We start from the raw sequence: 113156 nt of genomic DNA on the forward strand, positions 1-113156 counted from the left end.
CAGAATTTCTGCATCTGCTCCCAGCCCGTGCCGCCGAACCATTGGCGCAGCATCGTTTCCGGATCCATCGCCTTCATGGCGTTTTCGAGCCGATCCGTCATTTGCCCCATGAGCGCATCCTGCATGGGTTTCACGTCTGGCAGACCCATAAAGACCCGGGCCTCTTCGGGCGTGCAATCGATATCGACTTTGATCTTCATGGCGATCCTCGGACGTGAAGCTCTTGCGACATTAGCCGCCTCCTTGCCCACCCCGCAACTGCACCCCATTGCGCGCCTTTGGCGCCAATGGCAGGGTTGCGCGCTTCCCCGCCACGCCCGCCACCGACCGACGAGGATCCCATGCCGAACCTGACTGTAACGGCTGCCAGCCCGAGCCCGGCGTTCGGCGCCACTTTCGACGCCTATGTCGCCTTGCCGCCAGGCGGGCGCGGCCCCGGTCTGGTGTTGATCCAGGAAATCTTCGGCGTGAACCAAGTCATGCGCGACTTGGCCGACGGCTATGCCGCGCAAGGCTATGTCGTGGCCTGCCCCGACATTTTCTGGCGCCAGCAGCCGGGCATCCAGATTACCGACCAGACCGATGCCGAATGGGCGCAGGCCTTTTCGCTGTTCAAAGGTTTTAATTTCGCCCTCGGTCTGTCGGACCTCAAGCAAACATTGGCTAACTTGCGCGGCCACGCGGCATGCACGGGCAAGGTCGGCACGGTCGGCTATTGCCTAGGCGGCAACCTCGCCTACCAAATGGCCTGCCAGAGCGATGCCGACGCGTCGGTCAGCTATTACGGCGTGGGCTTGGACGGGCTGCTCGACCAAGCGGCGACTCTCGCGCATCCACTGTTGATGCATATCGCCGAAAAAGACGCCTTTGTGCCGCCCGCAGCCCAAGCCAAAATCAAAGCCACCTTGGCACCCCACAAATACGCGCAACTGCATGTCTACGAAGGCGAAGACCATGCGTTTGCGCGCGTCGGCGGCAAGCATTACAGCCAAAAAGCGGCGACGGCCGCCAACGCAACCACCGCTGCCTTTTTCAAAGCCTATCTCGGTTGAAGGAACAAACACGCATGGTCAAAGCAATCCACGCCGTCAAAGCCGGCGGCCCCGAAGTTCTCACCTGGACCGATATCAACGTCGGCGAGCCCGGCCCTGGCCAAGTGCGCATCAAGCATACGGCGATCGGCGTCAACTATATCGACGTCTATATGCGCTCGGGCCTCTACGCCACGCCGACCCCCTTCGCCCCCGGCAATGAAGCCGCCGGCATTGTCGAAGCGGTCGGTGCGGACGTAACGGATTTCAAAGTCGGCGACCGCGTTTGCTACGTGATTGCGGGCGGCGGTGGCTATCAGGAAAAGCGCATCGCCCCCGCCGACCGCGTCGTCAAACTGCCGGACGGCATTTCCGATAAGCAGGCCGCCGCGATGATGCTGAAGGGCATGACCGTGCAGTACCTGCTGCGCCGGACCTACAAGGTGCAGGCGGGCGATACGATCCTATTCCATGCCGCAGCGGGCGGCGTGGGTCTCATCGCATGCCAATGGGCCAAGCATCTGGGTGCCACGACGATCGGCACAGTCGGTTCAGCCGAGAAAGCCGCCCTTGCCAAAGCGCATGGCTGCCACCACACGATCCTCTATCGCGAAACCGATTTCGTGCCTGAGGTCAAAAAGCTGACCGACAATGCGGGCGTGCCCGTGGTCTACGATTCGGTCGGCAAGGACACGCTGCTGAAATCGCTCGACTGCCTGGCCCCGCTCGGAATGCTCGTCACGTTCGGCCAATCGTCAGGTCCCGCCGACCCACTCAATCTCGGCGTCCTCGGCACCAAAGGCTCGCTGTTCGTCACGCGCCCGACGCTGTTCACCTACATCGCCAAAAAAGCCGCCCTCACGCAAACGGCCAACGATCTGTTCGACGTCGTCGCTAAGGGCATCGTCAAGATCGAGGTTTCGGCCGAATACGCGCTCAAAGATGCGGCCCAAGCACATCGCGATCTCGAAGCGCGCAAGACCACAGGCTCCGTCGTCCTGGTGCCATGACAGCAATCGATCCCAAAACGATCGCGCCGCGCGTCGGCACCAACTATCCGGAACCCTATCGCAGTAAACTCGGCGGGCGCGAAAAACGCGCGGTGGGCGACGCGGTTGGCCTCAAGAATTTCGGGGTCAATCTCGTGCGCCTGCCGCCGGGTGCGATGTCGGCCATGCGCCATTGGCACTCGCGCCAGGACGAGTTCGTCTATGTGCTCGAGGGCACGGCGACGCTTCTGTCCGACGCCGGCAAAACGCCGATCCCGGCCGGCAGCTGTGCCGGATTCCCGGCGGGCCACCCCGACGGGCATTGCATTGCCAACGAGAGCGATCGCGACGTCGTCTATCTCGAAGTCGGCGATCGTGCCTCCGGCGATGTCTCGACCTACCCCGACTCAGACATGATGGGGAAGTTCGTGCACAGCTGGGCGATGACGCGCAAGGACGGCTCGCCGCTCTGACGCAGGAGCTCTGACTTACGCGCGCGGCGCCAGCGGCAGTTCGGCCGTCACGCGCGTCCCCTGGCCCTTTGCGCTCTCGATCGTGAGCGTGCCGCCATGCAGGCCGACAAGCTCCTTGCAGATCGCAAGGCCGAGCCCCGTGCCGCCATGCCGACGCGTAAGCTGGGCATCGATCTGCACAAAAGGCTCGGTCGCGCGCGCAGCCTCCTCCGGCGTCATGCCGATGCCCGTGTCGGCCACGCCGATGCGCAGACCGGCATCGCCGCCGACCGCGAACAGTCGCACCTGCCCGCCATTGGGCGTGAATTTGACGGCGTTCGACACGAGATTCATCAGCACCTGCTGCAGACGCATCGGATCTGCTTCGAGTGCCAGCGCCGCGTCCGTGCTGTCGACCGAAAGTTCGACACCCGCCTTGGCGGCGGCGGCGGAAAACAGCTTTGCGACAAGGGCCAACAGCGGGGCGATCTCGACGCGCGCATAGGCAAGCTCCAAACGGCCGGCCGCGATTTTCGACAGATCGAGGATGTCGTTGATGAGTGCCAACAGATGCATGCCGCTCGCACGGATGTCCTGTGCATAGCCGAAATAGCGTTGGTCGTTTGGCCCGAAAATCCGATCGGCAATAATCTCAGCAAAGCCGATAATGGCATTGAGCGGCGTGCGCAATTCGTGGCTCATCGTAGCCAAAAAAGCGCTCTTGGCGGCCGATGCCGCCTCGGCGTCGATTTTCGCTTGGCGCAGCTGCGCTTCGGCCGCTTTGCGCTCGGTAATGTCGGCAACCGTGCCCTCGTAGGCGATGAGCTTGCCGTCATGGCTGCGCACCTCCCAGCCTGCCTCGCTGATCCACGCGCGTTCGCCGGTCGCACGCCGCACGATCTCCGATTCGAAACCGCGCACATGGCCGTCGCGCGCGCGCAAACGGCGAAACTCTTCGAGGCGTGCTGGATCAACATACCAATCGCGCCCGGATCTGCCAGCCATCACCACGGCTGCAATCTGCTCTTCCGCCGTCGAAAAGCCATTGATGCGCGCGAGAGCCGCGTTGACCCGCAGCTGGATCCCGTCGGGATGGGTGCGATAGACGCCGAAATCGACGTTTTCGAAGATGGAGCGATAGTCGGCCTCAGCGGTCTGTGCGCGCGCCCGGGCTTCGGCAAGCTTGATCTGTTCGTTCTGCTGCTGGGTTACGTCTTCGAGCAAGCCCTCGTAGCACAGCGCTTTGCCCTCAGCATCGCGCACCACCCAAGCGCTCTCCCGCACCCACGCGCGTTCGCGCGTGCGGTGGCGATAGACGTGCGAGACGAAATCCACAACGCGCCCGTCACGCTCGACGAGCTCCTTGAATTTCGCGCGCCGTCCAGGATCGACATACCATTCGACGGCGATATCCTTAACCGCCGCTAACAGTTCGGCCTCGCTCGTGTAGCCGTTGAATTCGACTAAAGCTGGATTAGCGCGCAGCTGGCGGCCGTCGGGCGACGAGCGATAGATACCCACACCGGCATTGGCAAAAATCGACTGGTAAGCGGCATCGGCTTCGACGGCTCTGCCTTGCGCTGCCAACGTTTCCGTCCTGTCGAAAACGGCGCCGACGTAACTTTCGGCGCCCGACGCCGCGATGCACCGCCCGGCGTTCTGGCTGAACCAGAAAACGCTGCCGTCGCGACGCCTGCCCTTGCACAGATAGCCCGAGACATTCCCCTCAGCTTGCAGCCGCGCCACAAGCCGTTCACGATCGTGCGGATGGCGATAAAAGCTGGCACCAGCTTCGCCGACCTGTGCGAGCAGCGCATTGGCGTTCGGATAGCCGAAGAATGCGGCAAAATGATCGTTCGCGCGCAGCAGGCGGCCGTCGGCCGTCGTTTCGTAGACGCCGATCTGCGCTGCTTCGACGACTTGCCTGAAAAAATCTTCCGCCCCGCCTGCCATCGAAGCCGACCCTCAAACGCCCCACGTCGATTTTATCGCGCGTCGGGGGCAAATCACCAGAGTCAGCGTTGCGAAATTCTCTCGCGACGAAAAACCCCCGCCTTTGTAGGGCGGGGGTCTGAAGCTGTCTTACGTGTTCATCGCCTCGAAGAAATCTTTGTTGTTCTTCGAATGCTTGAGCTTGTCGATCAGGAACTCCATCGCGTCCGTGGTGCCCATCGGCATCAGGATGCGGCGCAAGACCCACATTTTCGACAAGACCGCTTTGTCGACGAGCAGCTCTTCCTTACGGGTACCCGACTTGGTGATGTCGATGGCCGGGAAGGTGCGCTTGTCGGCAAGCTTGCGATCGAGGATGATTTCCGAATTGCCCGTACCCTTGAACTCTTCGAAAATCACTTCGTCCATGCGGCTGCCGGTATCGATGAGACCGGTCGCGATAATGGTGAGGCTGCCGCCCTCTTCGATGTTGCGCGCCGCACCGAAGAAGCGCTTCGGGCGTTGCAGCGCGTTGGCGTCCACACCGCCCGTCAACACCTTGCCGGACGACGGCACGACGGTGTTGTAGGCGCGTGCTAGACGCGTGATCGAATCGAGCAGGATCACGACGTCGCGCTTGTGTTCGACCAGCCGCTTGGCCTTTTCGATCACCATTTCGGCGACCTGCACGTGTCGCACCGCCGGCTCGTCGAAGGTCGAACTAACGACCTCGCCTTTGACCGAGCGGATCATGTCGGTCACTTCTTCGGGCCGTTCGTCGATCAGCAGAACGATCAGATACACTTCCGGATGGTTCTGGGCGATCGAGTGCGCGATGTTCTGCAGCATCACGGTCTTGCCCACGCGCGGCGGCGCGATCACAAGCGCGCGCTGGCCTTTGCCGAGCGGGCAGACGAGATCGATGATGCGCCCCGTGATGTCGCGGCGCTGGCTCGGCGCGTTGTCGCGCTTGACCACTTCGGTGCGGCGAGCGGACAACGTGCCCTTGAGAGCCACGGCCTCCTCGTCGCCTTGCGGCCGGCGCGCGGGTTTGGGCTTGGGCGGCGGCGGTGCTTCGACCGGCTCGTCGCCGAATTCCAAATTGAGGCGCGAGGTCGGATAGAAGGGCGTCAAATTGTCGAAATTGATGCGGTGGCGCGCGATTTCGGGCTCATCGAAATTGATCGTGCGCACCACGGTGAGCGCAAAATAGCGCTCGCCGTCTTTCGGAGCGCGGATCTGGCCTTCGACCGTGTCGCCGGTGCGCAGGCCGTAGCGGCGGATAAGCTGCGGCGTCATGTAGATGTCGTCGGGCCCGGGCAAATAGTTGCTCTCGGGGCTGCGCAGAAAGCCGAACCCGTCGGACAGGGTCTCGAGCACGCCGTCGCCATAAATCGCGACGTCGTTGTCGGCCATGCGCTTCAGAATCGCAAACATCATGTCCTGTTTGCGCAGGGCCGAGGCGGATTCGATTTGCAACTCTTCGGCAAATGCCAGCAACTCGGCCGGCGTTTTCCGCTTCAATTCTTGGAGATTCATAAGCGCTCTGGGGTTGGGGCTGGAAGGTTTGATGCTTGAACGAAAAGGCGAACGGAAAGGGTCTGGGGGAGGCGCGCCGAACCGATCTGGAGCCGAATTCGGTGCCGCGGGCGAGACGCCACAACGGTCGTTATTCAGCGCGAGGAAACGGCGGCGAAGGGAATGGCCGACAAATGAAGCGGCCAAATCGACGGGCGAGCGCCCGATTGACGGTCAATCTAGCCGATCCGCCGCGATTGTCAATCGCGCAAAAGCGACATGCCTAGAACGGCTTGACGATCACCAGCAGCACAATCGCCAGCATCAGCAGTGTGGGCACTTCGTTTTGGATGCGGAAAAACCGCGTCGGGTGCAGGTTGCGATCGACGGCAAATGCGCGCCGCCACTTCTCCTGCAAAAAATGGTGAATGGTTATCGCAACGACGGCTGCAAGCTTTGCGTGCAGCCAGCCGCCTGTCCAATCCTGTGCCGTAAGCATGAGCCCGCCGAATAGCCAAGCAACCACCATGGCGGGCGTCATGATCGCTTTCATGAGGCGCCGCTCCATCGTCTTGAACAGTTCCGAGGTCGGCGACCCTGCCGCGACTTGGGTATGGTAGACGAACAGACGCGGTAGATAGAGCAGACCCGCCATCCAGGCGATGATGGCCACGACATGCAGCCACTTGATCCACAGATAGAAATCGTTGACGAAATCGATCATGCCGCCTCGAGCGCGCATTTTCGGCAATTGGCCGGGCACAGCCGGGCTTGGCCCGCATCGGCAAAACTGCCGGCCGGACGGGCCGCCGCCGCGCGCACGATCGCCGCAAGCCCCGCGATAAACGCCGGGTGCGTCGAAACCGTGGGCACGCGCGCGTAGAACGGCACGCCGACCTCGTGCGCAAGTTCGCGATATTCAATGTCGAGTTCCACCAGCGTTTCCGAATGCTCGGAAACGAACGCGATGGGAGCGAGCACGACCGGCACTTTGTCGGCACCCGCCCGCTCGATTTCGTCTTCCGTATAAGGACCGATCCATTCGAGCGGACCTACGCGGCTTTGGTAGCACACGGTCCAATCGAGATCCGCGATGCCGAGCTTTTCGGCAGCCCGTGCCGCCGTCATTTCGACCTGCGCTTGATAGGGATCGCCCCCCGTCACGACTTTCTTCGGCAGCCCGTGCGCCGAAAACAGCACGCGGGGTTTGCCGTGCGCGGCCGCTTCGCGATACTTGGCGGCAACAAGATCCGCCAGCGCTTCAATGAGGCCAGTCTGTTGCGGATAGCAGCACGCAAAGCGCGTCGGCACGTTAAGCCCAATGCGCGCGGCCGCCGCATCCCAGGCTTTTTTGGAGCTACCTGTCGTCGTCGTCGAAAACTGCGGATAGAGCGGCAGCAGCACGATGCTGTCGGGCTTGTAAGCCGCAACGTCTTTGGCCGTCTTGTCGGTCAGCGGGTGCCAGTAGCGCATTGCCGGAAAGCAGCGGACATTGCCGCCAAGGTCGCCAAGGGCGGTTTCAAGTGCGCGCGCCTGCGCGTTTGTGTTCGGCAGTATGGGCGAGCCACCGCCCATCTGCGCGTAAATGCCTTGCGCTTTGCTTGCCCGACGTTTGGAGACGAGCTTGGCCACAAGCCAGCGCAACGGATTGGGCAGCGAGATGATCGCAGGATCGGAAAACAGATTGTACAAAAACGGCTGTACGGCGGCTTGATTGTCGGGGCCGCCCAAATTGAACAATACGATCGCCGTTCTTTCCATCGCCAAATTGATCCTTGCGCGCGCGGGCTTTTGTCGAGCGCTTAAGCGGCTTTGGCGCGCCACTTGCCGATCAACGCGGCAAGTTCGGCGACATTGGCAGGCGGTGTGGGCGGAATGACGCCGTGGCCGAGATTGAACACAAACGGGCCTTTGCCCAGCGCATCCAAGATGCGTGTTGCAGCACCGGTCAAGGCCGGGCCGCCGGCGCAAAGTGCGATCGGGTCGAGATTACCTTGCACGGTTTTGAGCTTTTGCAGCTCCTGCGCGAAGGCAAGCGGCACCGACGTGTCGAGGCCGAGCGCATCCACGCCCGGAATCGCAGCCGCCTCGCGATAGAGCAAACCCGAGCCCTTCGGGAAAAATACGATCGGCACGTTCGGATGTTTGGCGCGCACGCCGGCAACAATCTTCGTCGCCGGTGCGATTACCCATTTGCGGTATTCGCCTTCGGGCAAAACGCCGGCCCAAGTATCGAACAATTGCAGCGCCTCGGCACCGGCCTCAACCTGACGGTTGAGATAGCCAATGGTCGCGGTTACCAACAGATCGATGAGGTGCGCAAACGCGGCTTCGTCGCGATAGGCGAGCAGGCGCACATTGGCGAAATCTTTGCTCGTCCCGCCCTCGACCATGTACGTTGCAACCGTCCATGGTGCACCTGCAAAACCGATCAGCGCCGTCGTCGCCGGCAAACCCGCCTGCACGCGCGCCACGGTTTCGTAAATCGGGGCAACTTTGGCATCGAAACTGTCAAGATTTTGCACAAGTTTATCGATGGCAGCCGCATCGCGCACCGGCTCAAGAACTGGACCCTCGCCCTCACGGAAACTCAAAGGCTGGCCGAGCCCATATGGAACCATCAAAATATCTGAAAAAAGGATCGCGGCATCCATGTGGTAGCGGCGCAGCGGCTGCAAGGTGATCTCGGTTGCGAGATCCGGGCGCAGGCACAAATCGACGAACCCATTGGCCTTGGCGCGTGTTTCCCGATATTCGGGCAAATACCGCCCAGCTTGGCGCATCAGCCAAAAACACGGCCGTTCGAGGATTTCGCCCCGCAAAGCGCGCAGGAACGGTTTTTGGTTGGTCGGGTCTTTCGGCATTGCGGGGCTGCTCGTTCGAGGATCGTTGAGGTGCGAGTGTAGCTGCGATGCTCCCCCTCTACCATTTAAGAATCTTAAATAAAACAAGGTAGTTGAGGATAGTGGGTGCCTGTGGATCGTGGGGAGGGCCATCTATCCCACACGTTATGCGCGCCGCCTGCCCGATCGGCTGATTGTGGATCGATTGCGGTACCGTTTGTTGAAGATAGCGCGCAAAGTCACGTCGGCGAGCCTGTTTTGTGCGGGAAAAGCGGTTTTTGTAAACCGGGGATAAAAGGCTTTGGTCGATTTATCCCCGATCCTGGTCTAAACCGTGGCCACTTGTCCCGGCGTGTACAAGGGTCGCTTGACCTGTACCAACGCTGCGGACGAATTTTCGAGCCTGTGGACGAAACCCCTTGTTACCCCGGTTATGCGTGTAATCCCCAGATGCAGCGTTTCCATCTTCACCTCGTTTCCGATGCGACCGGCGAGACGTTAAACGGGGTTGTGCGCGCATGTTTGGCGCAGTTCGAAAACATCGAACCCATCGAACATATGTGGTCGATGATTCGCACCGAACGCCAGCTCGAAAAAGTTCTCGCCGGCATCGAAGCCAATCCCGGTATCGTGTTCTACACGCTGATCGAAGAACGCACGCGCGGCATGCTCGAAGCCGGCTGCCGTCGCTTAGGCACGCCGTGCTTGCCCGTTCTCGATCCGACGATGGGTGCACTTTCCAATTATCTCAAACTCAAGACGCGCAATTTGCCGGGCCGCCAGCATGCGCTTGATGCCGATTATTTCCGCCGCATCGATGCGATTAACTGGGTCATGATGCACGACGACGGCCAGTCCGCGCACGGGCTTGGCGACGCCGAAGTGATTCTGGTCGGCGTCTCGCGCACGTCAAAAACGCCGACCTGCATCTATCTCGCCAATCGCGGCTACAAGGCGGCCAATGTGCCGTTTGTGCCCGGCGTCAAACTGCCCGACGAAATCGAGAGCTTGCACGCCAAGGAAAACGGTCCACTTTTCGTGGGTCTCACAAACGATCCGAATCTCCTCGTGCAGCTGCGCCGAAACCGTTTGAACATGCTCAACGAAAGCCGCGAGACGGACTATACGGATCTCGAAAAAGTGCGCAGCGAAGTCGTCGAAGCGCGTCGGTTTTTCACGGCCCGCGGTTGGCCGGTCATCGACGTTGCCCGCCGCTCGATCGAAGAAACGTCGGCTGCGATCATTGCCATGGTCCAGGAACGGCGCGACAAAGCAGGACTGCCAACGTGACCACACTGGTGCATGAAACCGCTCCGCCTTTGGTGCTTGCCTCGCAAAGTCCGTTCCGCCGGGCGATGATGGAAAAGGCCGGGCTTGTCTTCGCGACCGATGCAGCGCGCATCGACGAAGACGAAATCAAGCGTGCGATGCAAGCCGAGGGTGCGAGTGCTGCCGACGTGGCAATCAAGCTTGCCGAAAGCAAGGCACGTCGCGTCGCCCCGCGCCATCCGGGGGCAATTGTGATCGGCTCGGACCAAATGCTCGACTGCAACGGCGTATGGTTCGACAAGCCGGCCGACCGCGCACATGCAACCGCCCATCTGCAAGCGTTGGCTGGCAAGACGCATCGCTTGGAAACCGCGGCCGTTGCGTTTCGCAACGGCACGCGCGTTTGGCACCATGTTGAAGCGGCCCGCCTTACCATGCGCCCGCTTGAGGCTGCTTTCATCGAGCGATATCTCGATGCAGCCGGCGAAAATGCGTATCTGTCGGTCGGCGCCTATCAGCTTGAAGGTCTCGGCGCGCAGCTGTTTTCGCGCGTCGACGGCGATTTTTTCACGATCCTCGGTTTGCCGCTGTTGCCGCTGTTGGGTTTCCTGCGGGCCAACGGCGTCGTGCCGGACTAGCGATCGCCATGCGCGTTCTCGGGCTCACGGGTTCGATCGCGATGGGCAAATCGACGGCCGCCCGGCTGCTGCGCCGTTTGCACATCCCCGTCCACGATGCCGATGCGGCGATCCATACATTGCTGGCCGCTGGCGGAGCGGGTGTGGCGCCGGTCGCAGCTGCGTTTCCGGGTGTCGAAGCCAGGGGCGCTATCGATCGGCAGCTCTTGGGCAAGCAGGTCTTCGCAGACCCTTCTGCTTTGCGGCGGCTTGAGGCCATTTTGCATCCGCTGGCCGCAAATGCCGGCCGCCGTTTCGTGGCGACGCATGCGCGCAATCGTCGCCGTGTTGTATGCCTCGATGTGCCGCTGTTGCTCGAAACTGCGTCGGTGCGGCGCTGCGATTTTGTCGTCGTCGTATCGGCGTCGGCGATGCTGCAGCGGCAGCGCGCCCTCGCCCGCCCCGGCATGACGCAAGAAAAGCTCGCGGGTATTCTCGCCCGCCAAATGCCGGACGCGGTCAAGCGTCGGCGTGCCGATTTGGTCGCGATCTCGGGCCTTGGGCTTCTAGCAACCTTGCGCGCGCTCAAAAAAGCGCTACGACTGGCGAAGACATCCCCGCAACGACGGCAGGTTTTCTGATGCGCGAAATCGTCCTCGATACCGAGACCACCGGCCTCGATCCCAAAACCCAGCGCATCGTCGAGATCGCCTGCATCGAACTCGTCAATCATCTGCCGACCGGGCAGAAATTCCACACGCTGCTCGATCCCGAAATGGAAGTGCCGTCCGAGGCGGTCGCCGTGCACGGCCTGTCGAATGCCAAGCTTGCGGGTGCGCCGCTCTTTTCGATGATCGCGTCCGAGTTTCTCGACTTCATCGGCGAATCGAAACTCGTGATCCATAACGCCGAATTCGACATCGGTTTCATCAATGCCGAGTTGCGGCGCGCGAATTTCGAGCGCATCCCCATTACGCGCGCGATCGACACGGTGCAGATGGCACGGCGCAAATTTCCAGGCGCACCCGCCTCGCTCGACGCGCTCTGCAAACGTTTCGGCATCGACAATACGCACCGCACGCTGCACGGCGCTTTGCTCGATTCCGAACTGCTCGCACAGGTCTATCTCGAGCTGCTCGGCGGCCGCCAAGTCGGCATGGCGTTGGGCGAAAAGCCCGCCGCCGGTGCCGCACCCGAACTGTCGGCTCCCGTGCCGGCCGCAATTGCGCGGCCAGCCCGCATCTTCGCCCCGAGCGAGGCCGAGCTCGCCGCCCATCAGGCGGCGGTCGCCAAGCTCAAAAACGCGTTGTGGAACGCTTGAGCGAACGCGTTCTTAGTTCGGCAGAATGATTTTCGACGTCGGCCCCTGCGCCGACGGGGCCGGCGGCGGTTCTTGGGCGGCAATGCGCTTGCGGTAGAGTTCGACGAAATCCACCGGCTGTAGCAGCAGCGGCGGGAAACCGCCTTCGCGCGTCGAATCCGCCACGATGTTGCGCGCAAACGGGAACAGCATGCGCGGGCATTCGATCATCAAGAATGGCCCGAGATGATCTTGGCCGAGGCCCGAAAGCTGGAACACCCCGGCGTAAAGGCACTCAATCACAAAAACCGGCTCTTCGCCGGTCATGGCCTTCGCCTCAATCGAAAGCTCGACCTCGTACACGTCCTGGCCCAGCGGACGCGCTTCGACTTTGACGTCGGCGGTCACTTGCGGGTTTTTGTCTTGTGCGAGGAAGATATCAGGAGCGCGCGGGCTCTCGAACGACAGATCCTTCAGATACTGGGTCAGGACCGCGAAAACCGGGCCTTCGGCGGGGGCGGCGGGATTTGTCATGGGAAGGCGAGCTCCGGTCGGAGGAAAACGAGACAGGCGCGTAACATGAAGTCCGCCTCTTGCTCAATCCCCCTGCTCAGTTCTCGGCAAAGCTCAAACGCAAAATCTCGGCGTTTTTGGCCTCGATGCCGGTCACGGCGCGAATGAAACCCCAATGTGTGACAACCGCAACCGTGTCGCGGTCCGGCAGCAGGGCTGCCCGGCTGCGGAAAAGCCGCCCGCGATCATGGATCTGGGCCTCGCTTTCGTCGAAGCCGAGTGTCACATGGTCGTGCCACCATGGATCCTCGAGATGCGCAAAATCGAGCGCCGGAAAGCGGCTTTTGAGCGTTTCGCGCGGTGTGCCGATGTCGCAATGGAAGGCCGCCCGCTCGCGGACCAACGGTTCGATGCCGACGCCCACGCCAAGGCTGCGCGCGATGATCTCGGCGGTTTCGATGGCGCGTGTGTAGGGACTGGCCAACATGCGCGTCACGCCGTGCGCCGCGAGCTTGGCCGCAGCCTCGAGCGCCTGGCGGCGGCCCTCGTCGGTCAATTTCGGGTCCGGAATGCCGGGATCGACGCGGGTTCGCGCGTAAACCGCGTTGAATTCGGACTGGCCATGGCGCACGAGCAGCATTTCGAGCTGGAAAATGGCGCTTTAGCCGCCCGAATGCAAGAATCCCGGCCAAGGCGCTTGTTCCTGTGCTCTCGCGCCCTTATTTATTGTTGTCGCACCTGCAAACGCACTTGCTAATGCGCCCGCAAAAACGTGCGGCAAAAACGACGGCAAATACGCCGATTTGGATGGACACGATGGCAATTATGGACATTTTGCTCTTTGCAGCGGTTGCGGCCTTCCTGGTGCTGCGCTTGCGCAGCATTTTGGGCAAACGCACGGGGGCCGAGGATGCCGAGCGCTGGAACCGGCGCCCGCCTGAGCGCCCGGCCGATTTGACGACCGAGCGCGCCGAGCAGATCCCCGACAATGTCACGCCGTTCCCGGGTGCCGCTCGTCCCCCGGAAGCGCCTGCCAAGATCGTTCTGAACGACCCGGCCCTGCAGCTCGGGCTTGAAGAGATCCGCCGCGCCGACCCGAGCTTCGTGCCGGCCGAATTCGTCGAGGGCGCACGCGGTGCGTTCGAGATGATCTTGATGTCCTACGCCCAAGGCGATACGCAGACGCTGAAGCCCCTGCTGGCACCGGACGTCTATTCGGGCTTTGCCGGTGCCATCCAGAGCCGCCAAACCGCCAAACAGACGCTCGAGACGACGTTGGTCGGCATCCAGAGTGCCGACATCGCAGGTTTGCGCATGGCCGGCCGCTTCGCCGAAGTCACAGTCAAGTTCGTGACCGAACAGGTCAATGTGCTGCGCGATGCCGAAGGCCAAGCGATCGACGGCGAGGCGGCAAGCGTGACGAAGCTTACCGACCTTTGGACCTTCGCGCGCGACACGCGCAGCCGCGATCCCAATTGGCTGCTTATCCGCACCGAGGACGCCGCTTAAACCGCCTACCGGCGATGCGTGCGGCCGCCTTCCTGTTTGCGCTTTTGCTCGCGGGCTGTGCCGCCGCGCCCACGCCTGTCGTACGCGCGCCGGCACCTGCACCGGCAGCCCCAGCGCCGGAACAGCCCACACCGCGCTTGGTGCTTTCGCAGGCTCGCTTTGCCGATCTGCCGGGCTGGAATGCCGACCGTGTGGAAGAGGTGTTGCCGGCGTTCGTACGCACCTGTGCACGCCTTTCCCGTCTTGCCGATACGCAGACCGTGGGGCCGGATGCGCTGGGCGGCCAGGTTGCCGATTGGCGTGCTGCCTGTGCGGCCCTGCCGTCGCTTTCGCCCGCGATGGCGCGGGCATTCTTCGAGCGCGAATTCATGCCGTTTGCGCTCTCGAACAACGACGTGCGCGAGGGCCTGTTCACGGGCTATTACGAGCCCGAGCTGCGCGGCAGCCTTGTGCGCACGCAACGCCATACGGTGCCGTTGTTGGGCCGGCCCGACGATCTCGTCACGATCGATCTTGGCGCGTTCCGTGAAGAGCTGCGCGGTCAGCGTCTGGCAGGCCGTGTCGAGGGCGGCGTCTTGCGGCCCTACGAGCCGCGCGCTGCCATCGTTGGCGGGTCGCTTGGCAATCGCGCGCGGCCGATCCTGTGGGTCGACAGTGCCGACGATGCGTTTTTCCTCGAGGTCCAAGGCTCGGGCCGCGTGCGGCTCGACGGTGGGCGCGTCGTGCGCGTCGGTTTTGCTGCCCAGAACGGCCATCCTTACGTGCCGATCGGCCGTGTGCTGATCGAACGCGGCTTGATGGCGCGCGAAAACGTTTCGATGCAGTCGATCCGCGCGTGGCTTGCCGCGAACCCGGCGCAAGCGGCCGAATTGCGCAACGCCAACCCGTCCTACGTGTTTTTCCGAACGATCGAGGGCGAAGGGCCGCTCGGCAGCGAGGGCGTTGCCCTCACCCCGGGCCGTTCGCTTGCCGTCGATCGCACGTTCCTGCCGATGGGCGTGCCGATTTTTCTGGATGCCGATGACCCTCTCGACGCCGCGCGCCGCGTCCGCCGTCTGTTGATGGCGCAAGACACGGGCGGCGCCATTCGCGGGCCCGTGCGCGGCGACGTGTTCTGGGGCGCGGGCGAACTTGCGGCCGAGCAGGCCGGGCGCATGCGCTCGACCGGGCGTGCATGGATCCTGCTGCCGCGCAGCGTTGCCGAGCGGCGCCTGCGCACAAGCTGAGGCTTGGTAAGGCTAAGCCTCGCCACCCTCAAGCATCGATCGGAATATGCGGGGCATCTTCCGCCACGCGCGCAAGCCAGTCCCTTATCTGCGGATAGGGCTCAAGCGAAAAGCCGCCCTCTTCGGCGACATGCGTGTAGGCGTAAAGGGCGATGTCGGCGATGGTCGGCGCTGTGCCGACAAAAAATGTGTGCGTTTGCAGATGCGTTTCCATCACCTGCAGGGCTGCCACCCCCTGCTCGCGCTTGTGTGCGATCGCAAGCTCGCGATAGAGCGTGATCTCGACATTGTGCGTGAGCCAATAGCGCACGGTCGCAATATTGGGCTCGTGACTGTATTGCTCGAAGAACAGCCATTGCAGCGTTTGCGCAAACGCGACCGGTTCGTCGGGCAGATACGCGGTGCCGCGTGCCAGCCACGCCAGGATCGCGTTCGATTCGGCGAGTGCCGTGCCGTCCGGCAGCACGAGCAGCGGTACGCGCCCGTTCGGGTTCAGCGCCAGAAATTCCGGCGTGCGGCTTTCGCCCTTGTCGATGTCGACCGTGATGCGCCGATAGGCCAAGCCGCGCTTGTGCAGCATCAGGCGGCATTTGTAGGAATTGCCGGAATAGGGGGTGTCGTAGAGCGTGAGTTCCATGCCTGCCTCCTGTTTGCCGATCTTTTCTCGCGCAAGTGCTGTGTTTGCGCAAACCAGTTTTCCGAACGCTAGGCTTAGCTATACTAAGCCATATGGTCCGCCCGCTGCCGCCCTTGAACGCTCTGCGTGCCTTTGAAGCCGCCGCCCGCACCGGCGGTTTTGCCGCTGCCGCGCGCGAGCTTGGAGTCACACCCGCGGCCGTGAGCCAGCAAGTCGCGAGCCTCGAACAGCAGCTGGGGCTGCCGTTGTTCCGGCGTCTGGCGCGCGGGCTCGCCCTCACCGATGCGGGCCAAGCCTATCTGCCCGGGCTCGAGGCCGGCTTTGCGACACTCGTTGCCGCAACGCGAACGCTTCGCGCGCGCCCGCGCGGCGGGCGTTTGACGGTCAGCACACTGCCGAGTTTTGCGCTGAACTGGCTCTTGCCGCGCTTGCCGAAATTCCATGCGCTCTATCCTGAAATTGATGTGGTACTGCGCCCCGAAATTCGGCTCGTCGACTTCGCGCGCGATGCGGTCGATATCGCCGTGCGCTACGCCGTCGCCCCGCCCGCCAATGCGCGCGCCGACCGGCTCGCAAGCGAGACAATCTTCATGTGCGCGAGCCCCGGCCTTGTCTACGGCAAGCCCGGCTTGCGCAAACCTGCCGATCTGCGCCGCGCGACCTTGCTACACGATGTGGCCCTTGGCAGCAGCGAACCGCGTCTGGCATGGGCGCCGTGGCTCGCTTTGCTGGGCTTGGGAAAAGCGCTTGCCGATCGCGGGCCCGGTTTCTCGGACTCAGGCCTGCTCTATGCGGCTGCCCGCCTTGGCCAGGGGGTTGCGATCGGGCGCAGCGTGCCGCTGGAAGACGATCTGGCGGCCGGTCGCCTCGTCAAATTGTTCGACATCGAATTGCCGTCGCGCCACGCTTATTGGGTCGTCGGGCCCAAGAGTCTGCCCGAAGATCCGCGCGCGGCCGCGTTTCGGGCCTGGATTCTGGCCGCTTGAGCGGGCACATTGCGCTTTCATTGGGGAGAGGGACCGCATCCATGGCTGCCGTAACAAGCATCGAAGATCTGCGACTGATGGCGAAGCGCCGCGTGCCGCGCATGTTCTACGATTATGCGGATTCGGGCTCCTGGACCGAGCAGACCTACCGCGCCAACACGAGCGACTTCGAAAATATCCGCCTGCGCCAGCGCGTGGCCGTCAACATGGAAGGCCGTTCGCTTGCGACCAAAATGGTCGGCATCGACGCCGCCATGCCGGTCGCCTTGGCGCCGACGGGCTTGACCGGCATGCAGCATGCCGACGGCGAAATTCTGGCGGCGCGCGCTGCCGCCGCGTTCGGCGTGCCCTTCACGCTTTCGACGATGAGCATTTGCTCGATCGAAGACGTGGCTACAAACACGAACAAGCCGTTTTGGTTCCAGCTCTATGTGCTGCGCGACCGCGATTTCATCAAGCGCCTGATCAAGCGCGCGCAAGACGCCAAATGCTCGGCCCTCGTGCTCACGCTTGATCTGCAGATCCTCGGGCAGCGCCACAAGGACATCAAAAACGGCCTCACCGCACCGCCGAAACTGACCCTGCCCAACATTCTCGACATGATGACGAAGCCCGCCTGGTGCCTCAGCATGCTCGGCACGCAGCGCCGCGGCTTCGGCAACATCGTGGGCCATGTGACGGGGGTCGACGACATGTCGTCGCTGTCGGCCTGGACCGCCCAGCAATTCGATCCGCGCCTGTCGTGGGACGACGTCAAATGGATCAAGGATCTGTGGGGCGGCAAGCTGATCCTGAAGGGTATTCTCGACGAGGAAGATGCGCTTCTCGCCGCCCAGTCGGGGGCCGATGCGCTGATCGTATCGAACCACGGCGGGCGCCAGCTCGACGGCGCCTTGTCGTCGATCGCCAAGCTTGCCCCCATCGTCGACGCGGTCGGCGACAAGATCGAGGTGCATTTCGACGGCGGCATTCGCTCGGGCCAAGATGTGCTGAAGGCGCTGTCGCTTGGTGCGAAGAGCACCTATATCGGCCGCGCGTTCCTCTATGGCCTTGGTGCGATGGGTGAGGAAGGCGTGACCAAAGCGCTCGAGATCATCCGCAAAGAGCTCGACATCACGATGGCCTTTTGTGGAAAGCGCAACGCAACCGAGCTTGGCCGCGACAATCTGATCGTCGACGCCGACACCAAGCGCGAATTCGCGATCAAAATGTAAAGCGACGACGATGGCGCGCAGGACCCTTCCCGACGCCCATCTCTTCGACTTGGCGATGCGCGACGTCGTCCCGCTGCGTAAAGCGCCGCCCAAGCGCTTTTCGCCAGCCGTTGCTGCCGTCGTGGCCAAAGCGCCTCTCTTCGCTGCGGCCGATGCAGCACCGTTGTTTTTCACGCGCCCCGCTCCGGTCCCGCCGCCGAAATCGGCCCCCAATCCGGGTCTCGATCGCAACACCGCGCGGCGCTTCGAGCGCGGCGAATTGCCGATCGACCGCGCCATTGATTTGCATGGGCTAACCGAGATGCGCGCCCATCAAGCGCTCGATCGTTTTATGGCCGATGCGGTCGCAAGCGGCGCACGCATGCTGCTGATCGTGACCGGCAAGGGCAAAGACGGCGACGGCGTTTTGCGCCGCCATGTGCCCGATTGGCTGCGGCTCGGCCCCTGTGGCGGGCGTATTCTGCGCCAAGCGCAAGCCCGTCTGCCGCATGGCGGGGCGGGTGCGCTCTACGTGCTTTTGCGCCGCAACCGATGACGCCGTTCGGCGCCAAGGTGCGCAGCCTTCGCCGTGCGCGCGGCCTCACGCTGAAGCAGATGGCGGGCACACTCGATATCAGCCAGGCCTATCTCTCCGCCCTCGAACACGGCCATCGCGGTCTGCCGTCGCCGGCCCTCGTCGTGCAGATCTGCGAATATTTCGGCCTGATCTGGGACGATTTCGAGGAGATGCACCGGCTCGTCGGCCTGTCGCATCCCAAGGTCACGGTCGACACAAGCGGCCTCGATGCGGCCCGCACCGAGCTTGCCAACCGGCTCGCGGTTTCGATCGGCGATCTCGAGGAGGCGGACGTTGCCGACCTCCTGGAACGGCTCAAAACCGCGCATTTATCTGTTCGCAGAACCAAATCTGCGCGCTAAAATCGCCGCCAGAAGGAGAGATCGTCATGAGAATTATGACAATTTCAGCCGCCCTCGTGGCCGCTTTGGCGCTGTCGGGCTGTTCGAGCCTGCGTGATATAAATTTGAGCAAAACCCAAGAGCGTGTGCTCGTCGGTGCCGGCGTGGGTGCCGCGGTCGGCGGTGCGTTCGGTCTGCTGCCGAACGGTGTTTCGGCCGGCACAGGCGCATTGATCGGCGCCGGCGTAGGCGCCGCGGGTGGGCTGATTTACGACCAGCTCAAAAAAGCGAACACGCCCTCTACAAGATAAACTTCGACAGGTCGGCGTTCTTGGCGAGGTCGGCGATTTTTTCGCGGACGTAAGCCGCGTCGATCGCGATCGCTTCGCCGCCGCGGTCCGAGGCCGAAAAGCTGATCTCTTCGAGCAGCCGTTCGAGGATCGTGTGAAGCCGCCGCGCGCCGATGTTTTCCACGCCGCGATTAACCTCGGCTGCGAGGTCGGCGATCGCGTCGATGGCGTCTTCGCCGAACGACAGGGCGACGTTCTCGGTTTTCAGCAGTGCGACGTATTGCTTGATCAGGCTGTTCTCGGGCTCGGTCAGGATGCGGATGAAGTCGCCCTTTTCGAGACCCTTGAGCTCGACGCGGATCGGCAAGCGGCCCTGCAGTTCGGGCAGCAGCTCCGACGGTTTGGCGACATGGAACGCCCCCGACGCCACGAACAACACATGATCGGTCTTGATCGGCCCATGTTTGGTCGAAACCGTGGTGCCTTCGATCAGGGGCAAAAGATCGCGCTGCACGCCTTCGCGGCTTACATCCGCCCCGCCCGTGCGCTCGCCGCGGCCGCAGATCTTGTCGATCTCGTCGATGAACACGATGCCGTTCTGCTCGACCGCGAGCTTGGCTTCCTTCAGTACGCGATCCTGGTCGAGGAGCTTGTCGGCCTCTTCCTGCAGCAGAATGTCGTGGCTTTCGCCGACTTTCATGCGACGCGGCTTGCTGCGCCCGCCGAAGGCCTTGGACAGCATGTCGTTGAGATTGAGCATGCCCATCTGGCCGCCTTGCATGCCGGGCAGATCGACCATCGGCATCTGCATCGCGGAATTGTCGGCGACTTGCAGTTCGATTTCGCGGTCGGCGAGTTGGCCTTCGCGCAGCATTTTGCGGAATTTCTGCTTGGTGTCGGCGGAAGCGGAACTGCCGACGAGCGCTTCGAGAACGCGCTCTTCGGCCGCAAGCTCGGCGCGCGCTTCGACTTCTTTGCGCAGGCGCTCGCGCGTCATCTGGATCGCAATTTCGAGCAGATCGCGAACGATCTGCTCCACATCGCGGCCGACATAGCCCACTTCCGTGAACTTGGTCGCCTCGACCTTTATGAACGGCGCTTGCGCAAGCTTGGCCAAACGCCGCGCGATCTCGGTCTTGCCGCAGCCGGTGGGCCCGATCATCAGAATGTTTTTGGGCAGCACCTCGTCGCGAAGTTCGGGGGCGAGCTGCAGCCGGCGCCAGCGATTGCGCAAGGCAACCGCGACGGCGCGCTTGGCGGCGTCTTGACCGACAATGTAGCGATCGAGTTCGGAGACGATTTCGCGCGGCGAGAAGGCGGTTTGGGTCATAGCTCTTCGATCGTGAGGTTGCCGTTGGTGTAGACGCAGATTTCAGCGGCGATGCGCAAGCTGCGCTCGGCGATTTCGCGCGCCGAAAGCTCGGTTGCCCCAACAAGGGCGCGCGCGGCCGACAGCGCATAGGACCCGCCCGATCCAATGCCGATGAGCCCGTCTTCGGGCTCGAGCACGTCGCCGGTACCTGTCAGCACGAGGCTCACGGAGGCGTCGGCCACAGCCATCATGGCTTCGAGGCGGCGCAGATAACGGTCGGTGCGCCAGTCTTTGGCGAGCTCGACGCAAGCCCGCGTGAGTTGGCCCGGATGTTTTTCGAGCTTGGCTTCGAGCCGCTCGAACAGCGTGAACGCATCGGCCGTGGCCCCGGCGAAACCTGCGATTACATTGCCGGGGCCGATGCGCCGCACCTTGCGCGCGTTCGACTTGATCACGGTGGCGCCGAGGCTCACCTGGCCGTCGCCGGCAATGACCACGCGGCCGGCCCGGCGCACGGCCAGGATCGTCGTGCCGTGCCAAAGTTCGGGCTTGTTCTGATCCATCCGCGTCTGCCTTTGCCGTCGTTCCAGCCATCGATCTAGGCAGATTGGCGCTCGGGATCAAGCGCCGGTTAATTGTGGCCTCCCGCATGCAGGCTCTGCTAAAACCAGGGCGCTATGCCGAACAAATCGCCCGCCCCCCGCCGCGCCAGCGCCAGCCGCACCACCAAGGAAACCCAGATCGAAACCACGGTCGATCTGGACGGGTCGGGTGTGTACGACGTTGCGACCGGCATCGGCTTTCTCGACCACATGGTCGAGCAGCTCTCGCGCCATTCGCTGATCGACATCAAGCTGCGCGCCAAGGGCGATTTGCACATCGATTTCCACCACACGACCGAAGATTGCGGCATCGTGCTGGGCGAGGCGGTGGCGAAGGCCTTGGGTGCCCGCACCGGCATCGTGCGCTACGGCGAAGCGACGATCCCGATGGACGAGACGCTGACCCGCGTTGCCCTCGACGCCTCGAACCGGCCCTACCTGATCTGGAAGGTCGCCTTCTCGCGCCCCAAGCTCGGCGACATGGACACCGAACTGTTCAAGGAATGGTTCCAGGCCTTCGCGCAAGCGGCCGGTCTCACGCTGCACGTCGAAAATCTCTACGGCGAAAACAACCACCACATCGTCGAATCCTGCTTCAAGGCGCTGGCCCGCGCCTTGCGCACTGCGATCGCGATCGATCCGCGCAAGGCCGATGCCGTGCCCTCGACGAAGGGCGTGCTCGGCAGCGGCTCGGCCTGACGCGCCATGGCGGCCAAATTCTACACCGTGCATTTTTCGCCGTTCGGGACCGGTCCCGACCGCGATGCGCGCTTTGTCAAAGACGGATTCAGCTGGGCCGCCTTCGTATTCGGCCCGTTCTGGGCCCTCTACCATCGCCTGTGGTTTGCTGCCCTGATGCTGGTGGCAGCCCTGGCGGCTCTGGCCGTCGTCGGCGAATATTTCGTGCTCGATCCGGCCGCCGATGCGGCCTTCGGCCTTGCGATCTCGCTGCTGATCGGCTTCGAGGGTCCGGAGCTTCTGCGCAAGAAGCTCGAGCGCCGCGGCATGCCCGAACACGGGCTTGCCAGCGGGCGCAACCTTGCCGAAGCCGAGCGAGATTGGTTCCAGCGCCACCGCGCCACGCCATGAAAATCGCGATCGTCGATTACGGGGCGGGCAATCTGCGCTCCGCCGCCAAGGCCTTTGGCCATGTCGCCGGATCGGCCGCGACGGTGGACGTCACCTCCGACCCCGAAATCGTGCGCAACGCCGACCGCATCGTGGTCCCCGGCCAGGGGGCTTTCGGCGATTGCGCTTCGGGCCTTCGCGCCGTACCCGGCATGGTAGAAGCGCTCGAAGATGCTGTGCATCGCCGCGCCGTGCCGCTGTTCGGCATTTGCGTGGGCATGCAGCTTTTTGCGACGCAAGGCTTCGAACACGGGACTCATGCTGGCCTCGGCTGGATTGCGGGCGATGTGCGCCGCATGACCCCGGCGGATCCAAATCTGAAGTTGCCGCAGCTTGGTTGGAATGGTCTTTCCTGCAAGTCGCATCCGCTGGTCAAAGATTGGCCGGCCGACCCACACGTCTATTTCGCCAACAGCTACTGTTTCGAGCCGCTGGACCGGGCTTGCGTGGTTGCAACCGCCGATTACGGCGGCCCGATCGTGGCGCTGGTGGCGAAGGACAATATCGCCGGTTCGCAATTCCACCCCGAAAAGAGCCAGGCGGTAGGGCTGCAGCTGATCGCCAACTTTTTGGCGTGGCGGCCATGATCCTGTTCCCGGCCATCGACCTCAAAGAGGGCGCTTGCGTTCGCTTGCTGCGTGGCGAGATGGACCAAGCGACCGTGTTCAACACTGATCCCGCCGCCCAGGCCGCTTCGTTCGAAGAGGCCGGCTGCCGCTGGCTGCATCTCGTCGATCTCGACGGGGCGTTTGCCGGCCAATCCAAAAACGGGGCGGCCGTCGAAGCGATCCTCAAACGCGTGAAGGTGCCCGTCCAGCTCGGCGGCGGGATTCGCACGGCTGCCCATATACGCACTTGGCTCGAGGCCGGCATTGCCCGCGTGATCCTCGGTACGATTGCTTTGCGCGATCCGGGCCTCGTCAAACAAGCGTGCAAGGATTGGCCGGGCCGCATCGTGGTCGGCATCGATGCGCGCGACGGGCGGGTTGCTGTCGAAGGCTGGGCCGAAACCTCGGACGTCACGGCGCTCGATTTGGCCCGCCGTTTCGTCGATGCCGGGGTGGCCGCGATCGTCTATACCGACATCGATCGCGACGGTGCGATGCAAGGCCCGAATGTCGAAGCGACGGCCGCCTTGGCCCGCGCCGTGCCCATCCCGGTCGTCGCCTCGGGCGGCGTTTCTTCGCTTGCCGACCTTGCGGCCTTGAAGGCCCGCGCGGCCGACGGCATTGCCGGTGTGATTTCGGGCCGCGCCCTTTATGACGGCCGCATCGATTTGGCCGAAGCCATTCGGCTTTTGGAGGCGTGATGCTGAAAGTCCGCATCATCCCGTGTCTCGACGTCAAAGACGGCCGCGTGGTCAAGGGCGTCAATTTCGTCGATCTGATCGACGCGGGCGACCCGGTCGAAGCCGCCGCCGCCTATGATGCGGCCGGGGCCGACGAACTCTGTTTCCTCGACATCACCGCAAGCCACGAAAACCGCGAGACCATCTACGACGTCGTGGCGCGAACGGCTGCGCGCTGCTTTATGCCGCTCACCGTCGGCGGCGGCGTGCGCACCGTGGACGACATCCGCAAACTCTTGCTGGCGGGTGCGGACAAAGCTTCGATCAACACGGCGGCCGTCACGCGGCCCGAGTTTGTGTGCGAGGCGGCCGAGAAATTCGGCAGCCAATGCGTGACCGTGGCGGTCGACGCAAAACGCGTCGGCCCCGACCGGTTCGAAGTCTTCACCCATGGCGGGCGCAACGCGACGGGCCTCGAGGCCGTGGCCTGGGCCCGCCGCATGGCCGAACTCGGTGCCGGCGAGATCCTGCTGACGTCGATGGATCGCGATGGCACCAAGGCCGGTTTCGACATCGAACTCACGCGCGCCGTGGCCGATGCTGTAACCATCCCGGTTATCGCCTCCGGTGGCGTGGGCACGCTCGCGCATTTTGCCGCCGGCATTCGCGACGGCCATGCGGCCGCCGTCCTTGCTGCCTCGGTGTTCCATTTCGGCACGTTCAGCGTGGGCCAGGTGAAGGCCCATCTGGCGGCGGCGGGCATTGCGGTTCGCCCTTTCCAAGCGGGCAAGGCTCTGCCAGACTCGGCGCCATGATCGACGACGCCAAACCAGCTTCGACCGACGCCGTTCTCGAACGCCTGTTCCAGACGATCGAAGAGCGGCGCTATGCCGATCCCGCCACCTCGCACACCGCCAAGCTGTTCCAGAAGGGCACCAAGAAGATCGCCCAGAAGGTCGGCGAGGAAGCGGTCGAAGTGGTCATCGAAGCCGTGCGCGACAACCGCAAACGGCTGATCGAGGAGAGCGCCGACCTCATGTACCATCTGCTGGTGCTGTGGGCCGACATGAAGGTAGTGCCGGCCGAAGTGTGGACCGAGCTTGCGCGCCGCGAAGGCTTTTCCGGCATTGCCGAAAAAGCGGCGCGCGACCCGGCCAAGTCGGATTCCTGAACCACGGGACCTTGCGCGATGGCCTACGATCCCAACAACGTGTTTGCCCGCATCCTGCGCGACGAGATCCCGTGCAAGAAGGTCTACGAAAACGAATTCGTGCTGGCCTTCCACGACATCGCCCCGCAAGCGCCCGTCCATGTGCTGGTGATCCCGAAGGGTCCGTACGTGTCGATGGACGATTTCACCGCCAACGCCCCGGCCGAAATGCAGGCGGGCTTTCTCAAAGCGGTCGGCGACGTCGCCCGACTGCTGGGCATCGCCGCCGACGGCTATCGTGTGCTCACCAATTGCGGCGTCAACGGCCACCAGGACGTACCGCATCTGCATTTCCACATATTCGGCGGCGCCAAGCTCGGCCGCATGATCGGCAAATCGAGCTGATTTTTGTCCTGACGTGCTGCGCCCGCCCGTCGTTAACCCTGCGCGACATAGACGCGACATAGACGCGACATACGCGCGACGTCCATGCGACATGGACGCGACCTAGGCGCGACGTTTTTGCGTTTAAGCCATTGTTTTTACTGAAAACGTAGCGCAGTTCGCGCGGATTCTCGGCCTGTCGCGTGCCGCACCCCAATATTCACTTTTCAAACAGCACAAATCGCTTAAACAACTGCAATCCTATCTAGGATATTAACACGGTCACGGCTGCATTCAAATACGAATCTGGTATCACTTAAACTAAAGCTGCCCCTACCGCGCCAGCTGCACGCGGCGATAGCCCAGCGCTTCGGCGATATGCGCGCGGGTGGGAATTTCGATCGCCTGGAGGTCCGCAAGCGTGCGCGCCACGCGCATCACGCGGTGATAGCCGCGCGCCGAGAGCTTCATGCGCTCGGCCGCGTCGTCGAGCAGTTTGCGGCCCGCTGGCTCGGGGGCGGCGAGGGCTTCGAGCGCTTGGCCGTCGAGCTCGGCGTTGCTGCGCGGGCGGTTGGTCGGCGGCAATGATTGAAAACGCGCGCGCTGGCGGTCGCGCGCGGCAGCCACGCGTTTGGCGACATCGGCCGAACCTTCGGCCGGTGGCGGCAGCGACAAATCGCCCGCGCGTACGGGCGGCACATCGACGTGCAGGTCGATGCGGTCGAACAAGGGCCCTGAGATTTTGGTTTGGTATTCGACAGCGCATTTGGGCGCGCGTCCGCAGGCTTGGCCCGGATCGTCGAGATAGCCGCAGCGGCACGGGTTCATCGCCGCCACGAGCTGCACGCGCGCGGGATAGCTCACATGTGCTGCTGCGCGTGCGACGACCGCGCGCCCAGTTTCGAGCGGCTGGCGCAAGGCTTCGAGGGCGCTGCGTTGGAACTCCGGCAATTCGTCCAAAAACAGCACGCCCAGATGCGCCAAGCTCACTTCGCCGGGTTTGGCGCGCGGTCCGCCGCCGATCAGCGCCACTTGGCTCGCCGTGTGGTGCGGATCGCGATAGGGGCGCTGGCGGCTGATGCGCCCGCCTTCGATGAGGCCTGCAACCGACTGCACCATCGATACTTCGAGCGCTTCTTGCGAGCTCAATTCGGGCAGCAGGCCCGGCAGACAGCGGGCGAGCATCGATTTGCCCGCACCGGGCGGGCCCACCATCAGCAGATTGTGGCCGCCGGCGGCCGTCACTTCGAGCGCGCGTTTGGCCGTCTCCTGGCCTTTCACGTCTTTGAGGTCGTAGCCGCTCGTTTGTGCCAATGCGAGGCGCGGCTGCGGGACGGCGAGCAACTGCGCTCCCTTGAAATGGTTGAGCAGCGCCAGCAACGTGGGTGCTGCGACGATCTCGAAGCTGCGCGAATCGCCCGCCCAGGCCGCTTCGCCGCCGCACGCCTCGGGGCACACGAGGCCGCGCGTTTGCGCGTTCGCGGCCATCGCGGCGAGCAGAACGCCGGGAACGGCCAAGATGCGTGCATCGAGCGTGAGCTCGCCCAGCACCACATAGCGTTCGACAAGCTCGCCCGGCACCACGCCCATCGCCACGAGCAGGCCAAGGGCGATCGGCAGATCGAAATGCGCCCCCTCTTTGGCCAGATCGGCGGGGGCAAGATTGACCGTGATGCGCCGCCCCGGCAGCGACAGGCCGATCGCTGCCAAGGCCGCACGCACGCGCTCTTTGCTTTCTTTGACCGCATTGTCGGGCAAGCCCACGACGGCAAAGGCAGGTGCCCCCGACGCGACCTGGACCTGCACGTCGACCGGAATCGTCTCGATGCCGTTGAAGGCGACCGTAGCGACGCGCGCAACCATCGGGAATTGTCCAAGCGTGGAATTGCGGAAGAACCTTCCTACAATTCCACGTCGCACGGGGCAACCCCCTTCCCCGGCAGATGCGTCGGGGAAGGGGGTGCGGTCGTCAGGCTGCTTCGGCGATGCCGCTTGCGGCCGGTCCCGCCTCGGCGTCGAGCACCACGCCGATCGCATGGATCGTCGCGGCGATGCGCACCGCCGCTTGGATCGCCGCCGGTTCGGTTCCGTGCTGGCGCAGCTGCTTTTCGTGGCTGTCCATGCACATCCCGCAGCCGTTGATCGCCGACACGGCCAGGCTCAGCAGCTCGAACTCCGCCGCCGGGATGCCGGGTTTCGCCATTGCGTTCATGCGCAGGCGGGCCGGCATCGTCGCGTAGTCGGGTGCGGACACCAGATGCGTGAAGCGATAATAGACATTGTTCATGCCCATGATCGCGACCGCAATCTTGGCGGCACCCATCTGCTCGGCGCTGAGCGCAGGCGCATAATGCGCCAGCACCGCATCGCGCAGCACCGGCTGGCGCACGGCGAGCGCACTCGCCACGAACAGCATCGCGCGCTGTTCGGGGCTGAGCGCTGCTTCCGAGTCGAGCGACCCGAGATTGAGCTTGAGGTCCTTGGCGTAGTCCGGCAGTGCGGCTTTCAAGTTTTCGAGAGACATGGCAGTTCTCCAGCTTCGCGCAGGGTTAGGCGGCCTTCAGGACGTCGTCGCCCTTCTGCCAGTTGCACGGGCACAGCTCGTCGGTCTGCAGCGCGTCGAGTACGCGCAGCACTTCCGCCGGGTTGCGGCCGACCGAAAGATCGTTGACCGACACGAAGCGGATGATGCCTTCGGGGTCGACAACAAAGGTCGCGCGCATCGCCACCCCTTCGTTCTTGTCGAGCACGCCCAAGGCCGTCGACAATTCGCGCTTGATGTCGGCGAGCATCGCGAAGGGCAGCGTCTTCAGATCGGCATGGTTCTGGCGCCAGGCCAAATGCACGAACTCGCTGTCGGTCGAAACGCCGTAGACGACCGCGTCGCGATCCTGGAAGTCGCCGTTGAGCTTGCCGAAAGCGGCGATCTCGGTCGGGCAGACGAACGTGAAGTCCTTGGGCCAGAAGAAGACGATCTTCCACTTGCCGGCGTTCGACTGGCTGTCGATCTGCGTGAACGCGGTTTTGGGATCGGTCGAAACGACGGCCTTGAGGTCGAAAGCGGGGAATTTGTCGCCGATGGTCAGCATGTGTTTTCTCCGGAAGAGCGGGGGTCAGGAACGAGGCGCAATCTGCGGTCTTGCCCTTTATCGGTCCAATTGATATATTTCGTTAGTTCAATCGGAAAAAACGATGATTCATCTGCCAACGCTCAAACAGCTTCGCCATTTTGCGGCCCTGGCCGACACGCGCAATTTTGGGCGTGCTGCGGCTGCCGCCAACGTCACGCAATCGACCTTGTCCGCAAGCCTGCAGGAGCTCGAGGCGATTCTGGGTGCTGCCCTCGTCGACCGCACGCGGCGCTCGGTCCTGCTCACGCCGCTGGGCGAACGCGTCTTGGCGCGCGCGCGCCGCTTGCTGGCGGACGCCGAGGAGCTGGCACTCGAAGCGCACCAGGCGCGCGCGCCGCTCACGGGCGAACTGCGGCTGGGCGTGATCCCGTCGGTCAGCCCGTTCTGGATGCCCAAGGCGTTGCCCGCGCTGCGCAAGGCCTATCCGCAGCTCAAACTGTTTCTGGTCGAGGATCTGACCGCGCGCTTGGTCGAAAAGCTCGCGAACGGCGCCATCGACGTGGCGCTGCTCGCTTTGCCGTGCGATTGCGGCCCCAATGCCGGTGCTCCGCTCGGGCGCGACGCGTTTCGGCTGGTCGTGCGACGCGACGACGCGCTTGCCAAATTCAAGACTGTGCCGACGGCCGAAATCCGCAAACGGAAACTGCTGCTGCTGGCCGACGGCCATTGCATGAAGCGACATGCACTTGCCGCGTGCGGCCTGCGCGATTCGGCCGACGCCGACACGATGGCAGCGACGTCGTTGTTCACGCTCGTCCAAATGGTCGACAACGGGCTTGGCATCACGTTGCTGCCGCAAATGGCGCTCGATGCAGGCTTGCTTGGGGGAACCGACCTCGTGGCGTTGCACGTCGAGGACGATCCGGCGCGCGACCTGGGGTTGGTCTGGCGCAAAGGTACGGCGCGTCAGGCGGAGTTTTCGCTGCTGGCGGCGGCCCTCGTCAAAGCCGCGGATTCACGAAAGAAGACGCGGCCCCTATAATCCCGGCGTGTCGAGTCGCGCTTTTGCCATCGTGCTCTTGCTTGTGGGTCTAGCGGCGTGCGCGCCGCGCGGCACCCCGCCCGTTGCCGTGCCCGAAGCGCCGCCGCCGCCCGCCGCTGCACCCGCGCCGCAGGCTTGTTTTGCAGCCCTCGATGCCGCCAAAGCCAAATACGAGCGCCGCGCAACCACACCGACGCGCGAGGGATGCAGCGTGGCCGAAGCCGTGATGCTGGAACAGGCGACGATCCCGCTCAATCGTTCGGCCTTGATGAGCTGCCCGCTTGCGGCTGCCCTCGCGTCGTTCGAACAAGAGGTGGTGCAGCCGGCAGCACAACGCCATTTCGGCCGGCCCGTGGTGCTGCTCGTCCATTTCGGGGCTTACGTGTGCAAACCCCAGACGGGTCGGCCCTCGCGCCTGTCGGAGCACGCCTTCGGCCAAGCGATCGACATCGGCGGTTTCGAATTGCCGGGCCGTGTCACGATCTCCGTGCGCCAGCATTGGGGCGAGCGCGGGCCCCGCGGGGCGTTCTTGCGCGAGGTCGCACAAGGGGCGTGCCGCCATTTCAATATGGTGCTCACGCCGAAATCCGATGCGGCACATTCCACGCATCTGCATCTCGACATGGGCCGCTTCAAGCGCTGCGACGCGTAAGCGCTTCGGGACCGCTTGTACGCGGTGCCGCAACGCTCGCACCGCCGGTCGCCTTGTAATCTTCCCGTCACAAACGGCGCATAAAGTTCGCCCCACGCGGCGGTTTCGTCGCGCGCTCAAACACCCGGATCCGCCATGCGCCTCAAGCCCCTCCTTGCCGTTGCCCTTCTGCTGCCAGCCGTCGCCCATGCCCAGGAAGCGCGTATGTTCGACCGTATTGCGACCATCGAGGCGGTGCGCATGCTGCCGCCCGATCGCGACCGCACGAAGCGCTCGATCGCCGAGATCGTGGCCGCAAGCGAGGACGGCAATACGCTTGTCTATGTCGACGGCGAGCAGAACGGGCTCGGCTTCGTCGATATCGCCGATCCGGCCGCACCGCGCCCCGCAGGCTTCCTGCCGCTCGCGGGCGAACTCACCTCGGTCGCCGTGCGCGGTGCGCGCGCCTACACGGTCGTCGATACGTCGCCCAACAAGCGCGAAGTCTCGGGCTACGTCGCCGTCGTCGATATTGCGGCGCGCCGCGAACTGATGCGTTGCGACCTTGGCGGCCAGCCCGACTCGACCGTCGTCAGCCGCGACGGCCGGTTCCTCGTGGTGGTCATCGAAAACGAGCGCGACGAGCGGCTCGAACGCGGCGCCATCCCGCAGCTTCCCGCCGGCAATCTCACGATTCTGCCGCTTGCGGCAGGCGGGCTCGACTGTGCGGCGTTGCGCCGCGTGGATCTGACCGGGCTTGCGGCTGTGGCGCCCGAGGATCCGGAACCGGAATTCGTCGATGTGAATGCGCGCGGCGAGGCGGTCGTCACGCTGCAGGAGAACAACCATATTGCGATCGTCGACATTGCAAGCGCGCGCGTCGTGGCGCATTTCTCGGCCGGAACGGTCACGCTCGAGCAGGTCGATGCGACCCGCGACGGGGTTGTCCGGCCCGTGCAGCGCCTCGAGAATGTCGTGCGCGAGTCCGATGCCGTGAAATGGCTCGACGACACGCGCTTCGTTACCGCGAACGAGGGCGACTACCGCAACGGCTCGCGCGGTTTCACGATCTTCCGGCGCGACGGCACGGTCGAGTGGGACTCGGGCAATTTCCTCGAGCATCTGGCGATCGCGTTGGGCCATTATCCCGAACTGCGGTCGGCCAATCGCGGCAACGAACCCGAAGGCGTTGAAGTCGCCACATTCGACGGCGAACGGCTGATCTTCGTCGGCTCGGAACGCGCCTCGCTCGTCACGGTCTGGCGCGACGAAGGTGCGGGCCGCGCGCCGACCTTCCTGCAGGCGCTGCCCACCGGTGTCGCACCCGAAGGCCTGCTCGCGATCCCCGCGCGCGGCCTCTTTGTCGCCGCCGCCGAGGCCGACAACCCGGCAACCGGCTTGCGCTCGACATTGACGATCTATCGCCGAGCGCCGGGCACGGCCACGTATCCGACGATCCGCTCCGACAACGGGCCCAACGGCGTGCCGCTCCCCTGGGGCGCGTTGTCCGGTCTGGCCGCCGATCCGCAGGTGCCGGCGCGGCTCTACGCCGTGACGGACTCGTTCTACAGCGAGGCGCAGATTCTGACGATCGACGCTGCGCGCATGCCGGCCCGCATCGTGTCGGCCGCGACGGTGTCGCGCGACGGCAAGCCCGCCGCCGATCTCGACATCGAGGGCATCGCCACGCGCGCCGACGGCGGGTTCTGGCTCGCCTCGGAAGGCAATCCCGAGCGCCAGCAGGGTGCTTTGCCGGACCGGTTGCTGCGCGTTGCGGCGAACGGAAACATCGAAGCCGAATACGTGCTGCCCGAAGCGCTGACGCGCCATGCGCTGCGTTTCGGTTTCGAGGGCGTGACGGCGACCGGCCGCGGTGCCGACGAAACCGTCTGGATTGCGGTCCAGCGCGAGTGGAAGGACGACCCGAAGGGCCGCGCCAAGATCCTCCGCTTCAAGCCCGCGACCCAGGAATGGGGTGTGCTGCACTATCCGCTCGGCGAAACGCCGGCCGGCTGGATGGGCCTCTCCGAGATCGCCGCCGACGGTACGGATGCCTTCGTCGTCATCGAACGCAACAACCAATGGGGCGATGCGGCGATCAAGCGGCTTTACCGCTTCTCGGTCGCCGGCCTCGTGCCGGCTGCACCCGGTGCCGCAAGCGTGCCGGTTGTGGCCAAGACGCTGCTGCGCGACATGGTGCCCGACCTTGCGAAGACGCGCGGCACGGTGCTGGAGAAACTGGAAGGCTTCGCCATCGATCGGGCCGGCACGATGTTCGCCGTTACCGACAATGACGGCGTGCAGGGCACATCGGGCGAAACCCAGTTCATGAATCTCGGTCGCGTGCCCGGGCGCTGAAGGAGCGCTTCAAGCGCTGCGACGCGCAAGCGCCTCGGCCAGTTTGCGCGCCGCGGACGGCAGCGTTTCGAAGGACCGCGCGCACAGAACCAAGCGGCGCAGCATCCACGCATCTTCGAGTGCGACGGGTACCACGCGCGTCTGCCGGCGCATGCGCATGGCGGCCGTAATCGGCACGATCGCCACGCCAATGCCCGCCCCCACAAGCCGGCACACGGCGTCGAAATCGCGCACGCGCACGCGAAAACGCGGCCGATGCCCGGCGCGCGCCACGTATTGGCCGATATAGTGGCTCAAGGCCGCATCGTCGTTGAGGCCCACGAACGGGCGCGCGGCAATCTCGGCATAGGCGATAGATTTGCGATGTCGCAGCCTGTCGCCGGGCGGCAGGATCGCCACCAGCCGATCGGTTTCGAAGGGCCGCACGGCAAGTTCGCCGAGCGGCACGGAATCGGCCGCGATGCCGAGATCGACGGCCCCTTGCGCCACCGACGTTGCGATCGCGTAGCTCGGCTGTTCGGCGATCTCCACGTCGATGCGCGGATTTGCGGCGAGGAACTTCACCAGATGCTGGGGCAGAAACTCTGTGAGTGCGGCCGTGTTGCACGCCACGCGAACCGTGGCGCTGAAGCCGTCGGCATATTCGCCAAGGGCCGCGCGCAAAGCCTGGGCACGGTCGAGCACGGCTTGCGCATGATGGAGCAGCGCTTCGCCGGCGGCCGTGGGTGCCACACCGCGCCGGCCGCGCACGAGCAGATCCACGCCCGCTTCTTCTTCCATTGCGGCGAGCCTTGCACTGGCGGACGCGAGTGCGAGATGTGCCTTTGCCGCCCCCTTGGTGATGGAGCCGCTCGCGGCCACAGCCACGAATAGGCGCAGATCGGCCAAATCGAAGCGCATTGCGTTTCCTCCCTCGCGTATGTGCCTTCGGCCTATCCGAAGGCTCGCTTGACGCATTCCAGATTGCGCCGAAGCCGGGGCCGCAGGCAATGTCGCCGCCATGATCGAACCCATCCTCATCGCAAGTATCGCCGCCGCCTTCGTGCTGGCCGGATTCGTCAAAGGCGTGGTCGGGCTCGGCCTGCCGACGATTGCGATGGGGCTCATGAGCTTGGCCCTGCTGCCCGCGCAAGCGGCGGCCATCCTGATCGTGCCGTCGCTGGTGACGAATATCTGGCAGCTTTGGGCGGGCCCCGATTTTCGCGGCCTCGTGCGGCGCCTCTGGCCGATGCTGGCAGCCGTCTGCGTGGGCGTGTGGCTTGGGTCGGGCTGGCTTGCGGGCGAGCAGGCCGGCGCCGCGCGCGTGGCCCTCGGGCTCGCCTTGGTCGTCTATGCGGGCTTGGCGCTTGCCAATATCCGCCTGCCAGCACCCGGACGGCACGAGGCGATGGCGGCACCCATTGTCGGAATCTTGACCGGCCTGGTCACGGCCGCCACGGGCATCTTCACGATCCCGGCCGTCCCCTATCTGCAGGCGCTGGGCCTCGACAAAGAAGACATGATCCAGGCCCTCGGCCTGTCGTTCCTGGTCGCGACCGTCGCACTGGGCGTGAGCCTTGCGGGCGGCAATGTCTACGATCTCGACCTGTTGCTGGGCTCGTGCCTGGCTGTGCTGCCGGCCCTTGCCGGCATGGCACTGGGCACCAAACTGCGCCATCGCATGCCGGCCGCGACGTTCCGCCGCTGGTTCCTGATCGGCCTTCTCGCCCTCGGCGCGTATCTCGCCGCGCGCGGGCTCGTCTAGCGCTTCTCTTCGATCACGTCCCAGATTTTGGCGGCCAGATCCGTGCCGTCGAAGCGCGCGATTTCCTGGATGCCCGTGGGCGACGTCACGTTGATCTCGGTGAGCCAATCGCCGATCACGTCGATGCCCACGAAGATGAGGCCGCGCTTTTTGAGCTCCGGGCCGATCGCTTCGCAGATTTCGTGCTCGCGCTTGGTGAGCGAGGTTTTGATCGCCTTGCCGCCCACATGCATGTTGGCGCGCGCTTCGCCGGCCGCCGGCACGCGGTTGATGGCCCCCTCGGCTTTGCCGTCGACCAGGATGATGCGCTTGTCGCCCTGGCGCACGGCGGGCTCGTAGCGCTGCACCATCAAGGGCTCGCGGCTGGCCGACGTGAACATCTCGATCAGCGACGACAAATTTTCGTCGTCGGGTTTGATGCGGAACACGCCCGCCCCGCCGTTGCCGTAGAGCGGCTTCACGATGATGTCTTTGAACTCGGCGCGGAACGCGGCGATCTCGGCCGTGTCGGCCGTGATCAGCGTCGGCGGCATCAATTGCGGGAAGTGGGTCACGAACAGTTTTTCGGGCGCGTTGCGCACATGGGCCGGATCGTTGACCACGAGCGTGCGCGGATGGATATGCTCAAGCACGTGCGTTGCCGTGATGTAGGCCATGTCGAAGGGCGGGTCCTGGCGCATCAGCACCACGTCGCACGCGGCCAAGTCGATCGTCTCGCGGGGGGCGAAACTATAATGGTTGCCCTTCTCGCGCCGCACCGTCACCGGATGGGCTTTGGCGGTGATGTTGTCTTTGCCGCGCATCGAGAGATCGCGCACATGGTAGTGGAACAGCGTGTGGCCGCGCCGCTGCGCTTCCAGCATCAACGCAAACGTCGAATCGCCGTCGATATTGATTGCGGCGATTGGATCCATCTGGACGGCGACGCGAAAGCCCATCTTTCTTCTTCCTTCAGTTCAGGCGGCTTTTGAGCGCCTGGATTGCGGCGGCAAGATGCGCCTTGGCGCCGCCCGCGTCCACCAGCGACAAAGCTTGTTCCAAACACATCACGCCCGCGCGCAGATTGTCGAGGCTTGCATGCACGAGGCCGGTTTCGTGCCACAAAGCCGGATCCTCGGGGGCCAGCATCAGCATGCGCTCGAGCGTGGCCAAAGCCGCTTCGAACGCTTCGGCCTTGAGCTGGCGCTGCTTGATGTTGTTCTGCAAGCGCAGCAGCACCGCACGGTCGCTGACGCTCGCATAGTGGCGATTCTCGAGCTCGGCCTTGGGGCCTTCGAAGCTTTTCAAGAGGCTGCGCAGCTCGGCCGTATCGAGCACTGCCCCGCCATTGAACGGATCGACGATCGCGCGACCGTCGGGCGCTTCGATGCGGATCAAAAAATGGCTCGGGAAGGCAAGGCCCGCCGCGTTCCAGCCCTGGCTGCGCGCACCGTGGATCCACAAAATCGCAAGGGCCACGGGCAGGCCGCGGCGCCGCTCGATCACGCAGGCGAGATCGGCATTCTGCAGATCGTCGTAGCTGTCACGGTCGCCGCGATAGCCGAGCTTGTCGGCAAGAGCGGCGCGCAACGCTTCGCACCGCCCCAGCGCCGTGTCGGGCTGGCCAAGGTGGCTTTCGCCGACGGCAGAAGCGATCTCGGCCAGATGCGCGCGATAGGCCGCGAGATCGAGTTCGGGGCGTGCGGCGGCGGCCAAGGCCAAAGCGGTTTCGCCGATCGGCAGCTCGTCGTTGCCGAGCTTGGCGGCCGCGCGCAGCGAAGCTGCCGCCGCCTCAATCCCGTTCAAGAGCGCGTCCCCGACTCCTCGCCCGGCGGGCTGCGGAAGCGGCGCGGATCGTCGCGCGCGATCACGTGGCTCACGACGCGGCGGATGCTCGACTGGCTGCGCGCGATGCCGAGCACGCGGTCGTGCTCGGCCGCGTCGGTGAATACGCCGAGCAGATAGACCGTGCCGTTCACGACCTCGAGCGAATAGTTCGCCGAATTGACGCCGCGCGCGAACAGGAGGCGCGAACGCAATTCGCCCGCCGCCCACGTATCCTTCGCGTAGGCCTTGAGACCGCCCTCGTCGGTGATCTCGATCTCGTTGATGATTTCGCGCACGCCCTTGGCCTGCCAGGCAAGGCGAATGGCCTCGGCGCGCATGTCGGGGTCGGTGACGGCCCCTGAGACCAGCACGCGGCCTTCGTAGATCTGCGTCTGCACGGCCGCGAACAGCCGCTCGCTCTTCTGGAACCAGTAATGGTTGATCTCGAGCGCGATTGCATTGTCGGTGACCGCCCCGCGAACGCCGCGATCCTGCATCGCGGCCGAGCCGACGGTTGCCGCCCCGCCGACGGCCACGCCCACGCAGCCCTGCAGGGCGAGGCCAAGCGTCAGCACCGCAGCGGCGACGGGAATCGAAACTTTGCGCATGAGGAAACGCTCCTGTTGTCGGTCGAAATTCGCGACTCGGCGCGTGCCCCGAATCTAGGGCTCAGCGTCGGTCGTGCCAAGCATCTTGGATATGGCGCGGCCACCGTCCCGGTGCAACCAGGACGAGGTCGAAACGCCGTTCGAATGCGGCAAAATTCGGGCGCTTGGCGCAGAATTGTTCGGCCGCGCGCGCGATGCGCATGGCTTGGGCAGGGTGTAGCGATTCGGCCGCATCGTCGAAGGCGCCGCGCGCTTTGACTTCGACGAAAGCCAGCACGCGGCCGCGCTTGGCGATGAGGTCGATTTGGCCTGCGGGCAGGCGCACATCGTGCGCCACGATGCGCCAGCCCGCGAGGCGCAAGCGCCACGCCGCGATCGTCTCGGCGAGCCGTCCGCGACGTTGCGCCTCGATGTGACGGCGAGAAGGCTCGCGCATTGTTACGCCTTACGCTTGCCCGCAAGCGCCAAAGCACGCGCGTAGACTTGGCGGCGCGGCAGGCCCTGCTCGGCGGCAATGCGGTCGGCGGCATCGCGCACGCCCAACATCGCAAGGGCGGCTGTGATTTTCGCATCGAGGGACGCTTCGTCGAGTGCAGTTTCGCGCGCTGCTTGCGGCGGGCCGACGACGATCACGATCTCGCCGCGCGGCGGATCGACTTCGCATTGCGCTGCGAGTTCGGCAAGCGTGCCCATGCGGCATTCTTCGTGCAGTTTCGTGAGCTCGCGCGCGAGGGCGGCCGGGCGCGGGCCCAAGATCTCGGCAAGGGCCGCCAACGTTTCGCCTGCGCGATGCGGGGCCTCGAACAGCACGAGGCTTGCGGCCACATCGCGGAATTCGACCAAGCGGCGCGCGCGCGGGCCGGTCTTGGGCGGCAGAAAACCCAGAAACAAAAACGGCTCGGCCGGCAGGCCCGAGAGCGCAATCGCCGTCGCGATCGCCGATGGGCCGGGCACGACCGTGACCGGAATTCCGGCGCCGCGCGCCGCCTTCACAAGCTCGGCCCCCGGATCGGCAATGCCGGGCATGCCGGCATCCGATACGAAGGCCAGCACTTGGCCACGCGCCTGCCCGGCGATGTAGGCGGCCGTGGCGGCACTTGCCTGGCGGTCGAAGCGCACAATCTTGGGTGCAGTCAAGCCTAGGGCCGAAAACAGGCGGCGGGCCACGCGCGTATCTTCGGCCGCCACAAGGCTTGCGGCGGCAAGGACTTCGCGCCCGCGCACCGTCATGTCGCCGAGATTGCCGAGCGGCGTGCCGACCAGATAAAGCCCCGGTTCGAAAGCCTGCGCCGAGGCTGGATTAACGGGCGCCGCCTCGCTAGTGTCGCCCCCTGTTGGAAGTGGGCCTGTTCGAGGAGGGTTTCCCGCCGTGCGTCGCATCCTGGTTCCCGTTCTGGCCTTGCTTGTCCCGGTTTTGGCGGCGTGCCAAGCAGCCGATGGCGTGCGCGACAGCGTAACGGGCCTTTTCGGCCAGAGCCAGCCAAGCGTGCGCGTCGTCCCGCCCGCCCCTGCGCCAGCGCCGACCGAGACTGTTGCGGTCCCGACGGTCGAATCCGCACCGGCGCCGGCCGCAACCGAAGCGGCCGAACCCGCTTTGCGCGTCGATGCCGTGCCGGGTGCCGGTGCGCCGTCGCGCACCCGTGGCAGCAATGCGCCGCGTGTGGCCCTGCTGCTGCCTTTGTCGGGGGCCAATGCCGGTGTGGGCCAAGCGCTGCTCGATGCTGCAACCCAAGCCGTGTTCGACCTTGCCGACGACGATTTTGTGCTGCTCGTGCGCGACACGGCCGGTACGCCGCAAGGTGCGCAGCTTGCCGCCGAATGGGCGCTCGAGCAGCAAGCCCAGCTCGTGGTGGGTCCGCTGCTGGGCGCAGAAGCGCAGGCGATCGCACCCACGCTGCGCGCGGCGAATGTGCCGGTCTTGAGCTTCTCGAACGACCGCAGCATTGCCGCCGAAGGCATCTATGTGCTGGGCATCGCACCGCAAGCGGCCGTCGCGCGCACGATCGAATTTGCGCGCGGGCGCGGGCTCGAGCGGTTTGCAGCGCTGGTACCTGCCAATGCGCTGGGCCAGGCGGCCGAACAGGCGTTGCGCGCGAGCTTGTCAGCGCAAGGTGGCACGCTCGTGCGCGTCGAACGCTACGAGCCGGGTGCCCTCGACTATGCGCCCGCCGTGCGGCGCTTGGGCCAATTGGCGGGCCCGCCGCCGCGCCTTGCACGCGGCGAAGCAGCACCGCCGCCGCCCGAGCTCGATTTCGAAGCCGTGTTGCTGCCCGATTTCGGCGACCGGCTCGTGCAGGTCGTGGCGCAATTGCACGGCCACGAGATCGACCCGATCCGCATCAAATATCTCGGCATCCCGCTGTGGGAGGATGCGCGCCTGTTCCGCGAATCCTCGCTGCAGGGGGCGTGGTTCGCAGCCCCCGCACCCGCCGCACGCGCGCGCTTCGAACAGCGCTACCGCGAGTTTTTCGGCCGCGCGCCGCCGCGCGTGGCAACCCTCGCCTACGATGCGGTCGCACTCGCCGCCATCCTCGCGCGCGGCAAAGGCCCGGAAGGTGCCGATTATTCGCCTGCGGCCCTGACCGCTGCCGGCGGTTTTGCCGGCGTGGAAGGCATTTTCCGGCTGCGCCCGAACGGCTATGTCGAGCGCGGTTTTGCCGTGCTCGAAATCGCGCGCGACACCCCGCGCGTTCTGAGCCCCGCCCCCGAAGCCTTCGAGAATCCCGGAAACTGACCCATGTCCGAGAAGATCTATAGCGGCGGCTGCCTGTGCGGCGCTGTGCGCTTCGAGGCCAAAGCCCCCGCCGCGAGGCCGCATACCTGCTCGTGCAAAATGTGCCAGCGCCACACCGGCGGCCTCACGCTCGCCTGGGTCGAGTTCCCGCGCGACGCCGTCAAATGGACCGGCAAGGGCGGAAAACCCGCGACGTATCGCTCGTCGTCCGCCTCGAGCCGCGCGTTCTGCAAGATCTGCGGCAGCTCGCTGGGTGCTATCGACGACGCGCCGACCGTGGGTTTGCTGCTCGGCGTGTTCGACAAGCCCGGTGCAGCGGCCCTGCGGCCCACGGCACACTCTTTCCGCAGCACGCGCCCCAAATGGTGGCACGTGGAAACTGGCGATAGCGCCTAACCCCTGAGTGCTGCCAGCAGCGCATTCAACAGTTTCATGCCCTGCGGCGTGGCGGCGAGGCCGGTTGGCGTGCGCGCCAAGAAACCGTCGGCGATCATGCGCGCCACACGCTTGGGATCGAGCGCGTCGGGGCCTTCGAGAGACGCACCCGTCACGCGTTCAAAGCGCGCGGCGTCGATGCCCTCGGAAAGTCGAAAACCCATCATCACGGCTTCGTCGACCTGCGTTGCCCTTTCGAGCGGCACGCTTTCCGCCGTCGCGTGGCCGTTTGCGGCGACTTCTGCGAGCCAGGTTTCGGGTGCCTTCGCCTGGCGCGTGGCGTGGCGCTGGCCGTCGATCGCGATGCGGCCATGCGCACCCGGCCCCACGCCGACATAATCCTCGTAGCGCCAATAGACGAGATTGTGGCGCGATTCTTGGCCCGGTCTGGCGTAGTTCGAAACTTCGTAGGCGGGCAGCCCTGCATCGGCGAGCATCGCGTTGGTCGTGTCGTAGAGTTGCTCTTGCACGTCTTCGTCGGGCAGCTTGTATTGGCCGCGCGCGAACAAAGTCTGAAACTGCGTGCCCTCTTCGATCGTCAATTGATAGAGCGACAGATGCGGCGGCTGCAGGGCGAGCGCGCGTTTAAGCTCTTCCTGCCATTCAGTCACCGTCTGGCCGGGCCGCGCATAGATGAGATCGAACGAGAAGCGTTCGAACAAGGCCGCCGCACGGTCGATGGCGCGCTGGGCTTCGCGCACATCGTGGCCGCGCCCGAGAAATTTGAGCGCTGTATCGTCGAGCGCTTGCACGCCGATCGACAGGCGGTTGATGCCCGCTGCTTTGAACGCGGCGAAGTGTGCGGCTTCCGAGGAATTGGGATTGGCCTCGAGCGTGATCTCAGGTTCGTCGGCGATCGCCCAACGCGTGGCAATGCGCTCGAGCACGCTGCCCGCAAGCGAAGGGTCCATCAAAGACGGCGTGCCGCCGCCGAAAAAAACCGACGTTACGCGCTTGCCCGGTGTCAGTTCCGCGTAATGGTCGATCTCGCGCAGCAGCGCGTTCTTCCAGGCGTCGCCGTCGATCTTGTCGCGCACATGGCTGTTGAAATCGCAATAGGGGCACTTCGATTTGCAGAACGGCCAATGCACATAGACGGCGAAACTCATTTGGATGCCAAGCACGCCGCAACGAGTTTGCCGAACGCCACGGCGCGATGGCTGATCTTGTGTTTTTCATGCGGGTCCATTTCGCCGAACGTGATCGCATGGCCTGCGGGTACAAACATCGGATCGTAGCCGAAGCCGCGCGATCCCCGCGGCGGCCACACAAGCGTGCCGTCCACTTCGCCACGGAACGTTTCGACATGGCCGTCGGGCCAGGCGAGGGCGAGGACGGCGACAAAATGCGCGCGCCGGTCGGCCGCACCATCAAGGGCCGCTTCGACCATGCGCATCGCGCGCATCCAATCGCGCTTGGGGCCAGCCCAATTCGCCGTATACACGCCCGGATCGCCGTGCAACGCGTCCACACACAGGCCGCTATCGTCGGCAAGCGACGGCAGGCCGGTTGCCGCACAAGTGTGGCGCGCTTTGAGGATCGCGTTGGCCTCGAACGTGGTGCCCGTCTCGTCGGGCTCGGCCACGCCGAGCGATCCCGCCGACACGCAGTCGAGCCCGAAGGGCTGCATCAGGTCGGCAATCTCGGCCAGCTTGCCCGCATTGTGCGTGGCAATGACCAGCTTGCCGCCGGAAAGTCTGCGCGGCCCTAGACCGTCCATTTCGCGATCGCCTGTTTCTGCAACGCAACGAGTTCGCCCACCCCTTTGCGCGCCAAAGCGAGCATGGCGAGCAATTGGTCCTGGTCGAACGGATCGCGCTCGGCTGTGCCCTGCACTTCGATGAGCTTGCCGTCGCCGGTCATCACAAAGTTGGCATCGACCTCGCAGGCCGAGTCTTCGGCATAGTCGAGATCGAGCACGCTCGCCCCGTTCGAAATGCCGCACGAGATGGCCGCCACATGGCTGCGGATCGGCAGCGTCTTGAGGCCCTTGGCTTTGACGAGCGGATAGATCGCCTGATGCAAAGCGACCCACGCGCCCGTGATCGCGGCGGTGCGGGTGCCGCCATCGGCCTGCAGCACGTCGGCATCGATCTTGATCTGGCGCTCGCCGAGCACGCCCATGTCGCACACGGCGCGAAGCGCGCGGCCGATCAGGCGCTGGATTTCCTGCGTGCGGCCCGATTGTTTGCCGCGTGCCGCTTCGCGGTCGGTGCGCGTGTGGGTCGAGCGCGGCAGCATGCCGTATTCGGCCGTGACCCAGCCTTGGCCCGAGTTGCGCAGAAACGGCGGTACTTTCTCTTCGAGCGAGGCGGTGACCAGCACATGCGTGTCGCCGAAGCGCACCAAGCACGAACCCTCGGCATGTTTGGCGAAACCGGGCTCGAGGCTGACGGCACGCATCTGGTCGGCGGAACGGCCCGAAGGGCGCATGGGATGTCTCTTTTCTGGGTGCAGGATCGGGGAAGCAAAAACCGCCGGACCTTAGGCGGATGTGGCGGCGCGGAGCAAGCGCGGACGAGGGTGTTTGCGTGTTTGCCCCTATTTGACTCCAGCACCTACCCGTGACTAGCCTTGTGCCATGAGCCGATCCCCGATTGTGCCGTTCGAACGCAAAGCCCCGTCGCCTGCACCCAGTGCCACGCGCGAGCGTTTGCAGACGGCCGTCGAGGCGATGGACGAGCGCTCGCGCGACGTATTCCGGCGCATCGTCGAGGCCTATGTCGATACGGGCGAGCCCGTTGGCAGCCGCACCTTGTCGCGCCAATTGGCCGATCCGTTGTCGCCGGCCACGATCCGCAACGTGATGGCCGATCTGCAGGATTTAGGGCTGCTCTATTCGCCGCATATTTCGGCCGGCCGCTTGCCGACCGATTTGGGCTTGCGGCTGTTCGTCGATGGCTTGCTCGAAGTCGGGCGCCTGTCGAGCGACGAGCGCGAGAAGATCGAAGTGCAGTGTGCTGCCGGCGGGCGCTCAGTCACGCAAGTGCTCGAACAGGCGAGCAATCTGCTGGCGGGCTTGGGGCGCGGGGCGGGGCTTGTGATCGCCCCAAAATCCGATGCCCCCCTCAAACATGTCGAATTCGTGCCGCTCGGGCCGGGCCGCTCGCTCGTGGTGCTCGTGACCGAGCAGGGCTTGGTCGAAAACCGCGTGATCGAAACGCCGATGGGTCTCACGCCGCAGCAGCTCATCCAGGCGTCGAATTTTCTGTCCGCACACCTTACGGGGCGCACGCTGGTCGAGGCGCGCGAAGATATTCTGCGCCGCTTGGCCGAATCGCGCGCCGAGCTCGACCAATTGTCGCAGCGCGTGGTCGAACAAGGCTTGGCCGTGTGGTCCACGCCCGACGGCAGCCCGGCGCGCGAGGGGTATTTGATCGTGCGCGGCCAAGCGAAGCTCTTGGCCGACGTGCATGCGCTCGACGATCTCGAGCGCATCCGCCGCCTGTTCGAGGCGCTGGAGCAGCACGAATCGATGGCCCGCATCCTCGAACAGGCGCAGACGGCCGACGGCGTGCAGATTTTCATCGGCGCGCAGAACGAATTGTTCGGCCTGTCCGGCTGCACGACGATCGTCGCCCCCTATCGCGATTCGAGCGAACGCATCGTCGGTGCGATCGGCGTGGTGGGGCCCACGCGCCTCAACTATGCGCGCATCATCCCGATGGTGGACTATACGGCGCGCGTTATCGGCCGGCTGGTCGGCTGAAAAACGTCTCTTGCGTTTGTCGCAAAACACGCCCAAATCCGGGCGTGAAACCGTCCACGCAACAGCGGAACCTGCCATGACCGAGCCTGCCACGCCCCAACCTGAGAATCCCACGACCCCCAGCGTCGAAATCCCGGCCGAATTGTTCGAGGCCCCGGCGCCTGCCGATCCGTTGGCCGAGGCGTTGGCCAAGGTTGCGGCGATCGAGGCCGAGATGGCCAAAACCAAGGATGCGGCGTTGCGCGCGATGGCCGACGCCGAAAACATGCGCAAGCGCGCCGAGCGCGAAATCGCCGAGCGCGAGAAATACGCGGTCTCGAAATTCGCGAAGTCGCTGCTCGACGTGGCCGACAATCTGCGCCGCGCGCTCGACAATGTGTCGGCGGACGCGCTGGCCGCCGATCCGAGCCTTGCCAAGCTCGTCGCGGGCGTGGAATTGACCGAGCGCGAATTGCTGCAGGCTTTCGAGCGCAATGGCGTGGTCAAGGTCGAGCTTGCGGGCAAGCCGTTCGATCCCGCGATCGCCCAAGCGGTGGCCCAAGTCGATTCGCCGAACCAAGCGGCAGGTACTGTCGTGCAGGTGTTCCAGCCTGGCTACACGCTGCACGGCCGCATCCTGCGCGAGGCGATGGTCACCGTCGCCAAGGGTGCGCCTGCCGCCGGTATCGACACGGTTGCCTGAGCCGAGGCGCTTAAAGCCAAAACGCCCGCAACGCCGCGAGGGGTATCCCCTGGCGGCGTGGCGGACGGTCAATGCAGCGGCGCTGGCGAGGGAGCCGGCGCCTTCGTCTCAGGCGTTCTTCTTGAACGCCGCCTTCGCAGCCGCGTCGGCGGCTTCGTAGGCTTTGCTGGCAACGCGTGCCGTCGGCGCTTCCGGTGCCGGTCCACTTGCATCGGGCCCGAAAACGCGGGCAATGCGCGTCTGGTAGCGCGGGTCGATAATGTCGATGAACGGCTCGAAGCTGCCTTCGACAAGACCCGACTTGGCTGCCAATTGGCGCGACGTGCCGACTTCGACCTTGTCTTGTACCGGCGCATCGACGGCGTTGGCGCGCTGCTTGGCACCCACGGGCGGCGTTGCGTCGGCTGCGCCCGGCCGTGCCACGCCTGGGCGCTCAGCCGGTTGGGACGAATCGTTGCGGGCCCCGCGAACGGCAGGGGCAGGCGACGTCTGGCGGTTTTCGCCTCCGGCCGAATATCCGACCGGCGGCAATGGGGGCGTTACCCCCACACTGGGGATACTGGACATGACACTCCTCGTTTCTCGATGCAGTCGATACGCGCTTCTGCGTGTATCGGCGACCATCGCCAGCCTTGCACCTCCGTTGCTCGCAACGGAACGTGATGAGCGCAAGACGGGCGATCCTCAAGGCTGTCTTACTATGATTTATTCTACTTGTCAAGCGGGGCCAATTCTGCGGGGCGGGGTGCGGCAAAGATTCTGGGGCCGCAGCGCGACGCGCGCGGGTTTCAAGGTTGCGCGCCTGCGTTTGCCTGCCTATATGCCTTGCCGAGCGCAGGGTCTTTCCTGAAGAACCATCCCAAGCGCTGTCCAACTTGAACCGAGGGGTTCGGCCGCGATGCCTCGCACGAGGGTCGGGCGCGAATTGCCGCAAAGCGAGGGTCGCATGAGCAAAGTCATCGGAATCGATCTTGGCACCACGAATTCGTGCGTTGCCGTGATGGAAGGCAGCACGCCCAAAGTCATCCCGAACGCCGAAGGGGCCAACACGACGCCCTCGATCGTCGCGTTTACGGAATCGGGCGAACGTCTGGTGGGCCAGCCTGCCAAGCGCCAGTCCGTCACCAACCCGACCGACACGTTCTACGCGATCAAGCGCCTGATCGGGCGCCGCTTCGAAGACCCGATGGTGTCGAAGGACAAGGGCCTCGTGCCCTACGACATCGTCAAGGCCGACAACGGCGACGCGTGGGTCAATTCCAAGGGCAAAAAATATTCGCCCTCGCAGATTTCCGCCTTCACGCTGATGAAGATGAAGGAAACGGCCGAGGCGTATCTGGGCGAAACGGTCACGCAGGCCGTGATCACGGTGCCCGCCTATTTCAACGACAGCCAGCGCCAAGCCACGAAAGACGCCGGCAAGATCGCCGGCCTTGAAGTGCTGCGCATCATCAACGAGCCGACGGCGGCTGCACTCGCCTACGGCCTTGAGAAGAAGAAGACCGGCACGATCGCGGTCTACGACCTCGGCGGCGGCACGTTCGACGTGTCGGTGCTCGAGATCGGCGACGGCGTGTTCGAGGTGAAGTCGACCAACGGCGACACGTTCCTGGGCGGCGAAGATTTCGACAAGGAAATCGTCGACTATCTTGCGACCGAGTTCAAGAAAGAGGCCGGCATCGATCTGCGCGGCGACCGCCTGGCGCTGCAGCGCCTCAAGGAAGCGGCCGAAAAGGCGAAGATCGAACTCTCGTCCGCCGTGCAGACGGAAGTGAACCTGCCCTTCATCACGGCCGACGCGTCGGGCCCGAAGCATCTCAACATCAAGATCACGCGTTCGAAGCTCGAAAGCCTCGTCGATGTGCTGATCCAGCGCACGATCGAGCCGTGCCGCAACGCGCTGAAAGACGCCGGCCTCAAGGCCAGCGAAATCGACGAAGTGGTGCTCGTGGGCGGCATGACGCGCATGCCCAAGGTCATTGAAACCGTGAAGCAGTTCTTCGGGCGCGAGCCGCATCGCGGCGTCAACCCCGACGAAGTGGTCGCGATCGGTGCGGCCATTCAGGCGGGCGTGCTCAAGGGCGACGTCAAGGACGTGCTGCTGCTCGACGTGACCCCGCTGTCGCTCGGCATCGAAACGCTGGGCGGCGTGTTCACGCGCCTCATCGACCGCAACACCACGATCCCCACGCGCAAGGGCCAGACCTTCTCGACCGCCGAAGACAGCCAGTCGGCCGTGACCATCCGCGTGTTTCAGGGCGAACGCGAAATGGCCGCCGACAACAAGATGCTGGGCCAGTTCGACCTTGTCGGCCTGCCGCCCGCGCCGCGCGGCGTGCCGCAGATCGAAGTCACGTTCGACATCGACGCCAACGGCATCGTGCAGGTCTCGGCCAAGGACAAGGGCACAGGCAAGGAGCAGCAGATCCGCATCCAAGCCTCGGGCGGCCTGTCGGACGCCGAGATCAACAAGATGGTCAAGGACGCCGAGGCCAACGCGAGCGAAGACAAGAAGCGCCGCGACTTGGTCGAAGCCAAGAACCGTGCCGAAAGCCTCGTGCACGACACCGAGAAGAACGTCGCCGAATACGGCGACAAGCTCGATGCGGCCGAAAAAGCCGCCGTGCAGACCGCCATCGACAATCTGAAGGCGACAAAGGACAGCACCGACGCCGAAGACATCAAGGCCAAGACCGAAGCCCTGATGCAGGCCGCCATGAAGCTCGGCGAGGCCATGTACAAGGCCCAGGCGGCGACCGGCGATGTGCCGCCGGATGCCGGCGGCCCCGAGGGCGGTGCCAAGGCCGAAGGGCCCAAGGCGAAGGACGAGAAAGTCGTCGACGCGACGTTCGAGGAAGTTTCGGACAAGACCAAAAAGGGCTAAAGCTCGTTTCGGTCGGCCGATCCGGCGCGCTTTTCGCGCGTCGGATCGGGCCGTGCCGCCCTGATGGAGAATCGTCGCGTGGCGAAAGCGGATTACTACGAATTGCTGGGTGTCGCCAAAGGGGCGTCGGCAGACGATCTCAAGAAGGCCTATCGCAAGCTCGCCATGCAGTTTCACCCGGACAAAAATCCGGGCGACAAAAAGGCCGAGGCCAAGTTCAAAGAGATCAACGAAGCCTACGACGTCCTCAAGGACGACCAGAAGCGCGCGGCCTATGACCGCTTCGGCCATGCCGCGTTCGAAGGCGGCGGCGGTGGCCAGCCCGGCGGTTTCGGCGCGGGCGGTGCAGGCGGCTTTGCCGATATTTTCGACGAGATGTTCGGCGAGTTCATGGGCGGGGGCAGGCGCGGCGGCGGGCCGCAGCGCGGCGCCGACCTTCGCTACAATCTCGAAATCAGCCTCGAAGACGCATTCCACGGCAAGCAGGCGACGGTGCGCGTCGCCTCCATGCATGCGTGCGAAACCTGCCACGGCAGCGGTGCCGAGGCGGGCTCCAAGCCCATCACCTGCCCCACCTGCCGCGGCCAAGGCAAAGTGCGCGCGCAGCAAGGCTTCTTCACGATCGAGCGCGCCTGCCACCAATGCGGCGGGGCGGGCCAAATCATCGAAAAACCCTGCAAGACCTGCCAGGGCCAGGGCCGCGTGCGCAAGGAGCGCACCTTGTCGGTCAATATCCCGGCTGGCGTGGAAGACGGCACGCGCATAAGGCTCGCGGGCGAGGGCGAAGCGGGCTTGCGCGGCTCGCCGACGGGCGATCTCTATCTGTTTTTGTCGATCAAGCAGCACCGCCTGTTCCATCGCGAGGCCGCCGACATCTATTGCCGCGTGCCGATCCCGATGACGACGGCGGCCCTCGGCGGCTCGATCGAAGTGCCGACGGTCGACGGCACACGCGCCAAGGTCACGATCCCGGCGGGGGCGCAGACGGCCCAACAATTCCGCCTCAAGGGCAAGGGCATGAGCGTGCTGCGCAGCCAGGCGCGCGGCGACATGTTCATCGAGGCGATGGTCGAAACGCCGGTCAACCTCACCAAGCGCCAGCAGGAATTGCTGCGCGAATTCGAGGGCAGCGGCGGCGGCGGCAAAAGCCACAGCCCCGAAAGTGCGAGCTTCTTCGCCAAGGTGAAGGAGCTGTGGGACGATCTGCGGAATTGAGCTGCGCTGAGCGTCGGCGCCCAGCCCTTTAACGGAGCGCGAGCCGCACCAGATCCTGCAAGTCCGAGAGCGGTACGGGCTTGATCGCAAAGGCGGACGCCCCGGCGCCGAGTGCTGAAGTCCGGCACGCGGGCTCCGTGCGGCCCGTGAGCACCACGACCGGCAACGCGGCAAGGCGCGGATCGGCATGCCCGCGCAAGCGGCGCAGAAATTCGAGCCCGTCCATCGGCGCCATCGTCAGATCGCAGAAGACGAGATCGAAGGGCTGCTCGGCGAGCAGCTCGAGCCCGCGCGCACCTGTGGCGACGCCCACGCAATGGCCGATGCCGACGGCCTGCAGCATCGCGCACAGCACCTCGCGCATAATGTCGATGTCTTCGATCGCCAGAACGCGCAGCTGCGCCAATTCCGCTTTGGGTGCTGGTGCTTGCGTTTCCGTCGCCATTTCCTGCCGTTGCTGCTCGTGTCGTCGGGCGCTTAGATTTAGCGGTACCGGCGGTGCCAAGCCAGTGCGCCGCCGCCGGTGCCGTAGGGAATTTTTATGCCGCGACTAAAGAGGCACGCAATTGCGTTTTGGCCCGCAAAACGCGACCTCGCAGGGCTGCTGGGCTCACGCCTTTTCGGCGCGGCGCAAGGAAACGAGGGCGCGCGTGCCGTTGGGCGGATTGTCGGCGAATTCGATCGACCCGCCCATGGAAATCGCGAGCTTCTGGCAGATCGCAAGTCCGAGGCCGACGCCGCGATTGGTCGAATCGTCGACCGGACTGGCGATTTGGTAAAACGGCAAAAACACTTTCTGTCGCTCGGCGGGCGCGATGCCGGGGCCGCGATCGGCCACGCACAGCGTCACCGTCTGCGCGTCGCTGACCGCGTCGATCGTCACGGTTTCGCCGGCCGGCGAAAATTTGAACGCGTTCTCCGAGAGATTGGCGATGATGCGCCCGAGTGCCGTCATATCGGCCATCACCGGCGGGGCGGCCCCGAGCCCGTCGCCGAATGCGAGCCGCACGCGGCGCTGTTCGGCGGTCGCTTGCAGCACGCTCGCCACTTCCGTGACCGCGTCGATGAGGGCGATCGGTTTCAGCGCCAGCGTTTCGGCGTCGGCCGTGCGCCGCGACATTTCGAGTACGTCGTCAACGACGCGCTTGAGCCAATTGGCCGAGCTCACGATGGCGCCCACATAGCTTTGCGCGCGCGGCGGCAGATTGCCCGCGATGCCGAGCTTCATCGCCTCGGCGAAGCCGACGATGGCGTTGAGCGGCGTGCGCAGCTCGTGGCTCATATTCGCGAAGAAGCGGTCTTTGGCCGCCCCCGAATCGACCGCGAGCTCGGTTTGGTGGGCGGCAGCGGTCAGCGCCCTTTCGAGTGCTCGCGTGCGCTCGGCGACCGACGCTTCGAGGTCGCGCTGGCGGCGCGCAAGGCTCGAATAGAGCAGCAGCGCCAGCAGCAGCATCGCGGTCCCGCTCGTCAGAACGGCGACCGGCGCGTAGCGCTGCATCGGCGGCAGGTCGGTCGCATGTGCTATTTCGATGTCCCAGATCCGGCCCATGATTTCGACCGCGCGCGACACGTGCGCATCGAGTGCTGCGTTCGTCGACAGGGCGGCCCCGTCGACCGTCAGCAGCGGCAGCCGCGTGCGCAAATCGCCCGGGGCGGTGCTGGGACCGCGGTCGTGGATGGCGATGCGCGCGGTCGGAAATTGCTTCTCGAGCAGCGGCATGATCAGTTGGCCCGGCGACAGACCGATCGGCAGGATGCCGATCGTCTTGCCGTCGGCCACGATCGGTTGCAGTGCCAAGATACTGCGCGTGCCGGCCACATCGTCCTGCTCCAGCACGACCGGGGCCGAACCGATCGGGCGGCCCAGCGCCATCGCCCGTTCCGCCGCCGCCCGGCGCTCGGCATTGGCCCACAGATCGAACCCGACAACGCGTTCGTTGCCGGCGATCGGATAGACGAAAAACGCGGGAAACATCGTTTCGCGCGGGCCCGGCGGCGCCACGGCAAAATCGGGATAGCCCAAGCGCGCCCGTGTGGCGTCGCGGGCCGCTTTGGCCTCGAGGGACGAAAAATCGGCAGGATCGGTGCGCGGGGCAAGCGCGATCGTGCGCAGGCTCGGATAGCGCTGCACGAGGCCCATCTGGTCGAGCCATGCCGCATAGGATGCCGCGTCGTCGAACTGGGTTTTGGCGAGCGTGGCCGCAAGCGTGATCTGGATCTGGGAAATTGTCGCGAACTCGTTCTCGACGAGGGCCACGACGCGTTCGGCGAGATTTTCGGCCTGGGTCTGGCGCAGCGTGTCGTTGAAGCGCACGAGCAGGAAGGCGAGGGCCGCCAGCAACGCCAATCCGGCAACGAAGATCGCACCCGCCAGAGCAGGAGCCGCGCGCGCGATCCGATCGGCGAAACTCTGGGTCACTAAATGCAGGTCCTACACAAGTACGCTGGACGACAGTAACAGCCAAAAATAGTTTTTAAACAATTAATTTTCGGCTTTCCTCATAAAAATTGCCGCCAAAAAACGGTAACTTCGGCGACATGCCTTTTCGATCTGGCGCGTTGTTTGGAAATGCGCTCTAACCGCAACATGTTGAATGCATTCTTGGCATTGGCGCGGCCGCGGCACTGGATCAAAAACGCATTTGTTGCAGCCCCGCTGTTTTTTACGCCCGAAGCGCTGGGCGGGCCAACGCTGGTTGCCGCAGCCATGGCGGTGGCTTCGTTCAGCCTGGCCGCGTCCGCCGTCTATGTATTCAACGATTTTTGCGACCGCGAGGCCGACCGGCTGCATCCGATCAAACGCACGCGGCCGATCGCGTCGGGTGCTGTCGCACCGGCGGCGGCGCTCGCTTTTGCGGCCGCTTTGCTCGCCGGTGCGGCATTGCTGGCGTCTCGTCTGCCGACGGCCTTCGGCACGGTGCTTTGCGTCTATCTGGCGCTGAACCTCGCCTATTCCTGGCGCCTCAAACATGTGAGCCTGCTCGACGTGCTGATCGTCGCGGCCGGCTTCGTTTTGCGCGTCGAAGGCGGGGCGTTTGCGATCGGCGTGATGCCGAGCGTGTGGATCCTCGTCTGCACGGGTTTGCTCGCGCTGTTTCTCGCACTCGCCAAACGGCGCGACGATCTCGTATCGGATGTCGATGCGGCCCATCGCAAGGCGCTGGCGGGCTACAATCTGCGCTTCGTCGACACCGCGATCGCGGTGGTGCTGGGCGCGCTGGCCGTGAGCTATCTGCTCTACACAGTCGACCAGGCCGTCATCCGCCGCTACGGCACCGAGCGGCTCTATCTGACCGCCCCCTTCGTGCTGGCGGGCATGCTGCGCTATCTGCAGATCGCATTGGTCGAAGAACGCTCGGGTGCGCCCACCGATATCGCACTCAGCGACCGCTTCCTCATCGTTTGCGTGCTGGGCTGGCTCGCGGTCTTCGGCTATTTGATCTACGGATGAGTGTGCGCTGGAAAGAAACGACATTGGCGGGCTGGGGGCGTTATGCCGCCACGGCGGCGCGCGTGGCGCGCCCCGAGCGCCAAAGCGAGCTCGATCGCGTGCTGGCGGATGCAGGCGCAAGCTTGATCGCGCGCGGGGCCGGCAAAGCCTATGGCGACGCCGCCCAGAACGGCGGTGCGGCCGTTGCGAACACGCTGCGTTTGGACCGGCTGCTTGCCTTCGATGCCGCCACGGGCGTGCTCGAATGCGAGGCGGGGGTCACGTTCCGCACCTTGCTTGACGTTTTCGTACCCAAGGGCTTCGTGCCGCCGGTGTCGCCGGGCACGGCGTACGCGACTGTGGGCGGAGCCCTTGCTGCCGACGTGCACGGAAAAAACCACGACCGGCACGGTTCGTTCGGCGACCATGTTCTGTGGTTCGATCTTTTGTGTGCGGACGGCCAAACGCGCCGCGTGTCGCCCGACAGCCATTCCGACCTGTTCGCCGCCACGATCGGTGGCATGGGTTTGACCGGTGTTGTGCGGCGCTTGGCCTTTCGCCTGCTGCCGGGGACCGGCCATGTGCGCGTGGAGACGCAACGCATCGCCGATCTCGACGCGTTTTTTGCGGCGTTCGCAGCCGCACGCGCCACGGCCACGTTCAGCGTCGGCTGGATCGATGCGTTGGCGCGAGGCGCCAAGCTCGGACGCGGCGTGTTCGAGACGGCGGAGTTTGCACCGGCTGCACCTGCCGCACCGGCCGCCAAAACCCTGCCGATCCCGCTTGATTTGCCGCCTTTTGCGCTGTCGCGCGCAAGCGTGGGTGCGTTCAACGAAGTCTATTGGCGGCGCGCACCCGCATCCAAGCAAATGTCGCAGCGACCGCTCGATGCGTTTTTCTATCCGCTGGATCGTCTGTCGGATTGGAACCGGCTTTACGGTAAGCGCGGCTTCTTCCAGTTCCAATCGGTGGTGCCGGACGCAACTGCGTTTGACGCCACGCGCAAAATGCTCGAGGCCGTTTCGGCGGCAGGTACGGCTTCGTTCCTCGCCGTTCTCAAAACTTTGGGCGGGCCGGGGCGCGGCTTGCTGTCCTTCCCGCTGCGTGGTGTGACCTTGGCGCTCGATGTGCCCAACGCGCCGGGGGCGACCGACTTGATGGCCACGCTCGAGCGTCTCGCACTTGAGGCGGGCGGGCGCATCTATCTGGCCAAAGACGCATTGCAAGCGCCCGCCACGTTCCGCGCAAGCTATCCGAACCTTCCGGCATTTGAAGATTGCCTGCAGCGCTGGGATCCGCAGCGGCGTTTTGCGTCCGACCTCGCGCGACGTTTGGGCATTGGCGAGGCCCAGCGATGAAACCAGTCATGAAAAGCGCGTGGCTCATCTTGGGTGCCAGCTCGGCGATCGCGCGTGCCTTTGCGCGCCGTGTGGCAACAAGCGGAGCCGACATTCTGCTCGTGGCCCGGGACGGCGAAGATGCAAACGCCCTTGCGGCCGATCTTGCGTTGCGCGGCAGCCCGTCGTGCCGGGCCATCGGCTTCGATTGCGACGTCGCGGCCGCGTTCAAAGAATTCGCGCAAGGGTCGGTGCCGAACGTGTTTCTGGCTTTCGGCACCATGCCGTCGCAAAGCGAGATCGATGCCGATCCGGGCGCACCCGCGCAAACGCTCGACGTGAATTTCGCCGCACCCGTTGCGTTGCTGCACCGCCTGATGCCGGTGCTTGAAGCCACGCCGGGCGGCGCCATTGTGGCGCTTGGCTCGGTTGCGGGCGATCGTGGGCGGCTCAAAAACTACGTATACGGCGCTGCCAAAGCGGGGCTGCATGCCTATTTGCAGGGCCTGCGCGCGCGCGGCGTGCGTTCGGGCGTGCATGTCGTCACCGTGAAGCCGGGCTTCGTCGACACGGCGATGACCTGGGGCTTGCCGGGCATGTTCCTGGTCGCGTCGCCCGATGCGATCGCGGCTGCGTGCCTTGGGGCCGTCGCCAAAAAACGGGATACGATCTATGCGCCGTTTTTCTGGTGGGGCATCATGACGATCATCCGCCATATCCCCGAACGCATCTTCAAGAAACTCAATATCTGAACGGAGTCCGTATATGGCGATCAAGATCGGCGTTGTCGGTGCGGCCGGGCGCATGGGCCAAATGCTGGTGCGCGAGATCGTCGCGGCCAGCGGTGCGGCGTTTGCGGGCGGGACAGAAAATCCAAGCGGCGCGTTCATCGGCCGCGATGCGGGCGAGGTTGCGGGCATTGGCGCGCTCCAGGCCAAAATCGGCGCCGACCCGCGCGCGTTGTTCGCGGCAAGCGATGCGGTCATCGATTTTTCGGCCCCCGCTGCCACGCGTGCGCATGCAAACCTCGCCGCCGAATTCGGCAAAACGCTGGTGGTGGGTACGACGGGCCTGTCCGCCGACGACCAGACCGTGCTCGCAAGAGCCGCCGAGAAATGCGCGATCGTGCAGGCCGCCAATTTCTCGCTCGGCGTCAATCTCGCCTTGGCGTTGGTTGAAGAAGCGGCTAAGCGCCTCGGCGCCGATTACGACATCGAGATTTTCGAAGCGCACCACAAGCACAAGGTCGATGCGCCCTCGGGCACGGCGCTTGCGTTGGGCCGCGCTGCTGCGGCCGGGCGTGGAATCGATTTTGCAACCCAAACGATCCGCAGTCGCGACGGCCATACGGGCCCGCGACCGGCCGGCCCCATCGGCTTTTCGGTGGCGCGCGGCGGCTCGGAGATCGGCGAGCACACGGTCATGTTTTTCGGCGACGGCGAGCGCGTGGAAATCGCGCACAAGGCGCAAGGGCGCCAAGTCTATTCCAAGGGTGCTGTGCGCGCGGCCTTGTGGGCCGCCGGCAAACCGCCCGGCCTCTACTCGATGCGCGACGTGTTGGGACTCTGAACGCTGGGGCCCCGACGCCACGCCGCCAATGCGTCGGCGAGCGTGCGCGCAAGATCTGCGCGCGCCTGTTGGTCGAGAAAAGCGCCCACGATCGTGCGCTTTCCGTGGCTGCGCAGCGCCACTTCTTCGCCTGATTCGACATTGAGCCAATAGGGCTCGAGCGTGCGTCGCTGTTTGCGGCCCCAACTGTCGACCGAAAGGATCTCGAGCCGGTCGCCGTAGAGCGTGATGTGTTCGCGTGCGCGCGCACCGGCATAGTTCGCCTTGAACGCAAACCACACGAGCAGCACGTCGAGGCCCAGAAACGGCAGCACGGGCCAAGCGCCCATCGAGGCGAACACGGCCCCTGCCGCAAAGCTCGCACCGGCCAACAGCGCCATCACCCAGAAAAACCCGCGCGGGGGCAGCGAGCGGTGCGGCTTCAAAACGAGATCGAGCTGGGGCGTTTCCATCTGGAGCGATCATAGATCGTCCGGCGCATTCGTCCAGCTTGACGGGAGATGCCCAATGCCTCTATCGCCTGGGGCCATGAAACCGGACGCCATCCGCGAATTCTACACGGCCCTTGCCGCGCGCAATCCCGAGCCCAAGACCGAGCTCGAATGGGGCAATCCCTACCAGCTCTTGGTCGCGGTCGCGTTGTCGGCGCAGGCAACCGACGTCGGCGTCAACAAAGCCACGCGCGCCTTGTTCGCGAAGGTCAAAACCCCGGCCGAAATGCTCGCCCTCGGGCACGACGCGCTGCGCGACCACGTGAAGACCATCGGGCTCTTCAACACCAAAGCCAAAAACGTGATGGCGGCGGCCGAGATCCTTGTGCGCGCGCATGGCGGCGCAATTCCGCAAAGCCGCGAAGCGCTCGAAGCTTTGCCCGGCGTTGGCCGCAAGACCGCGAATGTGGTGCTGAACGTCGCCTTCGGCGAGGCGACGATCGCGGTCGATACGCACATTTTTCGTGTGGGCAACCGCACGGGCCTTGCGCGCGGCAAGACGCCGCGCGAGGTCGAAGACAAGCTCGAAAAACGCACGCCGGCCGACTTCAAGCGCCACGCGCATCATTGGCTCATTCTGCACGGGCGCTATGTGTGCAAGGCGCGCACGCCCGAATGCTGGCGCTGCAACGTCGCGCAATACTGCGCTTTCAAGAAGAAATCGCCGACCCCGAACGCCTAGGCGCGGCCAAGCCAGATCGTGCGGCCGTCCGGGATATCCGCACCGGCCAGCTCGGCAAATCCAAGCTTGGTCCAGAAGTGCCGCGCGTTTTCGTTGGCGTTGTTCACGGCGACATGAACCGGTCCCGCGTTCTGCGCGGTGCGCCACGCCTCGAACAGACGACGGCCGAGGCCTTGGCCTTGGGCTACCGGCATCAGGTTCAGATGCAGATGTGCGGGAAACCGCGTGGCGACCGACGGCGGTGTGCGTTTCGGTCGATGGATCATGGCAGCACGCCGTTGGTCGTGCGTCATCGCCTGCGGCAGGGCGTCGCCCGGGTCCGGGTATTGCGCGCGCAAAGACGGCCACCAATCGCGCGCAAGCTGCGCCTCCCAGGCGTCAGTATCGAGCCTGCCGGCCGCATAGCCGACAACTGCGCCGCGATCTTCAGCCACCAGCACAGAACTGGGGGAAAGGACCGCGTAGGGTGCGGCGTAGATGTGGCCCATCATTTTCGGGTCGGCGTAAAGATGTGCGGCATCGCGCCCCGCATGCCCGGTCGCCAGCGAAATCGCATAGAGCGCTTCGAGATCGCCGGACGCAAAGCCGCGTATCTGCTGCGCGGCGCGCATGGGTCTAGCTTTGTTTCGGATTTCCGAGCTGGGCGAAGCAGGCTTCGACCGGCATCGGGCGGCCGACGAGCGTGCGCGCATCGACATGCGCCACGCGTTGGCCCAGCAGATCGTCGCGATAGAGGAAGGCTTCGAAATAGCATTCGGCCGTGCGATAGCGCCACACTTCGGCCGGGCCGTCGCGGCGCACGAAAGCGGCCGGGCCTAGCCGTGCTACCAAAGCCTCGCGGCCCATGCCGACCAACGCGCGGGCACTGCTGGCTGCAGGGGCGGCGGCAACCGAAGGTGATGCTGTTGCCGGCGCAGCCGACGGCGCAGTCTCGGCTGGCGGCAATTCGACCGTGGCGGCAACCACCGAAGTCGGCGCATGGGGCGATGGCGCACCCGTGCAGGCGGCCGCAAGAGCTGCCGCACCGGCACACAGCACGATGCGACGCAACCGCCGGACGATGTGCGCTTGCCTAGCCCGCACGCGTGCGCATCCAGCGGCGATCAACCGCCGTCGTTGCCTTCCGGCTTGCCCAGGCGACTCGTATCGACCTGCACTTCGCCGGCGATCTGGCCGCCTTCTTCGATCTCGATGCGGCCGTAGCGCACGGTGCCCGAGACTTTGCCGGTGGAGCGGATCCACAGTTTTTCGCGCACGTTGAGGGTGCCCTCGAACGTGCCCGCGATCTCGGCGTTTTCGATTTCCGCCATGCCCTTGAACACGCCGCTTTCGGCGATGTCGACGAAACGGCTTTCCGACAGCGAGGCCTCGACCCGGCCCTCTACGATCAGGCGTTCGCACGAGGTGATCTGGCCCGACAGCACGATCTCGCGACCGACGATGAGCTTGCGCCCTTCAATCGCTTCGCCGCGCTGCACAGGGGCCGGCGTAGCCGGCGGGCGCGGGGCGGGGGTGGCGAGCGGGGCTGCGGCGGCGCGCGCAAGCGCGCCCGGCGACGGCGGGGTGGGGCGCGGGAAGGGGCGCGGCGTCACCATTTCGGCCGTTTCGGGTTCCGATGCAGCAGCAGCAGGGGGCGTTTCGGGCATGGGCGGCTTGACCTCTTCGGTTTCGTCCTTTTTGCGGCGGAACATAGGGCTGGTTCCTTCTTGCGACGTGCGTACGGGGTGCGGCGACCGGGGCAGACCCCCCGACTCGTCAGCTCGGGCGCCACTCTAACCCCGATGGCCCGTTTCTGTCCCTACTCGAAGCCAAGATTCGACCAGATGCGTGCAGGCCGCAACCGCCAAGACAGGAACCGCAAGGTTCACGAACGGGACCAGCGACAGGCCCGCAAACAGCGCGCCTGCCAGCCACGCCTCGCTGCGATGCTTGCGCCAGAGTACGCGCACCGTCGCCGGATCGGCACGCCGTGCGAGCCCTTGGCCAATATATTCGGACGCGAGGAGAAAACCGTTGGCAGCCAAAAAGACCGCCAAATTGAGCCCAGGCACAAAATAAAGCGGCAAAACGAGCAGATTGATGCCGAGCGCCAAACCCACCAGCCGCAGCCCGGCCAGGATTTCGGCCATGGTCGAGCGTGTGCGGGCGGACGGCAAGAGCGGGTAATGGCGCTTTTCGACGGCGACGGCGACGGCCTCCAAAAACAACCCCAAAAAAGCTGCGACAAAGGTCGGGAACAGGATAAGGGTCAGAACCACAACGCCGAATCCGCCGATCGCCGCCGCAGTCGTATCGACCCAAGGAATCGCAAAGAGCTGCGTGTGCAGCAGCGCATAGCCAAGCGCGATCCATAAAACCAGGATCGCGGCCGCGCTTAAGGCGACACTTTTGAGCAAGGGCGCGCGCAAATTCGGATCGCCCAATTGGCCGATTGCGCGCGCGAAGGCGCCCAAAATCGATAGAGACCCCATCGCTGACATGCCCCCGCCGTTTTTCAGGCGTCCTTTGTTCCCGAAACGCGCGCTTGTGCGCCGCAACAAGGATGGGTATTTTCCGCGCGCCGTTTCAAGCCCCCATGGGCTCTCCCTCGAGTCGGCCGGAGAATCAATGTCCAACGCCAAATTCGATGTGCTGGGCATCGGCAACGCCATTGTCGATGTCATCGCCCGTGCCGACGATGCGCTGCTTTCCAAGAACGGCCTCGAAAAAGGTGCGATGACGCTGATCAACGAAGCGCGCGCCGATGCGCTTTATGCGCTGATGGGGCCGGGGCGCGAATCCTCGGGCGGTTCGGCCGGCAACACGATCGCAGGCCTCGCCAATCTCGGCGGCAAAGCCGCGTATATTGGCCGCGTGCGCGACGATCAACTCGGTGGCATCTTCCGCCACGATATCCGCGCGATGGGCGTTGCCTTCGATACGGCCGCCGCAGACGCAGGCCCCGCCACGGCGCGCTGCCTCATCTTCGTAACGCCGGACGCGCAGCGCACGATGCAGACCTATCTGGGTGCATGCGTCGATCTCGGCCCCGCCCAGATCGACGAAGCGACGGTCGCGGCCTCAAGCGTCACCTATCTCGAAGGCTATTTGTGGGATAAGCCGGCCGCCAAGGACGCTTTCCGTAAGGCGGTGGATGTGGCGCACAAGGCCGGGCGCAAAGTGTCGCTGACATTGTCGGACTCGTTCTGTGTGGGCCGCCATCGCGCCGAGTTCCGCGATCTCGTCGACAACCATGTCGACATTCTGTTTGCCAACGAGCACGAAATCACGAGCCTCTACGAAGTCGATACGTTCGACCAGGTGCTGCCGCATCTGCGCGTCAAGCCCGCGCGCATCGCAGCTCTCACGCGCTCGGAAAAAGGCTCGGTCGTGATCGGCAACGGCGAAGTGCATGCCGTCCCCGCCATCCCGAACGTCAAGGTCGTCGATACGACCGGGGCGGGCGATCTTTATGCCGCCGGATTCCTGCACGGTCTTACCACCGGCAAGGATCTCGGCCTTGCCGCACGTCTGGGTGCGATCTGTGCGGCCGAAATCATCTCGCATTACGGTGCGCGTCCCGAAACCTCCCTCAAGGAACTCGCGGCCAAGCAATTGGCGGCCTGAAAATCATGGATCTGCGCAACCTCGCCATCATCGCCCACGTCGACCACGGCAAGACCACGCTCGTCGACCAGCTTCTCAAACAGTCCGGCACGTTCCGCGTGAACGAGAAAGTCGCCGAACGCGCGATGGACTCGAACGATCTCGAGCGCGAGCGCGGCATCACCATTCTCGCCAAGTGCACGTCGGTCGTCTGGAAGGACGTGCGCCTCAACATCGTCGACACACCCGGCCACGCCGATTTCGGCGGCGAGGTCGAGCGCATCATGTCGATGGTGGACGGCGTGGTCGTGCTGGTGGACGCCGCCGAAGGGGCCATGCCGCAGACCAAGTTCGTGACCATGAAGGCTTTGGCCCGCGGGCTTCGCCCCATCGTCGTCGTCAACAAGGTCGACCGCTCGGATGCGCGCGCGCAAGAAGTGCTGAACGAAGTGTTCGACCTGTTCGCGGCTCTGGGTGCGGACGACGACCAGCTCGATTTCCCGGTGCTGTTCGCCTCGGGCCGCAATGGCTGGGCGGCCGAAACGCTCGAGGCACCCCGCGAAAATCTGAACCCGCTGTTCGATCTCATCGTCAAGCACGTGAAGCCGCCGAAGGCCGATGCCTCGGGTCCGTTCCGCATGCTCGCGACGACGCTCGAATACGACCCCTATGTCGGGCGTATTCTTACGGGCCGCATCTATTCGGGCGTCGCCAAAACCAACATGGCGATCAAGTCCTTGTCGCGCGACGGCAAGGTGCTCGAAGAAGGCCGCTTGACGCGCCTTCTGTCGTTCCGCGGCCTCGATCGCACGCCGGTCGATTCGGCGGAAGCGGGCGACATCGTCGCGATTGCGGGCCTTACGGCCACGACGGTTGCCGACACGCTGTGCCAGATCGACGTGAACGAACCGATCCCGTCGCTGCCCATCGATCCGCCCACGCTCGGCATGACTTTCTCGGTTAACGATTCGCCGCTCGCGGGCCGCGAGGGCACGAAGGTCACGAGCCGCATGATCCGCGACCGCCTGTTCCGCGAGTCGGAAGGCAACGTCGCCATCCATGTGCGGGAAAGCGATTCGGGCGAAGCCTACGAAGTCGCCGGGCGCGGCGAATTGCAGCTCGGCGTGCTGATCGAGCAGATGCGCCGCGAAGGCTTCGAGCTTTCGGTTGGCCGCCCGCGCGTGCTGCTGAAGACCGACGACGACGGCAACCGGCTTGAGCCGATCGAAGAAGTGCAGGTCGACGTCGACGAGAACTACGCAGGCGTGGTCGTCGAAGCGCTCGGCCGCCGCCGCGGCGAGATGACTGACATGCGCCCCTCGGGCGGCGCCAAGGTGCGCGTGACGTTCCTCGTCCCTTCGCGCGGCCTCATCGGCTACCACGGGCAGTTCCTGTCCGATACGCGCGGCACCGGCATCATGAACAAGATCTTCCACAGCTATGCGCCGTGGAAGGGCCCGATCGACGGCCGCCACACGGGCGTGCTGATCTCGAACGCCGACGGCGTGGCGGTGACGTACGCGTTGTGGAACCTCGAAGATCGCGGCCCGATGATGATCAATCCCGGTGTGCCGGTCTACGAAGGCATGATCATCGGCGAGCACACGCGCGACAACGATCTCGAAGTCAACCCGCTCAAGGCCAAGAAGCTCACCAACGTGCGCGCTTCCGGCAAAGACGAAGCGGTGGTGCTGCAGACGCCGAAGATCCTCACGCTCGAGCAGGCGATCGCCTATATCAACGACGACGAACTCGTCGAAGTGACGCCTAAATCGATCCGCCTGCGCAAGAAGCTGCTCGACCCCAACGCTCGCAAACGCGCCGAGAAATCCGCCGAGACGGTGTAGAGGGCAAAGGCTGCCTGGCGTTTTCGCACCGGATCCGACGCGCTCGACTGTCTGCAGATCCTAGTCGCCGCCGCCGTCGTAGCCCAGCACGCTGGCGAGCATGTCGACGTTTTTTCCGTCGGCGGCGAAAGGCAGCATCAGCGACTGGTAGCGCCAATAGCGGTTCTGGATCGCGAAATCGCGGGCCACGACAAGCGGCGCGCGCGTGCGCGCGACGTAGGTCAAGGTCTGCACCATCTTCGCGGCCATGTCGCGGTCGTGATACGCGCTCAACCGCGTGCCGGTCAGTTCGATGCCGAAAAATTCGACGGCCTTGGTTGCGTCGAGCCGCACGCGAAAGTCGCCGTCCGGCAGCACGTCGTGCAAAGTCACGTAGCCGAGCGCCCACGGGAATTCGAGTGGGTCGATGTCGGCGCGGCCTGGCAGCGCGTCGCCGCGACGTTTGCCGTGCCAATAGTCGTGGAAACGCCGCAAGCGCGCGTGTCGAATCGCATCGGGGTCGAAGTAGGTCATGGACTTGGCGCGCGCGGCCCCGAAATATTTGCGCCCTCGGCCACCAAAGCCTTCGCGCGTGAATTGCCTTCGCATAGACTGCCGCGATGCGCGCGACTCGTACAACCAAAAACGCATGACCGACATCCCGAACCAAAAGGCGAGCTGGCGGGCGGCCTTGGCCGTCTATACGCGGCCGCGTTTGCTTGCCGTTCTTTTCATGGGTTTCTCTTCGGGTCTGCCGTTGCCGCTGACGTTCGGCACGCTGTCGTTTTGGCTTGCCGAATCGGGCGTGAGCCGCACGACGATCGGCATTCTCGCCCTTGTCGGCACGGCCTATTCGCTCAAATTCCTGTGGGCGCCGATCATCGACCGGCTGCCTTTGGGCGCTTTTACGCGCCGTTTGGGCCGTCGCCGTTCTTGGGCGTTGCTGATCCAGGCGGGCCTCGCCGTCGCCATCTTTGCGCTCGGATTCACCGATCCGCGCATCGATCCGTGGCCGACCGCAATGGTGGCGATCGTCATTGCGTTTCTGTCGGCGAGCCAAGACATCGTCATCGACGCGTTCCGTATCGAGATTCTGAAGGCGGACGAGCAAGGGGCAGGGGCCGCGGCCACGCAATGGGGCTATCGCTTCGGGCTCATGGCGGCCTCGGCGGGCGCGCTCTATGCGGCCGAATACGGCGGCTGGTCTTTTGCATTTTCGGCGATGGCGTGCCTGATGGTGGTGGGCGCGCTCACGGTGTGGTTCACGGCCGAACCGCCCGTGCCCGACGCGGTCGCGGCCCCGTTGCCGGGCAATTCGCGGCTCGAAAAACTCAGCGCGTGGCTGAGCCAGGCCGTGGTCGGGCCGTTCGCCGAATTCGCCACGCGGCCCGCCTGGGCCACGATCCTGATCTTCGTGGTGCTCTACAAATTCGGCGACGCGTTGGCCGGCGTGATGGCCAATCCGTTCTACGTGGCGATGGGATTCAGTCGCATCGAGGTCGCCAACATCTCGAAAATCTACGGCGTGTTTTCCACGCTTGCGGGCGTTGCGGCCGGCGGGGCGGTGGTGGCGCGTTTCGGGCTTTATCCGTCGTTGTTCTATTGCGGCATCCTTCAGGCGATCTCGAACCTCATGTACGTGCTGCAGGCCTATGTCGGCTACGATGTGGCGCTGCTCACACTTACGATCGGCATCGAGAATTTTTCGGGCGGCATGGGCTCGGCGGCGTTCGTCGCGTATCTCTCGGGCCTGTGCAACATCGCGTTTACGGCCACGCAATATGCGCTGCTCTCGTCGCTGGCTGCCGTCGGGCGCACCACGCTTGCGGCCTCGGGCGGCTGGCTCTCGGAACAGCTCGATTGGGTGTGGTTCTTCGCGGCCACGACGCTTGCGGCCTTGCCGGGCCTGCTGATGGTGGTGTGGCTGATGCGGCGTTTTCCAGGCCGCGATCTGCCTCAGCGGGGGCCGGCACTCGTCGTCGACGATTGAAGGGCGGCCAGGACAGCCGCAACCGGAATCGCCGCCATGTCGTTGCCGCCGAAATCCTGCGCACGCAGCACCGTCAAATGCCGGGCGCGCGGTGCGAACTTGGCGGGATCGGTCGGCCCGAACAGCGACACAAGCGGCTGGTCGCCCGCCGCCAGCATATGGCCGCCGCCCGAATCGTTGGCGAGCGACGCTGCTAGGCGCTGGGCCAGCGCGATCGTCAGAGCAGGCGACGTTGCGATGCCGCGCGCGGCCGCTTCTTGCAGCGGCAAGCGCGCGTTGGGCACGGCCGCCGCCGCCGCAATCCAGTCTTTTTCGTCGGGGCCGAGAATGAAGACGGGCACGGTGTCGCCCAGCGCCTTTGCGACGGCAAGATAGTTTTCGAACGGCCAGCATTTGTCGCGATTGCCAGCGCCGGGGGCGAGGCCAATGTAAGTCGGCCCCGGCGGCAGCAAGGTCGCAGCGGCTTGCGTTGCGTCCGTCGGCAGGGCCAAAGGCGGGGTTGCCAGTGTCGGGTCGCCGCCCGCGGCTGCGATCAATTGCAGCATTTGGCCCAGCATCGCGCGTGGCTTGGTGCGCAAGGCGGGCCGTCCGTCGGAAAGCAGAAAACCCGCCGCTCCGGACACAAACTGCCGATGGCGCACACGCCGCACGGCCAGGCTCGTCGAAAAGCGGCGCTGCGTATCGATCACCAGATCGAAGCTGCGGCCACCCAAGGGCCGCATGAAGATATCGCCCAAGCGGCTGCCAAAGCCTGCGTTTTCAAGGGTTTCGTCGATCAGCCCAGCCACGAGGGGGCGCAAGCTGCCGGCATATACGCTGGGGCCTTTGCCCGCACACCAGGTAATTTTCGCCGTCGGCCAGTTGGCCTTGAGCACCCGCACGAAAGGCAGTTTCAGCAGCCCATCGCCGACCAAATCGAGCCCGACATAGACCAAAATTGTTTGGGGTGTCATTTTGTCACAATTCGGCGCTATTATGTTGCAGTGCAGCAAAGTTAGGCTGGAACCCAGAAAGGGTAGCGGTCCTCGATGTCGATCCGAAACCTGGACAAGCTTTTGTCGCCCAAATCGGTGGCGTTGATTGGTGCCACGCCCAAACCGGGGTCGGTCGGGGCCGTGCTGGCGCGCAACCTGTTCCATGCCGGTTTCGCAGGCCCGATCTTGCCGGTCAATCCGAAATATCCGGCGATCGAAGGCGTGTTCGCCTATCCGGATGTGCAGAGCCTGCCGGTGGTGCCCGACCTTGCCGTGATCTGCACGCCGCCTGCGACGGTGCCGGGCATCGTCGCCCAATTGGGCGCGCGCGGCTGCCGTGCGGCGATCGTGATTTCGGCGGGCTTCGGCGAATTGCCGAACAATGCCGGCAAAGCGCTCGAGCAGGAAATGCTCGACGCGGCCCGACCCTATCTCATGCGTATTGTCGGGCCGAATTGCCTGGGCGCCATGGTGCCAGCCATCGGGCTCAACGCCACCTTCTCGCATGTGGCGCCGATGGCGGGCGATCTTGCGTTCGTTACGCAATCGGGGGCGATGGCGACCGCCATCGTCGATTGGGCGGCCCCGCGTAAGATCGGCTTCTCGCATCTCGTGTCGCTCGGTGACATGAGCGACGTCGATTTCGGCGACATGCTCGATTGGCTCGCGACTGACGGCAAAACCCGCGCGATCCTGCTCTATATCGAAGCGGTTACGCAGGCGCGCAAATTCATGAGTGCGGCGCGTGCGGCTGCGCGGCTCAAGCCCGTGATCGTGATCAAGGCCGGGCGCCATGCCGAAGCCGCCAAGGCGGCCGCCTCGCATACCGGCGCTTTGGCCGGCGCCGATGCGGTTTACGACGCGGCATTCCGGCGCGCGGGCATGCTGCGCGTCTACGATATCGACGAATTGTTCGATGCGGTCGCAACGCTAGCTGCCCCCCCTTTGCCGGGGGGGCCTGGCGAAGGCGGGGACCGGCTTGCCATCCTCACCAATGGCGGCGGACTCGGCGTGCTCGCAACCGACACGCTGATGGACCAGCTCGGCCATCTGGCGGCACTCGATGCGGACACGCAAGGCAAGCTCGACAAGGTGCTGCCGCCGACCTGGTCGCACGGCAATCCCATCGACATCATCGGCGATGCCGACGGGACCCGCTATCGCGCCGCACTCGACGTGCTGCTGCAGGCACCCGGTGTCGATGCCGTGCTGGCGCTCAATTGCCCGACTGCGATCGCCTCGTCGGTCGAGGCCGCACAAGCCGTCATCGATGGCGCCAAGGGTGCGAAGATCCCCGTGTTGGCATCGTGGCTCGGCGGCACGCAAAACGCGCTGGCGGCACGCGCATTGTTCGCCGATGCGCGCATCCCGTCCTACGAAACGCCGGACAAGGCCGTGCGCGGCTTCATGCATCTCGTTCGCTATCGCCAAGCGCAACGCAACCTCATGGAAGTGCCCGACGCCGCCCCCGAAATGCTTGCCCCCGATCCGATGGCCGCGCGCGCCATCGTTGATGCGGCGTTGGCGGCGGGCCAGGAATGGCTGTCGGACCCGCAAGTGCGCGGCGTACTGGCGGGCTACGGTTTTGCGCTGCCGCGCGGCGAACTCGTGGGCGACGCGACCTCGGCGGTGCTCGCGGCCGTGCGCATCGGCGGGCGCGTGGCGCTCAAGATCGTGTCGCCGCAGATCCTGCACAAATCCGACGTCGGCGGCGTTGCCCTCAATCTCGACGGGCCGCGCGCGGTCGAGCTGGCGGCGGCCGCGATGATCGAACGCGTCAAAGCCAAACGCCCCGACGCCGTCATAACGGGTTTCCTCGTGCAGGAGATGATCCGGCGGCCGGATGCGCACGAGCTGATCCTGGGCGTGAGCGAAGACCGCCAATTCGGGCCCGCGATCCTGTTCGGCCAGGGCGGGGTCTCGGTCGAAGTGGTCGGCGACACGGCGATGGCTTTGCCGCCGCTCAACGTGAAGCTCGCGCGCGAACTGATCGGGTCCACGCGCGTGTCGCGGCTGCTGCGCGGCTATCGCGACCGCCCGCCGGCCGATCTTGCGGCTGTGGAATTGGCCCTCGTGCGCCTGTCGCAGCTGATCTGCGATCTCGATTCCGTAGCCGAGCTCGACATCAATCCGCTGCTGGCCGACGCGAGCGGTGCCATCGTGCTCGATGCGCGTATCCGCGTGCGCAAACCCGGCAGCCAGGTTCATGCCGCCCGCCTTGCGATCGAGCCTTATCCGTCCGACCTCGTCGAAACGCTCGAACTCGACGGCATCGGCACCGTGCGGCTGCGCCCTGTCCGCCCCGAAGACGCGCCGCTCATCGACGGGCTCATCGACCATATGAGTGCGGAGGATCGCCGCATGCGGTTCTTCGCCCCCGTCACGCGCCTCACGCGGCCGCAATTGGCGCGTCTGACGCAGATCGACTACGACCGCGAGATGGCCTTCGTGTGCGAGCGTGGCGACGACCCGGAAGGGCTCTTGGGCGTGGTGCGCCTCGCCGCCGACCCCGACCGGGCGCGCGCCGAATACGCCATCGCGCTGCGCTCCGACCTCAAGGGGCTGGGGCTTGGCCGGCGGCTGATGATCCGCATCCTCGACTATGCCAAGGCGCGCGGCGTGGGCGAGGTTTACGGCGAAATCCTGCGGGAAAACCACAATATGGTCGAATTGTGCCGTGTGCTGGGCTTCGATATCAAAGCCGTACCCGACGAACTCGATATGGTGCATGCCAGCATCGCTTTGGCCGCCTGGGGGGAGCGGGCGGAGGCGGCGGCCCAATAGCCGCTTGCGTTCGCCCGATTACAATTTTATCACTGTCGCGATCTTTTAACCCGGGCCTCCCTCTCCCCCCGAACCAACGGAAGCGACATCTTGTTCTCACTTGAACCGATTATGATTTCGGGCCGCGAGGTTCTGCCGGTCGTCGAAGGCGGCAAGGGCGTTTCGGTTTCGAACGGCGAAAGCTCCGGGGCGTGGGCGGCGGCGGGCGGGGTCGGCACGTTCTCGGGCGTCAATGCCGACCATCTCGACGAAAACGGCAATGTGGTGCGCCAGATCTATCGCGGCAAAACGCGGCGCGAGCGCCACGACGAGCTGATCGCCTACGCGGTCAAGGGCGCTTTGCACCAGGCGCGCGTGGCGCGCGAAATGTCGGGCGAGCAGGGCCGCGTCCACATGAATATCCTGTGGGAGATGGGCGGGGCCGAGCCGATTCTCGAAGCCGTCCTCGACCAGTCCAAGGGCCTGATCCACGGCGTTACGTGCGGGGCCGGCATGCCCTACAAGATCGCCGAGATCTGCGCCAAATACGGCGCCTACTATTATCCGATCGTGTCTTCGGCGCGCGCGTTCCGCGCTTTGTGGAAGCGCGCCTACCACAAATTCGCCGATCTCCTGGGCGGCGTGGTCTACGAAGATCCGTGGCTGGCCGGCGGCCACAACGGCCTGTCGAACGCCGAAGATCCGCTGAAACCCGAAGCGCCCTTGCCGCGCGTGATCGAACTGCGTCGGCAGATGCGCGAATTCGGCCTCGAGCGCACGCCGATCATCATGGCGGGCGGCGTGTGGCGTCTCGACGAATGGCAGGATTTCGTCGGCAATCCGGATGTGGGCCCGTGCGCGTTCCAGTTCGGCACGCGGCCGCTGCTCACCAAAGAAAGCCCGATTTCCGACGCCTGGAAGCAGCGCCTGCTCACGCTCAAATCGGGCGACGTGCTGCTGCATCGCTTCTCGCCGACCGGCTTCTACTCGTCGGCCGTGCGCAACCCGTTTTTGTCCGAGCTTGAAGAGCGTTCGGCCCGCCAGGTCGCCTACCAGATGCACCCGGTGGGCGAGCACGACCAGCCCTTTCCGGTGGGTGCTCGCGGGCGGCTCGTCTATCTCTCGGCGCAAGACCGTGCTTCGGCCGAGCGCTGGGTCAAAGCCGGTTTCACCGAGGCTTTGCGCACGCCCGAATTCACGCTGATTTTCGTGACTCCGGCGCGCGCCGAAGAGATTCACCGCGACCAGGTCAATTGCATGGGCTGCCTTTCGGCCTGCGCCTTCTCGAACTGGCAGCAGAACGACGCCGGCACCACCGGCAAAAAGGCCGATCCGCGCAGCTTCTGCATTCAGAAGACGCTGCAGGACATCAGCCACGGCGCCGACGTCGAAGCGCAGCTGATGTTTGCGGGCCACAACGCGTATCGCTTCGCGTCGGACCCCTACTACCGCAACGGCTTCATCCCGAGCGTGAAGCAGCTCGTCGAACGCATCGCGACGGGCCAGTAAGCTAGCTTTTCACCGCGAAGATCGCTTCGATCTCGACCGTGATGCCGCGCGGCAGGCTGCCCATGCCGACGGCCGAACGCGCATGCCGTCCCGCTTCGCCGAAGACTTCAACGAACAGGTCCGAACAGCCATTGATCACTTCGGGCTGGTAGCCGAAGCCGGGTGCAGCGTTGACCATGCCGAGCAGCTTGACCACGTAGTCGACCCGGTCGAGCGAGCCCAATGCCAGGCGTGCGGCCGCGAGCAGGCCCAGGCCCACAAGGCGCGCATCCTGCCTGGCTTCTTCGAGCGTCACGCCCGCGCCGACGATGCCGGTGCGCAGGCTGCCGTCGGCCAGGCACGGTCCCTGGCCCGACAGATAGAGCGTGTTTGCATGCAGCCGAAACGGCAGGTAATTGCCGCTGGGAGACTGCGGTTCGGACAATACGATGCCGCGTTCTTTGAGGCGCATTTCGGCCGACATTGGCGGGCTCCGCTGGGTTTGGGCGAGGACTGCGCGATCTTGGCGCGGAAATCGGCCCGTCGCCAAGCGGCTTTGCGGCAACGGTTTCGCATTTTGCAACGGGTTGAATGCAAAGGCGCGTTGGATTCTCGCGCGAAAAAGGCCTGCAGCGGTTGACGATTTGGCGCCATACCGCGACACTGGTCGGCGCGTATTGTCCCATCGAGGATGCAAAATGAAAACGCAGTCGCGACGCGAATTGCTGCAGCTCGTCGGTGCCTTTGCGGCGGCGGGCGGCGCATTTGCGTACGCAAAAAATGCGCATGCGCAAAACCAGGCCGCTTTCCAGATCGGCGTGGCGCCCAATGTCAGTGCGCGCATCATCCTCACCAACTACCGGCCGATGCGCGAATATCTGGCCGAGCGGCTCGCCCGCACGGTCGAGATCGCAACCGCGACGGACCTGCGCGAATTCCAGCGCCGCACGCTCGAGGGCGCTTACGACCTCGTTTTCACGCCGGCCAATCTCGCCTTTGTCGCCGAGGAAGACGGCAAGCTCGAAGTACTCGGCGGCTTCGAGCCGCCGATCCCGGCCCTGTTCGTCACGCGCAAAGACGCGTCCGCCCCGACGCTCGAAGCGCTGCGCGGCAAGGCCTTGGCGCTCGCCAATCCGCAGTCGCTCGTCGCCATGTCGGCCAAAGCGACATTGGCGAATGCGGGCTTGCGGGCGGACGCGGACTATCGGCCGACCTGGGCGCGCAACGAAGACAGCCTCGCCCAGCTTCTGTCGGGCGGCGATACGCCGATGGCGGCGATGAGCATGGGCGAGTTCCGCAGTCTGCGCGACGAAATCCGCCAGACGCTCGAGTTCCGCGAATTCGCGCGCGTGCCGAATTTCATCGTCCTTGCCGGCAAGCCGATGGCACCGGCAGCGCTCGCCCAGCTGCGCGCCGTGCTGGGCGCTTTTGCCGAAACCGAACTCGGCCGCGAGTTCCAAAGCCTCACCGGCGTGCAGCGCATTCGCGCGGTACCGGACGCCGACCGTGCGGCCATCGCCCCCGTTCTGGCCGAAACCCGCGCTGCTTTGCGCTGACGTTCCGCAACACCGTCCGAAAAGGGGTGTCGCCATGTGGCTCGATCGCATTCCCTTCCGCTTCCGGCTGTTCAGCGTCGGCGCACTCGCCATGGCCGCCCTCACGGCGGTGTTTGCACTGTCGCAGGTCTCGCTCATTGAAGCGGCGCTGATCGGCCAGACGCAGCTGCGCGCCGAATCCGAGCGGCCGCTGTTCCGCGCGGTGCTGACCAATCTGATGGTCGAGCGCGACTACGCCACCATCGAGGCGATCCTGCAGGAAAGCGCTTCGACGCACGGATTCGCGCATCTGGCCCTCCTTGATGCGCGCGGCGAAACCGTGTCGTGCATCGGTTGGGAGCCGGCCGTGCACGGCATCCCGCACGAGTCGAAGACCCCGATCGTGGGGCCCGACGGCACGGCACGCCTGCCCTTCGCGGTCGAGATCGACTATGCGGGCCAGAAGCTCGGCACGCTCTATTACGGCGTGTCGACAATGCCGATCCAGGCCGCGCGCATCGACGTGCTGTCGCGCGCAGCCGCGATCGGCGCGGTCAGCCTCGTGCTGGCGCTGATGATGATGGAATGGCTGCACACGCTGCTGATGCGCCCGCTCGTGCGTCTGCGCGCGGCGAGCGATGCAGTGCGCGACGGCAATTTCGACGTCGATCTGCAGACCTCCGACCGCGACGATTTCGGGCGCCTTGCACAGAGCTTCCGGCTGATGGCGCGCGAAATTGCGGCCCGCATCCGAGCGCTGGAAAGCAGCGAAACGGCCCAGCGCCAGCTCCTCGACGAAGCGCGGGTGCGCGAAAGCGAACTGGCGCACGCGCGCGACCGCGCCGAAGCCGCCGCCGAGGCCAAAGCGCGCTTCCTTGCGACGATGAGCCACGAGATCCGCACACCGCTCAACGGCGTGCTGGGCCTGTCGAGCGTGTTGCTCGAAACGCGCCTCGAGCCCGAGCAGCGGCGCCTGCTGCAACTCGTGCAAGGCTCCGGCGAGCAACTCTTGGGCATCGTCAACGACGTGCTCGACTATTCGCGCCTCGATGCCAACGGGCTTGCGCTCGATGCCGCACCGCTCGACCCGCAGCGCCTCACGCGCGACGCGGCCGCCGCCTTCCAGCCGCGTGCGGCCGCCAAGGATCTGACGCTGACCTGCTGGATCGATTCCGACGTGCCCCCGCTCGTGTCGGGCGACGCGCTGCGCTTGCGCCAAATCCTCGACAATCTGATCGGCAACGCGATCAAATTCACGCTCGTCGGTGCGGTCGACGTGCGCTTGCGCCGCACAGCGGGCGAAGCGCTCGAATGGGCGGTCCAGGACACGGGCATCGGCATTCCGGAAGGGCGCATTCCGGAGTTGTTCCAGGATTTCACACAGGTCGATTCGTCGGCCACGCGGCGTTTCGGCGGCTCGGGCCTCGGGCTTGCGATCGCACGTCGTCTCGCGCGGCTGATGGGCGGCGACATCACGGTCGAATCGACATTTGGGCGCGGCTCGACCTTCCTGCTGCGCCTGCCGCTGGCAGCCTTTGCGCAGCCGCACGCGGCAAGCCCGTCCGGGCCCGAAAAGACGGCCGAAATCGTGCCTCTCTTGGCCGCGCGCGGCCAAGGCTTGCGCGTGCTGGTCGCCGAGGACAATGTGGTCAATCGTCTTGTCGTCGAAAAACTGCTCGAGAATCTCGGCCATGCCGCGGTTTTTGCCGAAGACGGGTATGCCGCCCTTACCGCCGCGGCCGCCCAGCCCTTCGATGCGATTTTGATGGATATCCATATGCCGGGTCTCGACGGTTTGAGCGTTTTTGCGCGCCTTCGCGCCACCTACGGCCCCAACAGCGCTACGCCGGTTTTTGCGGTAACCGCCAACGCCTTGCCCGGCGATCGCGAGACCTACATTGCAGCCGGCATGGCGGGCTATCTGCCCAAACCCATCGACGCCAATGCGCTGTCCGCCCTGCTCGCCGCCATCCCGCTTGCGGCCGCTCAGCAAAGGCCGCTGGCGACCTGATAGCGGGGCTGAAAACGGCGCCTCGTTCGACAAAGTTTCGCTGGCATGTTCGGCGATGCGGATTAAAATAAATGATAGTATCTGAATCGTGGTCGCGACCCCGCGGTCCGCACACTCCTGTGTCGATGACATGAAGCTGGATCGTCGCACCTGTTCTGCCGGGAAGTCGCGCCGCCTGCAGCGGCGTCGAGCAGCTGCGCGCATGGGCTGGCCGCTCGCATTGGCGGTCGGCTTTTCGGTGCCGGGCCTGGCGCAGACCCTGCCGCAAGGCGGCAACGTGGTCGGCGGTGCCGGCACGATCACGCAGACCGCCCCCAACCAACTCACGATCAACCAGGCATCGCAGAATCTCGCCATCGATTGGCAGAGCTTTTCGATCGGCGCCAACAACATCGTGCGCTTCGTGCAGCCGAGCACCAGTGCGGTCGCCCTCAATCGCGTGCTGAACGGCGATCCGTCGCAGATCTACGGCCAGATCGAGGCCAACGGCCAAGTGGTGATCATGAGCCCGAACGGCATCGTGTTCGGGCCGAACAGCCGTATCGACGTGAACGCGCTGGTCGCCACCACGGCCAATATCAGCACGCTCGATTTCATGGCCGGCAAGCTCTTGTTCGACCAGGCTTCGAGCGACGCGAATGCGCGCGTGGTCAACCAAGGCATCATCTCGGTTGCACAAGGCGGCTTTGCCGTGCTGGCGGCGGCCAACGTATCGAACCAGGGCCAGATCATCGCCAATGGCGGCACGGTGGTGCTCGGCGGCACCAAGACGTTTGCCATCGATTTCCACGGCGACGGGCTTCTGAAATTTGCCGCGACCGGCGTGGTCGATCAGAAGCCCACGGGTGCCGACGCGCTCGTCGAAAACTCGGGCAGCATCGAAGCCAACGGGGGCCGCGTGCTGCTGACGGCGCGTGCCGCGCGCAGCGTGCTCGACAATGTCATCAACACGACGGGCATCGTCGTCGCCAGGACGGCCTCGCTCGTGAACGGCGAGATCGTCATCGACGGCGGCGACAGCGGCATCGTGCATGTGGCGGGCACGCTTGATGCCTCGGGTGCGGCGGCGGGCGAAAGCGGCGGTACCGTCAAGGTGCTCGGCGAAAAAGTCGGCCTGTTCGAAAATGCGCGCATCGACGCCTCGGGCACTGTCGGCGGCGGTACTGTGCTCGTCGGCGGCAACTACCAGGGCATGGGCCCCGAGGCCAACGCGCAATATCTCTACATGGATGCGCGCGCGGTCATCGATGCGAGCAGTGCGTCCGGCGACGGCGGGCGCGTGATTCTGTGGTCGGATCTTGCCACGCGCAATGCAGGCCACATCAACGTGGCGGGTGCGCGCAACGGCGGCTTCATCGAAGTGTCGTCGAAGGGCTTCCTTGATTTCCGCGGCACGGTGAATTTGCGCGGGCTCACGGGCCGCGCGGGCGAATTGCTGCTCGATCCGACCGACATTACGATCTCGTCGTCTTCCAGCAGCGGCGACATGTCGGGCGTTTCGCCGTTCGTCGGCTCGAACGCGAGTTCCAATTTGGACGTCGCCGTTCTCAACGCTGCACTCGCTGGCGGCGACGTGACCGTGACCACGGCTTCGGCCGGCGCAGGCACGGGCAATATCGACGTTACCGCCACCATCGCGAACAGCGTCGCGGGCCGGACTCTGACCTTGCGCGCAGACGGCGCGATCACGGTCGGTACCGGCGGCTACATCAGCAGCGGTGGCTATCTTTTCAACGTTTCGCTGCGCGCGGCCGGGAACATCACTGTCGGCGGGACCGGGATTGTCACAAGCGGCGGCAACCTCACGACCGAAAGTGCCGGCGGTGGCGGCCAGGCCGGCGGCAATTTCGTAAGCACCGCAAACATCAATGCGGGCACGGGCAACGTGACGCTGGCGCATGCCGGCACCATTTCCATCGACGCCGCGATCAACACCACCGGCCAATTGTCGATCAACGCCGGCGGCGCCACGACCCAGACAGCTGCGATTACGGGTCCGGCCTCTCTGGTGATCGGCGGCACCGGCGCCGTGACGCTCGCCAACGCGGGCAACTCGTTTTCGAACATCACGCTGAGCCGGACGGGTACTTCCGCCAATGTCAGCATCGTCAACGCGATCAGCGGCAATTTCCAGACCTCGACGCTCGGCTCCGGCACCTTCACCTACAGCAGCGCCACAGCTGGTTTCCTGCAAAGCGGCGGCATCACGCAGGATGCCAGCGGCGGTGCGGTGTCGATTTCCGGCGGCACCGGCACCGTCACGCTGAGCCAGGCCAACAGTTTCTCCGGTCCTGTGACCGTTACCGGCGATACGATCACGGTGTCGGCCGCGCAGACCGCAACGGGCACCGGCTCGCTGTCGCTGGCTGCAACGCGCAACGTTGCGATCAGCGCGAACCTGACCACGGCAGGCGGCGACATTTTGATCACGGGCAACGTGGCGTCCTGGGCGCCGGCCTACGAGACAAACACGCCCGTTTTCGGCACGGCGTCGGGGACTTTCGACGGCGTCCAGGTCAATGCGGGCGTGTCCATCAATGCCGGCGGCGGCGATATCGCCATTGCCGGCAAGGGCGGCGACACGGGCGCCAACCAGCACGGCGTCAGGATTTATGCCGCCGCCGCAACCCCGACGACGATTTCGACAACTGGCGCGGGCACGATCACGCTCTTTGGGCATGGCGGCCTTTCGTCCGGCGTTGCGGGCGGCGGCTTGGGCGGCTCGCATGGCGGGTTTCGCTTCGACGGCGATGCGACTGGTGTGGTCGACGTTTCGACCGCGAACGGCAACATCAAGATGGTCGGCACGGGCGGCGGGACCGGCGTCTCGTCGGACAACAACGGCGGCGGCGTGTTTTTCCACACGAAAGTCCGCGCGACGGGGTCCGGCTCCATCGACATCGCGGGCACGCCCGGCGTCGGGGCGAGCGCGGGGCTTGCCGCCATCCTTTCGCAGACTGAAATTTCGACGGTCTCCGGCAACATCGCGCTGACCGGGACGGGTGGTACAGCTTACGTCAACGACGCCGCTTTCGCCGGTTCCTCAAAGGGGCTTTGGCTTACCGGTGCGACCGTCAAGACGACCGGCTCAGGCAACATCACGCTGCGCGGAATCGCGGGAACCGAGGGTCCTGGGATCCTCATTTCGAATGCCAGCGGGACGGTCACGCTCGGCGACGCGGCGATGACCGGCAATTTGACCATCCAAGCGAATTCACTGACCTACACCGGCGCCAACACGATCTTGCATCAGTCGGGCACCGGCACATTGACCTTCCGCACCGACACGGCGCCGACGAACCTCGTGTTCTACGGCTCCGGCGGGGGCCTACAGCTGACCTCGACCATCGTCAACGCGTTCGCCGGCAATTTCGCCACGCTTGCGATCGGCGACGCGTCGCAGACAGGCACCATCACGACCGGGGCCGCCTTTACGGCAGCGAGCGGCCAGTCGCTGTCGCTCACGACCGGCGGAAATCTGACCGTCAACTACGCGCTGACGACTGCCGGGGCCGGCGCCATATCGCTCACATCCGCCAAGGGCATTGCACTGCTCGGAAACGTGACGACGGCGGGCGGCGACATCGTGATGATGGGCGGCAATGTCGGGCCGTGGACCAGTCCCTTCACCAACCCGACGCCGACCTTCGGTGCGGCGACGGGCACTTTTGTCGGCGTTGCCATCGGCGCGGCGATTCAGGTGACGGCCGGCGCCAACGGCAATATCGCGATTGCCGGTCGCGGCGGCGACACGGGCGGCAGCCAATACGGAATCCAGATGTATTCCGGTGCGACCGTTTCGACCAGCGGGACGGGCGCGATCAACATGGTCGGCCGCGGCGGCGGGAACGGCGACGGCATGGCGATCGACGGGGCCACGGTCTCTTCGACCGGCTCGGGGGCGATCCAAATGGTCGCGATCCCGGGCACGACCACCGGCGGCGGCTTCCTGTTTTCAGGCGCTGTGACGCTCGGCAACGCGGCTTATACCGGCAATCTGACGCTGCGCAGCGACGGGGCCATCGCCGGTACGGCGTCCGTGGCGCTTCCGCACCAAGCCGGGACGGGCAATTTCACGGTTCGAACCCATACCGATGCGACCCCGATTTTCGCGGCAACCGCGGGTGCAGGGCTCGAGTTCGCGTCCGACCTTCTTTCGGCCGCTTCGTCCTATGGCGGGATCGTCGTCGGCTCCCCGACGCAATCCGGCACCATCACGATGGGCGCCCACACGCTCGCCAACCAGTTCACGGTGGTTGGCGGCACTGCGGCGATCTCGATCGCCGGTGCCGTCGCGTTGAGCACGCATACGCTGTCGCTCGAATCCGGCGGCACGGTCACGCAATCTGCCGCGATCACCGGCACCAACGGCAATCTGGCCCTGGGCGGTACCGGCAGCGGCGCTGTCACGCTCACGAACGGCGGCAACAGTTTCGGCATGCTGTCGCTGGCGCGGACCGGCAGCACCGGCAGCGTTGCCGTATCCACGACTGCAGCGTTGGACCTGGCGAGTTCGGCCATCGGCACGGGCACGCTCGCGGTAACGAGCGGTTCGGGAATTTCGCAGTCTGGCAGCCTCACGCAAAGCGCGGGCGGCGGCAGCGTGACATTCGACGGCGGTTCGGGCACGGTCGGCCTGTCGGCCGCGAATACGTTCACCGGCGATTTCGCCGCGACCGGATCGACCGTCGTCGTCAGCGCGGTGCAGACTTTGGCGCGCGTCGGGAGCCAGAATTTCGATCTGACAGGCACAAGCGGCAACGTTCTGATCCAGGCAAACGTCGCGAAAACCAATACCGGCGGCGCCGCCATGTCCATCGCCGCGTTCGAAACGGCTTGGTTCGACAATGCCGGATTGTCGTCCAACGGCGGCGCCATAACGATCTGGGGCAACGCGCCAGGCGGCAGCAATTCCGCCGGCTCATCGGCGGGCACGGCGTGGGGCGTGCGAATCGACGGGGCTTCGGCCGTGGTTTCCGCCGGTGCGGGCGCGATCAGCATCGTCGGAAAAGGCTCGACCGACGCCGGCTCCGGGCAGCACGGGATCGCGATGATCAACGGCGGCTCGGTTCAAACGACGACGGGAGCCATTGCGATGCAAGGGCGGGGCGGCGACGGAACCGCGACCGGCCAGCTCGGCATCGTGCTGCAGAACAGCACAGTCCAATCCTCGTCCGGCACTGTGACGTTGACGGGCTGGGGCGGCGCCAACAGTTCTTCGGATGCCCACGGCATCTATGTCGATGCGGGCGGGTCGGTTGCATCCGCGACCGGGAACGTGACGCTCAACGGCACGGCGCCGACTGCAACGGCCGTCTATCTCTTCGGCGGCAGCGTTTCGACCGGCGGCAGCGGCACGCTGACGCTGCAGGGCTCGGCCCTGTCGGGGACGGGCATCGAAGGCGGAACGGGTTCGACGATCACGGCCGGGACGGGCACTTTGACGCTGGTGTCCGACCGCGACGTGTCGATCGCGAACACGTTGCTGACGACGGGCGGCGCGCTCGACGTCACCGCGACGGGCTCCATCAATCTCAGCAACGCCAGCAATTCGATCGGCGGGAATACGACCATCAACGCCACGGGATCGACTAGCAACGTCAATTTCCGTAACACAGCGGCGAACCAAAATCTCAACGTTTCATCGACTGGGTATCTCGACCTTTACGATCTGAGCGTGACCGGGGACTTGACGGCATCGGCCGTCGGCGCTCTCACCGTCAACACGTCGTTCGCCATGGCCGCGGGCAGGCAGGTCGCGCTGACCGCGACAGGCGTCATGAGCACCATCGAGATTTCCGGCAACGTCACGCTGTCGAACGGCAATTTCAGCGCAATTTCGGACCGTGGTATTGCCGTAACCGCGAATATCGCGACGAATGGCGGCGACATCGTGATGTACGGCCATGCGCCGGGCGGCGACGTGAATGTCGGGACGGCGACCGGCGGTTTCCACGGCGTACGCATCGACGGCGCCATCACCGTCGATGCCGGCGGCGGCAATATCGACATTCGCGGCCGTGGCGGCAATTCGGGTTCGTTCCACGGCGTGACGATCCGCAACGGCGCGGGCGTGCTCACATCCGGCATCGGCACGCTGGACATTATGGGGCATGGCGGCACCGCACCCGGCGGCGGCAGTGCCGGTGTCGAGTTCTATGCGGGTAGCGCCTATGCCCAGACGCAGAACGGCGCTTTGACCGTCAGCGGCTATGGCAGCACCGGCGGCGGCAACAACAATTCGGGCGTGGCCCTGGCCACAGGCCAAATCCGCGCGACGGGGGCGGGTGCGGTCGATGTCTCCGGTGCGGGCGGTGCCGGCGGCAGTTTCGGCGTGAGCGTGCAGGGCGGCGGTACAACCCTGATCTCGACCACCGACGGCAATCTCACGGTCATCGGCAATGGCGGCCTCGGCAGCGGCGGCGGCTTCGAAAGCTGGGGCGTCAATGTCGCGGGCCAGTCCGGCCTCGGCGCCATCCAATCCACGGGGACCGGCAACGTCTCCGTGACCGGAACGGCGGGTGCGACCAGCGGCAATGGGCGCTACGGCGTGATGATCGGCACCGGCGGCAGCATCGTCGCGACCAGTGCCGCTGGCGGCACGCTTAGCGTCACCGGCACCGGCGGCCCGGGAACGGGCACGAACAACCACGGCATTTACCTGACCGGTGCGGGTGCGACGATCTGGGGGACCGGTTTCAATGTGACGTTGACCGGCACGGGCGGCACTGGCGCGACAAGCGGCGACGGCATCCGCTTCGACAGCGGCGCCAACACGCATTCGGACGACGGCCAACTGACCATGACCGGCGTCGGCACGGGCAGCGGCTTCGGCATTGCCGCAACCGGCACCAGTTCGACGATCGGCGACCCCGCCTCGGCCGGCAATATCAATATCATCGCCGATACGGTGTCGATGAGCGCGGCGACGCTCGGCATCGAAACCGACGGGCAAGTTCTGATCCGGCCCGTCAATTCGGGCACCACGATCGGCATCGGCGGCGGTGCGGGCACGCAGCAATTGCCCAGCGACATGAGTTTCGTCGATGCCGCCTTGCTCGTCGTCGGCGACCCGACTGCGGGTGCGATCGAGGTCGGTGCGGGCGGCGTCAGTACGGCCACCGGGACGGATTTGGGTTTGCGCGGCGCTTCGATCGCACTCACCGGCGACGTGACGCTGGGGGCCGTCAGAACGCTCACCCTCTACGCCAACACCAACGGCGTCACCCAGGCGGCCGGCAGTACGATAACGGCGGCCAATCTGGTGTTGCGCGGGGCCGGCGACTTTGCGGTCAATCGGGCGGGCTCCGGCTACAACAACATCACGAACGTCGCCGCCGACGTGACCGCCGGATCGGGCTCCGGCGCAATCGTTCTTTATACGGGTGCGGGTGGCGGCTCGAGTTCCAACGCGCTGACCGACGGCGTCGGCACCGTCAACGGCATCTCCACGCCGGGCGGGCTCACCTGGGTCGCGCTCAACGGCCTCACGCAGACGGGGGCCGGCGTCATCTCGGTCGGTGGTGTCACGAACCTCACCGCGCAGAACGGCACGCTCGACATGTCGGCCGCCCCCAACACGTTCAGCGGCCAGGTCGCCGCCACAAGTGCGGGCGGCGGGTCGATCCTGCTCACGGCGAGCTCGCTTGCGCTCGGCAGCATCAATTCGGCCGGCAACGTGATTCTGAACGCTACAAGCGGCGGCATTACGCATGGTAGCCCGGTTACGGCGAACGGCAATCTGAATGCGGCGGCTAATGGCGGCGCGATCGTGCTGTCGAACCACCTGAACGTCGTTGCGGGCTCGGTGTCGCTCGCCACGTCGGGCGGTGCGCACGACATCTCCTGGGACCAACTCGGGCCGATGCTAGTCGGCAGCATTTCTTCGAGCGGCCAGCTCGATATCAACATCACCAACGGCGGCATCAGCCAGGTCGGTGCGATCTCGACGGGCGGTGCGACGAACCTTATCGTCGATACTGGAAATATCGCGCTGACGAACGCCGCCAACGCGTTTGTCGGTCCCATCGTCGCGTCGAACCCGTCCGGCGACATTTCGATCGCCAACACGGGCAACACGCTGTTCGGCAATATCGCGTCGAACGGCGTGCTGAACGTGTCGGTCACCGGCGGCACGCTTTCGCAGGTGGGCAGCACGGCGATCACCACGACGGGCAACGCTACCCTCACGCTCGCGGGCGCCTACGCAATGACGCTGACCGAATCGGGCAACAATGTCGGCGGCAATCTCGCGCTGTCGGGGAGCACTGGTACGCTCGACGGCATCCTGCTCGGCACCGTGACAGTGACCACCGGTACCTTTGTCGTCAACGGCGTCACGTATACCGCCGCAGCGCCGCCGCCTACCAACAATACGACGCCAGTGCCCGGTGCGGGCGTGGGTGGCACCACGGTTTCGAGCGCGCTCACCGATGCTGCGCCGATTTCGCAGATTCAGGGCGCAGCTGCGCTGCCGCCGCCGCCGGGTGCGACAGCGGTCGTTTCCGATACGGTTGCGTTGCTGACCGGCGGGCCCGGCCCGCTTATTGGCGGCGGTCCCGGTGCGCCGGCCGGTCCTGGCGGCCAAGCCGAAGGCGGCGAGGGCGGTCCGGCGGTTTCGCCCGTTGGCGTTGTCTCGGCGCCGCCGCCACCGCCGGCCGCAGCTGGTCCGGGTGCGCCGCCGCCCGCCGCATCGCCGGGCGCGCCGCCGCCGCCTGCCATCGTCGTTTCAGGCGGTCCGCCGCCTGGACCCGGTGCGCCGCCGCTCGTTCCGACAACGGCACCGCCGCCCGCCGTCACGGCCGTCGGCAATGTCGGCGGGGCGTCTGCGCCCGCAGTGAATGGCGGTGCGGTGCAGCCGACGACCAGCGCGCCCCAAACCGCCGTCACGTCGCCGTTCCCGTCGATGTCTTTCTAACCGGGTCTTTCTAGCCGGCGCTCACGCGCGGCCGATGGCACTCGGCTTCGTGCCCGGGCGCGAGGGCGGCGATCGGCGGCGAAACGCTGCGGCACATCTCGTCGGCCAAGCGGCAGCGCGGCGCAAAGGCGCAGCCCGTGGGCATGCGCGACAGATCGGGGGGTGCCCCCGGAATCGCTTCGAGCCGCGTGCCGCGCATCGCCCCATGCACCGTCGAAGCAAGCAGCCCCTGCGGATAGGGATGGGCCGTGCGGCGGATCACGTCGGCGGCCGAGCCGCGCTCGACGATGCGGCCGCCATACATCACGGCCATGCGGTCAGAGACTTCGACCGCAACGCCGACATCGTGCGTGACGAAAATCACGGCCATGCCGAACTCTTTCTGGAGTTCGCGCAGCAGCAGCAGGATCTGGATCTGCACGGTCGCGTCGAGTGCCGTCGTCGGCTCGTCGGCGAGCAGCAATTGCGGTTTGCACGCCAGCGCCAACGCGATCATCGCGCGCTGGCGCATGCCGCCGGACATTTCGTGCGGATAGGCGTCGAGCCGCCGCTTGGCGGACGGGATGCGCACGCGCTCGAGCATTTCAAGCGCGCGGGCGCGCCCGGCCTCGCGGCCCACGTCTTCGTGGCGCATCACCGCCTCGGCGATCTGGTCGCCTACCGTGAATACGGGATCGAAGGCCAGCATCGGCTCCTGGAAGATCATCGACACCACGCCGCCGCGATAGCGGCGAAGTGCGCGCTCGTCCATCGCGAGCACGTCGTGGCCCGCGACCGTGACCTTGCCGGAGAGCGTCGTGCGCGACGCAGGCAGAAGACGCAGTAAGGCTTTGAGCGTGACCGATTTGCCCGAGCCGGACTCGCCGAGCAACCCCAGCACTTCGCCGGGTTGGAGCGCGAAATCGACGCCGTTGACCGCATGCACCGTGCGGTCGGCCGATTTGAACAGCACGCGCAAACCTTCGACGGAAACCAGCGGCGCGGTCATGCGGCACCTGCCGTGCGGCTATGGTCGGAGCCGGCCACGTTCATGTGGCAGGCGACCGCGTGTTTGGCGTCGCCCGCGACTGCCGCAAGGTCCGGCACTTTAGCCGCACAGACGGGCTCCGAGAACGGGCAGCGCGTGTGGAAGCGGCAGCCCGCCGGCGGGTTGATCGGGTTCGGCGGATCGCCTGCGATGGGCGCTTCTTGCGTGCGCGCATCGGGGTCCATCGACGGCATCGCCGACAACAGCGCCTTCGTATAGGGATGGCGCGGATTGCCGTAGATCGCGTCGACCGGACCGATCTCGGCCACGCGGCCCAGATACATGACCATCACGCGGTCGGACATGTAGCGCACCACGTTGAGATCGTGGCTGATGAATACGTAGGTGAGGCCGAGCTCGGTCTTCAGATCCTGCAGCAGATTGAGCACCTGCGCTTCGACCGATTTGTCGAGTGCCGACACCGCTTCGTCGAGAATCACGAGGCGCGGGCGGAGCGCGAGGGCGCGCGCGATATTCACGCGCTGGCGCTGGCCGCCCGATAATTCGTGCGGATAGCGGCGCACGAACAGATTGGGATTGAGCCCGACTTGCTGAAGCAATTCGCGCGCGCGCGCTTTGGCCTCTTTGGCGCCGAGCCCGTGCACTTTGGGTCCGAACGAGATCGAGTCTTCGATCGTGAGGCGCGGATTGAGGGACGCAAAGCTGTCCTGAAACACCATTTGCACATGGCGGCGCATCTCGCGCAGATCGAGCCCGTCTTGCGAGCCGATCTTGAGGCCGTCGTACAGCACTTCGCCCGCGTCGGGGTCGATGAGTCGCACGAGCAGGCGCGCGGTCGTCGATTTGCCGCAGCCCGATTCGCCGACGATGCCGAGCGTTTCGCCCTTGGCGACGTCGAAATCGATGCCGTCCACGGCCTGCACGACCGCAACGGTGCGATTGAGCACGCCGCCTTTGATCGGGAAATGTTTGACGAGGCCGCGGATCGACAAAAGCGGCTGTGCGGGGCCGCCGATATCTTCGTCGGCGATGCCCTGGGGAATGGAAGCGCTCACAGTTTCACGTCCATGGCCGAGCGCAAGCCGTCCGAAAACAGATTGAAGCAGATCGAGGTCACGAAGATCATCGCCCCCGGCAAGGCCGCGACGGCCGGCTGCACGTAGATTGCGGTGCGCAGCGTGTTCAGCATCAGGCCCCATTCGGCCTCGGGCGGCTTGGTGCCGAGCCCGAGGAACGACAGGCCCGAGGCAAGGATCATCGACACCGACACGAGGCCCGTCGCATAGACGAAGACCGGCCCCAGCACGTTGCCGAGAATATGCACGCGGATGATGGTGAGCGCCCCCGCACCGCTCGCGCGTGCCGCATCGACGAAATCGAGATTGCGCACTTGCGTGGTCACGCTTTCGGCCACGCGCGCGATGGGCGGGATGAACACGACCGTCAGCGACACGATCGAATTGAAAATGCCGGCCCCGAGGGCGCCCGAAATCGCGATCGCGAGCAGCACCGAGGGGAAGGCGTAGAACACGTCGATCGTGCGCATGATCGCCATGTTGGTCTTGCCGCCGACATAGCCTGCGACCACGCCCAGAAACGTGCCGATCAAAAACGCGTTCAGCACGGGCACGATGCCCATGAACAGCGACAAGCGTCCGCCATAGATGAGGCGCGTGAGCATGTCACGGCCAAGCTCGTCGGTGCCGAGCGGATAGCCCTCGGTGCCGATGGGGCGCAAGCGCCGGATGATCGAGCCGCGATAGGGATCGCCCGGTGCGATGAGCGGTGCGAAGATCGCGGCAAGCAGGATCAGCACGAGCACGGCCAAACACGCCATCGCGACCTTGTCGCGTGCCAAGCGCCGCAGAACGTTGGACCAATAGCCGCGCGAGGCGACCGGCACTTGGCCCGCGTCGTTCGCGGCGGCGGCGGAAGCAGCGCTCATCTCAGCCTCGCTTGATGCGCGGATCGAGCCAGGTTTGCACCAGATCGACCAGCAGGTTGAGGGTCACGAAAAACATCGCCAGCACCAGGATGTTGCCCTGCAGCAGCGGCAGGTCGCGCTGCAGGATCGCGTTGCCGAGCAGGAAGCCCGAGCCCGGCCACGCGAACACCGTCTCGATCAGGATCGAGCCGCCGAGCAGATAGCCAAGCTGCAGCCCCATCACGGCGAGGCCCGTGGGAGCGGCGTTTTTGAGGATGTGCAGGAAGATGCCGCGCTCCGAAAGGCCCTTGGCGCGAAGTGCGTCGACGAATTCCTGCGAGAGAATGTCCGACACGAGTGCGCGCACCGAGCGCGCCACGATGCCGAGCGGAATGACCGACATGGTCAAGGCGGGCAGAATGAGATGGCGCATATGCTGCCAATCCCATTCCCAATCGGCCGAGCCGCCGGGACCCGCACCTGTTGCGGGCAGCCAATTGAGCTGCACCGAGAAGATGATCACGAGCACCATGCCAAGCCAGTAATGCGGCAGCGAGATGCCGGCGACGGCGAGTGCGCTCGAAGCGCGGTCGACCCAGGTGCCGCGATAATAGCCCGCAACGAACCCGAGGAACGCGCCGACGAGAAAGCCGAAAGCGGCCGCGAACACGGCGAGCATGAAAGTGTTGCCGATGGCGCGCCAGACTTCGGCCGCCACGGGCCGGCCGGTCGCGATCGAAAAACCGAGATCGCCGCTAAGGGCGCGCCAGATCCACAACCCGAATTGCACGGGCAGCGGCTTGTCGAAGCCGTAGGCGGCGCGCAGCTGTTCTTGCATTTCCTGCGAGGCGTCGGCAGGCAGCACCGACACCAAAGGATCGCCCGGTGCGATATGCACAAGCAAAAAACACACGAGGCTCACGCCCAGTGCGATGGGGACAGCGTAGAGAATTCGTTTGAGGAGATATTCGAGCATCTTCGTACGGGATCGACCGGACGGGCGCGTGAGCCCGCCCGGTCGGAACCCTTCAGTTCATCGTGATCGGCGAGAAATCGACGAACCAGCTCTGCGGCGGCACAAAGCCGCGCACACGCGGGCTCATCGCGCGCGGACCCACATCGTGCGCCACCCACAAGAACACCGTCTCGTCGACGATGCGCTTGTGAAGAGCCGCAAGGGCGGCGTCGCGCGCGGCCGCATCGAACGTGGTGCGGGCGGCGGCCACGAGCCGGTCGAATTCCGGATCGTTGACGAAGCCCCAATTGTTCGAGACTGGCGGCGCCATTTTGCTGTCGACGAAGCGCACGAACGCGAAGAACGGATCCATCGCCGCGAAGGTGATGTTGACGGCGTGGGCGCCCCGCGCCGTCGGATCCTTCGCACCGATGCGCCAGTTCGTGAACAGCGTGTTCCACTCGATCACGTCGAGCTCGACGTCGAAGAAGCACTCGCGCAAGGCCTGCTGCAGATATTCGTTCATCGGCAGCGGCAGCATCTGGCCCGAGCCCGAGGCCGAGACCTGGATCTTAACTTTGAGCGGACGCTGGGCCGAGTGGCCGGCCGCCGTCATCATGCGGCGCGCTTCGTCGGGGCGGTAGCCGATCTTGAAATCGGGATTGCCCCACCACGGATGGCCCGGCGGCACCGAACCCACCGCTTCGGCCATCAGGCCATTCAAGAGCTGCTTCATGTCGGTGCGGTTCACGCACAGATTGGCGGCCTGGCGCACGCGCTTGTCGAGCCACGGCGAGCCTTCGACGAACGAGAACTGCCACGGCCACACATGCGGCTGCTGGTTGGCGAAGAGCTGGAAGCCGCGACTGCGGATCTGCGGTACGGCGTCCGGGGCAGGTGCCTCGGCCCAATCGACCTGGTTCGACAGCAACGCTGCCGTGCGCGCATTGGCGTCCGGGATCGGCAGCAGCACCATGCGGTCGATCTTCGGCACGCGCGCCGTGTTCCAATAGGCGTCGTTCTTGGCAAGCTCAAGCCGCTCGCGCGGCACGAAGCGCACCATCTTCCACGGGCCGGTGCCCGAAGCGTCGGCCGCAAACGCGGTCCACGCCGCGGCCGAGCGGGCCGGGGCTTCGGTCACGCTGGCGGGTACGGCGGCCAGCTTCGCGGCCCAGTGTGCGGGGCTCGCCATGAAGAGGTTGGTCAAGTTGATGGGCAGGAACGAGTCGGGCTCGCTCGTGGTGAGTTCGACCGTGAGGTCGTCGATCTTGCGCGCGGTGCGCAAGGTGGGCATGCGGCTCGCCGTCACGCCGACTTGGCTCGCGTCGAAATGCGGCGCTTCGCGGTCCAGCACTTTGCGCACGTTCCACACCACGGCGTCGGCATTGAAGGCGCTGCCGTCGTGGAACTTCACGCCGCTGCGCAGCTTGAAGACCCACTTGGTCTTGTCGTTGGCATCGACCGCCCATTCGCTCGCGAGGCCCGGGATCAGCACCGAGGGCTTGTCGGCACTGCTGAGGTCCCACGCCGTCAGCGCGTCGTACATCGTAAGGCCCGTGAAGCGGTTGCCTTCAAAGCCCTGGTCGGGCTGGCCCAGCGTGCGCGGGATATCGGCGGCCGTCATGGCGATGCGCAAGGTCGTCTGCGCCTGGGCAGCACTGGCCATCAAGCCGAGGCCGAGAGCCGCGCCGATCAAAGTCCGGATTTTCATAGGGGGTGCTCCAAAAAGACATGAACCGGCAAAGGGTTTGCAACCAAGGTGCCAGTGCCGCTTTGGCTGGCGAATCGGCCCGATTCGGCCGATAAAGGAAAAACCGCGCCAACACCGCCCAAAAAATAGGCAGTTTTATGCGTCTCTTGCTGATCAATCCGAATACTTCGCCCGACATTACGGACCTCGTGGCGGCGAATGCCCAAAAATGCGCGTCGCCCAACACAAAATTCGATCCGGTTACGGCCCGCTTCGGCGCACGTTATATCGGCACGCGGGCGGCCGCCGCGATCGCGGGCCATGCCGCCCTTGATGCGTTTTCGGCGTTCTGGCGCCCGCACCATCAGGGCGTGTTGCTGGCCTGTTTCGGCGATCCGGGCATCGAGGCCTTGCGCGAAATCTCGCCGGTCCCGGCCATCGGCATGGCGGAAGCCGCGATGCGCGAGGCGGTCGAAATGGGATCGCGCGTCGGCATCCTCACCGGCGGGGCGCGCTGGGTCCCGATGCTGACCGAGTTCGTGGCCACGCTTGGCCTGTCCGCACAGCTTGCACGGGTGCGGGCGGTTGCCGCGACCGGTGCCGAGATTGCGGCCGATCCCGAGCGTGCCTTGGGCGAATTGGCGGCGGCCGCGACGGCCTGCGCCGAAGAAGACGGGGCCGATATCGTGATTCTGGGCGGGGCGGGTTTGGCCGGCCTTGTGCCGCGCGTGCAGCCTTTGACCAAAGTGCGCCTGCTGGGTTCGCTCGAGGCGAGCATTGCCAGGCTCGAGCGCATGGTGCGCGAAACAGCGCCCGCATTCGCCCCGGCGCCGTCGGTGCCGAGCATTGGCCTCGCGCCCGAACTCGCCGCGCTTATTTCGCGTCCAACGCCGTAACGGCCGCCCAATCGGCCGGCAGTTGCGCCGGATTCAACGCGGCAACGCGTTCGACGAAGCTGCGCGCGACGGGGTCCTTTGCAAGCAGCGGTCCGTTTGCGAGCCGCAAGGCGGTTTGGAAATCGCGCGCCCGATAGGCGCCAAGGGCACGTGCGAATTCTTCAACGCGAAGCTTTGTATCCGCCGCGAGCGTCGCCGCCATGCCCAGCGGTTCGAGGATCGTCACGGGTTGGGCGCGGCCTTTGACCTGGATACGGTCGAGCTCGCGCCACACGAACGGATCGTCGGCGATGGCGGCGCGGACTGCGTCGGCGCACATGATCGTCGAGCCGTAATATTTGTTCGCACCCTCGAGGCGCGAGGCGAGATTCACCGTGTCGCCCATGACCGTGTAGTTGAAGCGCCGTGCCGAACCGATATTGCCGACAAGCGCTGCCCCTGCATTGAGGCCAATGCGCGCTTTGAGCCGGTGCCCCAGAAACGGCCGCGCGGCATCGTCGTTCAGCGCGTCGAGCTTGGCGGCACAGACAAGGGCGGCGGCAACGGCGTTGCGCGCGTGGGCGGCATCTTCGAGCGGTGCCCCGAACACGGCCACGATCGCATCGCCGATGTATTTGTCGACGAAGCCGCCATGGGCTTCGACGATATCGGTCATCGCCGATAGATACGCGTTCATCACCTGCACAAGCTGCGGCGGCGTGAGGCCCTCCGACAGGGCCGTGAAGCCCGCAACGTCGGAGAACATCACCGTGACGACGCGCTCTTCCCCGCCCAATTGCGGCGGCGTTTGCGCATTCACGAGCCGGTCGACCATGGCGGGTGCCAGATAAAGCCCGAAGCTTTTGCGCAACAGGCGCTTGTCCTTGTCGGCGACCGCAAAGCGATAGCCCATCAGCCCCGCACCGGCGGCGGCGGCGGCCAGCAGGGCCGTCAAAAACGGCCAGACGAGCCCGGCCTGCAGGGCGCCAACGCTGATTGCCGTCCAGACAAGTCCGAGGCAAGCGAATGCAGCTGCCGCAAGTGCCGCCGGCAGGCTCAGCGCCAAGGCGGCTGTTACAGCAAGCAGCAACGCACTTGCCGCCGCCTCGCCCGCGCGCCCGAGTTCGAAAAGGCCGCCGCCGCGCTCCAGATTGTTGGCGAAGCTCGCATGCACGAACACGCCGGGGATCGCGTCGCGCACCACATCGTCGCGCACAATATCGGTACGCGGTGCCAGTGCGCAGCGCGGGGCGGCAGCGGCCCCTTCGGGACCGGTCATGAAGCGACGCGACGTGATCTTGCGGTCTTCGACATCGAGTACGGTGCCGACGAACACGATCTTGTCCTTGAAATGCGCTTTGAAAAACGCGTCGTCGCCCTTTTCGACGCACGCGCGCAGATCGGCCAGCGAAAAGGCGGGGATATCGGCCCCGCCGCCTTCGAAATCGATCGGCATTGCGTTGTTGGCCGAACCGGGGATGCGCTTGTCCGCAAGCCACACGCCGTCGCTGCGCTTCTCAGGGGTTTTGCCGAGTGCGCGTGCAGCTGCCTCGAGCCCCAACGACGTTTCGAGGCGCATCGTGGCGCCCTCGGCCACGTCGAAAAACAAGGGCGCGCGGCGAATTGTTTCGTCGGTATCGCGAAACAGGTTAGTGGCGCGGATATTGGCGTCGTGGCCCACGGCAAAACTCTGGCCCTGGAACGGCACGATCGGCGATGCTCCGTGCTGCACCTTGCCGAGGATCACGCGCCCGTCGCGCGATCCGGCACGCAAGGCTCGCAGAAAATCGCGGTCGAAGCCCGGCAGATAGCGCTCGACCGAGGTCGGGAAAATCACGTCGAACGCCACGACGCTGGCCCCACCCTCGAGTACGGCGCCAAGCACAGGGGCGATCTCGCGCGTCCACAGCACTTGCGGCGTGCCGGCAAAAGGCGGCGTGCGGTAGGTCTCTTCGTCGATCGCGATCACGACGCTCGGCGACTGCGCAGCTGTATGGCGCGCACCGAATGCGGCGTGGCGCAGCGCGAACGCCAAATCGACGGACAGGCCGCGCACCCCATCGGCCAGCGGCGACGCGATGGCGGCCGCCCCCAACAAAACAGCCAGCAGACCCGCCAACCGATCGCGCTGGGATGCTTTCATCTAGAGCCGCAGCAAGCGGCTCAGCATCGGGGCTGCACCGGGTTTGGCCTCGGCATCGACCTTGAACACGATCTGCCGCGAATCGGCAGCGCTGCCAACCGAAATACGGTAGATGCCGCCCGCCACAAGCGCGCGGTCGGCCTTGGCCATGTCGAAGAAGCTGCCGCGCATCAATTGCTGGGCCGGGATGTCGAGCGTGACGGGCGCTTCCGTTTGGTCGAGGCGCGCGATCGTGATCTGGCCGCCGCCCTTGACGTCGAGTACGGGCGACAAGCCGTAGATCGTCTGTGTGGGCTGCGGCGCGCTTGCCGTCGCGGCCGTCGGGCGCGGGGGTGCGCGAAACACCATCACGCCGGATTTTGCGGCTTGGTCGCTCGTGAGCTGCATCTTGGTGCCCGAACACGCGACCTTCTCGCGCCGCACCGTGCCGCCCGCGACGGCCGACTGTTCGGCGCCGATCGTGACGGTGCCGCCTTTGATCGTCTCGCGCCAGCACGAGGCGAGATAGCCCACCACGAGCTCGTCGCCGGGCCCAAGCTTCACTACGCGTCCGGCTTCGAGATAGTCCATGAAATCGACGTCGAGATTGCGGCCTTTGGCTTCCTCGACGATGGCAACGGGATCGGCTGCAAGGGCCGGCATTGCGGCAAGAGCAAAAAACGCAAAGACAAGACGTACGACCATCGAACCAGCCCCTCCTTCTGACGAACAATACGATCCTAGCATGCGCACGCGCCCAAACGTTGTGACGAACGTCACTTCGCTTCGGCGATGCTGCGGGTATTGCCGCCGCCGTCGCCCACGAGGCTGAACGGCGCCCAAAAGATCGGGTGGCTGTAGGCAAACACGGTCTGGCGGCTGGCGGGATCGACGAAGCCCTGTCCGTCGAGCAGCCCCAGCATCGCCTGCTGCAAGGCGGCGGCGCGCGCCAGATTCGCGTCGCGTGCTTGGCGGGCGAACAGATCGGTCGTGAGTGCGCGCGCACTCGTGGTCTCGACCGGCCAGTTCGATACGAGAAGGGCACGCGTCCCCGCATAGAAAAACGCGCGGCCGAGGCCCGAGACCGCTTCGGCTCCAGCACCGTCGCCGGTCGCCGTGTTGCAGGCCGAGAGCACCACCCAATCGGCGTTGAGCTTGAGGCCCAAAACCTCGTCGAGCGTGAGCAGCCCGTCGCCGTCGATGTCGGCAACGTTGGGTGCGGACAGCGCCAAGGCCGGCTGCAACAGGCCGTTGAGGTCGCCCGGAATGAGCCCGTGCGTGGCGAACATCACGACGCGCCGGTTCGAAAGATCGACGGTCTTGACGTTTCTCTCGTTGGCGGCAGCGCCAAGATACAGGTCCGACGGGGCCGCATTGAGGGCAAGCGCAATGCCGCGCACCTCGTCGGCCGTGTCGGGCAGGCGCGGCAGATTGGCAAGCTCCGCACTGTCGATACCAGTCGTGGCCGGGGCCGAACGGCGCAGGAGCGGCAGCCCGCGCGTCTGCAGCCGATTCGCCGCACCGCGGGTGGCCAGGCTTGCGGTTTGCGTGGCCGCAGCCGCTTCGGTGCGCGCTTCGACCATCTGCTCGGCGCTGAACCACGGATCGCCGAAGCCGATGAAGGCGCGCCGATTGGCGGGCGCGGGCGGCAGGCTGCGCAATGTGGCAAGCGACGCCACCGACGGCAGCTGCGTGATCGCCGCCTTGCGGATCAGGAAAGGGACGGGCTTGTAGGCCGAGAACAGCGCCTCGCCGTCGCGCTCGGCGGCCAGCTGAACGGGTGCCGTGACCAGCACGCCGAACGGCAATTGGCCGAGCGCGTCGTGCGGCACCACAAGCAGCGACGCGGCGTTGGCGAATCCCGCTTCGACCGGTTTCAGCAAGGCGTCGTAGAGTTTGCCCGCAAGGGCCACGTCGAACGTCGGAATATCGCCAAGCGAAGCGGCGTTGGGATCGAGCGCTTTTCGCAACGTGGCGACCGTTTCGCCGATTTCGTGGCGGCCGAGTTTGACGCCCGCGAACGCAACCGGCCCCGTCTGCGGCACGGCCCACACGAAGCTTTGCGTTTGCCCCACATAGGTTGCGATCAGCGCCTCGCCGCCGCGCAAACTGCGGCGCGTCTGCTCGACCGTGGCGGGGCGCGGATCGATCAGGTTCGCGTAGTCGGGAAAGCGCCGCTCGATTTCCTGGCGGATCGCAGCACGTGCGGCTCGCAGATTGTCGATCTGCACGCGCAGTGCGCGCACGGAAGCGTCGTCGCGCTCGGGGGCGGACAGAATATTCGTGAGCAGGCCCTGCAAGGCGCCGACCTGCTTTTGCGTATCCTGCTCTTGGCGCACGAACTCGGTCAGAGCGGGGTCGCTCGCGGCCGCGCGCGCCGAGGATTGCGCAAGGGCGCGCTGCACGCCTTGGCCGCGTACGGCGTCGGCGATGCGGAACGCGTCTTCGGCCGCATTGGGTCGGTTCGAGGCCGCGAGGGCAGCCATCATGCCTTCGAAGGCCATGCGCAATTGCGCGTCGCGCCCGGCCGAGCCTTGCTCTTCGTCGTCCGACTGGCGCGAGCTCTGCAGCAGGATGGGGGCGGCCGCGTCGAATTCGGCGAGTGCGCCCGCAACGTCGCCGGTCGCGTTTTTGGCGGCACCCAGCAGGGCGCGCGCCATGGCCGTGTCCCAATTGCGTTCGCCGAGCGAAGCCAAGCGCCGTTCGACGATGTTCGCGAACACGCGCGCGGCCTCGGCCGCATCGCCGCCCGCAAGCGACGCCATGCCCCAGGTGAGGTTCGCGTCGAAATTGCGCGCGCGCGCCTGGCGGTTGTTGCCCATGCGCGCGCGCAGATCGGCAAAGGTGCGCAAAGCAGCGGGCGCGTCGCCGTGCAACATTTGGGCGCGCGCCACGAGGCTCATCGCGCGCGCATAGCCGCCGAAATTCGGATCGAGCTTCATGGTCTCGTAGGAATCGAACGTCACGCGCGCCAGGCGCTCGGCCTCGGCGATGCGGCCTTGTTCCATCAGATTGTCGGCGAGCAGCTGCACCGTCTGCAGCGTTTCGACCGAATAGCGGCCTTGGCGCTGCAGGCGCGCCAGCAACACGCGGCGGATCTCGACCTCGGCCTCCACGTAGCGGCCCTGGCGCATGATCGCACTCGCGAGATTCTGCGAAAAGAACAGCGCGCGATCCGAAAGTGCGCCCGGCGGCGCGTTCCACTGCGCGGTCACGCTGCGTTCGTTGGCGAGGAGGCGCGCATTTTCGGCGATGGCCGAACGCAGCAGCGTTTCGGCTTCCGCATAGCGCCCGCTTTCCATCGCCACGAGGCCGCGCGCGCGATAGACAACGCCCTGCACGTCCCACAGCGTCTGCTGCGGCATGCGCGAGTTCTGGCGGATCTCGATCAGCCCGTCTTCCAATTTCTTGAGCTCGGCCGTGGCCCGCACAAGATCGCCGCGATTGACGCTCCAGCCGACGAGACCGCTGGTCGCGTTGAAACGCTGGACCGGATTGTTGGCCTCCGCGACGCGCGTTTCGGTCATTTTGATGGCGGCCGCGACATTGCCCGAGGCGGCTTCGGCCTGGGCCAATTGCTGCAGATAGCGCTGCAGGATCTGGCCGCCGACATTTGCGGCGCGCGCCAGTTCGTTGGCTTGGCGCAGATCGGCCAGGCGCTGCTGGATGCGGCCCAACTCGCCTGCCGCCAGCGCACGTTCGTAGAGGAACGCCGCCAGCTCGGCACCTTGCAAGGCGGGTGCGGGCTGCGCGTCGGCTTTGGCGAGTGCCGCGGCGACCTTGGCGGGGTCCGGCTTCTGCTGGTCGAGAATGGCCGCGATGTCGGAGATCGTGCGCGGCGGCGGCTGGAAGCTCTGGCCCTGGAATTCGGCTGCGATCGTCCTTGCTTGTTGCAGCGACACGGCAGGTTTGCCGTCCGGATCGCAAGCGGCCAAAAGAACCAGGCTAAACGCCAGAGCGGCGCGCACAATCGACTTCATCGGTCTCTCCCACCCACGGACGGCGCATTGTACGCCTTACCGGACAATTTACGCCCAATCCGTGGAGAAGTAGAGGGGGCTTCGGCGGTCTGCGTCAGAACGCCGCGCCAAAGAAAAACCCCCGCCCGCCTGGTTCGGCGGACGGGGGTTTGTGGAAAACCAGGGCTTCAGCGCGCCATGGTGATGGACGAGAAATCCTGGAACCAGTTCTGCGCCTGCACGAAGCCTTGCACGCGCGCCGTCATCGCGCGCGGGTTGACGTCGTGCGTGACCATCAGGAACAAAGCTTCGTCCACGTATTTCTCGTGGATTTCCTGCAGCACTTTGGTCTGCTCGGCGGGATCGAAGGTATTGCGCACCTTCTCGAACAAAGCGTCCATCGCGGGATCCGCGTAGAGGCCCCAATTGGTGCCGGCCGGCGGATGCAGCGTGCTCTGCAGATGGCGGATGAGGCCGGTGAACGGGTCTTGGATGAAGTAGGTGTAGTTCATGCCCGTGGCACCGCGCGACGATTCGTGTTTGGCGCCCGCCCGCCAGATATTGATGAGCGTGTTCCAGTCCACGACCTCGAACGTGATGTCGATGCCGATGTCGGCGAGGTTCTGCTGCACATATTCGTTCATCGGCAGCGGTTGCATCTGGCCCGAGCCCGAGGGGGCGATCAGGATCTTGGTCGCAAGCTTGCGGCTCGGCCCGTAGCCCGCTTCCGCCATCAGCTTGCGCGCTTCCGTGAGGTCGCGGCGCAGCTTGAATTTCGGCGAACCGAACCATTGATGGCCCGGCGGGAAGAAGCCCTGGGCCGGGATCGCCATGCCGCCCAGCAGCTCCTTGATGCCCTCGCGGTCGATCGCAAGGTTGGCGGCTTGGCGCACGCGGATGTCGTTCCACGGGCTGCCTTCCACGCGGCTCAAGTGCCAGGTCCAGTTATGCGGATAGGCGTTGGTCACGATCCGCATGCCGGCCTGGCGCAGCGAGGCGAGCGCGTCGGGCGAGGGCGCTTCGATCCAGTCGACCTGGCCCGAGCGCAACGCGGCGGTGCGCGCACTGGCCTCGGGCAGCGGGATCAGCACGAGCCGGTCGAGCTTCGGCACGCGCGCTTTGTCCCAGTATTCGGCATTGGGGACGAGTTCGGCACGCTCGCGCGGCACGAAATTGGCGAGCTTCCACGGGCCCGTGCCCGACGGCGTGCGCGCGAAATTCTCCCAGCTCTTGCCGGACTTCTCCCACTGCGCCGGGCTCGAGAACATGATCCAGGCGATCTGGTAGGGCAGCGTGGCGTCGGGGCTGCGCGTCGTGATTTCGAGCGTGAGCTTGTCGACCGCTTTGGTCGCGGCGACGGCCGGGATGCGGCTGCGCCCTTGCGCCGACTGGCGCGGATCGAATTGCGGGGCCTGCTGGTTCAAGAGCTTTTCGAAGTTCCAGACGGCGGCTTCGGCGTCGAAATCCGAACCGTCGTGGAATTTGACGCCGGGGCGGATTCTGAACGTCCATTTGTTCTTGTCGGTCGCGTCGACCGACCAACTCGTGGCAAGGCCGGGGACGAGGCCCGAAGGCTGGTCGGACTTCGAGAGGTCCCAATTGATCAGCGCGTCGTAGACCGTGTAGCCGAGAAAGCGCATGCCTTCCCCGCCCTGGTCGGTCTGGCCGGTGGTGAGCGGTATGTCCGACGCGGTCATGCCGATGCGCAAGGTGCCTTGCGCGTGGGCGACCGGTGCCGCAAGCGCCAAACCGGCCGCTGCGATTGCCAAAGAAAGAAACTTCATGGAACCCCTCCGAGATTGCGAGGGGCAAAGCACAGCAAAAACGGTGCCGTGCCTATCTGTGGCGGGGATCGAGCGCGTCGCGCAGGCCGTCGCCGAGCAGATTGAAGGCCAAAACTACGAGGAAAATGGCGGCTCCTGGGAACAGCGCCATCCAGGGCGCTTGGGTGATGAAACGCTGGGCATTGTTCAGCATCGATCCCCAGCTGGGGGCCGGTGGCTGCTGGCCAAGGCCCAAAAACGACAGGCTCGCCTCGGCGATGATCGCCGCTGCAAGCGCCAAGGTCGCCTGCACCATCAAGGCTGGCAGGATGTTCGGCAGCAGGTGCACAGCCGCAATGCGCCAATGCGGATTGCCGACCGCGCGGGCCGCCTCGATATAGTCGTCGACCTTGGCGTTAAGCGTGGCCCCGCGCGTGAGGCGGATGAAGGCCGGGGTGGCCGAAATGCCGATCGCGATCATCGCATTTGTGAGGCTCGGGCCCAAAAACGCCGCCAGGGCGATGGCAAGGATCAGGAACGGGCAGGCCAGCATCGCGTCGGTGATACGGCTGATGACCGCATCGATCCAGCCGCCGACATAACCCGCGAGCAGACCCAGCGGCAGCCCGACCGCGATCGAAATCGCGACCGAAATCACGCCGGCTTGCAGCGAGGCGCGCGCGCCGTAGATAACGCGTGACAGAAGATCGCGGCCGTTCTCGTCGGTGCCGAACCAATAAAGCGCGCTTGGTGCTTTGCGGATCGCCCCCCAGTTCGTTGCGATCGGATCGGCGGGTGCGACAATCGGGGCGAGGAGGGCCGCCACGACAAAAAGAGTGACGATCGCAAGCCCGAACATCGCGGCCGGCCGGCGCAGCAAGCGGCGAAGTGCGCGCCGTCCGGGACTTTCGATCGTTTGGGCAACACTTGTCATTGCTGGCGCAGCCGCGGATTGATGAGGAAATAGGCGATGTCGGCCAAAAGATTGAAGCCGACATAGGCCGTGGCTGTGACGAGCACCACGCCCTGCACGACCAGATAGTCGCGGTTGAACACCGCATCGACCACAAGCTTGCCGAAGCCTGGGATGGTGAAAACCTGCTCGGTAAGCACGGCCCCCGAAAACAGCGCGCCAAGCTCGAGCGCACCCAGGGTCACCACGGGGACCAGCGCGTTGCGAAGCGCGTGTTTGTTGATCACGACTTTTTCGCTGAGGCCCTTGGCGCGCGCGGTGCGCACATAGTCTTGGTTCAGCGCCTGCAGCATGGCGGCGCGCGTATGGCGCATGAATACTGCCGCGATCGAATTGCCGAGCACGAAGGCCGGCATGATCGTGGTGGCAAGGCTCTGCTTCCAGTCTTCGAACGGGCTCACATAGCCGGACGGCGGCAGCCACCCGAGTTCGACCGACACCAATAGAATGAGCATGATGCCGAGCCAAAAATTCGGCGTCGAAAGCCCCCACAACGCAATCGCGTTGGCGGCGTAGTCCCAAAACGAATCTTTGCGCACGGCCGAGAGCACGCCCATCGGAATGCCGATCAGGCACGCGATCAAAAACGCCATGCCGCCCAACTGCAGCGTGACGGGAAGCTTGGCGAGAACCAATTCCAGCACCGGCTGGCCGATGCGCAACGACGTGCCGAAATCGCCCTGCAGCACGCCGCCGATCCAGCGCAGATACTGCACATGGATCGGCTGGTCGAGCCCGTAATAGGCGCGGATTTCGGCCAAGGATTGTTCGTCGCGATCCTCGCCCGCCAGCATCGACGCAGGGTCGCCGGGCAGCAGCAATTGCAGACCGAACACCAGCATCGAGACGACGATCAAGGTCGGCACGATGCTGGCGAGACGGCGGGCGAGGAAAGCGAACATAGGTCGGCCTTAGTTTGCGGCGAGCCGCACGCCCTGCAGGCGGATGAGCCCGTCGGTCACCGGCACGAAGCCGGTGAGACGCTGCCCGTGCGCGAGGAAGTTCGTGCGATGCCACATATAGAGAATCGGCCGGTCGGCAGCCGTGATCGTCGAAATCTTCTGGAGCACGGCCATGCGCTGGGCGGGGTCGGCGATGGTGCGTTGCTCGTCCATGAGCCGGTCCACTTCCGGGTTCAGATACTTGCCGTAGTTCTGCGGCCCGTCCTTGGTGATGAAGACGTAGAGATTGCCGTCCGGATCGGGGCGGCCGCTCCACGCGAGCAGATAGGCTTCGAACTCGCCGCGCTCGGCGGCGTTGAGCGAGCTTGCGAACTCCATCACGTTGATGCGCACGTCGAAGCCCGCTTCTTTGGTCATGGCCTGCACGATCTCCGCCACTTGGCGCAGGTCGGGATTGGGCGGCGTGGTGAGATTGACCACGACCGGCTGACGCAAGCCCGTCTGCGCCATCAGCGCCTTGGCGCGGTCGAGATTGCGCGTCGACGCTTTGAGGTCCTTGTTATGGAACGGGCTCGAGGGCGGAACCGCCTGTGCGGTCGGCGTGAACTCGCCGTTATAGACGACCTGGTTGATCACGGCGCGGTCGATGGCAAGGTCGAACGCCTCGCGCACGCGTGGGTCCGAGCCGATCGGCGATTTGGCGCGCTCGCCGTTGCCGGTGTTGATCGTAATGCCCTGGTAGCCGAGTTCGGAAATCGGCACCACGCGCAGGCGCGTGTTGCGGCGTGCGGCCGGCAGGTCGGTCGGCTGCAGGCGCTCGATCATGTCGAGCGCACCCGCCTGCAGATTGGCGAAGCGCACCGAGCTGTCCGGGATCGGCTGGTAGATCACGCGGTCCACATGCACGTTGGCGACGTTCCAGTATTGCGGAAATTTCTCGAGCACGATGCGGTCCTGCGCGATGCGCTCGACGAAGCGGAAGGGACCTGCGCACACGGGCTTGGCCGCGAACTGGTCGCCTGCGGCCGCTACGGCCTTGGGGCTCACCATCATGCCGGCGCGGTCGGTGAGCTGGGCCACCAGCGGTGCGAACGCGGTCGACAGCGTCAAGCGCACGGTCAGCGGATCGACGACCGAGATCGTCTGCACGACCGAGATTTCCGCACGCCGGCCCGAGCGCGGCGCGTTCAGATGGCGGTCGAGGCTGAAGCGCACCGCTTCGGCGTCCATCTTCTCGCCGTCGTGGAACAGCACGCCGTCGCGCAGCTTGATCGTCAGCGTCTTGCCCGCATCGCTCCATTCGAAGCCGGTCGCCAGCTGCGGCACGATCTTGAGATCGTTGTCGATGTCGAACAACTTGTCGCACAGGCCGGCGAACACGATGCGGCCCACGAAAGTGCGCGCGAAAGTGGGGTCGAGCGCGTCGGGATCTTCCGCCAAGCCGATGCGCATCGTCGTCTGCGCGGATGCGGCCCCGGCCATCAGGCCCAGCGCTGTCATGCCAGAGACGGTCATGGCCGCCATCAAGGTTCGGAATTTGGACATTTTTTATCTCCTTCGTGGGGTATCAGACGAAACGGCTTTGCAGTTTTTCAAGCCGCCGTGCGGCTTCATTGTCTGGCGGTGCGGTGGCGGGCGCAAAGGCCGGGATGTCGCGCCAGAAATGGCACGCGACGGAATGGCCCTTGGAAATCTTGTCGAGCGTGGGCGCGTGCGTGCGGCACCGCGGCTGCGCGTAACGGCAGCGCGTGTGGAAATGGCAGCCCGGCGGCGGGTCGATCGGGCTCGGCACGTCGCCTTCTAGCAAGGTCTTGGCGCGCGCCAAGCTCGGGTCGGGGGCCGGGATCGCGGCCAGCAAGGCTTGCGTATAGGGATGGCGCGGGGCCGAATAGAGCGTGGCCGTATCGGCCAACTCGACGATGCGGCCCAGATACATGACGGCGACGCGGTCGGCCGCGTGTTTGACGACGGCAAGATCGTGCGCGATCAGCACGAGGGCCAAGCCGAAGCGCGCCTGCAGATCCTTGAGCAGGTTCAGCACCTGGGCTTGCACGGAAACGTCGAGGGCGGACACGGGCTCGTCGCCGACGATGAGTTTGGGGCCAGCCGCAAGGGCGCGCGCAATGCCGATACGCTGGCGCTGGCCGCCCGAGAATTCGTGCGGGTAGCGCCGGTCGTGTTCGGGCCGCAAACCCACCACGCCGAGCAGCTCGCGCACTTTCTCGGCGCGTGCGGCCCCGTGCGCAAGCCCGTGCAGCATCAACGGTTCGCCCACGATTTCGCCCACCGTCATGCGCGGATTGAGCGAGGCGTAGGGATCCTGGAACACGATCTGCAGATGGCGGCGCGCCTTGCGCATTTCGGGCTCGCTGAGGCGCGTGAGGTCCGCACCGTCGAATTCGATTTCGCCCGACGTCGGCTCGATCAGGCGCAGCAACATGCGCCCGACGGTCGATTTGCCGCAGCCGCTTTCGCCGACGAGGCCGAGCGTTTCGCCGGGGGCCACGGCGAGCGACACGCCGTCCACGGCCTTCACGTAGCCCGTCGTGCGGCCGAACAGGCCTTTGCGCACAGGAAAATGCTTCACCAAATTATGCGCACTCAACAGCGGCGTGGTCATGCGGCACCCGTCTTGAGTGCGGCCTCGTCGAGCGGGGCAAGCCAGCATGCGGCCGCCTGGCCGTGCCCAAGATCGCGCATCGGCGGTTCTTCGCGCCGGCACTGGTCTTGTACAAACGGGCAGCGAGCGGCAAAGCGGCAGCCCGGCTCAAGCTTGGCGAGGTTCGGCACCGTGCCGTCGATCGTGGCAAGGCGTTCGCGCGCGCGATGCAGCTGCGGGATCGCCCCCAACAGGCCGATCGTGTAGGGGTGCTGCGGCCAGGCGAAGAGCCGCTCGACCGGCGCTTTCTCCACGATCTTGCCCGCATACATCACGACCACGTCGTGCGCGAGTTCGGCAATCACGCCGAGATCGTGCGTGATCAGCACGATGGCCGTCCCCGTCTCGTCGCGCAAACGGCGCAGAAGGTCGAGGATCTGGGCTTGGATCGTAACGTCCAGCGCCGTGGTGGGCTCGTCCGCGATCAGCAGCTTGGGATCGCAGGCGAGCGCCATCGCGATCATCACGCGCTGGCGCATGCCGCCCGAAAGCTTGTGCGGATATTCGTCGAAGCGCGCTTCGGGGGCGGGGATGCGCACGCGGCGCAGCATCTCGATCGCGTGCGCTTTGGCCGCATCGGGCGAAATCTCGCGATGGCGCAGAATGCCTTCGACGAGCTGGTTGCCAATCGTGAATGCCGGGTTGAGGCTCGTCATCGGCTCCTGGAAAATCATCGCGATTTCCGAGCCGCGCAGTTTCTGCATCTCGAGCTCGGGCAGCGTGGCGAGATCCTGGCCGCGAAAGCGGATGGCGCCGCCGGCGATGCGGCCCGCCGGTTTGGCGAGCAGGCCCATGATCGACAGCGACGTGACCGACTTGCCGCAGCCGCTTTCGCCGACGATGCCGAGCGTGCGCCCGGGCGCCACCGAAAACGACACGCCGTCCACCGCGCGGAACTCGCCCGCATCGGTGTCGAAAGACGTGTGCAAATCGTCGACCTCGAGCAGACCCGTCATTTGATGCCGGCCGCCGCGAGGGCCGCGTCGATTTTGCTGCGGTCGTAGGTGCCCGCGATATTGTCGCGCGAGGCAAGGAATTTGCGGAACGTCGAAAACCGCTCTTTGCTTTTTTCGAAGAGACGGCGCAGTTCGACGAGCGGATATTCGTGGTCGTCCACGCGGATATCGAGCACGGGATACTCGTCGTTTTTGTGGATGCGCAAGGCGGCCGATTGGCGCCCGCGCTTGTCCCCGCCCACCGCTTCGCCCGCATCGAGGGCGGCGATGAAACGCTCGGCAAGCGGCAGGCCGGCATTCAGCGCAAACGCCTCGGCCGTCGCCTCGATCACCTCCTTGCCTGCGAGCATGTTTCCGGCGACCGAAAAATCTTCGAAGATCAGATGGCCTGCCCAATCGACGCATCCCGTACCCGTGTGGGCGGCAAAATCACCGATCGCGTCCATCAGATGCACCTGGCGCACGGCGGCACCCGCGTCGCGCGCAAGCAGCGCCGCCAATGCCTCCTTAGCCGGGATGCCGCGCTCGAGCAGGTCGATGCCGTCGATCCCGTGATAGGGATTGATCAAGGCTTGCGTTGCGACGGCACCCGCGCCCGGCTTCACATACATGCACAAAGCGCCCACGGCGAAAAACCGCGTCGCCACGGCAATGCCGAATTCGCCGCTTGCACGGTCGTGCGCCACTACGGACCAAGTCATGCCAAGGCCAACCCTTATGCTAGATTCCAGAGCGCCAAGTTAAACGCCGGGCACTGGGTGTATGCAACAGAAAGACCAATCGATGGCCGACGACCAGCAAACGACAGCATTTTATGCGGCCGAAGCCGCGCGCTATGCTGCGCGCGGTACGCCGCCGAACACGCGGCATATCGAACGTTTTGCTTCAATGCTCGCACCGAACGCGTCCGTGCTCGAACTCGGCTGCGGCAGCGGGCGCGACAGTGCGGCCCTGCTCGGCAAGGGCCTCGACCTCAAGCCCAGCGACGGTTCGCCCGAATTGGCGGCCGAGGCGCAGAAACGGTTGGGCCGCCCGGTGCAGGTGCTGCGCTTTGCCGATCTCGCGGCCGAAAACGCGTATGACGGCGTGTACGCGAATGCGTGCCTGCTGCACGTGCCGCGCGCCGAACTGCCCGCCATCTTGCGCGGCATCCACCGTGCACTGCGTGCAGACGGCGTCTTCTATTCGAGCTTCAAGGAAGGCACGCAAGAAGGCCGCGACCGTTTTGGACGGCTCTATAATTACCCGTCGCCAGACTGGCTCGCCGCCGCTTTCGCCAACGCCGGTTTCCCGTCGCCCGAAATCGAGCAGGTGATGGGCACCGGCTACGATGCCGAGCCCACCCCTTGGCTGCATGTCTATGCGCGCAAAGGGGCGGCAGGCTCTACGCCAGCGTAAAGGCCTCGTGCACGGCACTTTTTACGCCGCCCCCCATGACCGGGCCGCCGCCCGCGACGTAAATCGCGTCGCCGATCGTAACCGCCCCCATACCGTGGCGCGGGGTGGCCATCGGCGCATAGGCGAGCCATTTATCGGTCGTGGGGTTGTAGGCTTCGTTCTGGCCGAACACGCGGTTCGAGCCTTCCCCGCCCATGCAGAAAATTTGGCCGCGATAGAGCGTGGCACCGTGGCCTGAGCGCGCGGTCGGCAACGGATTGCGCATGCGCCACGCATCTTCCTTGGCGTCGTAGGTGTGGTGCAGATGCGAGTTTGTGTAGAAACTGTTTACGCGTCCGCCGATCACATGGATAAGCCCGGCATTGGCGACGATGCCGATATGGTCGCGCGCGGTCGGCAACGGGGCGGCGTTGCTCCATTTGTCGGTCTTGGGGTCGTAGACGATGTGCTGGCTGCGCGACAGGCGCGAGTCGGCCGTGTCGCCGTCGGCCCCGCCCACGGCATGGATGCGGCCCTCGTAGGCGATGCAGCCCATCGCCCCCATCGGCGTGGGCAAGGGTGCGATCTTCGACCAGCGCTCGCCTTCGGCGCCGTACACAAAACATTCGGCATGTGGGCGCCGATTCTGGTCGATGAAACCACCCATCGCGTAGAGCCGCCCGTCGAGCACGGCGACGCCGACATGGTTCGCACCCAGCGGCAGATCCTGCGCCTGCAGCCAGCTGTTCGAGCCTGCGTCGTAGATATGGTGGTAGGGCTTGTCGACGCGCTGCTCGGCATAGCCGCCCACGAGATGCAGCTTGCCGTTGCGCTCGGCCGCCCACGCCATTTCGGTGCGCGGCAACGGCAGCGGCGCGCGCTCGATCCAGCGCCCCTGCTGCGGCGCTTTGGGGGCGATCGAATCGAACACGCGCTGCTCGGCTGCGAGCGCGGGCACGTCGATGCGGCCGGGCTGGTTCAAGCGTTCGTAGACGGGGCCGTGCCCGGCATGTTGGGCAAGAACGGGGCTCGCAAACAGCGCCAAACCGCCGCCGACGGCAAAGCGGCGGGAGATCGAACGGGGGGTCATTCGGGGGAGGCTCCAGGTTGGGGGGTCGTTTTGTCTCAGGTCGATTCGCGGGTCAGCTTGTTGACCATGGCAAACGCAAACGTCTCGAAGCCCATCACCGAGAGCAGGAAGGCGCCGGTCCCGCCGATCACGTTTTCGCGGTACCAGCCATCGAGCCCGCCGGGCGGATGGGTGTGGTTGGGGTTCCAGGGGCTGGGCGTGTCCGAGAGGATCGCGAGCCCGTTGATCGTGATGCCGGCTGCCACCGCACGGTCGCGGCCGATCTCGGCGGGCAGGCCGTTGGTGTTGGTGCCGTCGCCCGAAATGTCGATCGTGCGCCGGTCGGCCGGATAGGGGCAACGCTCGAATTCGCGCGCCGCATAGGTGATGGCCTCGCCGATCGCGGTCGAGGCGGCAAAGGGGCGCGGCGGCAGCAGCAATTGCCCGGCAAAGCCCTCGGCACTCTCTTGGCCGTCGATCAAGGTCCAGTCGACGAGCGTCATCTGCTGGCTTGGGCTCGACCATTCGCAATAGGTGAGGGCGAGTTGCTTGTACCGCCCACCGGTCATCGCGCGCACGACGCGCGGATCCGCGATGGCGGCGGCATAACCCTCGCGCTGCAGGCGGAAGCGGCGGTCGTCGATGCTGCGCGAGACGTCGGCCGCAAGAACAAGCTGCAGATCGACGGCGGTACCGGCGGCGCGCGCAGGGCGTTGCGGCAAGGCCGCAACAGCGGCACTTGCCCCGATCCCAGCCAACACAGCGCGGCGTCCGGCGTTACGGGCCATGAATTCAAGAATGCACGAACGATGCCGCTTCGTCTAGCTTGGCCGTCCGGCGTGGATCTTTGCGGTCAACACTTACCGCGCAATCGAAATGGAACCGCCCGCCTTGTCTCTCTTGCTATTCAAACGCAAGCGACAAGGCGGGCGGCGAGCGCGCTCACGCACCATAAGTCGAGATTTGCTTCGTCAGCCTTCGACTTCGATCAGGTGCGCGCGCTCGAAGCCATTGAAGCCGGTGCGCAGGACCGCTCCATAGGCTCCCAACTGGCCAAGTTCGATCCAGTCGCCCTCGCAAACGTCGCCGGGCAGGACGAACGGGCCCTTCATATGGTCCGCCGAATCGCAGGTCGGACCATAGAAGTCGTAGGCCACGGTGTCGGCCGCACTCGCGCGCAGCAGACGCGTGGGATAGCGCAGGCCCGGCACGCCCGCGTCCGCGAGTGCGCCGTACACGCCGTCGTTGATGTAGAGCGTGTTGCCGCGTCGCGCTTGTACCTGCACCACGACCGAACCGCCGGCCGCAACGAGGGCGCGGCCCGGCTCGGCCCATAGCGCCGTGTTCGCGAGCGTGTGGCACGCGGCGTGCGCCTGTTTGATCGCCGCGAAAAACGCGTCGATGGGTGGCACTTCTTGGCCCGGATAGGCAACGGGGAAGCCGCCGCCGACGTCGAGCACCTCGACCGCAACGCCGGCTTCGCGCGCCAACGCATCGGCGTGCGCGATCGCGCGGGCAAAGGCCTGCGGATCGGCATTTTGCGAGCCGACATGGAACGAGATGCCGAGCGTGCGCGCGAACGGGCGCACGCGGCGCAGCAGCGCGACCGCGTCGGCGGCCGACGCACCGAATTTGCCCGAGAGATCGTGCAAGGGCTTGTCGGCACCGGCAACGACCGGCGGGGCGATGCGCACGATGAGGTCGAGCGTGCCGGGCTTGGCGGCCGTTTCTTCGCGGATCTTGTCGAACTCGGCGACCGAATCGAGCACGAAGCGGCGCACAGCGTGGCGGCCGTAGGCTTCGCGGATGGCCGCGCGTGCGCGCACCGGATGCATGTAGGCGATCGTCGCCGCGCGCCCGAACATCGAGCGCACGAGGGCGATCTCGGCGGGCGAAGCGCAGTCGAAACCGCGCACGCCGCCGTCCCACAGCGCACGCAAGGTGCGCGGGTCGGCATTGCACTTCACGGCGTACAGCGTTTCGCCGGGGAAGCCCGCCACGAAATGGGCAGCCGTGCGGGCGAGTGTGGCCGGGCGCAGGGCGTGCACGGGCTCGTGCGGTTGCAACTCGGCTACGACCGCGTCGAGCGGACGCAAGTCGGGCGTCGGGATTTCGCGGGTCCGGGCCAGGGCGGCAACGGATTTGCGCAGCAGCGTTTGTGCCATCGGTCATCCTCGGCGACAAAAGCGACCGCGAAAAGACGACGGAATAGCGAATGCGTTGCTGAGTCGGGGGAAACTGCCCCGAGGCAAGCGTCTTTCGAAATCCCGGTTCCCTTCGCGACCGCACCGACCCTTACGGTCGGCTCATCGGAAAGGACGCGTGACGTCGTTGCTTGACCTCGAGCGCTGGGATCGGAAGCGGCTTCGGTTGGAAACGAAGTGCTGCCTTAGCGCGTTGCCTCGCGGGCCTGGGGCACGTGCGATTTGCGTCTGAGCGGATAAATAATCCGAATCCCCGCCAATGCAAGTGACAATTTGGTCTGGCAGCTATTTTTTTGCGGCAATCAGGGCGAGATACTCCCACGCGAGCGTGGCGGCGGCGAGCGACGTGATCTCGCCATGATCGTAGGCGGGGGCCACTTCCATCACATCCATGCCGACGAACGAAATGCTTTCGAGCTGGCGCAAGATTGCCTGCGCTTGCCACGTCGCAAGCCCGCCGATTTCGGGGGTACCCGTACCCGGTGCAAATGCCGGATCGAGCGCGTCGATGTCGAACGACAGATAGGCGCGTGAAGTACCGACGACGTGCTTGATCGTCTCGGCCACAGAAGTGGGGCCGTTTGCATGCACGCTTTGCGCGTCGAGGATCGTCACCCCTTGCGCCACCGTCCAGTCCCACACGTCGCGCGCGACAGGGCTGCGGATGCCGATCTGCACCATGCGCTTCGGGTCGACGAGCTTTTCTTCGATGGCGCGATAGAACACCGAGCCGTGGCCGAGCACATTGCCGAACGTCGTAGGCCAGGTGTCGACATGCGCATCGAAATGCACGAGGGCCAATGGCGCGCCCAGACGTTTCACAAGGGCGCGCAACAGCGGCAAGGTCGCCCCATGGTCGCCGCCCAGCGCCACGAGATGCGCGATCTTGGCCGCCTGCGCTTCGATCTTGTCGAAGCTTGCCGCGATGTCGCCAAGGGCAATGTCGAAATCGCCAGTGTCGGAAAGGTCGAGGATCGCGGGCTCGATCCAGTGCGTCGGGTGGTCGCCGTCGCACAGCATGCGACTGGCGGCCCGGATCGCGGCCGGGCCTTCGCGCGCGCCCGAGCGGTTCGAGGTGCCAAGATCGAGCGGCAACCCTGCCACGCAGAAGCGCGCTTCCGGATTCGTGTTGGCCACGCCCAGAAAGCTCGGCCGCAGGCTGAAAGTCGGTTTCATCGCCATCGCTGCACTCGATCTCGCCGCTGTCGGGCCGCCGGTCGGCGCCGCTCGATCGCGGCCCTCGGGCTCATCCGTGGTCGGTTGGTTTCTGTCGAGGTCGTTTTACAATGGCTGCGTCAAAATACAATGGCGCCTGAAGCGCTGCCCTTCGGGCGGTACGGCAAATCCGCGCTCAGCAATCGTGCAGGCCGCGCCTTGCTTCGCGCATCGCCGCAAGGCTGCCCAGCGCCACCGCGCCCGCGCACAACATCGTCAAGACGACGGCAACCGGATCGGCGAGTGCCGCCACCACATCGCCGCGCGCCAGCATAAGCGCGCGCCGCAGATTGTCGTCGAGCAGCGGCGCCACCACAAAGCCGACAAAAAAAGGCGTCGGATCGAACTCAAGCCGCCGCATGGCAAAGCCAAGCGCGCCGAACGCGGCCAGGAGGACCACGTCGAAAGCGGCGCCTTGCAGCGAATAAGCGCCTGCCGCGCAGATCGTCAGGATCGCGGGAAACAGCCAGCTGCGCGGGACTCGCAGCAAGCGCACCCAAATGCCGATCAGCGGCAGGTTGATGACCAGCAGCATGGCATTCCCCACAAGCATGCTGGCCACGACGGTCCAGAAAATATCGGGCCGCTCGACCGCAAGCGTGGGGCCCGGCAGCACGCCTTGCAGCATCATTGCCCCGGCCATCACCGCCATGACGGCATTGCCGGGCAGTCCCAAGGCAAGCAACGGCACGAACGAGGCTTGTGCGGCCGCATTGTTCGCAGCTTCGGACGTTGCCACGCCTTCGATCGCGCCTTTGCCGATTCTATGGCGCCGCCGTCCGAAACGTCGCTCCCAGGCAAATGCGGCAAACGACGCCAACACGGTGCTGCCGCCGGGCACAAGCCCGATCAGCGTGCCGATGGCAGCTCCGCGCACGGCCGGCAACGCGCTTGCCTGCATCTCCTTGCGATGCGGGCGGACGCGCCCGAGCGGCGCGCGCGCGTGCGCGTCTGGGGCGGCCTGCAGGGCATAGGCGATCTCGCCGAGCCCGTAGATGCCCATCGCCACGACGGCAAATCCGATTCCGTCGGCCAGTTCCCATATGCCGAACGTCATGCGCGGCGGCCCGCCGCCCGAATCCGTTCCGACAAGGCCAAGAAAGACTCCGAACGCCGCGCCGCCGAGCGCTTTCAAACGCGCTGCGGGCGACATCGAGACCGCAAGGCAGAGGCCGAAGATCAGCAGCAATGCGACGTGTGCAGGCGTCATGGCGAGCCCCAGGCGCGCAAAAAGCGGCGCAAGCCACGCGATGGCGAACGTCGAGAGGATGCCCGCCGCAAACGACGCCAGTGCCGCAACTGCAACTGCGGCGCCCGCCCGCCCGCGCTTTGCCAGCGCATGGCCGTCAAGTGCGGTGATTACCCCCGATGCTTCGCCGGGCAGATTGAGCAAAATGGCCGTCGTCGAAGATCCGTATTGCGCGCCGTAATAGATGCCGGCAAGCATCACCAACGCAGACGCTGGCTCCATATGGAAGGTGGCGGGAAGCAGCAGGGCCATCGTCGCGACCGGGCCGATGCCAGGCAAAACGCCCACCAGCGTGCCGAGCACGGCGCCGACCAGACACGCCGCCAATGTGCTCGTGCCAAGCGTCAGGCCAAAGCCCATCATCAGGCCGTCGAGCGGATCCATCGTTCAGCGCAGGCTCGAGCCTGGACCAAGCGCCAGTCCGAAAACGGCGTAGGCGCCTGAACCCACCGTCAATGCGATCGCAGCGGTCGCGCGCACGCGCGTCCTGCGCGCCATGCACGCACACGTCGCCGCGGCGATACAGCCTGCTGCCAGGCCCAGCGTGCTGGCGCCGAATGCAAAAGAAAACGCGCTGCCCAAAGTCGCCAAAAGGCTGCGCCACACGATCGGCGGATCGGCACAGGCGACAGCGCTGCGAAACCCGGCCCACAGCGCCAAGCCGACGCCCGAAAAGGCCATCGTCAGCGCTGCCATTCCCGGGAGCAGGCCGGCCCCCGGGCGCGCGAAGCTGCCCCATGAAAGTCCGCCCGAAACGATCCAGCATCCGATGCCGAGCGACGCCAGAAAGAAGCCGGCGCGAACGTCGCGGTCGGCCAATCTTTGGCGCCAAGTCTCAGGTGGGGCAGCAGCGATGAGGGGCATTGCGGTCTTTCTATATCGCGAATGAGAATCACTTGCAATATATCTTGCCTCAATGTAGCGTTGATTTTGTAACGCGCGCCGCGATGCGGCTTTTCAAACTGCCCTGTTTTTCCGGAAGAAGGACGTCAAATGACCATGAAAATCCGCGAAACCGCCCTTCCTCGGCGCACGGCATTGCAACTCGGCCTCGGCGCATTGGCAGCACCCGTTCTGCTGCCTGGTTTGGCCCAGGCGCAGGCCTTCCCGGCCAAACCAATCCGCCTGGTTGTCGCGTCGGCGGCCGGCGGCAATGCCGATGTGGTTGCCCGCTTGGTCGCCAACGATCTCGAGCCGCGCTTGGGCCAGCGCGTGCTGGTCGAAAACATTCCGGCCGCATCCGGCATGCGCGCAACCGAAGACGTGTCGCGCAGCGCGCCCGACGGACACACGCTGCTTGTCGGCACGTCGTCGCAACTCGTCTTCAACATGGCGCTGTTCGACCCGATGCCGGTCGATCTGCCGCGCACGCTGAGCGGTGTCGCAATGCTGAATTTCGTGCCGTTGGTTCTGTGCGTCAACAAGGACAACCCGGCCGCCACCTTGCGCGACTACATCGCGCGCGTGAAGGCTGCGCCGGGTCGCTTCCAATACGGCAGCGGACCCGTCGGAACAACAACGCATGTCGTGGGCCTGCTGTTTGCGCGCCAAGCGGAACTATCGGTCGAGCATGTGCCCTATCAAGCCGGCGCCCAAGCGATGCGCGATCTGGTCGCCGGGCGGCTGTCGCACATGTTCGATGTCGCCGTCACGGCGATCCCCCAATTGAACGGCGGTGCGGTGCGCGGCCTGGGTCTTTCGGCACTTGTGCGCAGCCCGGCACTCCCCGATTTGCCGACGATCCACGAGGCGGGCCTTGCCAACTTCCAGGGCCAAACCTGGAACTCGATCGCCGCACCGGCCGCCACCCCCAAACCCATCGTTGATAAGATAAATGCCGAAGTCGCCGCCGTGTTGGCCGCTCCGGCAATGCGCACGCGCCTTATCGACCTGGGCTCGACTATTTCCGACCGCATGACGCCCACCCAAGTCGATGCGTTCTACGCAAGCGAACGCGATCTGTGGATTCCGATCGTGCGAGCGACCGGCGCGAGGGCCGCCTGACGGGGCTTGCGTTTGCGCGTCATCGACCAATTCCGGACGCTGCTTAATACATAGGCACGCTGGATTTTGACAATGACTTTCACAGATTCTGCGTGGTAATTTCTACCCCATCGACCGGCTGTAAAACCGGCAGCCGGGCTCGGTTTTTTCGTGTCCAAAACCGGACAACAGGGAGAAAAACGCATGAAACGTCGTAAATTTATCGTTGGCGCTGGCGTCGGCATGGCCGCCGCACCGCTCGCCGCCCCGGCCATCGCGCAGGGCGTGATTCGCTGGCGTCTGGCCTCGAGCTTTCCGAAGTCGCTCGACACCATCTACGGTGCGGCCGAAGTGCTCGCCAAGCGCGTGACGGAATCCTCGGGCGGCAAGTTCGAAATCCGCGTGTTCGCTGCGGGCGAAATCGTGCCGGGCTTGCAGGTTCTGGATGCGGTCCAGGCTGCGACGGTCGAGTGCGGCCACACGGCCAACTACTATTATGTCGGCAAGGATCCGACCTTTGCCTTCGACACGGCGATCCCGTTCGGCCTCAATTCGCGTCAGCAGACGGCGTGGATGTATGCCGGCGGCGGCCAGCAAATGATGGCCGAATTGTTCAACGCCTACAGCGTCGTCTCGATGCCGGCCGGCAACACGGGCGCGCAGATGGGCGGCTGGTTCACCAAGGAAATCAAGTCGTCCGAAGACTTCAAGGGCGTCAAGATGCGCATCGGCGGCTTCGCCGGCCAGGTGCTGACCAAGCTCGGCCTCGTGCCGCAGCAGCTCGCGGCTGGCGACATCTACCCGGCCCTTGAAAAGGGCACCATCGACGCCGCCGAATGGGTCGGCCCCTACGACGACGAGAAGCTCGGCTTCAACAAGGTCGCCAAGTTCTACTACTACCCGGGCTTCTGGGAAGGCGGCCCGCAGCTCTCCGCGATCGTCAACAAGACGGCGTGGGACAGCCTGTCGTCGGAGAACAAGTCGATCTTCCAGGCAGCCGCTTGGGAAGCGCACGTTGCCATGCAGGCCAAGTACGATGCCCAGAATCCAGTGGCCCTGCGCCGTCTGGTGGCTGGCGGCACGCAGCTCAAGGTGTTCAGCAACGAAACGCTGCTGGCCTGCTTGAAGGCGGCCAACGAGCTTTACGACGAAACGTCGGAAAAGAACCCGCTGTTCAAGAAGGTCTACGAATCCTGGCGCCGGTTCCGCACCGACCAGTTCCAGTGGTTCCGCACCAACGAAGCCGCCTACGACCGCTTCGTCAACGCGAACCTCGCCACGCTGCCGCGCCGCTCGTAAGCGGCACGGGGACGGACTGCAACAAAAAACCCGCCGTGAGCGTCAAGCTCGCGGCGGGTTTCTCTTTTGCGGCTCCAGCTTTATTTCGCCGGTTCGTCTTCGTCCGCGTCCATCGGCTCGCCGTCGCCGTCCGGATTGACGGCTTCGGGCGTCACCGACTCGGTTGGCGTCTCCGGGATTTCGATCGTCGAGAGATCGACGTCGAGCGGCTTGTCGAGCGCCCAGGTCACGAGGCCGGGCCACGAGATCACGAGGGCCACCATCACGACCTGCAGCAGCACGAACGGGATCGCACCCATATAGATGTCGGAGGTCTTGATCTCCTTGGGTGCGACCGAGCGCAGGTAGAACAGCGCGAAGCCGAACGGCGGATGCATGAAGCTCGTTTGCATGTTCACGCACAAGATCACGCCGAACCAGATGAGGGCAGCGTCCGCCCCCACGAGCGGCGTCAGCAGCTTCTGCGCCACGGGGGCCAGCATCGGCACGATGATGAAGGCGATCTCGAAGAAATCGAGGAAAAACGCCAGGAAGAAGACGAACACGTTGATGAAGGCAAGGAAGCCCCAAGCCCCGCCGGGCAGGCCGCTCAGCAGATGTTCGACCCACAGATTGCCGTCCACGCCCTGGAACACAATCGAGAAGCAGGTCGAGCCGATCAGGATGAACACCACCATCGCGGTGATGCGCATCGTGGTCTGGTAGGCCTGGCGGATGAGGCCGCGCAGATCGGGGATCAGCACCGCCCGGATGCACAGCCACACCACGCCCACATAGAGGGCGGCGAGTGCGAAGCGGAACGGCGTGGATTTGAACGCGAAAATTCCGATCGCTGTGGCTATTCCGGCCGCCACGACCATCAACACGAACGCACCGCGCCCGGTGACGCCGATATCCTTGTGGTGCAGCACGGCAAGGATGACGGCCCCGACAGCGCCCATGGCACCTGCTTCCGTCGGCGTGGCAAGGCCCAGCATCATCGTGCCGAGCACCAGGAAGATCAGCACGGCCGACGGCACGATGCCGATCAGGCATTTGCGCCACAAAGCCCAGCCGACGAGCGTGAGATCGGATTTCGGGATGGCGGGCAGCGCATCGGGCTTCACCAGCGTCAGCGCAAACGTGTAGCCCGCGAACAAAGCGATCTGCATCAAGGACGGGCCCCAGGCCCCCAGATACATGTCGCCGACCGAGCGGCCGAGCTGGTCGGCCAAAACGATCAGCACCAGCGACGGCGGGACAAGCTGGGTAATGGTGCCCGATGCCGCAAGCACGCCGGTTGCGTAGCGGATGTCGTATTTGTAGCGCATCATCACGGGCAGCGAGATCAGCGCCATTGCGATGACCTGGGCCGCCACGGTGCCGGTAATCGCACCCAGCACGAAGCCCACGATGATGACCGAATAGCCGAGCCCGCCTTTGAGCGTGCCGAAGAGCTGGCCCATCGAATCGAGCATGTCTTCGGCAAGGCCGCAGCGCTCGAGGATCGAGCCCATGAAGGTGAAAAACGGAATCGCAAGCAGCAGGTCGTTGGCGAGGATGCTGCCGAACATGCGCAGCGGAATCGCCTGCAGGAAGCTTACCGTGAAGAAGCCGAGCTCGATCGAGATGAGGCCGAAAAACAGCCCGACCGCCATCAGCGAAAACGCGACCGGGTAGCCCAGGAGCATGAACACGACGAGGCCGCCGAACATCAGCGGCGGCATGAACTCCAGCGGAATGGTCACTGCTGCGGCCTTTCGTACTTGGCGTCGATCACGGTGTAGCCCTGCAAGGCCCCGATGCGCTTGATGATTTCGGAAATGCCCTGCAAGGACAGCAGCGCGAAGCCCAGCGGCAGCAACGCCTTGACCGGCCAGCGCAACAGGCCGCCCGCATTGTTCGAGGCTTCGTTGATCAGGAACGACTGCCAGAAGATCGGCCAGGCGAGCCACATGAACAACAGGCAGGCCGGCAGCAGAAACAGCAAGCCGCCCAGAATGTCGACCCACAGCTGGGCGCGTTCGGAAAGCTGCATGTAGAAGATGTCGACGCGTACATGCTCGTTGCGCTGCAGCGTGTAGGAAGCACCCAGCATCACGGCGACCGCGAACATGTACCACTGCACTTCGAGCCAGGCGTTGGAGCTGAGGTCGAAGGCGTAGCGCGACATCGCGTTGCCGGCACTCACCACGCAAGACAATACGATCATGCTGTTGGCCAGAACGCCGAACTTGGCGTTGAGCCAATCGATTCCTTGGCTGATTCGCAGCAAAAACAGCACGTTCGCGCCCCCCGGCGTATTTTACAGCGTCGTGTTGGTGTTGTAGCGCGTTGATATCGCATATTTGATGTAAATTCGCCATTCCAAAGCGCGCGGTAATTTCTTGGCTTCTTCCAGAATCGATTCT

General features: G+C 65.2%; 105 protein-coding genes (1 of these 105 running past the window's edge). 48 read left to right on the forward strand and 57 right to left on the reverse strand.

Features of this window, described 5'->3' with window-relative positions; all coding sequences use genetic code 11:
* Nucleotides 1-200, reverse strand: partial view of a DUF6489 family protein gene (locus O9320_07405; protein MCZ8310663.1) — the 5' portion only. The gene continues 40 nt to the left of window position 1, outside the view; the window shows 200 of its 240 coding nt (coding positions 1-200); its start codon is at nucleotides 198-200; the stop codon falls past the left edge of the window.
* Between the two features lie 141 nt (nucleotides 201-341).
* Here O9320_07405 and O9320_07410 point away from each other — a divergent pair, with 141 nt between their 5' ends.
* Genes O9320_07410 through O9320_07420 form a run of 3 tightly spaced genes read left to right on the forward strand, consistent with a single transcriptional unit; the run spans nucleotide 342 to nucleotide 2493 of the window.
* Nucleotides 342-1052 (forward strand): dienelactone hydrolase family protein, encoded by a 711-nt coding sequence (locus O9320_07410; protein ID MCZ8310664.1) that lies wholly within the window; start codon nucleotides 342-344, stop codon nucleotides 1050-1052.
* Nucleotides 1053-1066: 14 nt separating this feature from the next.
* The gene (locus tag O9320_07415; GenBank protein ID MCZ8310665.1) at nucleotides 1067-2041 is read left to right on the forward strand and encodes a quinone oxidoreductase; all 975 of its coding nucleotides are present in this window, start codon (nucleotides 1067-1069) and stop codon (nucleotides 2039-2041) included.
* Nucleotides 2038-2493, forward strand: coding sequence for a cupin domain-containing protein (locus O9320_07420; GenBank protein MCZ8310666.1), 456 nt, complete (start codon nucleotides 2038-2040; stop codon nucleotides 2491-2493). Before O9320_07415 ends, O9320_07420 begins: the two co-directional genes overlap by 4 nt.
* 15 nt (nucleotides 2494-2508) lie before the next feature.
* Here the strand turns inward: O9320_07420 and O9320_07425 are convergent, their stop codons facing one another.
* The 5 genes from O9320_07425 to hemE form a co-directional block, all read right to left on the reverse strand.
* Complete coding sequence (locus tag O9320_07425; protein ID MCZ8310667.1) at nucleotides 2509-4425, reverse strand: PAS domain-containing sensor histidine kinase; 1917 nt, start codon at nucleotides 4423-4425, stop codon at nucleotides 2509-2511.
* A 129-nt stretch (nucleotides 4426-4554) separates the two neighbouring features.
* The gene (rho, locus tag O9320_07430) at nucleotides 4555-5943 is read right to left on the reverse strand and encodes a transcription termination factor Rho (protein ID MCZ8310668.1); all 1389 of its coding nucleotides are present in this window, start codon (nucleotides 5941-5943) and stop codon (nucleotides 4555-4557) included.
* A gap of 262 nt (nucleotides 5944-6205) precedes the next feature.
* The gene (gene hemJ / locus O9320_07435) at nucleotides 6206-6646 is read right to left on the reverse strand and encodes a protoporphyrinogen oxidase HemJ (GenBank protein ID MCZ8310669.1); all 441 of its coding nucleotides are present in this window, start codon (nucleotides 6644-6646) and stop codon (nucleotides 6206-6208) included.
* The gene (gene hemH / locus O9320_07440; GenBank protein MCZ8310670.1) at nucleotides 6643-7683 is read right to left on the reverse strand and encodes a ferrochelatase; all 1041 of its coding nucleotides are present in this window, start codon (nucleotides 7681-7683) and stop codon (nucleotides 6643-6645) included. The genes hemJ and hemH overlap by 4 nt, the downstream gene beginning before the upstream one ends.
* Before the next feature lie 41 nt (nucleotides 7684-7724).
* Nucleotides 7725-8786 (reverse strand): uroporphyrinogen decarboxylase, encoded by a 1062-nt coding sequence (hemE, locus tag O9320_07445; protein ID MCZ8310671.1) that lies wholly within the window; start codon nucleotides 8784-8786, stop codon nucleotides 7725-7727.
* A 429-nt stretch (nucleotides 8787-9215) separates the two neighbouring features.
* Here hemE and O9320_07450 point away from each other — a divergent pair, with 429 nt between their 5' ends.
* The 4 genes from O9320_07450 to dnaQ are packed head-to-tail and all read left to right on the forward strand — an operon-like array spanning nucleotide 9216 to nucleotide 11972.
* On the forward strand, nucleotides 9216-10055 hold the full coding sequence (locus O9320_07450; protein MCZ8310672.1) for a kinase/pyrophosphorylase: 840 nt from the start codon (nucleotides 9216-9218) through the stop codon (nucleotides 10053-10055).
* Nucleotides 10052-10672: a Maf family protein gene (locus O9320_07455; protein MCZ8310673.1), complete on the forward strand. Its 621-nt coding sequence runs from the start codon at nucleotides 10052-10054 to the stop codon at nucleotides 10670-10672. The genes O9320_07450 and O9320_07455 overlap by 4 nt, the downstream gene beginning before the upstream one ends.
* 8 nt (nucleotides 10673-10680) lie before the next feature.
* On the forward strand, nucleotides 10681-11292 hold the full coding sequence (gene coaE / locus O9320_07460) for a dephospho-CoA kinase (protein ID MCZ8310674.1): 612 nt from the start codon (nucleotides 10681-10683) through the stop codon (nucleotides 11290-11292).
* Nucleotides 11292-11972, forward strand: coding sequence for a DNA polymerase III subunit epsilon (gene dnaQ / locus O9320_07465; protein ID MCZ8310675.1), 681 nt, complete (start codon nucleotides 11292-11294; stop codon nucleotides 11970-11972). The genes coaE and dnaQ overlap by 1 nt, the downstream gene beginning before the upstream one ends.
* A gap of 12 nt (nucleotides 11973-11984) precedes the next feature.
* Here the strand turns inward: dnaQ and secB are convergent, their stop codons facing one another.
* Together secB and O9320_07475 are read right to left on the reverse strand one after the other, a co-directional pair.
* Nucleotides 11985-12485, reverse strand: a complete 501-nt coding sequence (gene secB, locus O9320_07470; GenBank protein MCZ8310676.1) for a protein-export chaperone SecB — start codon at nucleotides 12483-12485, stop codon at nucleotides 11985-11987.
* A 76-nt stretch (nucleotides 12486-12561) separates the two neighbouring features.
* Complete coding sequence (locus O9320_07475) at nucleotides 12562-13104, reverse strand: phosphoglycerate mutase family protein (protein ID MCZ8310677.1); 543 nt, start codon at nucleotides 13102-13104, stop codon at nucleotides 12562-12564.
* A 185-nt stretch (nucleotides 13105-13289) separates the two neighbouring features.
* Here O9320_07475 and O9320_07480 point away from each other — a divergent pair, with 185 nt between their 5' ends.
* Together O9320_07480 and O9320_07485 are read left to right on the forward strand one after the other, a co-directional pair.
* Nucleotides 13290-13973, forward strand: coding sequence for a Tim44/TimA family putative adaptor protein (locus O9320_07480; protein MCZ8310678.1), 684 nt, complete (start codon nucleotides 13290-13292; stop codon nucleotides 13971-13973).
* 14 nt (nucleotides 13974-13987) lie between these two features.
* Nucleotides 13988-15199: a murein transglycosylase A gene (locus O9320_07485; GenBank protein ID MCZ8310679.1), complete on the forward strand. Its 1212-nt coding sequence runs from the start codon at nucleotides 13988-13990 to the stop codon at nucleotides 15197-15199.
* A 28-nt stretch (nucleotides 15200-15227) separates the two neighbouring features.
* Here the strand turns inward: O9320_07485 and O9320_07490 are convergent, their stop codons facing one another.
* Nucleotides 15228-15836 carry a glutathione S-transferase family protein gene (locus tag O9320_07490; protein MCZ8310680.1) on the reverse strand — a complete coding sequence of 203 codons (609 nt, stop codon included), beginning with the start codon at nucleotides 15834-15836 and terminating at the stop codon, nucleotides 15228-15230.
* Nucleotides 15837-15928: 92 nt separating this feature from the next.
* Between O9320_07490 and gcvA the strand changes: the two genes are divergently transcribed.
* From gcvA to O9320_07515, 5 genes are read left to right on the forward strand one after another with little or no spacing between them, the layout of a single operon-like run.
* Nucleotides 15929-16822, forward strand: coding sequence for a transcriptional regulator GcvA (gcvA, locus tag O9320_07495; GenBank protein ID MCZ8310681.1), 894 nt, complete (start codon nucleotides 15929-15931; stop codon nucleotides 16820-16822).
* Between the two features lie 41 nt (nucleotides 16823-16863).
* The gene (locus O9320_07500) at nucleotides 16864-18036 is read left to right on the forward strand and encodes an alpha-hydroxy acid oxidase (GenBank protein MCZ8310682.1); all 1173 of its coding nucleotides are present in this window, start codon (nucleotides 16864-16866) and stop codon (nucleotides 18034-18036) included.
* Between the two features lie 10 nt (nucleotides 18037-18046).
* Nucleotides 18047-18571, forward strand: a complete 525-nt coding sequence (locus O9320_07505; protein MCZ8310683.1) for a Smr/MutS family protein — start codon at nucleotides 18047-18049, stop codon at nucleotides 18569-18571.
* Nucleotides 18568-18954, forward strand: coding sequence for a helix-turn-helix domain-containing protein (locus O9320_07510; GenBank protein ID MCZ8310684.1), 387 nt, complete (start codon nucleotides 18568-18570; stop codon nucleotides 18952-18954). Before O9320_07505 ends, O9320_07510 begins: the two co-directional genes overlap by 4 nt.
* Before the next feature lie 26 nt (nucleotides 18955-18980).
* Nucleotides 18981-19244, forward strand: a complete 264-nt coding sequence (locus tag O9320_07515) for a YMGG-like glycine zipper-containing protein (protein MCZ8310685.1) — start codon at nucleotides 18981-18983, stop codon at nucleotides 19242-19244.
* On the opposite strand, the gene hslU is transcribed toward O9320_07515, so the two are convergent.
* Together hslU and hslV are read right to left on the reverse strand one after the other, a co-directional pair.
* Nucleotides 19234-20553, reverse strand: coding sequence for an ATP-dependent protease ATPase subunit HslU (hslU, locus tag O9320_07520; GenBank protein MCZ8310686.1), 1320 nt, complete (start codon nucleotides 20551-20553; stop codon nucleotides 19234-19236). The two genes, O9320_07515 and hslU, sit on opposite strands and share 11 nt — an antisense overlap.
* The gene (gene hslV, locus O9320_07525; protein MCZ8310687.1) at nucleotides 20550-21098 is read right to left on the reverse strand and encodes an ATP-dependent protease subunit HslV; all 549 of its coding nucleotides are present in this window, start codon (nucleotides 21096-21098) and stop codon (nucleotides 20550-20552) included. Before hslV ends, hslU begins: the two co-directional genes overlap by 4 nt.
* A gap of 114 nt (nucleotides 21099-21212) precedes the next feature.
* Between hslV and hisB the strand changes: the two genes are divergently transcribed.
* From hisB to O9320_07560, 7 genes are read left to right on the forward strand one after another with little or no spacing between them, the layout of a single operon-like run.
* Complete coding sequence (hisB, locus tag O9320_07530; GenBank protein MCZ8310688.1) at nucleotides 21213-21836, forward strand: imidazoleglycerol-phosphate dehydratase HisB; 624 nt, start codon at nucleotides 21213-21215, stop codon at nucleotides 21834-21836.
* Nucleotides 21837-21842: 6 nt separating this feature from the next.
* Nucleotides 21843-22226 (forward strand): DUF2628 domain-containing protein, encoded by a 384-nt coding sequence (locus tag O9320_07535; GenBank protein ID MCZ8310689.1) that lies wholly within the window; start codon nucleotides 21843-21845, stop codon nucleotides 22224-22226.
* Complete coding sequence (gene hisH / locus O9320_07540; protein ID MCZ8310690.1) at nucleotides 22223-22852, forward strand: imidazole glycerol phosphate synthase subunit HisH; 630 nt, start codon at nucleotides 22223-22225, stop codon at nucleotides 22850-22852. Before O9320_07535 ends, hisH begins: the two co-directional genes overlap by 4 nt.
* On the forward strand, nucleotides 22849-23574 hold the full coding sequence (gene hisA / locus O9320_07545) for a 1-(5-phosphoribosyl)-5-[(5-phosphoribosylamino)methylideneamino]imidazole-4-carboxamide isomerase (GenBank protein MCZ8310691.1): 726 nt from the start codon (nucleotides 22849-22851) through the stop codon (nucleotides 23572-23574). The genes hisH and hisA overlap by 4 nt, the downstream gene beginning before the upstream one ends.
* Nucleotides 23574-24368 (forward strand): imidazole glycerol phosphate synthase subunit HisF, encoded by a 795-nt coding sequence (hisF, locus tag O9320_07550; protein ID MCZ8310692.1) that lies wholly within the window; start codon nucleotides 23574-23576, stop codon nucleotides 24366-24368. The genes hisA and hisF overlap by 1 nt, the downstream gene beginning before the upstream one ends.
* Nucleotides 24365-24724 (forward strand): phosphoribosyl-ATP diphosphatase, encoded by a 360-nt coding sequence (locus O9320_07555; protein MCZ8310693.1) that lies wholly within the window; start codon nucleotides 24365-24367, stop codon nucleotides 24722-24724. The genes hisF and O9320_07555 overlap by 4 nt, the downstream gene beginning before the upstream one ends.
* A gap of 18 nt (nucleotides 24725-24742) precedes the next feature.
* Nucleotides 24743-25108, forward strand: coding sequence for a histidine triad nucleotide-binding protein (locus tag O9320_07560; protein MCZ8310694.1), 366 nt, complete (start codon nucleotides 24743-24745; stop codon nucleotides 25106-25108).
* Between the two features lie 312 nt (nucleotides 25109-25420).
* On the opposite strand, the gene O9320_07565 is transcribed toward O9320_07560, so the two are convergent.
* The 3 genes from O9320_07565 to O9320_07575 form a co-directional block, all read right to left on the reverse strand.
* Nucleotides 25421-26950 (reverse strand): YifB family Mg chelatase-like AAA ATPase, encoded by a 1530-nt coding sequence (locus O9320_07565; protein MCZ8310695.1) that lies wholly within the window; start codon nucleotides 26948-26950, stop codon nucleotides 25421-25423.
* A gap of 106 nt (nucleotides 26951-27056) precedes the next feature.
* Complete coding sequence (locus O9320_07570; protein ID MCZ8310696.1) at nucleotides 27057-27611, reverse strand: carboxymuconolactone decarboxylase family protein; 555 nt, start codon at nucleotides 27609-27611, stop codon at nucleotides 27057-27059.
* Between the two features lie 25 nt (nucleotides 27612-27636).
* Nucleotides 27637-28176, reverse strand: coding sequence for a peroxiredoxin (locus O9320_07575; protein MCZ8310697.1), 540 nt, complete (start codon nucleotides 28174-28176; stop codon nucleotides 27637-27639).
* A 103-nt stretch (nucleotides 28177-28279) separates the two neighbouring features.
* Between O9320_07575 and O9320_07580 the strand changes: the two genes are divergently transcribed.
* The 3 genes from O9320_07580 to O9320_07590 all read left to right on the forward strand — a co-directional run bounded on the left by O9320_07580 (nucleotide 28280) and on the right by O9320_07590 (nucleotide 32189).
* On the forward strand, nucleotides 28280-29200 hold the full coding sequence (locus O9320_07580) for a LysR substrate-binding domain-containing protein (protein ID MCZ8310698.1): 921 nt from the start codon (nucleotides 28280-28282) through the stop codon (nucleotides 29198-29200).
* A gap of 7 nt (nucleotides 29201-29207) precedes the next feature.
* Nucleotides 29208-29852: an extensin family protein gene (locus O9320_07585; GenBank protein ID MCZ8310699.1), complete on the forward strand. Its 645-nt coding sequence runs from the start codon at nucleotides 29208-29210 to the stop codon at nucleotides 29850-29852.
* Between the two features lie 135 nt (nucleotides 29853-29987).
* The gene (locus O9320_07590) at nucleotides 29988-32189 is read left to right on the forward strand and encodes an esterase-like activity of phytase family protein (protein MCZ8310700.1); all 2202 of its coding nucleotides are present in this window, start codon (nucleotides 29988-29990) and stop codon (nucleotides 32187-32189) included.
* A gap of 9 nt (nucleotides 32190-32198) precedes the next feature.
* Here the strand turns inward: O9320_07590 and O9320_07595 are convergent, their stop codons facing one another.
* Nucleotides 32199-33089, reverse strand: a complete 891-nt coding sequence (locus tag O9320_07595) for a LysR substrate-binding domain-containing protein (protein MCZ8310701.1) — start codon at nucleotides 33087-33089, stop codon at nucleotides 32199-32201.
* Between the two features lie 100 nt (nucleotides 33090-33189).
* Between O9320_07595 and O9320_07600 the strand changes: the two genes are divergently transcribed.
* Nucleotides 33190-33933, forward strand: coding sequence for a sulfite exporter TauE/SafE family protein (locus O9320_07600; protein MCZ8310702.1), 744 nt, complete (start codon nucleotides 33190-33192; stop codon nucleotides 33931-33933).
* Here the strand turns inward: O9320_07600 and gshB are convergent.
* The 5 genes from gshB to rsmI form a co-directional block, all read right to left on the reverse strand.
* On the reverse strand, nucleotides 33930-34871 hold the full coding sequence (gene gshB / locus O9320_07605) for a glutathione synthase (GenBank protein ID MCZ8310703.1): 942 nt from the start codon (nucleotides 34869-34871) through the stop codon (nucleotides 33930-33932). The genes O9320_07600 and gshB overlap by 4 nt on opposite strands.
* A gap of 13 nt (nucleotides 34872-34884) precedes the next feature.
* Entirely contained in the window at nucleotides 34885-35718 is an 834-nt protein-coding gene (locus tag O9320_07610) for a transglutaminase-like domain-containing protein (protein MCZ8310704.1), read from the reverse strand.
* A complete protein-coding gene (locus tag O9320_07615) occupies nucleotides 35715-36347 on the reverse strand; it encodes a BON domain-containing protein (GenBank protein ID MCZ8310705.1) in 633 nt (210 codons plus the stop codon). Before O9320_07615 ends, O9320_07610 begins: the two co-directional genes overlap by 4 nt.
* Before the next feature lie 61 nt (nucleotides 36348-36408).
* Nucleotides 36409-36783 (reverse strand): YraN family protein, encoded by a 375-nt coding sequence (locus O9320_07620; GenBank protein MCZ8310706.1) that lies wholly within the window; start codon nucleotides 36781-36783, stop codon nucleotides 36409-36411.
* A gap of 2 nt (nucleotides 36784-36785) precedes the next feature.
* Nucleotides 36786-37610, reverse strand: coding sequence for a 16S rRNA (cytidine(1402)-2'-O)-methyltransferase (gene rsmI, locus O9320_07625; GenBank protein MCZ8310707.1), 825 nt, complete (start codon nucleotides 37608-37610; stop codon nucleotides 36786-36788).
* Between the two features lie 106 nt (nucleotides 37611-37716).
* Here rsmI and O9320_07630 point away from each other — a divergent pair, with 106 nt between their 5' ends.
* The gene (locus tag O9320_07630; GenBank protein ID MCZ8310708.1) at nucleotides 37717-39081 is read left to right on the forward strand and encodes a penicillin-binding protein activator; all 1365 of its coding nucleotides are present in this window, start codon (nucleotides 37717-37719) and stop codon (nucleotides 39079-39081) included.
* Between the two features lie 3 nt (nucleotides 39082-39084).
* A complete protein-coding gene (locus tag O9320_07635) occupies nucleotides 39085-39477 on the forward strand; it encodes a GFA family protein (protein ID MCZ8310709.1) in 393 nt (130 codons plus the stop codon).
* Here the strand turns inward: O9320_07635 and hemW are convergent.
* From hemW to rph, 3 genes are read right to left on the reverse strand one after another with little or no spacing between them, the layout of a single operon-like run.
* The gene (hemW, locus tag O9320_07640) at nucleotides 39474-40625 is read right to left on the reverse strand and encodes a radical SAM family heme chaperone HemW (protein ID MCZ8310710.1); all 1152 of its coding nucleotides are present in this window, start codon (nucleotides 40623-40625) and stop codon (nucleotides 39474-39476) included. The two genes, O9320_07635 and hemW, sit on opposite strands and share 4 nt — an antisense overlap.
* Nucleotides 40622-41236, reverse strand: coding sequence for an RdgB/HAM1 family non-canonical purine NTP pyrophosphatase (gene rdgB, locus O9320_07645; GenBank protein MCZ8310711.1), 615 nt, complete (start codon nucleotides 41234-41236; stop codon nucleotides 40622-40624). Before rdgB ends, hemW begins: the two co-directional genes overlap by 4 nt.
* A complete protein-coding gene (gene rph / locus O9320_07650) occupies nucleotides 41224-41949 on the reverse strand; it encodes a ribonuclease PH (protein MCZ8310712.1) in 726 nt (241 codons plus the stop codon). Before rph ends, rdgB begins: the two co-directional genes overlap by 13 nt.
* A gap of 241 nt (nucleotides 41950-42190) precedes the next feature.
* Between rph and hrcA the strand changes: the two genes are divergently transcribed.
* The gene (gene hrcA, locus O9320_07655; protein ID MCZ8310713.1) at nucleotides 42191-43225 is read left to right on the forward strand and encodes a heat-inducible transcriptional repressor HrcA; all 1035 of its coding nucleotides are present in this window, start codon (nucleotides 42191-42193) and stop codon (nucleotides 43223-43225) included.
* A gap of 76 nt (nucleotides 43226-43301) precedes the next feature.
* Nucleotides 43302-43907, forward strand: coding sequence for a nucleotide exchange factor GrpE (gene grpE / locus O9320_07660; protein ID MCZ8310714.1), 606 nt, complete (start codon nucleotides 43302-43304; stop codon nucleotides 43905-43907).
* Between the two features lie 108 nt (nucleotides 43908-44015).
* Here the strand turns inward: grpE and O9320_07665 are convergent, their stop codons facing one another.
* On the reverse strand, nucleotides 44016-44474 hold the full coding sequence (locus tag O9320_07665; GenBank protein ID MCZ8310715.1) for a hypothetical protein: 459 nt from the start codon (nucleotides 44472-44474) through the stop codon (nucleotides 44016-44018).
* A 379-nt stretch (nucleotides 44475-44853) separates the two neighbouring features.
* Here O9320_07665 and dnaK point away from each other — a divergent pair, with 379 nt between their 5' ends.
* Both dnaK and dnaJ read left to right on the forward strand, forming a co-directional pair.
* Nucleotides 44854-46791: a molecular chaperone DnaK gene (gene dnaK / locus O9320_07670; GenBank protein ID MCZ8310716.1), complete on the forward strand. Its 1938-nt coding sequence runs from the start codon at nucleotides 44854-44856 to the stop codon at nucleotides 46789-46791.
* A 78-nt stretch (nucleotides 46792-46869) separates the two neighbouring features.
* Entirely contained in the window at nucleotides 46870-48006 is a 1137-nt protein-coding gene (dnaJ, locus tag O9320_07675; protein MCZ8310717.1) for a molecular chaperone DnaJ, read from the forward strand.
* Between the two features lie 28 nt (nucleotides 48007-48034).
* On the opposite strand, the gene O9320_07680 is transcribed toward dnaJ, so the two are convergent.
* Nucleotides 48035-48451, reverse strand: a complete 417-nt coding sequence (locus tag O9320_07680; protein MCZ8310718.1) for a response regulator — start codon at nucleotides 48449-48451, stop codon at nucleotides 48035-48037.
* Between the two features lie 165 nt (nucleotides 48452-48616).
* Entirely contained in the window at nucleotides 48617-50425 is a 1809-nt protein-coding gene (locus O9320_07685) for a CHASE domain-containing protein (protein ID MCZ8310719.1), read from the reverse strand.
* 168 nt (nucleotides 50426-50593) lie between these two features.
* Here O9320_07685 and O9320_07690 point away from each other — a divergent pair, with 168 nt between their 5' ends.
* The 4 genes from O9320_07690 to dapB are packed head-to-tail and all read left to right on the forward strand — an operon-like array spanning nucleotide 50594 to nucleotide 54342.
* Nucleotides 50594-51457 carry a decaprenyl-phosphate phosphoribosyltransferase gene (locus O9320_07690; GenBank protein MCZ8310720.1) on the forward strand — a complete coding sequence of 288 codons (864 nt, stop codon included), beginning with the start codon at nucleotides 50594-50596 and terminating at the stop codon, nucleotides 51455-51457.
* Nucleotides 51454-52794: an FAD-binding oxidoreductase gene (locus tag O9320_07695; protein MCZ8310721.1), complete on the forward strand. Its 1341-nt coding sequence runs from the start codon at nucleotides 51454-51456 to the stop codon at nucleotides 52792-52794. The genes O9320_07690 and O9320_07695 overlap by 4 nt, the downstream gene beginning before the upstream one ends.
* Nucleotides 52795-52802: 8 nt before the next feature.
* Nucleotides 52803-53525: an SDR family NAD(P)-dependent oxidoreductase gene (locus tag O9320_07700; protein ID MCZ8310722.1), complete on the forward strand. Its 723-nt coding sequence runs from the start codon at nucleotides 52803-52805 to the stop codon at nucleotides 53523-53525.
* Between the two features lie 19 nt (nucleotides 53526-53544).
* Complete coding sequence (gene dapB, locus O9320_07705) at nucleotides 53545-54342, forward strand: 4-hydroxy-tetrahydrodipicolinate reductase (protein MCZ8310723.1); 798 nt, start codon at nucleotides 53545-53547, stop codon at nucleotides 54340-54342.
* Here dapB and O9320_07710 read toward each other — a convergent pair.
* Nucleotides 54312-54794: a DUF2244 domain-containing protein gene (locus O9320_07710; protein MCZ8310724.1), complete on the reverse strand. Its 483-nt coding sequence runs from the start codon at nucleotides 54792-54794 to the stop codon at nucleotides 54312-54314. The two genes, dapB and O9320_07710, sit on opposite strands and share 31 nt — an antisense overlap.
* A 55-nt stretch (nucleotides 54795-54849) precedes the next feature.
* Here O9320_07710 and nth point away from each other — a divergent pair, with 55 nt between their 5' ends.
* Nucleotides 54850-55515, forward strand: a complete 666-nt coding sequence (nth, locus tag O9320_07715) for an endonuclease III (protein MCZ8310725.1) — start codon at nucleotides 54850-54852, stop codon at nucleotides 55513-55515.
* On the opposite strand, the gene O9320_07720 is transcribed toward nth, so the two are convergent.
* The 4 genes from O9320_07720 to O9320_07735 all read right to left on the reverse strand — a co-directional run bounded on the left by O9320_07720 (nucleotide 55512) and on the right by O9320_07735 (nucleotide 57986).
* Complete coding sequence (locus O9320_07720; protein ID MCZ8310726.1) at nucleotides 55512-56126, reverse strand: GNAT family N-acetyltransferase; 615 nt, start codon at nucleotides 56124-56126, stop codon at nucleotides 55512-55514. The two genes, nth and O9320_07720, sit on opposite strands and share 4 nt — an antisense overlap.
* A 4-nt stretch (nucleotides 56127-56130) precedes the next feature.
* The gene (locus O9320_07725; GenBank protein MCZ8310727.1) at nucleotides 56131-56598 is read right to left on the reverse strand and encodes a hypothetical protein; all 468 of its coding nucleotides are present in this window, start codon (nucleotides 56596-56598) and stop codon (nucleotides 56131-56133) included.
* Between the two features lie 20 nt (nucleotides 56599-56618).
* Nucleotides 56619-57206, reverse strand: a complete 588-nt coding sequence (locus O9320_07730; protein MCZ8310728.1) for a polymer-forming cytoskeletal protein — start codon at nucleotides 57204-57206, stop codon at nucleotides 56619-56621.
* Nucleotides 57207-57287: 81 nt separating this feature from the next.
* A complete protein-coding gene (locus O9320_07735; GenBank protein MCZ8310729.1) occupies nucleotides 57288-57986 on the reverse strand; it encodes an EI24 domain-containing protein in 699 nt (232 codons plus the stop codon).
* Nucleotides 57987-58122: 136 nt separating this feature from the next.
* Between O9320_07735 and O9320_07740 the strand changes: the two genes are divergently transcribed.
* Complete coding sequence (locus tag O9320_07740; protein MCZ8310730.1) at nucleotides 58123-59121, forward strand: adenosine kinase; 999 nt, start codon at nucleotides 58123-58125, stop codon at nucleotides 59119-59121.
* A 5-nt stretch (nucleotides 59122-59126) separates the two neighbouring features.
* Nucleotides 59127-60947 (forward strand): translational GTPase TypA, encoded by a 1821-nt coding sequence (gene typA, locus O9320_07745; protein ID MCZ8310731.1) that lies wholly within the window; start codon nucleotides 59127-59129, stop codon nucleotides 60945-60947.
* Nucleotides 60948-61007: 60 nt separating this feature from the next.
* Here typA and O9320_07750 read toward each other — a convergent pair whose 3' ends face one another.
* Nucleotides 61008-61460: a PAS domain-containing protein gene (locus O9320_07750; GenBank protein ID MCZ8310732.1), complete on the reverse strand. Its 453-nt coding sequence runs from the start codon at nucleotides 61458-61460 to the stop codon at nucleotides 61008-61010.
* A gap of 115 nt (nucleotides 61461-61575) precedes the next feature.
* Here O9320_07750 and O9320_07755 point away from each other — a divergent pair, with 115 nt between their 5' ends.
* Nucleotides 61576-62916, forward strand: coding sequence for an MFS transporter (locus O9320_07755; GenBank protein ID MCZ8310733.1), 1341 nt, complete (start codon nucleotides 61576-61578; stop codon nucleotides 62914-62916).
* Here O9320_07755 and O9320_07760 read toward each other — a convergent pair.
* On the reverse strand, nucleotides 62883-63869 hold the full coding sequence (locus O9320_07760) for a lipopolysaccharide heptosyltransferase family protein (GenBank protein ID MCZ8310734.1): 987 nt from the start codon (nucleotides 63867-63869) through the stop codon (nucleotides 62883-62885). The genes O9320_07755 and O9320_07760 overlap by 34 nt on opposite strands.
* Nucleotides 63870-63944: 75 nt before the next feature.
* On the opposite strand from O9320_07760, the gene O9320_07765 reads away from it, so the two are divergent.
* Complete coding sequence (locus O9320_07765; GenBank protein ID MCZ8310735.1) at nucleotides 63945-66674, forward strand: bifunctional acetate--CoA ligase family protein/GNAT family N-acetyltransferase; 2730 nt, start codon at nucleotides 63945-63947, stop codon at nucleotides 66672-66674.
* A gap of 90 nt (nucleotides 66675-66764) precedes the next feature.
* Nucleotides 66765-68162 carry a nitronate monooxygenase gene (locus O9320_07770; GenBank protein ID MCZ8310736.1) on the forward strand — a complete coding sequence of 466 codons (1398 nt, stop codon included), beginning with the start codon at nucleotides 66765-66767 and terminating at the stop codon, nucleotides 68160-68162.
* Nucleotide 68163: 1 nt separating this feature from the next.
* On the opposite strand, the gene O9320_07775 is transcribed toward O9320_07770, so the two are convergent.
* Nucleotides 68164-68625, reverse strand: coding sequence for a RidA family protein (locus tag O9320_07775; protein ID MCZ8310737.1), 462 nt, complete (start codon nucleotides 68623-68625; stop codon nucleotides 68164-68166).
* A 214-nt stretch (nucleotides 68626-68839) separates the two neighbouring features.
* On the opposite strand from O9320_07775, the gene O9320_07780 reads away from it, so the two are divergent.
* The 3 genes from O9320_07780 (at nucleotide 68840) to O9320_07790 (ending at nucleotide 80604) form a co-directional block, all read left to right on the forward strand.
* Nucleotides 68840-69697: a PhnD/SsuA/transferrin family substrate-binding protein gene (locus O9320_07780; GenBank protein ID MCZ8310738.1), complete on the forward strand. Its 858-nt coding sequence runs from the start codon at nucleotides 68840-68842 to the stop codon at nucleotides 69695-69697.
* A gap of 34 nt (nucleotides 69698-69731) precedes the next feature.
* A complete protein-coding gene (locus tag O9320_07785) occupies nucleotides 69732-71687 on the forward strand; it encodes an ATP-binding protein (protein MCZ8310739.1) in 1956 nt (651 codons plus the stop codon).
* A gap of 202 nt (nucleotides 71688-71889) precedes the next feature.
* Complete coding sequence (locus tag O9320_07790) at nucleotides 71890-80604, forward strand: filamentous hemagglutinin N-terminal domain-containing protein (GenBank protein MCZ8310740.1); 8715 nt, start codon at nucleotides 71890-71892, stop codon at nucleotides 80602-80604.
* Nucleotides 80605-80614: 10 nt separating this feature from the next.
* Here O9320_07790 and O9320_07795 read toward each other — a convergent pair whose 3' ends face one another.
* Genes O9320_07795 through O9320_07815 form a run of 5 tightly spaced genes read right to left on the reverse strand, consistent with a single transcriptional unit; the run spans nucleotide 80615 to nucleotide 86182 of the window.
* The gene (locus O9320_07795; GenBank protein ID MCZ8310741.1) at nucleotides 80615-81592 is read right to left on the reverse strand and encodes an ABC transporter ATP-binding protein; all 978 of its coding nucleotides are present in this window, start codon (nucleotides 81590-81592) and stop codon (nucleotides 80615-80617) included.
* Nucleotides 81589-82647 (reverse strand): ABC transporter ATP-binding protein, encoded by a 1059-nt coding sequence (locus O9320_07800; protein ID MCZ8310742.1) that lies wholly within the window; start codon nucleotides 82645-82647, stop codon nucleotides 81589-81591. The genes O9320_07795 and O9320_07800 overlap by 4 nt, the downstream gene beginning before the upstream one ends.
* Nucleotides 82644-83537, reverse strand: a complete 894-nt coding sequence (locus O9320_07805) for an ABC transporter permease (protein ID MCZ8310743.1) — start codon at nucleotides 83535-83537, stop codon at nucleotides 82644-82646. The genes O9320_07800 and O9320_07805 overlap by 4 nt, the downstream gene beginning before the upstream one ends.
* A gap of 1 nt (nucleotide 83538) precedes the next feature.
* Nucleotides 83539-84492, reverse strand: a complete 954-nt coding sequence (locus O9320_07810) for an ABC transporter permease (protein MCZ8310744.1) — start codon at nucleotides 84490-84492, stop codon at nucleotides 83539-83541.
* A gap of 52 nt (nucleotides 84493-84544) precedes the next feature.
* Nucleotides 84545-86182, reverse strand: coding sequence for an ABC transporter substrate-binding protein (locus O9320_07815; GenBank protein ID MCZ8310745.1), 1638 nt, complete (start codon nucleotides 86180-86182; stop codon nucleotides 84545-84547).
* A gap of 137 nt (nucleotides 86183-86319) precedes the next feature.
* Here O9320_07815 and O9320_07820 point away from each other — a divergent pair, with 137 nt between their 5' ends.
* A complete protein-coding gene (locus O9320_07820) occupies nucleotides 86320-87057 on the forward strand; it encodes an aspartate/glutamate racemase family protein (GenBank protein MCZ8310746.1) in 738 nt (245 codons plus the stop codon).
* Here O9320_07820 and O9320_07825 read toward each other — a convergent pair.
* The 10 genes from O9320_07825 to O9320_07870 all read right to left on the reverse strand — a co-directional run bounded on the left by O9320_07825 (nucleotide 87035) and on the right by O9320_07870 (nucleotide 101071).
* Nucleotides 87035-89179: an adenylate/guanylate cyclase domain-containing protein gene (locus tag O9320_07825; GenBank protein MCZ8310747.1), complete on the reverse strand. Its 2145-nt coding sequence runs from the start codon at nucleotides 89177-89179 to the stop codon at nucleotides 87035-87037. The genes O9320_07820 and O9320_07825 overlap by 23 nt on opposite strands.
* Nucleotides 89180-89863 carry a hypothetical protein gene (locus O9320_07830; protein MCZ8310748.1) on the reverse strand — a complete coding sequence of 228 codons (684 nt, stop codon included), beginning with the start codon at nucleotides 89861-89863 and terminating at the stop codon, nucleotides 89180-89182.
* A gap of 71 nt (nucleotides 89864-89934) precedes the next feature.
* The gene (locus O9320_07835) at nucleotides 89935-93138 is read right to left on the reverse strand and encodes a CHAT domain-containing protein (protein ID MCZ8310749.1); all 3204 of its coding nucleotides are present in this window, start codon (nucleotides 93136-93138) and stop codon (nucleotides 89935-89937) included.
* A 167-nt stretch (nucleotides 93139-93305) separates the two neighbouring features.
* Nucleotides 93306-94901 (reverse strand): ABC transporter substrate-binding protein, encoded by a 1596-nt coding sequence (locus O9320_07840; GenBank protein MCZ8310750.1) that lies wholly within the window; start codon nucleotides 94899-94901, stop codon nucleotides 93306-93308.
* A gap of 52 nt (nucleotides 94902-94953) precedes the next feature.
* On the reverse strand, nucleotides 94954-95814 hold the full coding sequence (locus O9320_07845) for an ABC transporter permease (GenBank protein ID MCZ8310751.1): 861 nt from the start codon (nucleotides 95812-95814) through the stop codon (nucleotides 94954-94956).
* Nucleotides 95811-96755 (reverse strand): ABC transporter permease, encoded by a 945-nt coding sequence (locus O9320_07850; protein ID MCZ8310752.1) that lies wholly within the window; start codon nucleotides 96753-96755, stop codon nucleotides 95811-95813. The genes O9320_07845 and O9320_07850 overlap by 4 nt, the downstream gene beginning before the upstream one ends.
* 9 nt (nucleotides 96756-96764) lie before the next feature.
* Nucleotides 96765-98300, reverse strand: a complete 1536-nt coding sequence (locus tag O9320_07855) for an ABC transporter substrate-binding protein (protein MCZ8310753.1) — start codon at nucleotides 98298-98300, stop codon at nucleotides 96765-96767.
* Between the two features lie 22 nt (nucleotides 98301-98322).
* Complete coding sequence (locus O9320_07860) at nucleotides 98323-99375, reverse strand: dipeptide ABC transporter ATP-binding protein (protein MCZ8310754.1); 1053 nt, start codon at nucleotides 99373-99375, stop codon at nucleotides 98323-98325.
* The gene (locus O9320_07865; protein ID MCZ8310755.1) at nucleotides 99372-100370 is read right to left on the reverse strand and encodes an ABC transporter ATP-binding protein; all 999 of its coding nucleotides are present in this window, start codon (nucleotides 100368-100370) and stop codon (nucleotides 99372-99374) included. The genes O9320_07860 and O9320_07865 overlap by 4 nt, the downstream gene beginning before the upstream one ends.
* The gene (locus O9320_07870) at nucleotides 100367-101071 is read right to left on the reverse strand and encodes a DUF1028 domain-containing protein (protein ID MCZ8310756.1); all 705 of its coding nucleotides are present in this window, start codon (nucleotides 101069-101071) and stop codon (nucleotides 100367-100369) included. Before O9320_07870 ends, O9320_07865 begins: the two co-directional genes overlap by 4 nt.
* An 82-nt stretch (nucleotides 101072-101153) precedes the next feature.
* Here O9320_07870 and O9320_07875 point away from each other — a divergent pair, with 82 nt between their 5' ends.
* Nucleotides 101154-101768: a class I SAM-dependent methyltransferase gene (locus tag O9320_07875; protein ID MCZ8310757.1), complete on the forward strand. Its 615-nt coding sequence runs from the start codon at nucleotides 101154-101156 to the stop codon at nucleotides 101766-101768.
* Here the strand turns inward: O9320_07875 and O9320_07880 are convergent.
* The 6 genes from O9320_07880 to O9320_07905 form a co-directional block, all read right to left on the reverse strand.
* Complete coding sequence (locus O9320_07880) at nucleotides 101755-102837, reverse strand: galactose oxidase (GenBank protein MCZ8310758.1); 1083 nt, start codon at nucleotides 102835-102837, stop codon at nucleotides 101755-101757. The two genes, O9320_07875 and O9320_07880, sit on opposite strands and share 14 nt — an antisense overlap.
* Before the next feature lie 35 nt (nucleotides 102838-102872).
* On the reverse strand, nucleotides 102873-103604 hold the full coding sequence (locus tag O9320_07885; GenBank protein MCZ8310759.1) for a DUF1194 domain-containing protein: 732 nt from the start codon (nucleotides 103602-103604) through the stop codon (nucleotides 102873-102875).
* Nucleotides 103605-103787: 183 nt separating this feature from the next.
* A complete protein-coding gene (locus tag O9320_07890; protein ID MCZ8310760.1) occupies nucleotides 103788-104981 on the reverse strand; it encodes a type III PLP-dependent enzyme in 1194 nt (397 codons plus the stop codon).
* A gap of 324 nt (nucleotides 104982-105305) precedes the next feature.
* Nucleotides 105306-106202, reverse strand: a complete 897-nt coding sequence (speB, locus tag O9320_07895; GenBank protein MCZ8310761.1) for an agmatinase — start codon at nucleotides 106200-106202, stop codon at nucleotides 105306-105308.
* Between the two features lie 169 nt (nucleotides 106203-106371).
* Nucleotides 106372-107868: a tripartite tricarboxylate transporter permease gene (locus tag O9320_07900; GenBank protein ID MCZ8310762.1), complete on the reverse strand. Its 1497-nt coding sequence runs from the start codon at nucleotides 107866-107868 to the stop codon at nucleotides 106372-106374.
* A 3-nt stretch (nucleotides 107869-107871) separates the two neighbouring features.
* On the reverse strand, nucleotides 107872-108348 hold the full coding sequence (locus O9320_07905; GenBank protein ID MCZ8310763.1) for a hypothetical protein: 477 nt from the start codon (nucleotides 108346-108348) through the stop codon (nucleotides 107872-107874).
* Between the two features lie 129 nt (nucleotides 108349-108477).
* Here O9320_07905 and O9320_07910 point away from each other — a divergent pair, with 129 nt between their 5' ends.
* Both O9320_07910 and O9320_07915 read left to right on the forward strand, forming a co-directional pair.
* Nucleotides 108478-109488, forward strand: a complete 1011-nt coding sequence (locus O9320_07910) for a tripartite tricarboxylate transporter substrate-binding protein (GenBank protein MCZ8310764.1) — start codon at nucleotides 108478-108480, stop codon at nucleotides 109486-109488.
* Nucleotides 109489-109671: 183 nt separating this feature from the next.
* Nucleotides 109672-110766: a TRAP transporter substrate-binding protein gene (locus O9320_07915; GenBank protein MCZ8310765.1), complete on the forward strand. Its 1095-nt coding sequence runs from the start codon at nucleotides 109672-109674 to the stop codon at nucleotides 110764-110766.
* A gap of 80 nt (nucleotides 110767-110846) precedes the next feature.
* On the opposite strand, the gene O9320_07920 is transcribed toward O9320_07915, so the two are convergent.
* Nucleotides 110847-112472, reverse strand: a complete 1626-nt coding sequence (locus O9320_07920) for a TRAP transporter large permease subunit (protein ID MCZ8310766.1) — start codon at nucleotides 112470-112472, stop codon at nucleotides 110847-110849.
* 17 nt (nucleotides 112473-112489) lie between these two features.
* Entirely contained in the window at nucleotides 112490-113029 is a 540-nt protein-coding gene (locus tag O9320_07925) for a TRAP transporter small permease subunit (protein ID MCZ8310767.1), read from the reverse strand.
* Nucleotides 113030-113156: the final 127 nt, after the last annotated feature.

The sequence above is a fragment of the Magnetospirillum sp. genome, assembly GCA_027532905.1.
GTDB lineage: Bacteria > Pseudomonadota > Alphaproteobacteria > CACIAM-22H2 > CACIAM-22H2 > Tagaea.

Bases quoted from the DNA above. Each gene is read 5' to 3' on its own strand.
- rph (MCZ8310712.1), bottom strand. From the start codon at position 41,949: ATGCGCCCTTCGGGCCGTTCCGCCGACCAGATGCGTGCCGTCAGCCTC.
- O9320_07920 (MCZ8310766.1), bottom strand. From the start codon at position 112,472: ATGCCGCCGCTGATGTTCGGCGGCCTCGTCGTGTTCATGCTCCTGGGC.
- O9320_07855 (MCZ8310753.1), bottom strand. From the start codon at position 98,300: ATGTCCAAATTCCGAACCTTGATGGCGGCCATGACCGTCTCTGGCATG.
- O9320_07565 (MCZ8310695.1), bottom strand. From the start codon at position 26,950: ATGGTTGCGCGCGTCGCTACGGTCGCCTTCAACGGCATCGAGACGATT.
- grpE (MCZ8310714.1), top strand. From the start codon at position 43,302: ATGACCGAGCCTGCCACGCCCCAACCTGAGAATCCCACGACCCCCAGC.
- dnaK (MCZ8310716.1), top strand. From the start codon at position 44,854: ATGAGCAAAGTCATCGGAATCGATCTTGGCACCACGAATTCGTGCGTT.
- O9320_07505 (MCZ8310683.1), top strand. From the start codon at position 18,047: ATGGCGCGCAGGACCCTTCCCGACGCCCATCTCTTCGACTTGGCGATG.
- O9320_07590 (MCZ8310700.1), top strand. From the start codon at position 29,988: ATGCGCCTCAAGCCCCTCCTTGCCGTTGCCCTTCTGCTGCCAGCCGTC.
- secB (MCZ8310676.1), bottom strand. From the start codon at position 12,485: ATGACAAATCCCGCCGCCCCCGCCGAAGGCCCGGTTTTCGCGGTCCTG.
- O9320_07775 (MCZ8310737.1), bottom strand. From the start codon at position 68,625: ATGTCGGCCGAAATGCGCCTCAAAGAACGCGGCATCGTATTGTCCGAA.
- O9320_07820 (MCZ8310746.1), top strand. From the start codon at position 86,320: ATGCGTCTCTTGCTGATCAATCCGAATACTTCGCCCGACATTACGGAC.
- hisB (MCZ8310688.1), top strand. From the start codon at position 21,213: ATGCCGAACAAATCGCCCGCCCCCCGCCGCGCCAGCGCCAGCCGCACC.
- O9320_07805 (MCZ8310743.1), bottom strand. From the start codon at position 83,537: ATGAGCGCTGCTTCCGCCGCCGCCGCGAACGACGCGGGCCAAGTGCCG.
- O9320_07515 (MCZ8310685.1), top strand. From the start codon at position 18,981: ATGAGAATTATGACAATTTCAGCCGCCCTCGTGGCCGCTTTGGCGCTG.
- hemE (MCZ8310671.1), bottom strand. From the start codon at position 8,786: ATGCCGAAAGACCCGACCAACCAAAAACCGTTCCTGCGCGCTTTGCGG.
- O9320_07595 (MCZ8310701.1), bottom strand. From the start codon at position 33,089: ATGCGCTTCGATTTGGCCGATCTGCGCCTATTCGTGGCTGTGGCCGCG.
- O9320_07835 (MCZ8310749.1), bottom strand. From the start codon at position 93,138: ATGAAGTCGATTGTGCGCGCCGCTCTGGCGTTTAGCCTGGTTCTTTTG.
- gshB (MCZ8310703.1), bottom strand. From the start codon at position 34,871: ATGGGCTTTCGCGTCGCCGTCCAGATGGATCCAATCGCCGCAATCAAT.
- O9320_07535 (MCZ8310689.1), top strand. From the start codon at position 21,843: ATGGCGGCCAAATTCTACACCGTGCATTTTTCGCCGTTCGGGACCGGT.
- O9320_07880 (MCZ8310758.1), bottom strand. From the start codon at position 102,837: ATGACCCCCCGTTCGATCTCCCGCCGCTTTGCCGTCGGCGGCGGTTTG.
- O9320_07740 (MCZ8310730.1), top strand. From the start codon at position 58,123: ATGTCCAACGCCAAATTCGATGTGCTGGGCATCGGCAACGCCATTGTC.
- hrcA (MCZ8310713.1), top strand. From the start codon at position 42,191: ATGGACGAGCGCTCGCGCGACGTATTCCGGCGCATCGTCGAGGCCTAT.
- O9320_07815 (MCZ8310745.1), bottom strand. From the start codon at position 86,182: ATGAAAATCCGGACTTTGATCGGCGCGGCTCTCGGCCTCGGCTTGATG.
- hisF (MCZ8310692.1), top strand. From the start codon at position 23,574: ATGCTGAAAGTCCGCATCATCCCGTGTCTCGACGTCAAAGACGGCCGC.
- O9320_07555 (MCZ8310693.1), top strand. From the start codon at position 24,365: ATGATCGACGACGCCAAACCAGCTTCGACCGACGCCGTTCTCGAACGC.
- O9320_07760 (MCZ8310734.1), bottom strand. From the start codon at position 63,869: ATGACACCCCAAACAATTTTGGTCTATGTCGGGCTCGATTTGGTCGGC.
- O9320_07410 (MCZ8310664.1), top strand. From the start codon at position 342: ATGCCGAACCTGACTGTAACGGCTGCCAGCCCGAGCCCGGCGTTCGGC.
- O9320_07500 (MCZ8310682.1), top strand. From the start codon at position 16,864: ATGGCTGCCGTAACAAGCATCGAAGATCTGCGACTGATGGCGAAGCGC.
- O9320_07865 (MCZ8310755.1), bottom strand. From the start codon at position 100,370: ATGACGGGTCTGCTCGAGGTCGACGATTTGCACACGTCTTTCGACACC.
- O9320_07755 (MCZ8310733.1), top strand. From the start codon at position 61,576: ATGACCGACATCCCGAACCAAAAGGCGAGCTGGCGGGCGGCCTTGGCC.
- O9320_07635 (MCZ8310709.1), top strand. From the start codon at position 39,085: ATGTCCGAGAAGATCTATAGCGGCGGCTGCCTGTGCGGCGCTGTGCGC.
- O9320_07710 (MCZ8310724.1), bottom strand. From the start codon at position 54,794: ATGGAAACGCCCCAGCTCGATCTCGTTTTGAAGCCGCACCGCTCGCTG.
- O9320_07700 (MCZ8310722.1), top strand. From the start codon at position 52,803: ATGAAAAGCGCGTGGCTCATCTTGGGTGCCAGCTCGGCGATCGCGCGT.
- O9320_07840 (MCZ8310750.1), bottom strand. From the start codon at position 94,901: ATGAAGTTTCTTTCTTTGGCAATCGCAGCGGCCGGTTTGGCGCTTGCG.
- O9320_07860 (MCZ8310754.1), bottom strand. From the start codon at position 99,375: ATGACCACGCCGCTGTTGAGTGCGCATAATTTGGTGAAGCATTTTCCT.
- O9320_07795 (MCZ8310741.1), bottom strand. From the start codon at position 81,592: ATGACCGCGCCGCTGGTTTCCGTCGAAGGTTTGCGCGTGCTGTTCAAA.
- O9320_07450 (MCZ8310672.1), top strand. From the start codon at position 9,216: ATGCAGCGTTTCCATCTTCACCTCGTTTCCGATGCGACCGGCGAGACG.
- hisH (MCZ8310690.1), top strand. From the start codon at position 22,223: ATGAAAATCGCGATCGTCGATTACGGGGCGGGCAATCTGCGCTCCGCC.
- typA (MCZ8310731.1), top strand. From the start codon at position 59,127: ATGGATCTGCGCAACCTCGCCATCATCGCCCACGTCGACCACGGCAAG.
- O9320_07615 (MCZ8310705.1), bottom strand. From the start codon at position 36,347: ATGCGCAAAGTTTCGATTCCCGTCGCCGCTGCGGTGCTGACGCTTGGC.
- O9320_07490 (MCZ8310680.1), bottom strand. From the start codon at position 15,836: ATGGAACTCACGCTCTACGACACCCCCTATTCCGGCAATTCCTACAAA.
- hemH (MCZ8310670.1), bottom strand. From the start codon at position 7,683: ATGGAAAGAACGGCGATCGTATTGTTCAATTTGGGCGGCCCCGACAAT.
- O9320_07845 (MCZ8310751.1), bottom strand. From the start codon at position 95,814: ATGACAAGTGTTGCCCAAACGATCGAAAGTCCCGGACGGCGCGCACTT.
- O9320_07830 (MCZ8310748.1), bottom strand. From the start codon at position 89,863: ATGGTCGTACGTCTTGTCTTTGCGTTTTTTGCTCTTGCCGCAATGCCG.
- O9320_07570 (MCZ8310696.1), bottom strand. From the start codon at position 27,611: ATGTCTCTCGAAAACTTGAAAGCCGCACTGCCGGACTACGCCAAGGAC.
- O9320_07885 (MCZ8310759.1), bottom strand. From the start codon at position 103,604: ATGGCCCGTAACGCCGGACGCCGCGCTGTGTTGGCTGGGATCGGGGCA.
- O9320_07575 (MCZ8310697.1), bottom strand. From the start codon at position 28,176: ATGCTGACCATCGGCGACAAATTCCCCGCTTTCGACCTCAAGGCCGTC.
- O9320_07665 (MCZ8310715.1), bottom strand. From the start codon at position 44,474: ATGTCCAGTATCCCCAGTGTGGGGGTAACGCCCCCATTGCCGCCGGTC.
- O9320_07425 (MCZ8310667.1), bottom strand. From the start codon at position 4,425: ATGGCAGGCGGGGCGGAAGATTTTTTCAGGCAAGTCGTCGAAGCAGCG.
- O9320_07875 (MCZ8310757.1), top strand. From the start codon at position 101,154: ATGGCCGACGACCAGCAAACGACAGCATTTTATGCGGCCGAAGCCGCG.
- O9320_07690 (MCZ8310720.1), top strand. From the start codon at position 50,594: ATGTTGAATGCATTCTTGGCATTGGCGCGGCCGCGGCACTGGATCAAA.
- coaE (MCZ8310674.1), top strand. From the start codon at position 10,681: ATGCGCGTTCTCGGGCTCACGGGTTCGATCGCGATGGGCAAATCGACG.
- O9320_07480 (MCZ8310678.1), top strand. From the start codon at position 13,290: ATGGACATTTTGCTCTTTGCAGCGGTTGCGGCCTTCCTGGTGCTGCGC.
- O9320_07485 (MCZ8310679.1), top strand. From the start codon at position 13,988: ATGCGTGCGGCCGCCTTCCTGTTTGCGCTTTTGCTCGCGGGCTGTGCC.
- O9320_07580 (MCZ8310698.1), top strand. From the start codon at position 28,280: ATGATTCATCTGCCAACGCTCAAACAGCTTCGCCATTTTGCGGCCCTG.
- O9320_07475 (MCZ8310677.1), bottom strand. From the start codon at position 13,104: ATGCTGCTCGTGCGCCATGGCCAGTCCGAATTCAACGCGGTTTACGCG.
- O9320_07810 (MCZ8310744.1), bottom strand. From the start codon at position 84,492: ATGCTCGAATATCTCCTCAAACGAATTCTCTACGCTGTCCCCATCGCA.
- O9320_07720 (MCZ8310726.1), bottom strand. From the start codon at position 56,126: ATGCGCGCCGCGCAGCAGATACGCGGCTTTGCGTCCGGCGATCTCGAA.
- rdgB (MCZ8310711.1), bottom strand. From the start codon at position 41,236: ATGGACGGTCTAGGGCCGCGCAGACTTTCCGGCGGCAAGCTGGTCATT.
- O9320_07910 (MCZ8310764.1), top strand. From the start codon at position 108,478: ATGACCATGAAAATCCGCGAAACCGCCCTTCCTCGGCGCACGGCATTG.
- O9320_07780 (MCZ8310738.1), top strand. From the start codon at position 68,840: ATGAAAACGCAGTCGCGACGCGAATTGCTGCAGCTCGTCGGTGCCTTT.
- hslU (MCZ8310686.1), bottom strand. From the start codon at position 20,553: ATGACCCAAACCGCCTTCTCGCCGCGCGAAATCGTCTCCGAACTCGAT.
- O9320_07560 (MCZ8310694.1), top strand. From the start codon at position 24,743: ATGGCCTACGATCCCAACAACGTGTTTGCCCGCATCCTGCGCGACGAG.
- O9320_07735 (MCZ8310729.1), bottom strand. From the start codon at position 57,986: ATGGGGTCTCTATCGATTTTGGGCGCCTTCGCGCGCGCAATCGGCCAA.
- hslV (MCZ8310687.1), bottom strand. From the start codon at position 21,098: ATGGATCAGAACAAGCCCGAACTTTGGCACGGCACGACGATCCTGGCC.
- rho (MCZ8310668.1), bottom strand. From the start codon at position 5,943: ATGAATCTCCAAGAATTGAAGCGGAAAACGCCGGCCGAGTTGCTGGCA.
- gcvA (MCZ8310681.1), top strand. From the start codon at position 15,929: ATGGTCCGCCCGCTGCCGCCCTTGAACGCTCTGCGTGCCTTTGAAGCC.
- speB (MCZ8310761.1), bottom strand. From the start codon at position 106,202: ATGGCGATGAAACCGACTTTCAGCCTGCGGCCGAGCTTTCTGGGCGTG.
- O9320_07765 (MCZ8310735.1), top strand. From the start codon at position 63,945: ATGTCGATCCGAAACCTGGACAAGCTTTTGTCGCCCAAATCGGTGGCG.
- O9320_07620 (MCZ8310706.1), bottom strand. From the start codon at position 36,783: ATGCGCGAGCCTTCTCGCCGTCACATCGAGGCGCAACGTCGCGGACGG.
- O9320_07790 (MCZ8310740.1), top strand. From the start codon at position 71,890: ATGGGCTGGCCGCTCGCATTGGCGGTCGGCTTTTCGGTGCCGGGCCTG.
- O9320_07750 (MCZ8310732.1), bottom strand. From the start codon at position 61,460: ATGACCTACTTCGACCCCGATGCGATTCGACACGCGCGCTTGCGGCGT.
- hisA (MCZ8310691.1), top strand. From the start codon at position 22,849: ATGATCCTGTTCCCGGCCATCGACCTCAAAGAGGGCGCTTGCGTTCGC.
- O9320_07850 (MCZ8310752.1), bottom strand. From the start codon at position 96,755: ATGTTCGCTTTCCTCGCCCGCCGTCTCGCCAGCATCGTGCCGACCTTG.
- O9320_07415 (MCZ8310665.1), top strand. From the start codon at position 1,067: ATGGTCAAAGCAATCCACGCCGTCAAAGCCGGCGGCCCCGAAGTTCTC.
- O9320_07420 (MCZ8310666.1), top strand. From the start codon at position 2,038: ATGACAGCAATCGATCCCAAAACGATCGCGCCGCGCGTCGGCACCAAC.
- hemW (MCZ8310710.1), bottom strand. From the start codon at position 40,625: ATGAGTTTCGCCGTCTATGTGCATTGGCCGTTCTGCAAATCGAAGTGC.
- dnaQ (MCZ8310675.1), top strand. From the start codon at position 11,292: ATGCGCGAAATCGTCCTCGATACCGAGACCACCGGCCTCGATCCCAAA.
- O9320_07825 (MCZ8310747.1), bottom strand. From the start codon at position 89,179: ATGAAAGCATCCCAGCGCGATCGGTTGGCGGGTCTGCTGGCTGTTTTG.
- O9320_07730 (MCZ8310728.1), bottom strand. From the start codon at position 57,206: ATGTTCCGCCGCAAAAAGGACGAAACCGAAGAGGTCAAGCCGCCCATG.
- O9320_07785 (MCZ8310739.1), top strand. From the start codon at position 69,732: ATGTGGCTCGATCGCATTCCCTTCCGCTTCCGGCTGTTCAGCGTCGGC.
- hemJ (MCZ8310669.1), bottom strand. From the start codon at position 6,646: ATGATCGATTTCGTCAACGATTTCTATCTGTGGATCAAGTGGCTGCAT.
- O9320_07890 (MCZ8310760.1), bottom strand. From the start codon at position 104,981: ATGGCACAAACGCTGCTGCGCAAATCCGTTGCCGCCCTGGCCCGGACC.
- O9320_07510 (MCZ8310684.1), top strand. From the start codon at position 18,568: ATGACGCCGTTCGGCGCCAAGGTGCGCAGCCTTCGCCGTGCGCGCGGC.
- O9320_07680 (MCZ8310718.1), bottom strand. From the start codon at position 48,451: ATGGCGACGGAAACGCAAGCACCAGCACCCAAAGCGGAATTGGCGCAG.
- O9320_07695 (MCZ8310721.1), top strand. From the start codon at position 51,454: ATGAGTGTGCGCTGGAAAGAAACGACATTGGCGGGCTGGGGGCGTTAT.
- O9320_07915 (MCZ8310765.1), top strand. From the start codon at position 109,672: ATGAAACGTCGTAAATTTATCGTTGGCGCTGGCGTCGGCATGGCCGCC.
- O9320_07870 (MCZ8310756.1), bottom strand. From the start codon at position 101,071: ATGACTTGGTCCGTAGTGGCGCACGACCGTGCAAGCGGCGAATTCGGC.
- nth (MCZ8310725.1), top strand. From the start codon at position 54,850: ATGCCTCTATCGCCTGGGGCCATGAAACCGGACGCCATCCGCGAATTC.
- O9320_07900 (MCZ8310762.1), bottom strand. From the start codon at position 107,868: ATGGATCCGCTCGACGGCCTGATGATGGGCTTTGGCCTGACGCTTGGC.
- O9320_07600 (MCZ8310702.1), top strand. From the start codon at position 33,190: ATGATCGAACCCATCCTCATCGCAAGTATCGCCGCCGCCTTCGTGCTG.
- O9320_07905 (MCZ8310763.1), bottom strand. From the start codon at position 108,348: ATGCCCCTCATCGCTGCTGCCCCACCTGAGACTTGGCGCCAAAGATTG.